87 protein-coding genes, 1 tRNA gene and 1 pseudogene (1 of these 89 running past the window's edge) are annotated in these 115,343 nt (G+C 37.2%); 56 read left to right on the top strand and 33 right to left on the bottom strand.

Annotated features, from left to right (window positions below; translation table 11 throughout):
* The 22 genes from J0871_RS00450 to J0871_RS00345 all read left to right on the top strand — a co-directional run.
* On the top strand, positions 1-1,233 hold the 3' portion of the coding sequence (locus tag J0871_RS00450; RefSeq protein ID WP_208222728.1) for a glycosyltransferase. The gene continues 225 nt to the left of window position 1, outside the view; 1,233 of the gene's 1,458 nt are visible here — the last part of the coding sequence; its start codon lies off the left edge, out of view; it ends in the stop codon at positions 1,231-1,233.
* 155 nt (positions 1,234-1,388) lie between these two features.
* The gene (locus J0871_RS00445) at positions 1,389-1,622 is read left to right on the top strand and encodes an isoprenylcysteine carboxylmethyltransferase family protein (protein ID WP_208222727.1); all 234 of its coding nucleotides are present in this window, start codon (positions 1,389-1,391) and stop codon (positions 1,620-1,622) included.
* Between the two features lie 44 nt (positions 1,623-1,666).
* Positions 1,667-2,137: an OsmC family protein gene (locus tag J0871_RS00440; RefSeq protein WP_208222726.1), complete on the top strand. Its 471-nt coding sequence runs from the start codon at positions 1,667-1,669 to the stop codon at positions 2,135-2,137.
* A 102-nt stretch (positions 2,138-2,239) separates the two neighbouring features.
* Positions 2,240-3,307, top strand: coding sequence for a glycoside hydrolase family 43 protein (locus tag J0871_RS00435; RefSeq protein ID WP_208222725.1), 1,068 nt, complete (start codon positions 2,240-2,242; stop codon positions 3,305-3,307).
* A 129-nt stretch (positions 3,308-3,436) separates the two neighbouring features.
* Complete coding sequence (locus J0871_RS00430) at positions 3,437-3,802, top strand: DUF2200 domain-containing protein (RefSeq protein ID WP_208222724.1); 366 nt, start codon at positions 3,437-3,439, stop codon at positions 3,800-3,802.
* 256 nt (positions 3,803-4,058) lie between these two features.
* Positions 4,059-4,532, top strand: a complete 474-nt coding sequence (locus tag J0871_RS00425) for a UpxY family transcription antiterminator (RefSeq protein WP_208222723.1) — start codon at positions 4,059-4,061, stop codon at positions 4,530-4,532.
* A gap of 758 nt (positions 4,533-5,290) precedes the next feature.
* Positions 5,291-6,685 carry a nucleotide sugar dehydrogenase gene (locus J0871_RS00420; RefSeq protein ID WP_208222722.1) on the top strand — a complete coding sequence of 465 codons (1,395 nt, stop codon included), beginning with the start codon at positions 5,291-5,293 and terminating at the stop codon, positions 6,683-6,685.
* Positions 6,686-6,832: 147 nt separating this feature from the next.
* Positions 6,833-7,834: an SDR family oxidoreductase gene (locus J0871_RS00415; protein ID WP_208222721.1), complete on the top strand. Its 1,002-nt coding sequence runs from the start codon at positions 6,833-6,835 to the stop codon at positions 7,832-7,834.
* An 11-nt stretch (positions 7,835-7,845) separates the two neighbouring features.
* On the top strand, positions 7,846-9,273 hold the full coding sequence (locus J0871_RS00410) for a lipopolysaccharide biosynthesis protein (RefSeq protein ID WP_208222720.1): 1,428 nt from the start codon (positions 7,846-7,848) through the stop codon (positions 9,271-9,273).
* Positions 9,274-9,278: 5 nt separating this feature from the next.
* Positions 9,279-10,397, top strand: a complete 1,119-nt coding sequence (locus J0871_RS00405; protein ID WP_208222719.1) for a glycosyltransferase family 4 protein — start codon at positions 9,279-9,281, stop codon at positions 10,395-10,397.
* Positions 10,397-11,659, top strand: coding sequence for an O-antigen polymerase (locus J0871_RS00400; RefSeq protein ID WP_208222718.1), 1,263 nt, complete (start codon positions 10,397-10,399; stop codon positions 11,657-11,659). Before J0871_RS00405 ends, J0871_RS00400 begins: the two co-directional genes overlap by 1 nt.
* Before the next feature lie 2 nt (positions 11,660-11,661).
* Positions 11,662-12,831, top strand: a complete 1,170-nt coding sequence (locus J0871_RS00395; protein ID WP_208222717.1) for a glycosyltransferase family 1 protein — start codon at positions 11,662-11,664, stop codon at positions 12,829-12,831.
* On the top strand, positions 12,818-13,834 hold the full coding sequence (locus J0871_RS00390; RefSeq protein WP_208222716.1) for a polysaccharide biosynthesis protein: 1,017 nt from the start codon (positions 12,818-12,820) through the stop codon (positions 13,832-13,834). Before J0871_RS00395 ends, J0871_RS00390 begins: the two co-directional genes overlap by 14 nt.
* The gene (gene wecB / locus J0871_RS00385; RefSeq protein ID WP_208222715.1) at positions 13,831-14,955 is read left to right on the top strand and encodes a UDP-N-acetylglucosamine 2-epimerase (non-hydrolyzing); all 1,125 of its coding nucleotides are present in this window, start codon (positions 13,831-13,833) and stop codon (positions 14,953-14,955) included. The genes J0871_RS00390 and wecB overlap by 4 nt, the downstream gene beginning before the upstream one ends.
* 4 nt (positions 14,956-14,959) lie before the next feature.
* Complete coding sequence (locus tag J0871_RS00380; RefSeq protein ID WP_208222714.1) at positions 14,960-15,829, top strand: SDR family oxidoreductase; 870 nt, start codon at positions 14,960-14,962, stop codon at positions 15,827-15,829.
* A complete protein-coding gene (locus J0871_RS00375; protein ID WP_208222713.1) occupies positions 15,826-17,007 on the top strand; it encodes a glycosyltransferase family 4 protein in 1,182 nt (393 codons plus the stop codon). Before J0871_RS00380 ends, J0871_RS00375 begins: the two co-directional genes overlap by 4 nt.
* Before the next feature lie 173 nt (positions 17,008-17,180).
* Complete coding sequence (locus J0871_RS00370; protein ID WP_208222712.1) at positions 17,181-18,359, top strand: MraY family glycosyltransferase; 1,179 nt, start codon at positions 17,181-17,183, stop codon at positions 18,357-18,359.
* Positions 18,360-18,717: 358 nt separating this feature from the next.
* A complete protein-coding gene (locus J0871_RS00365) occupies positions 18,718-19,515 on the top strand; it encodes a polysaccharide biosynthesis/export family protein (RefSeq protein WP_208222711.1) in 798 nt (265 codons plus the stop codon).
* Positions 19,516-19,520: 5 nt separating this feature from the next.
* Positions 19,521-21,923 carry a tyrosine-protein kinase gene (locus tag J0871_RS00360; protein WP_208222710.1) on the top strand — a complete coding sequence of 801 codons (2,403 nt, stop codon included), beginning with the start codon at positions 19,521-19,523 and terminating at the stop codon, positions 21,921-21,923.
* Positions 21,924-22,300: 377 nt separating this feature from the next.
* Positions 22,301-23,659: a capsule assembly Wzi family protein gene (locus tag J0871_RS00355; protein ID WP_208222709.1), complete on the top strand. Its 1,359-nt coding sequence runs from the start codon at positions 22,301-22,303 to the stop codon at positions 23,657-23,659.
* A gap of 286 nt (positions 23,660-23,945) precedes the next feature.
* The gene (locus J0871_RS00350; RefSeq protein ID WP_208222708.1) at positions 23,946-24,410 is read left to right on the top strand and encodes a hemerythrin domain-containing protein; all 465 of its coding nucleotides are present in this window, start codon (positions 23,946-23,948) and stop codon (positions 24,408-24,410) included.
* A 73-nt stretch (positions 24,411-24,483) separates the two neighbouring features.
* Positions 24,484-24,945 carry a hemerythrin domain-containing protein gene (locus J0871_RS00345; protein WP_208222707.1) on the top strand — a complete coding sequence of 154 codons (462 nt, stop codon included), beginning with the start codon at positions 24,484-24,486 and terminating at the stop codon, positions 24,943-24,945.
* A 35-nt stretch (positions 24,946-24,980) separates the two neighbouring features.
* Here J0871_RS00345 and J0871_RS00340 read toward each other — a convergent pair whose 3' ends face one another.
* Positions 24,981-26,261 carry a chloride channel protein gene (locus J0871_RS00340; protein WP_208222706.1) on the bottom strand — a complete coding sequence of 427 codons (1,281 nt, stop codon included), beginning with the start codon at positions 26,259-26,261 and terminating at the stop codon, positions 24,981-24,983.
* 364 nt (positions 26,262-26,625) lie between these two features.
* On the opposite strand from J0871_RS00340, the gene J0871_RS00335 reads away from it, so the two are divergent.
* The 15 genes from J0871_RS00335 (at position 26,626) to moaCB (ending at position 41,137) form a co-directional block, all read left to right on the top strand.
* Positions 26,626-28,128, top strand: a complete 1,503-nt coding sequence (locus J0871_RS00335; protein ID WP_208222705.1) for an MFS transporter — start codon at positions 26,626-26,628, stop codon at positions 28,126-28,128.
* Positions 28,129-28,140: 12 nt separating this feature from the next.
* Positions 28,141-29,736: a nitrate/nitrite transporter gene (locus J0871_RS00330; RefSeq protein ID WP_208222704.1), complete on the top strand. Its 1,596-nt coding sequence runs from the start codon at positions 28,141-28,143 to the stop codon at positions 29,734-29,736.
* A gap of 366 nt (positions 29,737-30,102) precedes the next feature.
* On the top strand, positions 30,103-31,158 hold the full coding sequence (locus J0871_RS00325) for an MFS transporter (protein ID WP_208222703.1): 1,056 nt from the start codon (positions 30,103-30,105) through the stop codon (positions 31,156-31,158).
* A gap of 22 nt (positions 31,159-31,180) precedes the next feature.
* Positions 31,181-33,400 (top strand): molybdopterin oxidoreductase family protein, encoded by a 2,220-nt coding sequence (locus J0871_RS00320; protein WP_093304061.1) that lies wholly within the window; start codon positions 31,181-31,183, stop codon positions 33,398-33,400.
* Positions 33,401-33,584: 184 nt separating this feature from the next.
* Positions 33,585-34,154, top strand: a complete 570-nt coding sequence (locus J0871_RS00315; RefSeq protein ID WP_075324698.1) for a 4Fe-4S dicluster domain-containing protein — start codon at positions 33,585-33,587, stop codon at positions 34,152-34,154.
* Between the two features lie 11 nt (positions 34,155-34,165).
* Positions 34,166-34,693 (top strand): Rieske (2Fe-2S) protein, encoded by a 528-nt coding sequence (locus tag J0871_RS00310; protein WP_075324697.1) that lies wholly within the window; start codon positions 34,166-34,168, stop codon positions 34,691-34,693.
* On the top strand, positions 34,693-34,977 hold the full coding sequence (locus tag J0871_RS00305) for a DUF6755 family protein (protein ID WP_075324696.1): 285 nt from the start codon (positions 34,693-34,695) through the stop codon (positions 34,975-34,977). Before J0871_RS00310 ends, J0871_RS00305 begins: the two co-directional genes overlap by 1 nt.
* Complete coding sequence (moaA, locus tag J0871_RS00300) at positions 34,958-35,938, top strand: GTP 3',8-cyclase MoaA (protein WP_208222702.1); 981 nt, start codon at positions 34,958-34,960, stop codon at positions 35,936-35,938. The genes J0871_RS00305 and moaA overlap by 20 nt, the downstream gene beginning before the upstream one ends.
* A complete protein-coding gene (gene glp / locus J0871_RS00295; RefSeq protein WP_208222701.1) occupies positions 35,935-37,113 on the top strand; it encodes a gephyrin-like molybdotransferase Glp in 1,179 nt (392 codons plus the stop codon). The genes moaA and glp overlap by 4 nt, the downstream gene beginning before the upstream one ends.
* Positions 37,114-37,135: 22 nt before the next feature.
* Positions 37,136-37,873, top strand: a complete 738-nt coding sequence (locus J0871_RS00290) for a sulfite exporter TauE/SafE family protein (protein WP_208222700.1) — start codon at positions 37,136-37,138, stop codon at positions 37,871-37,873.
* Positions 37,858-38,454 carry a molybdenum cofactor guanylyltransferase gene (locus J0871_RS00285; protein WP_346014318.1) on the top strand — a complete coding sequence of 199 codons (597 nt, stop codon included), beginning with the start codon at positions 37,858-37,860 and terminating at the stop codon, positions 38,452-38,454. Before J0871_RS00290 ends, J0871_RS00285 begins: the two co-directional genes overlap by 16 nt.
* Complete coding sequence (locus J0871_RS00280) at positions 38,442-38,678, top strand: MoaD/ThiS family protein (RefSeq protein ID WP_208222698.1); 237 nt, start codon at positions 38,442-38,444, stop codon at positions 38,676-38,678. Before J0871_RS00285 ends, J0871_RS00280 begins: the two co-directional genes overlap by 13 nt.
* The gene (locus J0871_RS00275; RefSeq protein ID WP_208222697.1) at positions 38,675-39,775 is read left to right on the top strand and encodes a HesA/MoeB/ThiF family protein; all 1,101 of its coding nucleotides are present in this window, start codon (positions 38,675-38,677) and stop codon (positions 39,773-39,775) included. Before J0871_RS00280 ends, J0871_RS00275 begins: the two co-directional genes overlap by 4 nt.
* A complete protein-coding gene (locus J0871_RS00270; RefSeq protein ID WP_208222696.1) occupies positions 39,765-40,205 on the top strand; it encodes a molybdenum cofactor biosynthesis protein MoaE in 441 nt (146 codons plus the stop codon). The genes J0871_RS00275 and J0871_RS00270 overlap by 11 nt, the downstream gene beginning before the upstream one ends.
* Before the next feature lie 2 nt (positions 40,206-40,207).
* On the top strand, positions 40,208-41,137 hold the full coding sequence (moaCB, locus tag J0871_RS00265; protein WP_346014317.1) for a bifunctional molybdenum cofactor biosynthesis protein MoaC/MoaB: 930 nt from the start codon (positions 40,208-40,210) through the stop codon (positions 41,135-41,137).
* A gap of 26 nt (positions 41,138-41,163) precedes the next feature.
* On the opposite strand, the gene J0871_RS00260 is transcribed toward moaCB, so the two are convergent.
* Positions 41,164-42,174: an LLM class flavin-dependent oxidoreductase gene (locus tag J0871_RS00260; RefSeq protein WP_208222694.1), complete on the bottom strand. Its 1,011-nt coding sequence runs from the start codon at positions 42,172-42,174 to the stop codon at positions 41,164-41,166.
* Positions 42,175-42,474: 300 nt separating this feature from the next.
* Between J0871_RS00260 and J0871_RS00255 the strand changes: the two genes are divergently transcribed.
* Together J0871_RS00255 and J0871_RS00250 are read left to right on the top strand one after the other, a co-directional pair.
* On the top strand, positions 42,475-42,840 hold the full coding sequence (locus tag J0871_RS00255; protein ID WP_075324687.1) for a hypothetical protein: 366 nt from the start codon (positions 42,475-42,477) through the stop codon (positions 42,838-42,840).
* A gap of 159 nt (positions 42,841-42,999) precedes the next feature.
* Positions 43,000-43,305 (top strand): annotated as a pseudogene (locus tag J0871_RS00250) (DUF488 family protein); the annotation flags it as partial.
* On the opposite strand, the gene J0871_RS00245 reads toward J0871_RS00250, so the two are convergent.
* From J0871_RS00245 to J0871_RS00195, 11 genes are all read right to left on the bottom strand, one after another.
* The gene (locus J0871_RS00245) at positions 43,302-44,285 is read right to left on the bottom strand and encodes a YpdA family putative bacillithiol disulfide reductase (RefSeq protein WP_208222693.1); all 984 of its coding nucleotides are present in this window, start codon (positions 44,283-44,285) and stop codon (positions 43,302-43,304) included. The pseudogene J0871_RS00250 and the gene J0871_RS00245 overlap by 4 nt on opposite strands.
* The gene (rpe, locus tag J0871_RS00240) at positions 44,272-44,934 is read right to left on the bottom strand and encodes a ribulose-phosphate 3-epimerase (protein WP_079714121.1); all 663 of its coding nucleotides are present in this window, start codon (positions 44,932-44,934) and stop codon (positions 44,272-44,274) included. Before rpe ends, J0871_RS00245 begins: the two co-directional genes overlap by 14 nt.
* A 45-nt stretch (positions 44,935-44,979) precedes the next feature.
* Positions 44,980-45,390: a BLUF domain-containing protein gene (locus J0871_RS00235; RefSeq protein WP_208222692.1), complete on the bottom strand. Its 411-nt coding sequence runs from the start codon at positions 45,388-45,390 to the stop codon at positions 44,980-44,982.
* Between the two features lie 118 nt (positions 45,391-45,508).
* Positions 45,509-46,933 carry an NAD(P)/FAD-dependent oxidoreductase gene (locus J0871_RS00230; RefSeq protein ID WP_208222691.1) on the bottom strand — a complete coding sequence of 475 codons (1,425 nt, stop codon included), beginning with the start codon at positions 46,931-46,933 and terminating at the stop codon, positions 45,509-45,511.
* A complete protein-coding gene (locus J0871_RS00225) occupies positions 46,933-47,811 on the bottom strand; it encodes an NAD(P)H-binding protein (protein WP_208222690.1) in 879 nt (292 codons plus the stop codon). The genes J0871_RS00230 and J0871_RS00225 overlap by 1 nt, the downstream gene beginning before the upstream one ends.
* 244 nt (positions 47,812-48,055) lie before the next feature.
* Positions 48,056-48,919 (bottom strand): sigma-70 family RNA polymerase sigma factor, encoded by an 864-nt coding sequence (locus J0871_RS00220; protein ID WP_011708302.1) that lies wholly within the window; start codon positions 48,917-48,919, stop codon positions 48,056-48,058.
* A 441-nt stretch (positions 48,920-49,360) separates the two neighbouring features.
* On the bottom strand, positions 49,361-51,610 hold the full coding sequence (locus tag J0871_RS00215; protein ID WP_208222689.1) for a polyribonucleotide nucleotidyltransferase: 2,250 nt from the start codon (positions 51,608-51,610) through the stop codon (positions 49,361-49,363).
* 272 nt (positions 51,611-51,882) lie between these two features.
* Positions 51,883-52,152, bottom strand: a complete 270-nt coding sequence (rpsO, locus tag J0871_RS00210; RefSeq protein ID WP_057480454.1) for a 30S ribosomal protein S15 — start codon at positions 52,150-52,152, stop codon at positions 51,883-51,885.
* Between the two features lie 111 nt (positions 52,153-52,263).
* Positions 52,264-53,121: an acetyl-CoA carboxylase, carboxyltransferase subunit beta gene (accD, locus tag J0871_RS00205; RefSeq protein ID WP_208222688.1), complete on the bottom strand. Its 858-nt coding sequence runs from the start codon at positions 53,119-53,121 to the stop codon at positions 52,264-52,266.
* Between the two features lie 111 nt (positions 53,122-53,232).
* On the bottom strand, positions 53,233-54,300 hold the full coding sequence (gene fbaA, locus J0871_RS00200; protein ID WP_093304045.1) for a class II fructose-bisphosphate aldolase: 1,068 nt from the start codon (positions 54,298-54,300) through the stop codon (positions 53,233-53,235).
* A 45-nt stretch (positions 54,301-54,345) separates the two neighbouring features.
* On the bottom strand, positions 54,346-56,919 hold the full coding sequence (locus tag J0871_RS00195) for a BamA/TamA family outer membrane protein (RefSeq protein ID WP_208222687.1): 2,574 nt from the start codon (positions 56,917-56,919) through the stop codon (positions 54,346-54,348).
* 37 nt (positions 56,920-56,956) lie between these two features.
* Here J0871_RS00195 and J0871_RS00190 point away from each other — a divergent pair, with 37 nt between their 5' ends.
* On the top strand, positions 56,957-57,691 hold the full coding sequence (locus J0871_RS00190) for an RNA methyltransferase (RefSeq protein WP_208222686.1): 735 nt from the start codon (positions 56,957-56,959) through the stop codon (positions 57,689-57,691).
* Between the two features lie 10 nt (positions 57,692-57,701).
* On the opposite strand, the gene J0871_RS00185 is transcribed toward J0871_RS00190, so the two are convergent.
* Both J0871_RS00185 and ubiE read right to left on the bottom strand, forming a co-directional pair.
* On the bottom strand, positions 57,702-58,364 hold the full coding sequence (locus J0871_RS00185) for a porin family protein (RefSeq protein WP_075324674.1): 663 nt from the start codon (positions 58,362-58,364) through the stop codon (positions 57,702-57,704).
* Between the two features lie 4 nt (positions 58,365-58,368).
* The gene (gene ubiE / locus J0871_RS00180; RefSeq protein WP_075324673.1) at positions 58,369-59,097 is read right to left on the bottom strand and encodes a bifunctional demethylmenaquinone methyltransferase/2-methoxy-6-polyprenyl-1,4-benzoquinol methylase UbiE; all 729 of its coding nucleotides are present in this window, start codon (positions 59,095-59,097) and stop codon (positions 58,369-58,371) included.
* Between the two features lie 138 nt (positions 59,098-59,235).
* Here ubiE and trkA point away from each other — a divergent pair, with 138 nt between their 5' ends.
* Positions 59,236-60,585 (top strand): Trk system potassium transporter TrkA, encoded by a 1,350-nt coding sequence (trkA, locus tag J0871_RS00175; protein ID WP_075324672.1) that lies wholly within the window; start codon positions 59,236-59,238, stop codon positions 60,583-60,585.
* Positions 60,585-62,081 carry a potassium transporter TrkG gene (locus tag J0871_RS00170; protein WP_208222685.1) on the top strand — a complete coding sequence of 499 codons (1,497 nt, stop codon included), beginning with the start codon at positions 60,585-60,587 and terminating at the stop codon, positions 62,079-62,081. The genes trkA and J0871_RS00170 overlap by 1 nt, the downstream gene beginning before the upstream one ends.
* A gap of 175 nt (positions 62,082-62,256) precedes the next feature.
* Here the strand turns inward: J0871_RS00170 and J0871_RS00165 are convergent, their stop codons facing one another.
* Both J0871_RS00165 and J0871_RS00160 read right to left on the bottom strand, forming a co-directional pair.
* Positions 62,257-63,450 (bottom strand): pyridoxal phosphate-dependent aminotransferase, encoded by a 1,194-nt coding sequence (locus J0871_RS00165; RefSeq protein ID WP_208222684.1) that lies wholly within the window; start codon positions 63,448-63,450, stop codon positions 62,257-62,259.
* A gap of 114 nt (positions 63,451-63,564) precedes the next feature.
* Positions 63,565-64,668, bottom strand: a complete 1,104-nt coding sequence (locus J0871_RS00160) for an acyl-CoA desaturase (RefSeq protein WP_208222683.1) — start codon at positions 64,666-64,668, stop codon at positions 63,565-63,567.
* Between the two features lie 120 nt (positions 64,669-64,788).
* Here J0871_RS00160 and rsmG point away from each other — a divergent pair, with 120 nt between their 5' ends.
* Positions 64,789-65,418, top strand: a complete 630-nt coding sequence (gene rsmG, locus J0871_RS00155; RefSeq protein WP_208222682.1) for a 16S rRNA (guanine(527)-N(7))-methyltransferase RsmG — start codon at positions 64,789-64,791, stop codon at positions 65,416-65,418.
* Here rsmG and J0871_RS00150 read toward each other — a convergent pair.
* The 4 genes from J0871_RS00150 to pruA form a co-directional block, all read right to left on the bottom strand.
* Positions 65,415-72,020, bottom strand: coding sequence for a LamG-like jellyroll fold domain-containing protein (locus tag J0871_RS00150; RefSeq protein ID WP_208222681.1), 6,606 nt, complete (start codon positions 72,018-72,020; stop codon positions 65,415-65,417). The two genes, rsmG and J0871_RS00150, sit on opposite strands and share 4 nt — an antisense overlap.
* A gap of 413 nt (positions 72,021-72,433) precedes the next feature.
* Positions 72,434-81,211: a LamG-like jellyroll fold domain-containing protein gene (locus tag J0871_RS00145; RefSeq protein WP_208222680.1), complete on the bottom strand. Its 8,778-nt coding sequence runs from the start codon at positions 81,209-81,211 to the stop codon at positions 72,434-72,436.
* Between the two features lie 150 nt (positions 81,212-81,361).
* Entirely contained in the window at positions 81,362-91,063 is a 9,702-nt protein-coding gene (locus J0871_RS00140; RefSeq protein WP_208222679.1) for a LamG-like jellyroll fold domain-containing protein, read from the bottom strand.
* A 327-nt stretch (positions 91,064-91,390) separates the two neighbouring features.
* Complete coding sequence (pruA, locus tag J0871_RS00135) at positions 91,391-93,034, bottom strand: L-glutamate gamma-semialdehyde dehydrogenase (protein WP_208222678.1); 1,644 nt, start codon at positions 93,032-93,034, stop codon at positions 91,391-91,393.
* Positions 93,035-93,174: 140 nt separating this feature from the next.
* Between pruA and J0871_RS00130 the strand changes: the two genes are divergently transcribed.
* The gene (locus tag J0871_RS00130; protein ID WP_208222677.1) at positions 93,175-93,891 is read left to right on the top strand and encodes an NRDE family protein; all 717 of its coding nucleotides are present in this window, start codon (positions 93,175-93,177) and stop codon (positions 93,889-93,891) included.
* On the opposite strand, the gene apaG is transcribed toward J0871_RS00130, so the two are convergent.
* The 3 genes from apaG to J0871_RS00115 are packed head-to-tail and all read right to left on the bottom strand — an operon-like array spanning position 93,888 to position 96,637.
* The gene (apaG, locus tag J0871_RS00125; RefSeq protein ID WP_208222676.1) at positions 93,888-94,274 is read right to left on the bottom strand and encodes a Co2+/Mg2+ efflux protein ApaG; all 387 of its coding nucleotides are present in this window, start codon (positions 94,272-94,274) and stop codon (positions 93,888-93,890) included. The two genes, J0871_RS00130 and apaG, sit on opposite strands and share 4 nt — an antisense overlap.
* A 3-nt stretch (positions 94,275-94,277) precedes the next feature.
* Positions 94,278-95,354, bottom strand: coding sequence for a DUF3667 domain-containing protein (locus J0871_RS00120; RefSeq protein WP_208222675.1), 1,077 nt, complete (start codon positions 95,352-95,354; stop codon positions 94,278-94,280).
* Positions 95,355-95,383: 29 nt separating this feature from the next.
* Positions 95,384-96,637 carry a DUF5103 domain-containing protein gene (locus tag J0871_RS00115; protein WP_208222674.1) on the bottom strand — a complete coding sequence of 418 codons (1,254 nt, stop codon included), beginning with the start codon at positions 96,635-96,637 and terminating at the stop codon, positions 95,384-95,386.
* A gap of 170 nt (positions 96,638-96,807) precedes the next feature.
* Between J0871_RS00115 and J0871_RS00110 the strand changes: the two genes are divergently transcribed.
* From J0871_RS00110 to J0871_RS00065, 10 genes are all read left to right on the top strand, one after another.
* Complete coding sequence (locus tag J0871_RS00110) at positions 96,808-98,151, top strand: Na(+)-translocating NADH-quinone reductase subunit A (protein ID WP_208222673.1); 1,344 nt, start codon at positions 96,808-96,810, stop codon at positions 98,149-98,151.
* A 14-nt stretch (positions 98,152-98,165) separates the two neighbouring features.
* The gene (locus tag J0871_RS00105) at positions 98,166-99,347 is read left to right on the top strand and encodes an NADH:ubiquinone reductase (Na(+)-transporting) subunit B (RefSeq protein ID WP_208222672.1); all 1,182 of its coding nucleotides are present in this window, start codon (positions 98,166-98,168) and stop codon (positions 99,345-99,347) included.
* 2 nt (positions 99,348-99,349) lie between these two features.
* Entirely contained in the window at positions 99,350-100,093 is a 744-nt protein-coding gene (locus tag J0871_RS00100; protein WP_075324658.1) for a Na(+)-translocating NADH-quinone reductase subunit C, read from the top strand.
* A gap of 2 nt (positions 100,094-100,095) precedes the next feature.
* On the top strand, positions 100,096-100,842 hold the full coding sequence (locus J0871_RS00095) for an NADH:ubiquinone reductase (Na(+)-transporting) subunit D (RefSeq protein WP_075324657.1): 747 nt from the start codon (positions 100,096-100,098) through the stop codon (positions 100,840-100,842).
* A 29-nt stretch (positions 100,843-100,871) separates the two neighbouring features.
* On the top strand, positions 100,872-101,486 hold the full coding sequence (gene nqrE, locus J0871_RS00090) for an NADH:ubiquinone reductase (Na(+)-transporting) subunit E (protein WP_208222671.1): 615 nt from the start codon (positions 100,872-100,874) through the stop codon (positions 101,484-101,486).
* A 16-nt stretch (positions 101,487-101,502) separates the two neighbouring features.
* Positions 101,503-102,789, top strand: a complete 1,287-nt coding sequence (gene nqrF / locus J0871_RS00085; RefSeq protein ID WP_208222670.1) for an NADH:ubiquinone reductase (Na(+)-transporting) subunit F — start codon at positions 101,503-101,505, stop codon at positions 102,787-102,789.
* A gap of 48 nt (positions 102,790-102,837) precedes the next feature.
* A complete protein-coding gene (locus tag J0871_RS00080; protein WP_208222669.1) occupies positions 102,838-103,194 on the top strand; it encodes a Na(+)-translocating NADH-quinone reductase subunit F in 357 nt (118 codons plus the stop codon).
* 63 nt (positions 103,195-103,257) lie between these two features.
* Complete coding sequence (locus J0871_RS00075; protein ID WP_208222668.1) at positions 103,258-104,265, top strand: FAD:protein FMN transferase; 1,008 nt, start codon at positions 103,258-103,260, stop codon at positions 104,263-104,265.
* 156 nt (positions 104,266-104,421) lie between these two features.
* Positions 104,422-105,048, top strand: coding sequence for a hypothetical protein (locus J0871_RS00070; protein ID WP_208222667.1), 627 nt, complete (start codon positions 104,422-104,424; stop codon positions 105,046-105,048).
* A 67-nt stretch (positions 105,049-105,115) separates the two neighbouring features.
* On the top strand, positions 105,116-106,510 hold the full coding sequence (locus tag J0871_RS00065) for a S41 family peptidase (RefSeq protein ID WP_208222666.1): 1,395 nt from the start codon (positions 105,116-105,118) through the stop codon (positions 106,508-106,510).
* 38 nt (positions 106,511-106,548) lie between these two features.
* On the opposite strand, the gene J0871_RS00060 is transcribed toward J0871_RS00065, so the two are convergent.
* From J0871_RS00060 to gpmI, 6 genes are read right to left on the bottom strand one after another with little or no spacing between them, the layout of a single operon-like run.
* Complete coding sequence (locus J0871_RS00060; RefSeq protein WP_208222665.1) at positions 106,549-107,313, bottom strand: class I SAM-dependent methyltransferase; 765 nt, start codon at positions 107,311-107,313, stop codon at positions 106,549-106,551.
* A 19-nt stretch (positions 107,314-107,332) separates the two neighbouring features.
* Complete coding sequence (locus J0871_RS00055) at positions 107,333-107,896, bottom strand: HNH endonuclease signature motif containing protein (RefSeq protein ID WP_208222664.1); 564 nt, start codon at positions 107,894-107,896, stop codon at positions 107,333-107,335.
* Positions 107,880-108,704: a type I methionyl aminopeptidase gene (gene map, locus J0871_RS00050; RefSeq protein ID WP_075324648.1), complete on the bottom strand. Its 825-nt coding sequence runs from the start codon at positions 108,702-108,704 to the stop codon at positions 107,880-107,882. Before map ends, J0871_RS00055 begins: the two co-directional genes overlap by 17 nt.
* Before the next feature lie 9 nt (positions 108,705-108,713).
* Positions 108,714-109,121, bottom strand: a complete 408-nt coding sequence (locus tag J0871_RS00045; protein ID WP_208222663.1) for a hydrolase — start codon at positions 109,119-109,121, stop codon at positions 108,714-108,716.
* 49 nt (positions 109,122-109,170) lie between these two features.
* On the bottom strand, positions 109,171-109,704 hold the full coding sequence (locus tag J0871_RS00040; RefSeq protein WP_208222662.1) for a thioredoxin family protein: 534 nt from the start codon (positions 109,702-109,704) through the stop codon (positions 109,171-109,173).
* Positions 109,705-109,712: 8 nt separating this feature from the next.
* Positions 109,713-111,230: a 2,3-bisphosphoglycerate-independent phosphoglycerate mutase gene (gene gpmI / locus J0871_RS00035; protein WP_208222661.1), complete on the bottom strand. Its 1,518-nt coding sequence runs from the start codon at positions 111,228-111,230 to the stop codon at positions 109,713-109,715.
* Positions 111,231-111,621: 391 nt separating this feature from the next.
* On the opposite strand from gpmI, the gene J0871_RS00030 reads away from it, so the two are divergent.
* Positions 111,622-112,362 (top strand): murein L,D-transpeptidase catalytic domain family protein, encoded by a 741-nt coding sequence (locus tag J0871_RS00030; RefSeq protein WP_208222660.1) that lies wholly within the window; start codon positions 111,622-111,624, stop codon positions 112,360-112,362.
* Here J0871_RS00030 and J0871_RS00025 read toward each other — a convergent pair.
* From J0871_RS00025 to J0871_RS00015, 3 genes are all read right to left on the bottom strand, one after another.
* Positions 112,359-113,981 (bottom strand): L,D-transpeptidase family protein, encoded by a 1,623-nt coding sequence (locus tag J0871_RS00025; RefSeq protein WP_208222659.1) that lies wholly within the window; start codon positions 113,979-113,981, stop codon positions 112,359-112,361. The genes J0871_RS00030 and J0871_RS00025 overlap by 4 nt on opposite strands.
* A 61-nt stretch (positions 113,982-114,042) precedes the next feature.
* The gene (locus J0871_RS00020) at positions 114,043-114,324 is read right to left on the bottom strand and encodes a GNAT family N-acetyltransferase (protein WP_208222658.1); all 282 of its coding nucleotides are present in this window, start codon (positions 114,322-114,324) and stop codon (positions 114,043-114,045) included.
* Between the two features lie 4 nt (positions 114,325-114,328).
* On the bottom strand, positions 114,329-114,880 hold the full coding sequence (locus J0871_RS00015; RefSeq protein WP_208222657.1) for an ATP-dependent Clp protease proteolytic subunit: 552 nt from the start codon (positions 114,878-114,880) through the stop codon (positions 114,329-114,331).
* A gap of 206 nt (positions 114,881-115,086) precedes the next feature.
* Between J0871_RS00015 and J0871_RS00010 the strand changes: the two genes are divergently transcribed.
* Positions 115,087-115,159, top strand: a tRNA-Gly gene (locus J0871_RS00010).
* The last annotated feature ends 184 nt before the right edge of the window (positions 115,160-115,343 follow it).

The following is a 115,343-nucleotide window of genomic DNA, read 5'->3' as shown; positions in this document are numbered from 1 at the left end:
TTAAATATGAATAGAATGGATACTCTTGGTGGTATTATTCTACTTGTGATCAGCGGGTTTTTATTATTATTCAGACTAGGGTTTTTAACCTTTATTGCAAGATTGTTCTTTAAGTATAAACCTGTAAACTCTGTAACAGATACCGAATTACCTTCCTGTACTGTAATTGTACCAGCATATAATGAGGGTAAACTGGTTTACTCAACTTTAAAAAGTTTAATTAACAGTAAATATCCGGCTGAGAAATTACAGCTTCTTGCCATTGACGACGGGAGTAAAGATGATACCTGGGAGTGGATGAAAAAAGCCAAAGAAGAATGGGGAGAGCGTATTACTATATTTCAGCAACCTCATAACCAGGGGAAGAGACACGCGCTTTACCGCGGATTTAACCTGGGTACAGGTGAAGTTTTTGTTACGGTAGATAGTGATTCTATTGTAGAAAAAGATACTTTGCGCAACCTTGTTTCTCCTTTTGTTACCAATGAAAATTGTGGTGCAGTAGCAGGAAATGTTCGTGTTTTAAATAATGAAAAAGCGATTATACCCCGAATGCTTAATGTGAGTTTTGTATTTAGTTTTGAATTTATTCGTTCCGCACAAAGCGTATTGGGATCGGTATTATGTACCCCGGGAGCTTTAGCCGCTTATCGCGCTACTGCTGTAAAAAACTGCCTGCCAGAGTGGATAAATCAAACATTTATGGGCAAACCTACAGATATTGGGGAAGATCGTGCCATGACAAATATGATCTTAAAACAGGGTTTCCACGTTCTATTTCAGCGTAATGCTTATGTGCTTACCAATATTCCTGAAAAATTCAGCAGTTTACATAAAATGTTTACCCGTTGGGAAAGAAGTAATGTGCGTGAAAACCTGATGATGTCTAAATTTGCGTTTAAAACGTTTAGAGCAGGCTCAAAATCGGGGCCTCGTATTTTACTGCTTAATCAATGGATGAAAATGTTAACTACGTATCCGTTGCTTCTTATAATGTTTGTATTACTGGCGGCACACCCGGTGCTCTTTATTACTTCAACATTATTAAGTATCCTGATATTTTCAACTCTGCCGGCATTTTTCTATGCGAAAAAATACAATATAGCTGAGTCTTTCTGGATTTACTCCTATAGTATTTTCTATACTTTTGGTTTGTTCTGGATTACCCCATATGCAATGGCAACTGCCAGTAAAAGAGGATGGTTAACCCGGGAATTACCACAAAAGAAATAGTGGGCTTCTCTTAATTTTTAGGAGCTAAGAAGCCGTTTAAAAAGTATAGAATTGTAATCGCCGATATTTTCCAGGATAGTTGAAAATAGTATTATTTATTCGTGCCTTCTTCATTAGCGCGTGGGGTCTTCATCGGTGATCATAAGTTTTAAAATATGATGGTTACAAACGGACTTTTTAAATTCAGCAGAAATCCAATTTATCTCGGTTTTTTAATAAGTTTACTTGGAGTTTGGGTTTTATTAGGAATAGTACTTCCAATTCTAGGCTGTCTATTATTTATTTTGATTATCAATTACTGGTATATTTCCTATGAAGAAAATGAAATGGAAAAACAGTTTGGTGCGGAATATAGAGAATATAAGTCTCGAGTAAATCGGTGGATTTAATAAGACCTAGCTTCTTTATATAAATAGTAAGTCAATTATTTTAAATGAAAAAACATCAATACGAACTAAGTGTAGAATGGACGGGTAACGAAGGCAATGGAACTTTAGATTATAAATCTTACAATCGTAATCATAGCATTTCAGCTGAAGGAAAATATGCTGAAATAATGGCTTCGGCGGATCCGGCTTTCCTGGGAGATAAAACCAAATATAATCCCGAAGATTTATTTTTATCTTCAATAGCGGCCTGTCATATGCTTTGGTTTTTACATTTATGCTCCAGTCACAAAATTATAGTAATAGCCTATTTGGATAATGCCACCGGAGTAATGGAAGAAGCTCCTAATGGAAGCGGAAAGTTTACCAAAGTCAGGCTAAATCCTCAAGTGAAAGTAGCAAAAGCAAGTATGATTCAAAAGGCAAATGACTTGCACAAAGAAGCAGGTAAAATGTGTTTTATTGCCAATTCCTGTAATTTTGAAATCGAATATAACCCCACCACAACCATAAATTAAAAGCAGTTAAATCTTAAACAGAATTAACTCCAACTATTTTAAGTGTAAAATACACAATTAAAATAGTTTTATTAAATTGAGAAAAATTAAGACCTAATTAAAATGCGAAATTCTGTTGGTATAGTAAAAGTTCTTGGAGTTGTCAGTCTTCTTTTAATATTGTTTTCCTGCGGTTCTTCAAAAACTGGAAAGGAGGAAGTAAAAAGCTTGCGATTTGATAATCCCTTAGCCGAACAAAGAGCAGATCCGTTTGTGACTAAGGCTGAAGATGGCAACTATTATTTTATAGCGACCGTTCCGGAATATGATCGAATTGAAATTCGTAAATCAAAAACCATTAATGGCATAAAGGAGGCCGAGCCCGTAATAATATGGCGCAAACATGATAAAGGAGTAATGGGAAATCATATCTGGGCTCCCGAACTGCATCGAATAAACGGGAAATGGTACGTGTATTTTGCAGCCGGTTCAGCAGAAGAAAAATGGAAAATTAGAATGTATGCATTGTCTAATCCTTCCGCCGATCCTACCAAAGGGGAATGGAAGGAAGAAGGCCAGGTGCATAGTAAGCGGGACGATTTTTCCCTGGATGCGACTACTTTTGAGTTAGAAGGCCAACGCTATATGATCTGGACTGATAGGGCTTCAGATACCATAATGAATACCGGCTTGTATATTGCTGAAATGACCAGTCCAACTACTTTGGCAGATCATCAAGTGGTGATTTCACAGCCTACTTATGACTGGGAAATTCAGGGGCACAGGGTAAATGAAGCTCCTGCGGTACTCGTGCGCCACGGAAAAGTATTTGTAACATTTTCTGCCAGTGCTACCGATGCTAATTACTCCATAGGATTGATGTGGGCTAATACGGATGCCGATCTTCTTGATCCCACTTCCTGGCATAAATTACCGGAACCGGTATTTTACAGTAATCCCGCTCTGAAGCGTTTTGGTCCCGGCCATAATAGCTTTACGAAAGCTGAAGATGGAGAAACCGATATAATGATTTATCACGCCCGTAATTATAAAGAAATTGATGGGGAACCTCTTTACGATCCAAATAGGCATACCCGGGCAAGAGTATTGAAGTGGAAAGACGAAATGCCCTTTTTTGGCCAGGAGTTAAGTGATAAAGAAATGAGTATGGAAAATATTAAACAGAATTAAGGATTTAGAAAATTATAATCCAGGGGATTTTTAAAGGTCGTAAAACAACCAATAATTTTATAACTTAAACCTGTTTTTAGTTGAAAATAATAGCAATTAGCACAATTAGCAGATAATAAATAGTAGGTTATGAAAACAACACCCAAACACAACGAGCGAATGGCAAAAATGACTTTTGCTTCGGTATATCCACATTATCTTACAAAGGTGGAGAAGAAAGAACGGACAGAAGAAGAGCTTGAAAAGGTGATTGAGTGGTTAACCGGTTTTGATAAAAAAAAGCAGAAGGAACTCATTGAAGAAAAAGCAAATTTTGAAACTTTTTTTGAGCGCGCAAATTTAAATCGGAATGCGCAGCTTATTACCGGGGTAATTTGTGGTTACCGCGTAGAGGAAATCGATAATCCCCTAACTCAAAAAGTAAGGTATTTAGACAAGTTAGTAGACGAACTTGCGAAGGCTAAACCTATGGAGAAAATTTTGAGAAGTAATTGAGATTGGTTTCAGACCAAATATGATCATTATTAAATTAGTGACTCCTTCTCGTTTATATTACTATCAATTCTTTTCCTGTTATTATTAAAAATAACTAACTATGCGTTAGTGCTTCAAAGATTGATTCTAATTTCAACGGGCGCCAGGCCTTATTCCTACTCAAAATCTTTGTAATTTTGATGCTACTAACTAACAATTCAATTTAAAATTTCTTCAAATTACCCTACTACGAAGAGATGATAAAAAAATCTTAGCTATGTCGTGGTACGTTTTATATACCAAACCCAGGATGGAAAAAAGAGTAGCCAAGGGTTTGCAGCAAATGGGCGTTGAGGTCTATTGCTCTTTTATCACAGAGATAAAACAATGGAGCGATAGAAAGAAGAAAATCAAAACGCCTCTCTTTAAATCTTATGTTTTTATAAAAATGGAGGAAAAGAATCGTAATGGAGTTTTTGAGGTCCCCGGTGTGATTCGGTATTTATTCTGGTTAGGCAAACCGGCTATTGTAAGAGACAAAGAGATTAAAGTAATACGCGAATGGCTTGAAGAAGATAAAGTGGATGACGCTAAAGTAGAGCATCTAAATGAAGGAGATAAAATAACCATTAAAAACGGTGCTTTTAAACAACAGGAAGCCATTATTCGTGATATTGGAAAAAGAAAAATGCGCCTTGTACTTCCTCATCTCGGGTTTACGGTAGAAGTTAAAACCAAAGAGGTGGTTTGATTAAATTTTAAGATCTGCTAAACTTATTTTTAATCCAGCCATATTATTTCTACAATTCCAGCCGACTTTATTTTTATCATGCATGTTCAAATTATTCTCTTCGGAAAAAATAAAAAAAATATCGCAAGAACTCAAGAAAAACTTTCATTGCTGCGGATGCTGAATACTAAAAATAATCTGGAAAGCGAGTATAATAAATTTAATTAGACTTCATCTTTTCTTCATTTTCATTAACAAAAAGGGGATTAAATTTAATTATTAATGAAAGTTAAATTTAGTTAATATTTTAACATTTATAACTTGGTAAGGCCTTAAGATGTACTCTATCTTCGCGGCTTTAACGGAAAACAAATTCTATTTACGCTTTTCCATAATTTTTTTGAATTGTTGGCGTTATTAAGTCCAACAACTATTAAAAATAGTTAATAAAGTAAGCTGCAGTGAGTGCTTAAAAATGGGACTCACTGTGGCGAAGCCGTTTTCAGTTGGCATTGGTGAGTTGCAGTTTCCGGGTTTTTTACCCCACAACTCATAACAGATAACTGAAAAATTCAAATCTATCGTCTACGGACTAACAAACCTACTTTGCAGCTCCCTACAACTGCAGGAAACTTAAAAATGTTTATGGTGTAACTCTCACCCGCACTCCGGCGGAAAAAATCTGAATTTTTTAGTAATAAAATTAAAACATTTGTGAAGATGTTTAAAGCTACGCTTTTGTTTTAAAGTTACAGATTGATCATAATTTATAGAGTAAAATGAACGAGAATATTAAAATTGCAGTAATAGGCCTTGGATACGTAGGGCTGCCCCTGGCGAGGCTTTTCGCTACTAAATTTCCCGTAATAGGATTTGATATTAATAAAACCAGGGTAGCCGAGCTTCAAAAAGGTCATGACAGTACACTCGAAGTAGAAGATGATATTTTACAATCCGTCTTACACACGACAAATCCTTTTCGAATTGAATCAGGAATTCTTGAAGGAGAACCTGTGCTGGCCGGTCACGGAAATCATCAAAACTCGCAACCCGCAACTCGTAACGGAGAACAGACAACCGATAACTTACAACCGACCACTGGATTATACTGTACTACAGATTTAGAAGACATCGCTGATTGCAACCACAATATCATCACCGTTCCAACTCCAATAGATAAAAACAATCGCCCCGATCTTACTCCGCTATACAAATCAAGCGAGACGGTAGCGAAAGTTTTGAAAAAAGGAGATATCGTGATCTATGAATCTACGGTGTACCCGGGGGTAACCGAGGATGAGTGCGTACCTGTGCTACAGAAGCATAGCGGACTCACATTCAATGAAGATTTTTTTGTAGGCTATTCCCCAGAGAGGATTAATCCGGGAGATAAAGAACATACAGTTGAGAAGATCCTCAAAGTCACTGCAGGTTCTACTTCAGAAGTTGGAAAAAAAGTAGATGCGCTTTATAAAGAGGTAATCACCGCAGGAACTCATTTGGCTCCCACAATAAAAGTTGCCGAAGCCGCTAAGGTTATTGAAAATTCTCAAAGGGATATCAATATTGCTTTTGTAAATGAGCTTACCAAGATCTTTAATAAAATGGAAATCGATACTAATGATGTTTTGGAAGCCGCAGGGACCAAATGGAACTTTTTGCCCTTTAAACCGGGCTTAGTTGGTGGGCATTGTATTGGGGTTGACCCTTATTACCTGGCTCAAAAGGCACAGGAAATAGGTTATCATCCAGAGATCATTCTTGCGGGCAGGCGAATGAACGACTCCATGGGAAAATATGTGGCCAGTGAGGTAATAAAGCTGATGCTACAAAACGAACATAAAGTAAAAGGTGCCAACATTTTGGTATTGGGAATCACTTTTAAAGAGAATTGCCCAGATGTGCGGAATACTAAAGTGGTTGATGTGGTTAAAGAACTACAATCTTATGGCACCAATATTACTATTTACGATCCTTTAGCGAATCCTGCTGAAGTAGAGCATGAATATGGTTTGGAAACCACGCGGGAATTGCCAGAGCAAAAATTTGATGCCGTGGTTTTAGCAGTAGCCCACCAGGAGTTTTTGGAGATGAATTTAGATGCTCTTAAAAATAAAGGAGCCATTGTGTATGATGTAAAAGGAGTTATTAGGGACGTAGAAGGGAAATTATAGTACTCGGTCTCGATACAATCCCGATGAAAAATCGGGACCACTCGACCTGACGCCTGAGTAATAAAAAACGCTCCCGTCAGTTCGAGTGATCATAAAATCTCTCAAGAGATTTTATGATCGTATCGAGAACGCAACAAAACATAATAAATGAACTATACCAACTTAAACAACAAAAAAGTCTTAGTAACAGGAGGAGCCGGGTTTATAGGTTCCAACTTATGTGAAGAACTTTTAAAACAAAATGCTAAAGTTACCTGTCTCGATAATTTTGCTACGGGACATAAATACAATCTGGACGCGATAATAGATCACGAAGATTTCACCTTAATTGAAGGTGATATTCGCGATTTGGAAACCTGTCACAAGGCTTGTAAAGACCAGGATTATGTGTTGCACGAAGCCGCTTTGGGCTCGGTGCCGCGTTCTATTAATGATCCTATTACCAGCAACGAGGTAAATATTTCTGGATTTCTAAATATGCTTGTTGCCGCTCGTGATGCCGGTGTAAAACGTTTTGTTTACGCTGCAAGCTCTTCCACTTATGGTGATTCTGAGAAACTTCCAAAAGTTGAAGATGAGATTGGAAAACCTCTTTCTCCTTATGCGATTACGAAGTATGTAAATGAACTTTATGCAGATATTTTTCAAAAAGCATATGGTTTAGATACGATTGGCTTACGTTATTTTAATGTATTTGGAAGAAAGCAGGATCCAAATGGTGCGTACGCCGCTGTGATACCAAAATTTGTTATCCAGTTAATGAATCACGAGAGTCCTGTTATCAACGGAGATGGTACTTATTCCCGCGATTTTACCTATATAGATAATGTGATCCAAATGAATTTGTTGGCTCTTACTACTGAAAATAAAGATGCGGTAAACCAGATTTATAATACTGCCGTTGGGGATAGAACTAATTTATTAGAATTAACCCAATTACTTAAGGGGTATTTATCTAAGTATGATCCCAAAATTGGTGAGGTGGAAATTAAGCACGGGCCAAACCGAGTAGGTGATATTCCTCATTCATTGGCATCAATCGGGAAAGCTAAAGAAAAACTGAGTTATAAACCGCAATTTAAAATTGAAGCCGGAATTAAAGAGGCGGTTGATTGGTATTGGAGCAATTTAATTAAGATTTATTCCTAACATGGGGTCTAATGTCTAAGGGTTTTAAATGGAGTGCTATTGAGAAGTCTGGCCAGTATCTTGTTCAGTTTTTAATTTCCATAATTTTAGCAAGGTTATTAACTCCTGAAGATTTTGGGAATATCGCAATTCTCAATGTTTTTTTAATATTATCTCACACAATGGTGGATGCAGGTTTCAGTCAGGCTCTAATTAGGAAAACTAACTGTTCCTTTAAAGACTATAATTCTGTTTTTTGGTTCAATTTATTTATAGCATCTATAATCTATATAGTATTATATTCTCTTGCCCCATTAATCGGAAAGCTATTTAACAACCAAATGCTCACTATTCTTTCAAGGTGGTTGTTTCTAGTAATTCCCTTAGGTGCAATAAATATAATTCAAATAACAAAAATAATAAAAGAACTAAACTTTAAAATTCTTGCATTAGGAACTATATTAGCTTCTGTAATTTCTGGAATAATTGGTGTTTTTTGTGCTTATTATGGTTATGGAATTTGGTCATTGGTAATTCAGATTGTATTAAATTCTATTATTCTTACTATTTTTATTTGGTTAAGAACAGATTGGAAACCAAAATTCTGTTTTTCACTAATTCCAATAAAAGAACACTTTTCATTTTCTTTGAATATTTTTGCCTCCACTTTTCTAAATAACTTATTTAATAATTTATACATTTTCGTTATCGGAAAGTTCTTCACAACTGTTCAAGTGGGCTATTATTCTCAAGCCTATAGATTTGCGACGCAACCTACATTACTTTTGGACGCTATATTAACAAGAGTTACATACCCGGTTCTTTCTTCTATTCAAGATGACAAAATTAAGATTAAAGAGTATTACAGAAATTTACAAATTCGATTATTTGTTTTTGTAATCCCTATTATGCTTTTTTTGATCGCAGTTTCGGAAAACCTTATTCTACTGATCTTAGGTGAGAAATGGTCACCCATTGTTCCATATTTTCAAATCTTTTGTATAGCTGCCATGACTTTCCCTATACATCCAATCTGTATATCTACTCTCAAGGTGTTAGGCTTATCAAAACTAATATTCAAATTAGAACTTGTTAAAAAAGGTTTAATGATTGCCCTGCTTTTGGTTACAATACCTCTTGGCTTAAAAGAAGTTGTTTACGGTCAATTGATTTTTTTTCTTATAACCCTAACTATAAATATGTTTTTTAGTGGTAGAGAAATTGATTATAATTTAATTCAACAATTAAAAGATATATTTTCTTTTCTTTTAATTTCCGTTATTACCTTTTTAATTTTCATGGCAATTTCGGCTGAAATAAATATTTCTTTTCTTCTTTTGGATTTATTATTGAAAGCGTTGTTATTCTTCTCTCTCTATATCGTTTTACTCATTATCGTTAAACCTTCGGATAGATCAAGAATGTTCTATTTTTCTTTACTGAAGAATAAATTTAAGTAACTAGAATGAAAATAAAATATTTTGTGATAAATGGTGGGGGGGGCTCAGCAACTGCCGCTATAAATAGATGTAACTTTTTTACTGAGGGTCATTCTAAAAATGGTGTCAAAAGTTACGTAAAACTGATTGGACCTCGCAAATGCGATTCTAATTTATTCAGAAGACTATTCGTTGGTATAGATTATTTCATAACTATTTCGTTTGCCCTTTTATTCTCAAGGAGAGGCGATGTTTTAATTTTTTATGGTCATTTCCCCTTTTTAAGGATTTGGAAGTATTTACGCCATAGGAAATACCTTTTGATTGCAGAAAGGAATGAATATCCTTCTCATATTCTTTTTAAAAATGACAAGATAAGGGCTCAAAAAAGAAGTAGAAGTGAAAATTACTTGCAGAACTTAAATATGTTTGACGGGTTAATCACCTGCACTCATAGCTTAGAAAAGTTTTATACACCATTTTTAAATTCCAAAGCCTCCTCTATTGTAAGGCCTTCTATTGTAAACACTTCACAATTTGAATGTACAGGTTTAATTACAAAAAAGAAATATATAACTTATTGTGGGGATTGGGGAAATCTTAAAGATGGAGTGCCTATTTTAATTAAAGCCTTTAGTTTAGTTTCTGAAAAATTCAATGATTTTAAACTAAGGCTGATTGGGGGTACTTCCAATTCTGAAGATGAGAAATTCATTCTAACTTTAATTGAGGAGTTAAACCTTTCCAGAAAAGTAGTTTTGGAAGGTAAAGTTAAGCATGCTTTAGTACCCAAATTATTAAATGAATCTATGATTTTAGTCCTCGCCCGTCCTTCAAATAAACAAGCTGAGGGTGGTTTTCCTTCCAAGGTAACAGAATATATGGCAACAGGTGTTCCTACTTTAGTGACCAGAGTTGGAGAAATAGAAAAATACTTTCAAGACAATATACATCTCTCTATTAGTGAGCCAGATACACATATTGGTTTTGCAGAGAAGCTCGTTGAAATTATTGAAAACTATTCTGATGCTTTAATTGTGGCTGAAGCCGGAAAATTAAAAAATAAAGATTTTGATTATGTTAACCAAAGCCAAGCACTAATTGATTTCCTGAATTCAATTAAAACAAATTTTCAGCGCCAATAATGGGAATGATTTTTCTTATACTTTGGGGATTTTTGTTGGTAATCTCTTTTAAGAGGAGAAATGATTTATTTTCACCTCTGAAAATCTTTCTCCTGAATTTTTTGGTCTTTTGGGGTGCTATATTTTACAACGACTATTCTTTTAAGGTATATATCTATGTCCTTTTTGTTATTCTTTTTGGTTTTGTAATTTGGTATTTCGAAGGTAGTTCCCTCAACCTTTATTATAGAGAAAAGGTATTTATTCGAAAGCGAAAAATGCTTTGGGTGAAATTATGGCTTCTCACTATAATCCCAGTTTTTTCTCAGTTTTATCTTATTAACCTTTTTGGCGGGCTGGAGGGTTACGTGGCTTCAATGACACTTCGAGTAAAGGAGTGGGAAGGTTTAGGTGTTTGGATTGTTTTAATTCGGTCGATTCTCGTAATTAACTTAATATATTTTATACTCATTGTAAAACTGGCTAAAACAACTAAATCAGAAAAATTCTTTTATATTCTAAATTTTTTAATTTTTGTCCTAGTCTCACTTTTGACAAGTTCCAGATCTACTTTATTAGTGAACATTTTTTTAATGTTTATAATTTATTATTATTACGTAAGAAGAATAAATGTAAGGAACTTGATAATAATCGGGTTTTGTCTTTTACTAATTGCAATGATAATGGGGACAGCTCGGAATGGATATTCTTTTGAAAATGGTAAATTTACTACAGGTCTATCCCAGAAAAATGAAATAAAATTTGAAGCTTCTAATTTTGAGTATGGAATATTTCCATTAACTAAGATAACCAAAGTACCTGCTATAAAAAATCATTATTATGGTCTTACCTATTTAAGTGCAATATCAAACCTAATACCTAGAAAAATCTGGCCCGAAAAGCCAGATACTGGTGGTGTTTTATTTACCAAAGATTACCATAATGTACATAACGGATACTCAAATTATTCTACAGGTTTCATTGTTGAGGGAATTATGAATTTCGGGATGTTGGGGGGAACGTTATTAGCCTTCTTTCTCTTGTTTTTTATTTATAGATGGTTTTTCATTTATTCTTTGAAAAAAAGAGTATTTTACAATTTACAGTCCGCAGTAATTTATTTTATAGTCTATCCAGTTTTATTATTCTTGATTCCTACCTTTCTTCATGGTGAATTTACAACTGTTGTTCATTCTATAATTATATACAAAATTCTTTTGATTGTTCTTTTTGTAAAATTTGTTATTCCATCAAAAATACCTTACACAGAATTTAATGATTAAGAATGAATAAAATAAAAGTCGGAATAGATGCCACAAATATCGGCGGAGGTGGAGGTATTACACATTTAAAAGAAATTTTAAACAACTATGATCAAAATTTGTATAAAAATGACATTGAACTAATTATAATATTTGCTTCTACTAAAGTTTTAGACCAACTAAAAGATGCTCCGTTTATTAAAAAAATAAGTTATCCGGAATTAAATGGCGGACTTTATAAACGGTTAAAATTTCAGCTCTGGCATTTTGATAAACAAATCGAAATACATTGTGATATCTTATTTTCTTTGACAGGTGATTATTTCGGAGGTTTTAGACCAATTGTAGGAATGTCTAGAAACATGCTTTTACATGAAAGGGATATTTGGAAGGAAATTAAACAACCAAAGGAAATTTTGCGATTTTGGCTTAATTATAAAAAACAAAAATATTGTTTCAAAAATGCTAAATCAATAATTTTTATTTCACAGTATGCTAAGGAATATATATCGAAAACTATTAATATAGAAAACAAAGAAAAAGCTGTAATTGCCCATGGAGTTTCAGCAAAATTTGTTGACTTGGTTAAAGTTCAAAAAGATATTTCAAATTACAGTTTCAAATTACCTTTCAAATTTTTATATGTGTCAACAATTCATACTTATAAAAATCATACCCAAGTTATAAAGGCGATATCTAATTTGAGAAAATTAGGACATCCTGTAGAATTAACCATAGTTGGAGGAATAATTTTTAAGCCTGCGGGGAAAGCTATGAAGGAGACCATTTTTAAGGTGGATTCTGCTGGTGAATTCATTCATTATAAGGGTCATATTAACTACGATGAAATTAATCATGAATATCAAAAAGCCGACGGAATTATTTTTGCTTCCACTTGTGAAAATATGCCTAATATTCTGATAGAATCTATGGCTTCAGGTAGAGCTATTGCCTGTAGTAATAAACAACCTATGCCGGAATTTTTAAAAGAGGGAGGGCTTTATTTTGATTCCAAAAATTCTTATTCTATTACCAATACTCTTATTAAGTTTTTAGAGAACCCTGAAATAAGAGAGTGTTGTATTCAACAGAATAAAAAAGAAGTTAAAGAATATTCATGGGAAAATACATCCAGAGAAACTTTTAAATTTTTAATCAAAACATATAAACAAATTCAAAATGTTCAAAAATAAAATCCTTTTAATCACTGGGGGTACTGGTTCTTTTGGGAATGCTGTACTGGATAGGTTTTTAGATTCAGAAATTGCTGAAATCCGTATTTTTTCCCGGGATGAGAAAAAACAGGATGACATGCGTAACTTTTATAAAAATGATAAGATCAAATTTTATATTGGCGATGTTCGTAATTATGAAAGCATAGATCGTGCGATGCGGGGTGTAGATTATGTATTTCACGCTGCAGCTTTAAAGCAAGTACCTTCCTGTGAGTTTTTCCCAATGGAGGCAACTAAAACTAATGTCATTGGATCTTCCAATGTTGTGGAAGCTGCAATAGCAAATAGAGTGAAAAAGGTTATTTGTTTAAGCACTGATAAAGCCGCTTACCCTATTAATGCGATGGGAATGTCTAAAGCATTAATGGAAAAAACGGTTGTGGCAGCATCCAGAAATATCCCGGAAGAAGATACTACCATTTGCCTTACCCGTTATGGGAATGTGATGGCGTCAAGGGGTTCAGTAATTCCTTTATTTTCAAACCTGTTAAAAGAAGGAAAACCACTAACAGTAACCGACCCAAATATGTCCCGTTTTTTAATGTCTTTGGAAGAAGCGGTGGAGTTGGTTATTTATGCTTTTAAAAATGGGAGGCAGGGCGATTTGTTTGTACATAAAGCTCCGGCCAGTACTATAGGTGATTTGGCACAGGCAATGAAGGAGTTGTTTGATTCTGAGAGTGATATAAAAATAATTGGTACACGACACGGGGAAAAATTATATGAAACCTTATGCACCAGGGAAGAAATGCTCAAAGCGGAAGATCTTCCGGGCTATTATCGTATTCCTGCTGATAATCGCGACTTAAATTATGCCAAATATTTTGAAGATGGAGAAGGTTCTATTTCCAGTTTTGAAGATTATAATTCTCACAATACACAAAGATTAAGTATAAAAGAAGTAAAAGAGGCTTTATTAAGTCTTGAATTTATAAAAAATGAACTGGCAGTAGAGGTATGATAAAAGTAATGACTATTGTGGGCACCAGGCCCGAAATTATAAAGCTGAGCGAAGTTATAAAAGAACTCGATAAATTCACTAACCATATTTTGGTGCATTCCGGGCAGAACTACGATTATGAGCTAAATGAAGTTTTCTTTAAAGATCTTGGACTAAGAAAACCTGATTTCTTTTTGGAAGCTGCCGGAAAAAATGCTGCAGAAACCATTGGGAACGTGATTACTAAGTCTGATGCATTGTTTGAGCAGGAAAAGCCAGATGCCGTATTGCTTTATGGAGATACTAATTCTTGTCTTTCGGTGATCTCGGCAAAGAGAAAGAAAATTCCAATCTTTCATATGGAAGCCGGAAACCGTTGTTTTGATCAGCGAGTACCGGAAGAGATAAACCGAAAAATTGTAGATCATTTAAGCGATATAAATATGCCCCTTTCTGAACATGCAAGGAAATATTTAGTGGCAGAAGGTTTGCGTCCAGAAACAGTTATAAAAACGGGATCACCTATGCGGGAGGTTCTTAACAAGCAGATGAGTGCGATAGAAGCTTCTAAGATTTTACAAAAGGAAAATCTTGCAAAGCAGGGATATTTTATAGTAAGCATTCACAGGGAAGAAAATGTAGATTCAGAAGAAAATTTTCAGAATCTTATGGAATCCCTGGATGCGATAAGTACCGAATTTGATAAAAAGGTAATAATCTCTACTCACCCGAGAACTCGAAAAAAACTTGAAGAGATTGGTTTTGTTTCGCAAAATCCTAAATTGGTATTCTCTAAACCCTTTGGTTTTCATGATTATATCCAACTTCAAAAAAATGCTTTTTGTGTAATTTCAGATAGTGGTACCATAACCGAAGAAGCTTCCATAATGAACCTTCCGGCCATTACTATTAGGCAGGCACACGAGCGCCCTGAAGGAATGGATGAAGGTACTTTAATCATGAGTGGCTTGAAAAAGGACAGAGTGATTGAAAGCATTAAAGTTGTTACTGAACAATTTCAGGAAAACAATATGGCGATCAGGATGGTTAAGGATTATGAAATAGATAATGTTTCAAAAAAGGTGCTAAGGATTATTCTTTCTTATACCGATTATATTAACCGCACAGTCTGGAAAAAATAATTTTATGAGAAAAAAAGTAATGATTTTAGGCTCTACAGGAATGTTAGGGCATCAAGTTTATTATAAGCTACAAGAAGATGGGAAATTTGATATTACTGACGTAAGTTTCAGAAACAAATTAACTCCTCAAAGTGTAATTTTAGATCTCCATAACCAGCAAGAACTGGAAACCCTTATTAAAAAAGTACAACCTGATTTTATCATAAATTGTGTTGGAGTGCTTATAAAGGGTGCCAATGATAATCCAGCGAACGCAATTTATCTGAACTCCTATTTACCTCATTTTCTTGCAAAAGAATGTGATGAAGTAGGTGCTAAGCTTATACATATTTCAACTGATTGTGTTTTTTCCGGAGAGAAAGGTGCTTATACTGAAAATGACGAAAAAGACGGAAGGGATATTTATGCAAAAACCAAAGCTCTCGGTGAGGTTGATAATTCGAATCATTTAACCTTAAGGACCTCTATTATTGGACCTGAGTTAAAGCAGAATGGGGAAGGTTTGTTTCATTGGTTTATGAATCAGGAAAGAGAAACAAATGGGTTTACGAAAGCAATTTGGAGTGGAGTTACGACTACAGAATTGGCAAAAGTAATTGCCACCGCCCTCGAACAAAACCTTGAAGGCTTATATCACGTGACTAATAGTAATCCAATTAATAAATATGATTTACTAAAAATATTTAAAGAAGTAACGGGTAAACAAATTAGCATAAATGCGGTGGAAGGCAAAAGTGTAGATAAATCATTCTTAGATACTCGGAAAGATTTAAAGAGAGACATACCTTCTTATACCTCGATGGTAAAAGATATGGTAGCCTTTATGAAGTCGCATCCCGAGATTTATAAAAATTATAGTGTAGAGTTGGTATGAAAATACTGTTACTGGTAGATGATTATTTACCGCATAGTACAAAAATAGGAGCTAAGATGATGCATGAGCTAGCGGTAGCTTTTTTTAAAAACGGCCATCAGGTTGCAGTTGCCACTCCAGATTATAGAATTAAATCTAAATATGAGCTAGATAAAATTGATGAGATAGATGTTTATAGGTTTCGCTCACCAAATGTAAAAGACGAATCTAAAATCAAACGAGCGATCAATGAAACAGCTTTATCTTTTAATGCTTATAAAAATTTAAAATCTGTTTTTAAGGAGAATCAATTTCAACTTATTGTTTCCTATTCTCCTTCTATATTTTTTGGTCCATTAATTAAAAGGTTGAAAAAGAAATGGAATGCTAAGAGTTATTTAATTCTAAGAGATCTTTTTCCGCAGTGGGTAATAGATCATGGTTTAATTAAAGAAAAGTCGGCTATTGCTTCCTACTTTAGAAAATTTGAGAGGATCAATTATAAAGCAGCTGATAAGATTGGACTGCAATCTCCAAAGAATCTGGAATGGTTTAATGAAAAATATGGATTGATCAATAAATCAGAAGTCCTGTATAACTGGAGTAGTGAAACTCCGATTGTTCCTGAAGATGAGAAATATAGAAATAAATTAGACCTTGGTGATAAAGTAGTTTTGTTCTATGGGGGGAATATGGGCGAGGCCCAGGATATGATGAATTTGGTGAGGCTGGCAGAAAATCTTAAAGAAGAAAAGAAGGCACACTTCGTATTTGCCGGATCCGGAAATGAGTTTTCTCTTGTAAAAAAGTCCATTGAGGAGAAAACATTAAAAAATGTATCCTTATTAGAACCTGTGGATCAGGATGAATATAGGTTAATGTTAAGTGAATTTGATATCGGCCTTTTTTCCCTTCATAAAGATCATTCCACTCATAATTTTCCCGGGAAACTCTTAGGCTATATGGCTCAGGGTCTACCCATTCTTGGAAGTGTAAATCGCGGTAATGATGTAATTGAGGTAATTAACGATGCGGGAGCCGGTTATGTTTCAGTCAATGGTGAGGATAACAAATTTTCAGAAAATGCCTGGGGTTTAATTGAAAAGAAAATCAAAAGAAAACAAATGGGTGAAAACTCATACCATCTTTTAAAGAATACCTTTTCTGTCGAAGCAGCAATAAGGAAAATTTTGAATTAATTTTAAGATTGTAATTAACTGACTCTGGTTCTCGCCCTTATGCGCCACACGTAACATATGGCACTTAACTGCATACAATGAACTATATACTACGTGTTATTGTCGGATGCTAAAAATTTTAACTATTAGCCCTCTCCCTACAGATCGGAATTAACGAATAAAAACTACTTATTATGAATATTTTAGACCAGGAGGTCCTATTGGACCTGTTTCATAGGTATTATCTGTTTTTCGCCGGATTTGTGTTTCTATTGGCATTTGTGCTTACCTGGTATTTTACTCCTAAGGTGCTTTGGGTAAGCCGGGAAAAAGACCTGATGAAGGAGGTGAATGCGAGGAGCTCTCATAAAATGGCAATTCCTCCTTTTGGTGGCGTGGCCTTTTTCCTGGTGTTGGTTTTAATAATAAGTCTGCTACAGGCTTTACGTACATCTCCTACCGGGAATCACCTTATTATAGGACTAACCTTTTTGTTTATGGCTGGTTTAAAAGATGACCTGGTTATTTCTTCTGCGCGATTAAAGTTTATTAGTCAGTTATTCGCTGCAGGTTTTATTATTTTCTCACCAGAATTACAACTAACCAGTCTACACGGCTTTTTGGGTGTTTTTGAGATTCCTATACTTTTAGGTTATGCTTTTAAAGTTTTAATAGTAGTAGCTTTAATTAACGCTTATAACCTTATTGATGGAATTGACGGCCTGGCGGGGATTGTAGGGATAGTGATTTCTTTTACTTATGCCCTGGTTTTTTATAGTACCGGGCATCCTTATTTTGTTTTATTAAGCCTTTGTACAGCAGGAATTTTAAGTGCTTTTCTAAGGTTTAATTTTTCTCGCGGAAGAAAAAAGATATTTATGGGAGACGGGGGAAGCCTGGTGATGGGCTTTATGATTGCGTTTCTAAGTTTAAAACTACTGGTAATGAAACCTTATCAACCCCTGGTTCGGGAGGGTTATACGCCGGAAAATACACTGCTCTTTGCCTTAGCCGTTTTATTTCTGCCCATTTTTGATACTTTAAGGGTAATTCTTATTCGTTTAAAAAACGGGAAAACCCCTTTTGAAGCCGATAGGAACCATATGCACCATGTACTCCTTGATCATGGTCTAAGCCACAAAAAAGCAAGTTTTGTACTGGGCGGTTTAAACCTGGCGGTAATAGTTCTATTTATTATGTTAAGTCGGGACCTAAAAAGTGGAGGAATGAGCCTGGTGATGTTGGGTGTTTTTGTGATAGTAGCAATTGCTTTTGAAGCACTAAGAAAGAAGGCGCTTAAAAGAAGTCGAAGGGAAAACCCGGAAGTAGCGAAGCAAAGTAGAAAAGATAAAGTTGCTATGGCAGGGGAGTAGAATTTTAGTGGCCAGTCTCAGTGTGCAGTTGGCAGTATTATTGTCATTGCGAGCAATGCAGGAGCGTGGCAATCTTTTACTTCAATAAATGACGAGAACGATATAAATCTCCTCCTCTTATTAAGGAAAATTTAACATAAACTTTTATATTCGCACAAATTTAAAATTAGTGAGCAAGCATAGTGCAGGCCCACAAAATTAAACGTCATCCTGTCCCGAAGTTTCGGGATGTTTCAGAGCTTGCTCCGCATTTTGATCGGAGATCTAATATAATAAGACTAAGTTCTTAAAATCCCGAAGTAAGCTCGGGTTGGACATAAAAACTTTTAATTCAAAATTTAAGATTAAATAAAGATAAATGAAATATCCCCATTTCTTAAGATTACCGGCCCTTGGGCTTTTTTGTATTTTTTTAGCTACTTCCTGTGTTTCGCGCCAGGAGATTGTTTATTTCCAGGGTTTGGAACAGGCAGAAGCTAAAATGCAAGAACAATCTAATAAGAGTTTAAAAATTAAACCAAATGATTTGCTTACCATTAGTGTTGCCGCCGAACAACAGGATGCGGCTATCCCATTTAACCTTCCGGTGATTGGCGTTCCCATGGGTGGAGATCAAATTGGATTAACAGTAAATGGCAGGCAGCAACTCCAAACCTACCTGGTAGGCAAGGATGGCAATATAGATTTTCCTTTCCTGGGAAAAACTAAGGCCGAAGGTTTTAGCCAGGAGGAATTGGCTAAAAACTTAAAAGGCCAAATAAAAAGATATGTTCAGGATCCTATTGTAAATGTGAGGGTGGTAAATTTCCAGGTTAGTGTATTGGGTGAGGTAACCCGCCCGGGAACATTTGATGTACAGGACGATTATTTTACTTTACCCCAGGCCCTGGGAATGGCCGGGGATATGACAATTTACGGTAAACGGGATAATGTACTGGTGATGCGGGAAGAAAATGGTAGAACTACGCACGCCTATCTTAACCTTGGTGATGCCGATGTTATTAATTCACCTTATTATCATTTACAGCAAAATGATGTTATTTACGTAGAACCTAACGCCCCGCAAAGACAAAGTGCCAGTTATAATCGGAATGCCGGGGTTTATATTTCTATAGCCTCAGTTTTAGTTTCAGTTGCCGTGCTTTTAACCAGATAATTATTATGTCTCAAAACACACCTACCTCTATTCGCCCGCAAGAAGAAGAAATCGATTTAAGGGAAGAACTTGAAAAATATTTGCGCTATTGGCCCTGGTTTATTCTGGGGGTAATTCTTTGCGTGGTAATTGGCATTTTGTATATAAAATATAGTACCCCGCAATACAATACAACCGCGAGTATTATTATTAAAGATGAAGAAAGTAAAGGTCCTTCTTCAGAAATGGCTGCTTTTGCCGATCTAGGATTGTTAGGTGGGATGGGAGCCAGCAGTATAGAAAACGAGATGGGGATCCTGCGCTCCAAAACTCTTATGAGCCAGACGATTAAAGCCTTAAATCTTAATATTACTTATTTTGAAGAAGGAGCTGTAAAATCTAAAGAGCTTTATAATAATAGTCCTTTTAAAGTGGTTGCGCTGCAATTAGATGAAAAGGCACTTGAAAATTCAATTAAGGAAGAAAGAGGAAATGCGTTTTATATAATCCCCAAAACGGATGAAAATTTCCATCTTATAAATACGGAAACTGAGGAGGTTTTTGAAGGAAAATTTGGTAATCCGGTAGCTATAAACTTTGCTACGATTACGGTGGAAGAAACCGGTTTATCTCTGGAAGATAAAGAGGGAGAAATTTCAGTGCGCTTTAATCCTTTAGAATCAGTGGTAGACAATTACCGGGAAGCCGTAAATATCAATTTAACCGATAAGAACTCAAGTTTGTTGGAATTGAGCCTGGTAGACCCGGTAAGGGAGAAAGCCCAGGATATTTTAGACCAATTAATTCTGGAATATAACCAACAGGCCATTGAAGATAAAAACCTGGTAGCCACCAATACGGCAGAATTTATTGATGAAAGGCTTGCTATCATCAACCAGGAACTGGATTCGGTAGAAGTGGGAAAAGAAGAATTTAAAGAGGCAAACCAGCTGACAAATATTGAAGCTGAGTCTGAAATGTTTATTGAGAATGCCAGTGATTATAAAAAAAGGCAGCAGGAGATAGGAACCCAACTGGAACTTGCCAATGCGATGATTGCTTACCTTGAGACGGGTAGTAATTCTGATTTATTGCCAGCCAACCTGGGCATTGAAGAATCAGGTGTAAATGATCTTATAGGGGAATATAACACACTTGTGCTTGAACGTAACAGGATTTTAAGTGGTTCAACCGAAGAAAACCCGGTAGTATTAAGGCTAAATTCTCAAATTGAACAAATGCGTGCCAATGTTTTACAGAGTTTAGAGCGTATGCGAAACAATTTCCTGATCGCACAAAAGGATTTAGACCGACAGGCGGCGGTTATAGGTTCGCAAATTTCAGCAGTACCTGCAAAGGAAAGACAATATCGTGGTATTGAAAGACAACAAAATATTAAAGAAGCACTTTATTTATTTTTGTTGGAAAAACGTGAAGAAAATTCTTTATCGCTGGCGGTTACCGCACCCAAAGCAAAGATCGTAGATAGTGCTTATAGCAATAATACAGCAGTTTCTCCAAAATCGAAGATTATATTACTAGCAGCCTTAATTCTTGGATTGTTAATTCCATTTCTTATTATTTATATAAAAACTTTATTAAGTAATAAGGTGAAAAGTAGGGAAGACCTGGAAAAGCATGCTAATATTATTCCGGTGGTGGGAGAAATTCCTAGAGTAGAGAAAAAGCAAAATGAAATGATTGTGAAAAACGATAGGAGCATCCTCGCCGAAGCTTTTAGGATTTTACACACCAACTTGCAATACTTAATTGTAAATACCGCCGAAAAGGAAACAGGAAATACCATTTTTGTGACTTCAACCGTAAAAGGAGAAGGGAAAACGCTGGTGTCTTTTAACCTGGCAGTTACACTTGCAAATACCAATAAAAAAGTTATTATCGTAGGTGCCGATTTAAGGAATCCGCAGCTACAGCGTTTTGAGAAAAATGCCCGGGAGCATATTGGGGTTAGTGACTACCTGGCTAATGACGATTTAAAACTTAAAGACCTGATAAGAGAGTCTAATACAGACAACCCTAACTTACAGCTTCTACCTTCAGGTACCATTCCGCCAAATCCATCGGAATTATGGAGGAGACAAAAAACCGGCGAAATGTTTAAGGAGTTGGAGCAAATGTATGATTATGTAATTGTAGATACCGCTCCATCCCTGTTAGTTACAGATACCTTTCTTATCAATAAATGGGCAGATGTTACTTTATATGTAGTAAGAGCCGGGCATACTGAAAAGAAACTTTTACAGTTCGCCGTAGATTCAAAAAGAGATGGAAAATTTCACGACCTAAGCTTTGTACTTAATGATGTGAAATGGTCAAATTTTGGGTATGGTAATAAGTATGGATATGCTTATGGAGAAGAGAAGAAATCTTTTATGAAACGACTTTTAAATAAAGCAGCGGTTTATTAGTTAGTTCTCAGTTCTCGGTTTTCGGTTCTCTGTTTTCAGTTCCGCTTGCTTCTTGTCGTCATTGCGAGCAACGCAGGAGCGCAGCAATCTTTTGATTGGAATTTTTATTCTGAATTCACGATAAACACGCGTAGTTTTAGAAACAACAGATGCTTCAGTCTCCCGATTCCTCGGAATCCTTCGCAATGACGGTAGTTTAACTGCCAACTGAGACTGCTTACCGGAGACCGAACCGTAACGTCATTACGAGCGACGCAGGAGTGCGGCAATCTTTTGATAGGAGTTTGCCTGCCACCTGAAACTGCTCACTGCCACCTGAAAAGAGTCATTATTTTATTTTTAAACTCGTTTTCTTCTAAACCAGACTTAATCGATCAATGAAAAAATTATTTTTTTTAAGCTTTATTAGTTTGCTATCCTTCAGCAGTTATGCGCAATGGGATTTTGAAGGTTCTGTAAATTTGAACGCTTATTTTCACGATGGTGAATTACAGCGATTACCTTTTTGGATGTATAGTAACCAAAGAGGTCGAATTTCAGAAGAAACACATCTTTCCGGGTGGATTTCGGGAAGAACGTTTAATGAATTTCGTAATGGAAATTCTTTAGAAATTGGTGCCGGAATCTTATACCAGGATGGAATAAGCGATGAAATTTTCCTGGATGAGATCTATGCTGCTTATAACAACGATTGGCTTGAAGCCGTAATTGGTCGTAGGCAGGAAAAAGAATTGTATAAAGGTTTAAGTGCTACTAATGAAAATATGTTATGGTCCTTAAACGCCAGGCCAATGCCGGGAGTATCTTTATCAACAAATCGTACGATTTTCTTTACTCCGGAATCGGCTTATGGTTTTGAAGCCAGCTGGAGTGAATATTTAATGGGCGATGATCGTTTTGTAAAAGGAGCGAGATTGCATCATAAAAGCATCAATTTTGTATACCAACCTAATCCCGATATTCAGCTTAAATTAGGTGTACGGCATTTTGCCCAGTGGGCAGGAAATTCCCCTGAGTCAGGACCACAACCCGACGGATTTTCAGATTATATAAAAGTGATTTCCGGAAGAGAAGGTGGGGAGAATGCTGTGGGAGGTGACCAGGCGAATGTATTGGGCAATCATTTAGGAACGTATGAACTTGAAATTACAAAAAGAATTAATCCTGAGTTGGAATTAAGTTTTATCTACAATCATATGTTTGAGGATGGCTCGGGTAGCCGGTTTGCGAATTTTCCCGATGGGAGATATGGATTTTTCTTGGATTTTGAAGATAACCAAAGACTGGTTAATGGTATTTTATATGAATTTTTCTATACCCGAAACCAAAGTATCAATGCCGGATCTCCTCATGGGGCCGATAATTACCTCAATAATTTCCTAACCTATCATTCCGGGTTTACTTATGAACGTAGAATAATTGGACTGCCCTTTTTTACCTACGATGAAGAATTAGACCAGGTAGTAAATAGCAAGTTTAGTGTACATCACCTGGGAATTTCCGGAAATTTCTCCAATTACTTTGTGAGTTATCCATGGAAGTTATTACTGAGTTTTTCTCATAACGAAGGTAGGTACGGTAGGTATTATACCCCTAACCGGGATATTTTGGCGGGATTATTTGATATTAAAGTTTTACAATCTTTTGTGCAGTTGAATGTTAAGCTTGGAGTTGAACTAAGCAATATGGCTGAACCTCTTTACGGAGCAGGAATTAACTTGAGAAAGGAATTTTAAGCTGTTGAATTAACTTTTAGAAAGAACAATTTAATAAGAATCCGTGCGAAAAACGATGTAATTTTAATCAATTATACTTATCCCTCGCAATAACTTAAAACCCCTTGAGCAATCAAGGGGTTTTGTTTTTTTAGGCTGAAAAGGAAGGTAAGTCATTCAACATTACCTATCTTAAAAAAACTATATGATTCCACTCATAAATTTTGAGTAGATAATTGGGCAAATTTGAACTCTTATAAATTCAATATTTTGCACTGGATTTATAGCAAATATAAAAATAGAAACTATGAAAAAGCCAATAAAGCGACATGAAGCTCTTAAACCTCTTAGTAGGGAACATCATCACGGCTTATTGTTGTGCTGGAAAATAAGACAGGGGGTTAAAAAAGAGGTTGAGGTTGCACGAATAAAGGCTTATACCGAATGGTTTAAAATTCATTATCTCGATCCGCATTTTGAAGCCGAAGAAGAATATATATTTCCTGTACTGGGCAATGAGCATGAACTTGTTAAACGAGCTTTGAAGGAACATCGCCGGCTAAAGCGATTGTTTTCCCAGGTTACTGAAGTTGAGATTGCTTTAAATAATATTGAAGAAGAACTGGATAGCCATATAAGGTTTGAAGAACGTGTTCTTTTTAATGAAATTCAGGAAGTTGCTTCAGCTGAACAACTGGCAAATATTGAAAAGCATCATAATGGAATCCAATTCTCTGATGACGATTGGCAGGATCACTTTTGGGAAAATTAATTCAATTTTAATTATCAAGTTTCAGATTACAACAAGAGTCGATTTCCGCAGAAGTGGGCATAAAAAAATTATAATGAGTACACGGGTTAATTCTTCAGCAAAAAAATCTTCAAAACTAAATCTGGTTTTAGAAGAACATCATCATGCACTGCAGGTATGTTCCAGAATTCGGGAAGGTTTGGAGAACGATGTTGAATTGGAACGAATAAGAGCGTATACTAACTGGTTTCAAACACATTACCTGGAGCCCCATTTTGAAATTGAAGAAAAATATATTTTCCCCAGGCTTGGTTATAACGTAAGGGTAAAAAGAGCGCTTGCCAATCACCGGCGCATTAGAAAGTTGTTAAATTGTGGCTGTGCCGATGAAAAAGTACTCAATTTACTGGAAGAGGAACTGGCTGCGCACATACGTTTTGAAGAACGCATTCTGTTCAAAGAGATTAGCGATAAAAAAGAGCTGGCAGAACTCGAGAAACAGCATCAGAGCTTATCTTTTTCAGAAGAAAACTGGAAAGATCCGTTTTGGGCTTAAGAATTTCCTTGTAAATAACATAAGCTTTATATTTTTTATATAACCGCACTCTCTTTATCTCCCTGCGATGAGATAAAAGGAATTCTTGGCGCCAGAAAATATCCCGTTAAACTGGCAAAAAGAATGGGGATAAAATATCCGAAACCGGTTAAAGTTGCGAGTAAAATAGTGGTGCTCATTGGGGTTCTGGTTACACAGGCATTTATAGCAGCCATACTGGTAACAACCGCTAAAGAAAGGTTAGTAGAAGGAAAAAGCTGGTGAATAATTAATCCCAGGCTTGCGCCTACAAAGAATAGGGGAATAATAAATCCGCCTCGCCAACCCGAAGTAACCGTAATCGCAATGGCAAGGATCTTAACCAAAAGTATAGCTACAAGAAACTCTAAATCAAAGTTGGTTAGTAAAAGATCATTTATTTCGTGATGTCCAAAATACCGGGTTATCGGGAAATAAAAAGCTATAATTCCGAGAATGATTCCGCCAATTAATGTCTTATAATATATTGGAAAATTCAGCTTATAAAAAACCGATTTTAGAAACTTTGTACAGAAAATAAAGACCCAACCAAAGAACGTTGCCACTACTGCAAAGAGCACCGCATAAGCAAAATCGAATTTATCTTCCATAATATAGGATGGTAGATCCCAGATTGGACCTATCCCAAGATGGATAATAAGCGCAAAGATGATATAGCTAAAACAACTGGCCACAAAAGCGGGTATAATTGCTTTATAATATGCTGCTGCATGTTTGTGATGCAAAATTTCTAAAGAAAAAAGGCTGCCACCCAGCGGTGCACCAAAAAGCGCGGTAAAACCAGAAGCCATTCCTGCAATACTTAGAGATCGTAATTCTTCTCCTTTTAGTCTTAACATTTTTCCCAGCCAGCTTCCGGTAGAACCGGTCACCTGTACCAGGGGTGCTTCAGGCCCTAAGCTTCCTCCGGCTCCCACACACAGCAAAGAAGACAGGACCATGGAAAGATTGTTTTTTGGATCCAGTTTTCCTTTATTAAACCTAATATTATTTACAATTAGCTGAATTTCTCCCGGGTCTCCAATAAGATGTATAATTAAACCGGCCAGTAAACCTGCCAAAGCCATAGTTGGTATTACCTGCCAACCTTCGAAAAAAGCCAGTCCGTGCATCACCATTTCCAGGGCAATCCAGTACACCCCAGAAATTATACCACCCACAATACCAAGCAGTGCCCATAAGAAGAAATTTCGGCTAAATACAAATGGATTAAACCTTAAGGGTTTGTCCAGCACATCCAGCGACCTGATTAATTTTCTTTTAGTCTTTATTTTCACTTTTTAATCCGGTTTAAATAGTTTGTCTATCTTTTAATAGGCCTTTTTCAGAATTTTCGGCTAAACTATAATAGTTTTATAACTATTCCTTTTATAAATACCTGTTTTTTATAAGCTATTTAAAATTTTTATCTTGGTAGAGAAGAAAGAATTTAGAAAAATTAATTCTCAGAATTTATACTTCTAAAATGGGAAGAGGCCTGGTGTTGATGATTTTATGTTTTGGAAAGTTTTCAAATTAATGACTATGATCATTTTTTACAGGATGCCAAATTTTGAAGTTTGCACCCAGTAAATTAAAAAATAAAGAATATTCTCTTTTTAAGATTATATAATTGATAAAATAATAAAAGCTCCAATAAATATGGGTAAACCTTCTTCTACTTCTCATAGAATGCTCTTTTTAAATACCCTGGCATTCACCATTTGTTTCGCAGTTTGGATGTTTAACGGGGTTACTGTAACCTTTCTCGTAGATAATGGCGCTTATGACTGGAGTTCGGTTCAAATTGGATGGCTTTTGGGGATACCGGTACTTACTGGTTCGCTCTTTAGATTGCCCTTAGGAATTATGACCGATAAATTTGGTGGAAAATGGGTTTTTGGTGGCCTATTACTGGTTAGTGCAATTCCTATGTTTTTACTACAATATGTAGATTCTTTCCTAGGATTTGCCTTGTGTAGTTTTGGTTATGGTCTTACAGGGGCTGGTTTTGCCGTTGGTATTGCATATACTTCAGTTTGGTACGAAAAAGACTGGCAGGGCAGAGCGCTTGGTATTTTTGGTGCCGGAAATGCAGGGGCAGCATTAACCACATTATTTGCACCCACAATTCTTCAAAATTTAACCAACAACGGGACAGATATGGAGCAATGGAGAATTCTTCCCGTGATCTACGCTGCCATTCTGGTTGTTATGGCAATTATTTTTGTGGTATTTGCCAAAAATAAAAAACCGGATACTCAGCGCACAATAAAAAAACTTATGCAACCTCTTAAAAGTATTCGGGTTTGGCGTTTTGGCCTGTATTACTTCCTGGTTTTTGGGTGTTTTGTAGCATTTTCGCAGTGGCTGGTGCCTTATTATGTAAACGTTTATTATCTCCCGTTGGTGACAGCCGGGATACTGGCAGCAGCCTTTAGTTTCCCTTCAGGAATTATTAGAGCGCTAGGCGGTTGGATGTCAGATAAATGGGGTGCCCGTAAAGTGATGTACTGGGTTTTAGGGACTTCTCTTGCAATTAGCTTTTTGCTGATTTTCCCCAAAATGGAAATATACTCACCCGGAAACGGAATAATGGCCAAACAGGCCGGGGAGGTTACCGAAGTTTCAGAATCAAAAATTACCGTTGCCGGAATTGAGTATGATGTAATTCCTAAAAATGAGACAGATTTTGAAGAAGCCGAAGGTGCTTTTGTATTTCCGAAGAAAGAAACCTGGCAGGAACCTGTAGTGCAGGAAGGGCAACAGGTAAAGAAAAAGGAATTACTGGCCAGCGGAGAAACCAAAATATTCTTTGAAGCCAATGTTTGGGTATTTACTTTCCTTGTTATTATTCTTGGTAGTATCTGGGGTGTTGGAAAAGCAGCAGTTTATAAACATATTCCTGAATATTTTCCGGATGAAGTAGGGGTAGTAGGTGGAATGGTTGGAGTATTGGGAGGTTTAGGTGGATTTGTGTGCCCTATTATCTTCGGATATTTATTAGACGGCTCCGGGCTATGGACTAGCGCCTGGATGTTTACCCTTGTACTCTCGGTAATTTGTCTTTGGTGGATGCATAGAACTATTCAAAAAATGATGCATAAAGAACAACCAAAACTGATGCGCCAAATTGAAGCTAAAAATGATAAAAATATAGACTAAACCCTGAATACTATGAAGACTAACCTTGATGAGTGGAATGTTGAAGATCCCGATTTTTGGGAGAAAAAAGGTAAAAAAGTAGCCTATAGAAACCTGTGGCTTTCTATTCCGGCATTATTACTCTCGTTCGCAGTGTGGATGATGTGGAGTATTATAACTACCAAAATGAAAGAATTTAATTTTCATTTTGGAATGATTACTCCAGATATGTCTGAAGCAATGGTCAAAGAACAACTGGCCGTAATCAATAATTTATATTACACTTTACCGGCAATTGCTGGTCTTGCCGGCGCAACCCTTAGAATTCCTAATTCTTTTCTTATTGCACTGGGAGGAGGTCGTAACGTGGTGTTCACTACAACAACGCTTTTGTTGATACCTGCTTTTGGAGTGGGATATGCGCTTTCAGATCAAAGTACACCATACCTAACCTTTGCTATACTTGCCCTTTTATCTGGCTTTGGAGGAGGAAATTTTGCCTCTTCTATGAGTAATATTAGTTATTTCTTCCCAAAAAGAATTCAGGGAACTTCTCTTGGTCTAAATGCGGGAATAGGAAATCTCGGCGTTGGGATTATGCAAAAAATGATTCCCTTTGTTATAGGAATCTTTCTTTTTTCTGCAGTTGGAAGTGGAGGGGAAGTTGTAGAAGACCAACCTCTTGCCGGTCTCCAAAATGCCGGGTGGATATGGATTCCTATTGTGATTGCTGCTGTAGCCGCATACTTTGGAATGAACAATGTTATTACCGGTACTCCTAAACTTCCCACTACTTTTCAGGGAATAGCCAAAACCCTCTTTATGGTAGGTATTGGATTGGTGGCTGCCGCGGTAGGTTCTTATTTACTGGTAGGGCTTGAGATTAATATGTGGCTTGTGTTACCTGTGGTGGTAATACTTACACTACTGCTTATGAAATACCTGAGTCCCGGCGATATTAAGCAGAGCCTTAATAAACAGTTTTCTATTCTTAACGATAAGCATAACTGGATCATGACTATTATATATACCATGACTTTTGGCTCTTTTATAGGATTCTCAGCTGCGTTTCCTAAACTTTGTCAGGATATCTTTGTGTATACAGATCCTGCCAATCCACAGTATGTAAATCCAAATGCGCCTGATTTCCTTACCTGGGTTTTTATTGGACCAATGTTGGGGGCAATTGTAAGACCTGTTGGCGGTTGGTTGTCTGATAAAATTAATAGCGGTTCCAGGGTAACTACCTATAGTACTTTGGTAACGGTTATCGCCACTTTGGCTGTAGCATATTTTGTAATTCAGGCCAGGGACAGTGCAACCCCAGAAGCTTACTGGTGGCCTTTCTTTGCTTCTTTCATGGTATTATTTGTAACCACTGGAATAGGAAACGGCTCTACTTTTAGAAGTATACCTTACATTTTTAGTAAAGAAAAAGCAGGGCCGGTACTTGGTTGGACTTCAGCCATTGCAGCGTATGGTGCTTTTATAATTCCACAGGTATTTGGAGAACAAATTCAAATGGGAACTCCTGAATTTGCTCTTTACGGATTTGGCGTGTATTATGTTATTTGTCTGGTACTTAACTGGTGGTATTATGACAGGGCTGGATCTGGAATTGAATGCTAATCATTTCAAAATTTCCTTAAGATGTAAAACCTCTTCGACCCACAGGTCGGGGAGGTTTTTTTAAATCTTTCAGTTTCAGTTATATCCTTATATGGGCTGGCTCTAAATAAGAAGTTAAAACAAAACCTGATATATATCATATTTTGCTCTCCCAGTATTCCTCAATTTCGCCTTCCGAAAATCAAATAATTTCTAAAAATTTCACACTTTATTCTTAATAACTGAAAATCAAAATTGTAGAACCTGCAATAATTTAGACTGAGTTTAAATTATTTGGAATTAACGAAATATGCTTGAAGAAAGCTTCTCAAAATCTATATATTTATAACACCCTCAATTTTAAGAATTGTTAAAGCCTACATACCTATGTTCAGACTTTTTAAAACCTTAAACCGGCTGGCCTTAATAAAAGCAACTATCGCAGCGGTACTTACCATTGCTTTGGTGCTAATTGGTTCAAGAAATCTTCAAAACTTTGACCCTGCATTAATTGCATATTTAATAGGTACTGTGTTTGCAATTTTTGGAATTGCTTACAGGTATTCAGTTTGGATTCAAAGGCCACCAACAAAACTTTACTGGCGCCGAAGTATGCAGTTTTTGTTTAGCAAATACTTTTTTCCATACTTATGGCGTTCAACAAAATTGTTCTTTAGAAATATTCTTTTTCAAAGATTCATCGCCTACAGAAGCAGAACTCGATGGTTCGGTCACTTTATGTTGGCCACGGGATGCTTATTAGCTTTTGCTATCACGGTTCCTTTAACTTTTGGCTGGATCCATTTTGTGCTTAAACCCGGTGATGAAACTACCTATTACGCCTTATTATTCGGATTTGAAGCTGGTTCTTTTAGTCTTGGCTCTCCACTTGCATTTATTGCTTTTCACGGCCTGGTTTGGTGTTCGGTTTTGGTCACTATTGGGGCAGTTATGATGATGAAAAGAAGATTTACCGATGGAGGATTAATCGCCACCCAAAGTTTTGAAAATGACTGGTTGCCCTTAATTCTTTTAATCGCTATTTCGGTTACCGGTTTGGGTATTTCTTACGATTATACCTTTTTAGAAGGGAAAACCTATCAGTTTATGGCGGTAACCCACGCGATTACCGTTGTACTATTCCTGGTCTGGTTGCCTTTCGGTAAATTCTTTCATATCTACCAGCGTTTGGCGCAACTAGGAGCAAATCTTTATAAAACCGAAGGTAAACGTAGAGGTATGGCCACCTGCCCTCATACTGGAAAAGAGTTTGCTACCCAAACTCATATAGACGATCTTAAAAATGTATCTAAAGAGCTTGGTTTTAATTATGACAAGGAAGGTGGAAGAAATCATATGGACCTTAGTCCGGAAGGTAAACGTTCAGCTTTAGCTACAGCGCATTTAAAAGCGAGAAAGGAAGGCGGAAAATTATTCGGTTAAAAAACAGAAAAAGAAAAAGAAAATGGCAAAACTTCCCGTTTCAGTAGATAAAATTATAGAAAAGCACGGGCCGCATAAGGCTTATGCTCCCCAAACAGGATTCCAGGGGAATAAAGAACCAGATAAGTTAGTGAAAACTCATTGCTGCTATTGCGGTATGCAATGTGGAATAAAATTAAAAGTAAAAGATAATAAAATTGCTGGTTTTGAACCCTGGGAAGAATTTCCTTTTAATGAGGGGCGCTTATGCCCCAAAGGGGTTATGCGTTATATGCAGAACAACCATCCAGACAGGCTTATGGATCCTGTAGAAAGGGTGGAAGGAAAAGGGTTTAAACCTGTAGACTGGGAACATGCCATGGGCAGAACCGTTAATGAAATAAAAAGAATACAGGAGAAATACGGCAAAGATGCTTTTGCGATGCTCTCTGGGGTATCGCTTACCAATGAAAAAAGTTATATGATTGGCAAGTTTGCCAGGGTAGCTTTAAAAACAGCCAATCTTGATTATAACGGCCGCCTTTGTATGGTAAGCGCCGGGGGCGGAAACAAGAAAGCTTTTGGACTTGACAGGACTTCCAATAGTTGGGCAGATCTTAAACATGCCGAAGTAATTCTTATTGCCGGGGCAAACGTAAGTGAAACTTTCCCAACCTTAACGCATTATATATGGCAGGCCAGGGATAATGGCGCCAAACTTATTGTGGTAGATCCAAGAATGATTCCGCTTGCAAGAACTGCAGACCTTCATTTACCGGTAAGGCCGGGAGGTGATTCAGCACTTTTTGGAGCTATTTTAAAAATTATGGTAGATAACGACTGGTTAGACCATGACTTTATTGATAACCATACCACCGGTTTCCAGGATACGATTGATGCTGTAAAAGATTATGATCTGGACTGGGCTGAAGAGCACACGGGAATTTCTAAAGATTTAATTTACCAGGCCGCTGAAATGTGGGGGAAAGCAAACACCAGCTTCCTTTTACATGCCCGCGGAATTGAGCACCATACCAAGGGAGTAGAGAATGTTTTAAGCTGTATCAATATAGTATTGGCTTCTGGAAGAATTGGTAGACCATACTGCGGTTACGGAACCATTACCGGCCAGGGTAACGGCCAGGGAGGTAGAGAACACGGACATAAATGTGATCAATTGCCCGGTAACCGGGATATTACAAATCCCGAACACCGTAAATATATTTCAGAAGTTTGGGGTATAGATGAAAAAGATATGCCGGGTAAAGGTTTATCTGCTTACGAACAAATTGAGGCAATTCATCGTGGAGAAATTAAAGGGATGATCTCTATTTGTTTTAACCCGTTAGTTTCACTTCCAAATAACAATTTTGTACGGGAAGCCCTGGAAAAACTCGAATTCTATGTTTGTATAGATACTTTTTTAAGTGAAACGGCTCGTCACGCCGATATTGTGATGGCGGGATCCCTGCACGAAGAAGAAGAAGGAACAGTAACTACTGCTGAAGGGCGGGTTGTGAAAATTAATGAAGCTATTACTCCACCTAAAAACACAAGAAGAGACGGCGAGATTATTATGGAATTAGCAGCCAGGCTGGGAGAAAAGGATAAATTCGATTTTGCTACCAGTGAGGATATTTTCAACGAATTAAGAGTAGCTTCAAAAGGTGGTACAGCCGATTATTACGGAATAACCTATAAAAAAGTGGTGGACAATATGGGAATATTCTGGCCGTGTAAAACTTTAGATGACCCGGGAACTCCCAGGTTATGGGAAGATAAAAAGTTTGCAACCGCAGATCAAAAAGCTCACTTTAATCCTGTAAGTTATCGTCCTGCTTCAGAAATGCCGAATAAAGAATTCCCGGTAGTTTTAACTACGGGTAGGGTAGTTTCCCAATATTTAAGCGGTTCTTCTACAAGAAGAATTGGAAAATTAATAGATCAATACCCTGAGCCTTTACTGGAAATACATCCAAAACTTGCTTTTCAGTATGGAATAGAAAATCACGATCTAATCAAGGTGAAAACCAGAAGAGGTGAAGCAGAATTCCCGGCACACGTAGTAGAAACCATTAGGGAAGATACGGTTTTTATACCTTATCACTGGGGAGGAAAACATTCAGCCAACCAACTAACTATAGATAATTTAGATCCTGTTTCTAAGATTCCTGAATTTAAGGTTTGCGCCTGTCAGCTAGAGAAAACCGGGCAAAAAGGTTCTCAACATCTTACTGATACTGCTTATCAAAGTTCATTGTAGGAGGAGTAATAAGAGACAGGAATCAACAGAAAAGAGGAGAGAGTGGAAATTTGAAAATACAGAAGCAGCCGTCCCGGATAGCATTATATAATATTTGTGCATTTGTGGCTAAAAATTTTAATTCAAATTAGAAAACATAAAACAGATAAAGAAATTAAAAACCTAACCTTTAAAACAAACAATTATGCCGGAAACAAATTATGATCAGGAAATGGCCTTTTTCGTAGACATGCAACGTTGTATTGGTTGTCATGCCTGTGAAATGGCTTGTGCTGAATGTGAAACGAATGGCCAGGAAAGTATGATTCACGTGAATTATGTAGATAGGGAAAAAAGCCCGCAAACTACCGTACAGGTTTGTATGCATTGTGAAGATCCTACCTGTGCAAATGTTTGTCCGGCAGATGCCATACATCAGGATGAGTTTGGAGTTGTACACTCTGCAAACACTTCAAGATGTATAGGTTGTTCAAACTGCGTTCTTGCCTGCCCGTTTGGCGTTCCAAAGAAAATGGAAGAAGCTGAACTTATGATGAAATGTAATATGTGTTACGACAGGACCAGTGCGGGTAAAAAGCCAATGTGTGCTACCGTATGCCCAAGTCAGGCGCTTTTCTTTGGTACTAAAGAAGAAATAGAAAGAATGAGGCCAGATAGCGAGCCAGTAAATTCTTTCCTTTTTGGACAGCAGGAAGTAAATACAAAAGTAAATGTGATGATGCCTAAAGGTACACATCAGTTAATTATCCCATAACTTAAAATACTATGGCAAAGGAAGATTCAAATTCTGAAAGGGAACCAAGTTGGAAAAGTGATTTCCCTATAGAAACCAGGCGTGGCACGCACGTAAGTAGAAGGGAATTTGCAAAATTTCTCGGTTTATTATCAGGCGCTTTTGCCTTAAGCAATGGTTTTATTGTAATTAAGGCAATGGCTTTTCCGGCAGAAAAGCTGGAAGGGGAACATTTTGTAGTTAATGAAGATGAAGTTGGAGTAGGCGAAATGTTTCAGTTTGAAATTCATGGAGCCAAAAAAATTCCTTATATTCTCATTCATTTAAAAGAAAACGAATGGCGTGCTTTTGAGCAAAAATGTACCCACCTTACCTGTGCGGTAAGATATCGTAAAGACGAGAATAAAATAGAATGTCCCTGCCATAACGGTTGGTTTAGTGCAGATACCGGTGAGGTATTGCAAGGGCCACCTCCAAGACCATTACCTCAATTAGAAGTGGTGGTAAAAGAAGGGAAAGTATACGTAAAAGAAGAAAATGAGGATCAAAATATATTGTAATGAGTGATTTTAGAACATCGCAAAACGAAGCACATCCCAATAAGACTAATACCATTATGACCGGTATTATTCTATTGCAAATCCTGTTTGTAAGTATACAAATATGGTTTTTATTTGGTGCGCTTAATAATGCATTAGAAGGTAATTTGTTCTTTGCAATTACTACGTTTGTAGGATCGCTATTAATGGCCTTAGCTTCTTTTTGGGTACTGCGGTATTTACCCGAACCCTTAAAAAAGAAACCAAACAATAAACCCCGAGTGGATGTTAGTAGACAACCATAAAAGAATACATGATTATTTAAGAATTTCGCTTACAGATAGCTGCAACTTTCGTTGCCAGTATTGTATGCCCGATGAGAACATACAATGCCTACCTAATAAACATCTCATGCAGGTTGATGAGATTGAAAAAATTGCAACCAAATTTGTAAACCTGGGAGTTAATAAAATAAGGCTCACAGGAGGAGAACCTCTTGTGCGAAAAGAATTCAGGAAAATTTTATCCCGGCTCTCTAAACTTCCGGTAGAAATAAGCCTTACCACTAACGCTGTACTTGTACATAAGTTTATAGACGACTTTAAAGCTGCCGGAATACGCGCGGTAAATGTTAGCCTTGACACCTTAAATGCCGAAACTTTTAAAAGGATCACTAAAAGAGATCAGTTTGATTTAGTATGGCGAAATATTCAGTTATTGCTGAAGGAAGGGTTTAGGGTTAAGATTAATGCGGTCGCGATTGAAGGGGTAATTGAAAAAGAAATCCTGGATTTTGTTGAAATAACAAGGGATTTGCCTTTGCACGTTCGTATGATAGAATTTATGCCTTTTGAAGGAAATCACTGGAATAGTAAAAAAGTGATTACAGCAACTCAAATGCTACAATGGGCTGAAGCCGAATATGATATGGTGAAGTTAAAGGATAAACCGCATGCCACTGCCAAAAAATATAAAGCTATTGGTCACGAAGGTACTTTCGCTTTTATCACTACTATGACCGAGCATTTTTGCGGCGATTGTAACCGTATGCGAATTACAGCCGATGGAAAAATGAAGAATTGTCTCTTTGGTAAAGACGAAATGGATCTATTGGGCACCCTCCGAAAAGGCGAAGATATTGAGCCACTCATTAGATTATCGGTTTTAAAGAAGCATGCAGTGATGGGAGGCCAGTTTAATAAATCGTATAAAGACACCGAGACTACTCAACTGGAGAATCGAAGTATGATTAGAATTGGCGGATGATATCAGTAGAACAGGCTAAAAAAATCCTCGCTGAAAATTCAGAAAAAGGACAAATTATAGAAAAAAGCCTTGGTGAATGCCTGGGCCTATTACTTGCTGAAGATATTTATTCTCCCATTGATGTTCCTTCCTTTGATAATTCAGCAATGGACGGCTATGCGATGAATTTTGATGAAACTAACCGAAACTGGGAAGTTTCAAATATAATTCAGGCAGGAGATACTTCAGAAATAAATATTGCACCAGGTAAAGCTGCTCGTATTTTTACGGGAGCAAAAATTCCTAAAGGAACCAATACTGTAATTCCGCAAGAATTAGTAGAAACAATTGAAGAAGGGCAAATATCTTATAGTGGAGATAAAATCTCTACCGGTAGCAATGTGAGGCTAAAAGGTTCGCAATCTAAAAAGAACTCTCTAATCCTTGAAAAAGGCCAGGTTATAGGTGCGGGTCAAATAGGCTTACTCGCCTCGGTAGGGGTTGCAGAGGTTAAGGTTTTTTCTCCTCCAAAAGTCGGTTTTATTGTTACAGGGAACGAATTGAAAGAACCCGGGACACCTTTAAAAGATGGAGAAATATATAATTCTAACGGGCCTATGCTTGAAGCACTTTTAAAAGAAAGTGGTGTAAGGAAAATTAAGAGTTACAAAGCCGAGGATGATAAAAAAAGCCTTCAAAAAATTATCGACTTAGCGCTTTCGGAAAATGATATTCTTCTCTTAAGTGGCGGGATTTCAGTTGGAGATTACGATTTTGTAAAAGAGTGCTTAAATACCGCTAAGGTTAAAGAACTTTTTTATAAGATAAAACAGCGCCCGGGAAAGCCAATGTTTGCAGGGAAAAAGGAGAAAAAATTGATTTTTGCCTTACCGGGGAATCCGGCTTCGGTTCACAGTTGTTTTATTCAATATGTTAGGCCGTCCATTAATTTTTGGCTGGGAAAAACCGCCGTATGGGAAGCCGATCATAATTTGGAAACTTGCGAAGATATTCCGAAAAAAACTGGATTTACTCACTTTATGAAGGGCAAAAAAAACGGCAACAAAGTAGAACTTTTAAAAGGTCAGCAATCTTTTAACCTGCAAGCTTTTTCTACGGCAGAATGTCTATTAGAATTACCCGCAGAAAATTCGGTAGTGACCGCAGGAACAAAAGTAAAAGTTTACGATCTTTAAGATTATTTATAAGTTTTGATAAATGCAAAGCGAATTTCTACCATATTTGTTTGTGCTGTTACCGGTAGCAGCTTTTTTTTATTCTTCGGTAGGACATGGTGGGGCCAGCAGTTATCTTATGATTCTCGCTCTTGCCGGTTTTGCACCGGAAGAAATTAGGCCAACCGCCCTTCTGCTCAATATGGCAGTTTCCTTTATTGCATTTATGAACCATCGCAGGTCTTGTGAATTCCCTAACAACCTGTTTTTACAGCTTGTAGTTTTTTCAGTTCCTGCTGCTTTCTTAGGCGGATTGGTAGTGGTAGAATCCTCAATTTATAAAAATATTCTGGGTGTACTTTTATTATTTCCGGTATTGAATTTTCTGGGTGTTTTTCCGAAGAATGATAAAACAATTCTGAGAGATAAAATATGGATGCCTCCATTTATCGGGATCCTAATAGGTTTCTTTTCGGGGCTTATAGGAATTGGCGGGGGAATTCTCCTTTCTCCACTATTGCTTATGTTGGGATGGACTAATATACGGCAGACGGCAGCATTAAGTGCCTTATTCATTTTTGTGAATTCGGTGGCCGGTTACCTGGGAACCACAGGTTTTAATCTAATAGATAACAAATCGCTCTGGATCCTTATTCCGCCAGCGGTGCTCGGGGGAATTTTGGGTAGTTATTTTGGCGCTTTAAGATTCAATGTGAAACTGGTAAAACACCTTTTGACATTTGTTCTGGCCGGTGCCGCGCTTAAATTAATTTTTTTCTGAAAAATTATTCAAACATAGAAGCATTCGTACTCGCCGGTGGCAAAAGCAGCCGAATGGGCCGGGATAAAGGCCTGGTTTCTCTAAATAAAGATCCAATGATAGCCCATGTGCTACGGGAATTGGAAACTTTGAAAATCCCCACAAAAATAATCGCTAATAATTCTGCTTATAAAAAGTTTAAATTACCGGTTTATAGTGATGTCATTGCCGATAAAGGACCTATGGGAGGCTTACTAACAGCGATGGAAAATACCCGGGCAGAAATGGTGTTACTCATTGCCTGTGATATGCCTTTTATTACCGCAAATGCAATTGAGCGATTATTAAATAATGCTGATAAAGAGCAAATAATTACTTCAATATCTAATCAAAAAATAAATCCGTTGTTTAGTGTATATCCCGTAATTTTAAAGGAAAAAATTAAGAAAAGTATTACTGAAGGAGAACTAAAAATGACTGATTTCATTCTGAAAAATCCACACGTTTTGTTACCTTTCGAGGACGAGAAATCGGGTAAGATATTTAATAATATCAATACTGAGACAGAACGAAAAGAAGCAGAAAAGAAATGGAAGGATTAACGGTGAAAGCTTTTGGAATGATTGCTGAAAAGTTGCCTGAGCAGGAATTTAAATTTCCCAAGAAAAAAGATACCGAAGAATTATTGAACAGCCTTTATAATGAATATCCAGACTTGAAAGAACTGGATTTTTCCCTGGCGGTAAATCAGCAGCTTATTCAGGAAAATACTTCGCTTGAAGGGGATGAGGAAATTGCCCTTTTACCACCATTTTCTGGAGGATGAATAGATTTTCGCGCCAAACCATATTAGCCGATTTTGGTAAAGAAGGCCAGGAAAAACTCTCCCGTGCTCGCGTTCTTGTAGTTGGAGCGGGTGGCCTAGGTTGCCCTGTATTATTACATCTGGCGGCGGCAGGAGTGGGAACTATTGGTATCGTGGATGGCGATGTAATAAGTGAGTCTAATCTTAACAGACAAACGCTTTTTGGACATCAGCATACCGGCAAACCTAAAGCAACTACTGCTGCCGAAATTCTAAAACAAAAATATCCCGATTTAAATTTTGAAGTTTTTTCAGATTTTCTGAATATAAATAATGCCCTGGAAATTATTTCTTCATTTGACGTTATAGTAGACGGGACTGATAATTTTGGAACCCGCTATCTTGTAAATGATGCCTGCGTTTTACTAAATAAACCCCTGGTAATGGGCGCTATTTATAAATATGAGGGCCAGTTAATGATTTTTAATTTTGGTGATGTTGCTTTAAATTACCGGGATATTTATCCCGATCCGCCGGGTGAAAATCAAATTCCCAACTGTGCAGAAACCGGGGTTTTAGGAGTTCTTCCGGGAATTATTGGGACCTTACAGGCCTCAGAAGTAATAAAAATTTTATCGGGAATGGGAAAAGTACTTTCAGAAAAAATACTTTTTTTTAATCTTAGAAATACCTCATTTTACGAGGTGGCCATACAGGCTAATCCCAAAGGCAGAGAAAATTTGCCGAAATCTGAAAAGGATTTTAAGAACAGAAACTACAATATCAACTGCGGAATCGCAGAGGGTATAAACTGGGAAAAAGCTCTGGACTGGACGCTTAATATGAATAATAGTATACTTTTGGATATCAGGGAACCCGGAGAAAAACCATTTTTTGAGAAAGAATATTTAAGTAAAAAATCGATGAGGGAAATAAGGAATAATCCTGAATCGTTATCAGCTTATGAAAATATTCTTTTGTTTTGTGCATCGGGGCAACGCAGCTCCCAGCTTGCAAAAGAATTAAAACAGCAATTTCCCGAAAAGAAAATATTTTCAGTAGAAGGAGGTATTTTAGACCCTGCTTCACCTTTAAATTCTAGTAAATATGACACGTAAACCTAAAAATATTTTTATAGACGGGCCAATCTCTTCAGAAAAGATAGCTAAGTCTATTCAAAATCACAGTAGCAAAACCAATATTGGTGCACATTCTATTTTTTTAGGTCAGGTACGGGCCGATGAAAAAGAAGGCAGTGTAGTGAGAGCTATCGAGTATACTTCTTATGAAGAAATGGCGCTTCAAAAAGCATTTGAAATAAGAGAAGCTATTTTTGAAAAATATAATTTAACCTGTATGCATATTTATCACAGCCTGGGCGAAGTGAAAACAGGCGAAATATGCCTCTTTGTATTTACCTCTTCTAAACATAGAAAAATGGCGATAGATGCTTGCGAAGAATTGGTAGAAAGAATTAAAAATGAGTTACCGGTTTGGGGAAAAGAATTGCTGGAAAACAGGGATGAAAACTGGAAAGTGAATACTTAAATATTGGAAAGAAAAAAATGGTAAATATTACTCATAAAAGCAACACCTTACGTAAAGCAATAGCACAAGCTGTAGTTAAGGTAAGTAGCGCTGATACGATTAAAGCCGTAGAAGAAAAAACTGTCCCAAAAGGTGATGTGTTTGAAATGGCTAAAACAGCTGGCCTTTTTGCTGCAAAACGCACCAGCGATATGATTCCCGATTGCCATCCCTTACCTGTTGAATATACCAATATCACCTACAATATTGAAAATCTGGAGATTTATATTAATGTTGAGGTGCATACCATTTATAAAACCGGTGTTGAGGTAGAGGCCATGCATGCCGCTTCTGTGGTAGCTCTTACGATGTACGATATGTTAAAACCTATAGATAAAGGAATAAGCATAGAAAAAATTAAGTTGCTGGAAAAAAAAGGAGGCAAAACAGATTACCGTAAGGTGGTAGAGGAAAATCAAATTTCAGCTACGGTTATTGTGTGTTCCGATTCTATATCGGCGGGAGAAAAGCAGGATAAGGCCGGCAAGGTGATTATGGAAAAGCTAGAAGCTTACCAGGTAGCTGTAGAAGATTACCAGATTATTCCAGATGAAAAGGAAACAATTCAAAACCTTGTAAGAGAAAAATGCGCGAAAAAAGTGAGCCTGGTGATATTATCCGGCGGCACCGGCCTGTCTCCGCGCGATGTCACACCAGAGGCTATTCAGCCTATGTTGGAACGTCCTATTCCAGGTATTGAGGAAGCTATAAGAGCCTACGGGCAGGATAGAACACCTTATTCAATGTTATCACGCTCGGTGTCGGGATTAATTGGAAACACCCTTGTGCTTGCCCTTCCGGGGTCCACAAAGGGTGCTGAAGAATCTATGGATGCAGTTTTCCCGGCAATTATGCATATTTTTAGGGTGATGGCTGCTTTTAAACACGATTAGGATTAAATATAAAATCTTATCTCAGTTTAAATATTTCCTTTCATTATTTCCGAAAATATTTCGAAAGATCTTAGCCGATCTGTATGATCGTAAATATGCGAAACTGCCATAATTTCGTTAACACCGGTTTCTTTTAAAAATGCTTCGGTTTTGGTTTTAATCGTTTTGGCATCACCAATAAAGGCATATTGGAGCATACGCTGAAAGCCCGGATGTGCAAGAATTTCTCTGTGCTCATTCGTAAATTCTACCGGAGGTTGCATATAATCAATATTTCCGCTCATTACGCCCAGCATCATTTTAATTAGGGAAGTAGAGATTTTTTCCGCTTTAGCGTTAGTATCAGCAGCAATTATATTCACCCCGGCAATGGTATAAGGTTTTTTCAAAAATTTGGAGGGCTTAAAATTATTATGATATATACTAAGTGCCTGGTGTAATTGTGCGGGTGCAAAATGACTGGCGAAAACATAGGGTAAACCTTGCGCTGCGGCCAGGTGGGCACTATCTGTACTGGAGCCTAAAATGTAAATTGGTACTTCTACACCTTCAGCTACCGCGGCTCTAACTTGTTCCTTTGCATTTTCAACCGAAAAATATTTCTGAATTTCCTTTACTTCTTCCGGAAATTTAAAAACCGACTTCATGCGGTCAGACCTAATGGCTTGTGCGGTAACCTGATCGGTGCCCGGAGCTCTTCCCAGTCCCAGGTCTATTCGGTTGGGATAAAGTGTGCCCAGAGTTCCAAACTGTTCGGCCACGATTAACGGCGAATGGTTTGGAAGCATAATTCCGCCAGAACCTACTTTAATTGTTTTTGTTCCGCCAGCAATATGCCCTATTAACACCGATGTTGCTGAACTGGCAATACTTACCATATTATGATGCTCTGCCAACCAAAACCTGGTGTAGCCCATTTTTTCGGCATTTTTAGCTAAATCAAGACTTTGATCAAAAGTTTCTTTTATGCTGAAATCTTTAGCTACCGTAGCTAATTCAAGAATAGAATAGGGGATATCACTTATATTTAAAGACATATTGGTTTTTCTTTTTGTGCTTAAAGGTAGCCGAAATGCCGTAAGATTCCTTACAGAATCCCCGGGAACAATTGGTATTTAATTGCGAAAAAAATTATAATATTAATAGAAAGTTAAGGTGAAAACGAGGAATCTTTGCAAAACCTTTATAGCGAAAAGGTTTTCGTGTCAACTTTTATGATACTAAACCTTGATAATTTAGATATATTAACAAAATAGAGTTAAACTACCTATAAAAAATTTTCCTACAGGAACATTCCGCATAATTTAGCCATATAAAACTTACAAAAACTAACACCTATGGCATCTTATTTAAATACCAACGAAATTAGAGTTTCACTACAGCAATTAGTGAAACAATATGTAGAGGAATGCGAAACCTGTCAGGAATTACCAGATGAGTTTATAAGCTTAATTAAACACAATTTCCTGGCTAAATATGTTTACTACAACAAACAGAAAAAACAAATTGAAATTGGGATAGACGAATCTGAGTCTCCAGACACTTATCCTGAAATTAAGGTTTATAAAATTCCGGTAAATAAAGCAGGTAAATGGTTAGATAAATCCTTTAGAAATCAGCAAAGCGATTTAGAATTCTACGGAAAACTATTGAACCGAAATGAAATTTTTAACTCATCTGAAGTTGTATTGATGAGTAGGTAAAACGCTTTTATCAAATATAGAATAACCGCCTAAATAGTCTTATTTTCTTCAAGCTGAAATTATTTCAGAATGACAGATTAAAAACTATTTAGGCGATTTTTTATTTTTACTGTTATGAATATAGAAATTGCAAGAATTTAAGAGAATAAAGAAGCTTCAGATAATATTAGGATTTTGGTAGATAGGCTATGGCCACGCGGAATTTCTAAAGAAGAAGCACATTTGGATTACTGGTATAAACAATGGGCTCCAGGTGATGATTTACGAAAGAAATTTCACCAAAATAAAATTTCCTGGGATGAATTCAGCAAAAACTATAAAAGCGAATTAAAAGAAAATAAGAACCAGATTTTAAGTGATTTAGATGAAGTAGATAAAAGAAAAACGATGGTCCTTTTGTACGGCTCTAAAGATAAATCACAAAATCACGCAATTTTGCTAAAGGAGTTTTTAGAAGATCTTTAAGCTTCAGCTTTTTGTGCTAAATCTTCCATAATCATTTTGGCGTGCACCCTGGAGTTTTCTATAAACCATTTGTGGGTTTCTACACCTCCGCAAATTACCCCGGCTAGATAAATTCCCTTCACGTTCGTCTCCATAGTTTGTTCGTCATACTGCGGAATTTTCCTTCCGTCATTAGACAATTTAATCCCCATTTTTTTAAGAAATTCAAAGTTTGGTCGATATCCTGTAAGCATCAACACAAAATCGTTTTCCAGGGTTTGTTCACCGTCGGGAGTTTCAATAACCACTTCGGTTTCTCGTATTTCTTTTAAATTAGCATTGAAAAGTGCTCTAATGCTTCCTTCTTTAATTCGGTTATCAATATCGGGGCGTACCCAGTATTTCACCCTTCTGCCAATTTCTTCCTTTCTAACAATCATGGTTACTTCCCCGCCTTTTCTATAAATTTCTAAAGCAGCATCTACAGCAGAATTACTGGCACCCACTACAATAGTTTTCTGCGTTGCATAATAATGAGGATCACCATAATAATGAGCCACTTTTGGTAGGTCTTCCCCGGGGATATTTAGGTAATTCGGGATATCATAAAAACCTGTGGCCACCACTACATTTTTAGCGGTGTAGTTATTTTTAGTGGTAGTAATATTATGAAAATTGTTCTTAGATTCTACTCCGGTAACTTTCTCAAATAAATTGATATTAATTTTATTTGAAGTTGCTATCCTTCTATAATATTCCAAAGCTTCAGCTTTTCTGGGCTTGGGATTATTACTGATAAATGGAATACCATTCAATTCCAGTTTTTCTGAAGTGGAAAAGAAGGTCATATTAGTAGGGTAGTGGTACAAAGAATTAACCAGGCAGCCTTTTTCCAGGATGAGGTAGGAAAGGTTTTTCTTTTCGGCTTCCAGGGCGCAGGCAATACCAATTGGGCCACCGCCAATAATTATAACATCGTAAGTTTTCTTAGGAGTTTGCAAGTTGTCTTAAGTCTTTTATGGTTTCCAGTTGGTCTTCAGCTTTAAAAACATAGCTCCCGGCAACCAAAACATCGGCACCGGCTTTTATGAGTTGAGAAGCATTTTCATTAGTTACGCCACCATCAATTTCAATTAAGGTAGAAGCATTATGGGTTACAATAAGCTCCTTTAAACGCTGAATTTTATGGTAGGTATTCTCAATAAAGCTTTGCCCGCCAAAACCTGGGTTTACACTCATTATACATACTATGTCGATATCCTGAATCACATCTTTCAATAAATCTACGCTTGTATGCGGATTTATAGCTACTCCCGCTTGCATGCCTTCCGCTTTTATTGCTTGTAGCGTTCGGTGTAAATGTGTGCAGGCTTCATAATGCACTGTAAGGTTATCGGCTCCCAGTTTCGCAAATTCCTTGATGTACCTATCGGGATCTACAATCATAAGGTGAACATCAATAGTTTTTTCGGCATGTTTGGTAATAGCCTGCAATACCGGCATTCCGTAAGAAATATTCGGTACAAAAACGCCATCCATAATATCAATATGAAACCAATCGGCTTCACTTTTATTCACCATTTCAATATCTCGCTGAAGGTTACCAAAATCGGCAGCAAGAATAGATGGAGCAATAAGTTTTGTTGTCATAAGTGTTGTGCTGTAAGTGTGCACACAAAAATAACAAGATTATACTTATTTGATGCCTTCTGTAAATTTATTTAGGATGTACTTTACCGAACTTTGAATAGAAGGATTCAACAAACTAATTTGCGCAAGATAAGTTTCAAAATTTTCGTCGTTGTACCGGTCATCTAAAGAAATAAAATCTGCTTCGTAACCATCAAACTGAATATTTGGAATTTCCTTCTGGAAAATTGTTATGACATTATGATGGCGTTCATCAGCTTTTATTCTACTAAATAGATCTTTTAAAAGTTGTTCTTCCCCTTCAAGAACCTGGAAAAAATTTCCCTGTAAATATAAAAGAATACCGGTGATATTGTGATTATTATTCCAGTCTTTACTAAAATCTAAAGCTTTCTGAATTTCAGTTTCTGAAAGTGCCGGGTTAGCAGTACTCACATGACTTATTGCGTAGCGCATAATTATTTAAGAGTTGTTGAACTCAAAAATAACTGAAATTAAGAAATGTTGAAATTCTATACCGTGAAAATTTATTTAAAAAAATATAAAAACCGGTGTGAAGTCAGTAAACTCTAAATTACTGAAAATGATCTTTTTCTACTTTACGGGCTGCGTTATAACCGCACATTCCATGTACGCCACCACCTGGCGGTGTAGAGGAAGAACAAATATAGACCTTAGGATTAGGAGTGGAGTAGGGCGATATTTTTGTAATAGGCCGGGTAAAAAGCTGGGTGATATCTTGTTTTCCGCCATTAATATCACCACCAATTATATTAGGGTTAAAAGCGTGCAATTGCACCGAGTTCATAGTAGATTTTTTTAAAATACAGTCTTTAAACCCGGGAGCGGCGCGCTCTATTTGATCTTCAATTATCTTTGTAAAATCTTCGGTATTACCATTCGGAACGTGGCAATATGCCCAGGCCGTATGTTGACCTTCCGGAGCTCGCGTATTATCAAAAATGCTATGCTGCGCAACCAGTACATAAGGAGTTTGCGTCATATTTTCCTGATGTATACTTTGCTCTGAATTCTCCATTTCTTCTTCTGAAAATCCAATATGTACCGTTCCCGCTTTCCGGCATTTCTCATTGATAAATGGAATGGGTTTGCTTAGCGCCCAATCTACTTTAAAAACTCCGGCGCCATATTTAAAAGAATCCATTCTTTTTCTATAAATACTGGAAAAATCTGTTCCTTTTATTTTTAATAATTGCTTCGGGGTTAAATCGAATAAATAAGTTTTCGATTCCGGAAGTTCATCCAGCTGAGTTATATTCTTTTCAAGGTGTAATTCGCCGCCAATAGAAGTATAGTAACTCAACATACTATTTATAAAGTTTTGCGCCCCGCCTTTTGGAAATGGCCAGTTATATTTATGCGCCATGGTACTTAATACAAGCCCAAATGATGCCGAAGCGAGGCTATTTAGCGGTAAGGTTGAATGTGCCGCAGAGCCGTAAAAAAACACCCTTGATTTTTCATTTTTAAAATAATGCCTGGCCAGTAATTTAGCCGAGGGCAGGGCTTTTAAGCCAAATTTTATAAAATCTAATGGATGTTGTGGAATTCCCAAAGGCCCTAAAAGATCGTTCTCTAATTTTCCCCAGTCTTTTACCAGGGGTTCAAATAAGTTAACATATGAAGATTCGTCCTCGCCCAGTTGAGCTGCTGTTTTTTTTATATCGGTATAACAGGCGTGGGCAGTGCCATCTGCAAATGGATGAGCGTATGGGATTTCGGGGAATATCCATTCCAGGCCGTGTTCTTCAAGGGGTAAACTTCTTAAAAAGGGAGAGCCAAATCCCATTGGTAATATGGCCGAACCTACATCGTGTTTAAATCCCGGTAAGGTTAATTCCTGAGTTCTTGTAGAGCCACCGGGAGTAGCTGCCTGTTCAAAAATGGCAGTTTTAAGTTCTTTTTGTTGCAAATATATCGCGGCTGAAATTCCATTAGAGCCGCTTCCAATTATAATAGCATCGTAGTTTAAAGACATTAAGTGATTTTTTTAAGGTCAAGATTTCCAAGATACTCGCGAAAGGAAATTTTTCCATTAGATTCCCCAATCATATCGTTAGTAGTAATAAAGGTAAAATAATCCAGTTTATCATTAATTCCTTCACTGAAGATTTTTGGCAATCCCAGGCTGGCACTTATTTTAGCCACAGGTTCGGGGATTTCAATTATTTCTCCGCCAACAATTTCTTTTATCATTTCGGCCATTTCACGCCTGGTATGAACATTTGGACCACCTACTTTTGCGATTTTGGGACCATTGTTAATAAATGAAACCACGACTTTAGCGAGATCTTTATGATGAATACTGTTAGTTTTTGCTTCTCCCGAGCCAAGTAAAGGAATTACTTTACGTTTGGCCATTATAGCAAGATCGTTTAAGCCCGAATAGAAGCCTACCGATCTTACAATTGTATAGGCTATCCCCGAATTTTTTAATTCTTTTTCAAACATTTTATGGGCGCGGGCTATGCTAAAATCTTTAGAAGAATCTGCGCCCATAATAGATACATATATAAAACGCTTCACCCCGTTTTTAACAGCATCTTTCAGGAGGTTTCTATTTGCTCTAAAATCACTTTCCATAAAAGATTCTTCGGAAGGTGTAAAAAGACTCACACTTTTTCCCAGTGCAGAAATTACTGTGGTAATATTTTTTGTGATACCTCTAATCCCTTCCTGGTCTTTAGCTGCATCACCTTTCCACACATCATCGGTATACTTTGAAAGTTTTGAAATGCCTTTATCAGAGCGGGTTAATGCCCGTATTTCTTTCCCTTCCTCTGTTAGTAAATGTATAATTTCTGTACCCAGAGATCCTGAAGCACCCACAATTAAAATTTTACTTCCCTCTTTCATATCCTCAATCTTTTTAAAAGAAAGGATAAGATATTAGAAATTGAAAATGTATTAAAGAGAAGAGTGATTGATTAACAAAAGATTAGCTTGTGTTAATTATTTTTCGACCGACTAATATTTTAAAAAGAATAAAATGGACATAAAAAAACCCCGGTTCATCACGCCGGGGTCATTCATCAATCAAAAAACGAACAGTTATGTTAGCCGGCCGTCGCCGGCATTAACTGTTGTCATCTTAAATATCTTATCCTAAATAAGTTTTCAGGATCTTGCTTCTAGAAGTATGTTTCAATCTTCTAATCGCTTTTTCTTTAATCTGTCTAACTCTTTCTCTTGTTAGATCAAAAGTTTCTCCAATTTCTTCAAGCGTCATTGGATGCTGGTCTCCAAGACCAAAATACAAACGAATAACATCTGCTTCACGCGGAGTTAAGGTTTCTAAAGCACGCTCAATCTCGGTTCTTAAAGATTCGTGTAAAAGTTCTTTATCAGGATTTGGAGATTCCCCGGAACGTAATACATCGTAAAGGTTAGAATCTTCACCTTCTACCAAAGGAGCATCCATAGAGACGTGACGGCCAGAATTCTTCATAGATTCCTTTACATCATTAATTGTCATGTCCAGCTCTTTCGCTATTTCTTCAGCACTTGGAGGGCGCTCATGAGATTGTTCTAAGAAAGCAAAAGTTTTGTTGATCTTGTTAATAGATCCAATTTTATTCAATGGTAAACGAACAATACGCGACTGCTCGGCCAGTGCCTGAAGAATAGACTGGCGAATCCACCATACTGCATAGGAGATAAATTTAAAACCACGCGTTTCATCAAAACGTTTCGCAGCTTTAATTAATCCTAAATTTCCTTCATTAATAAGGTCGGGTAGGGTTAACCCCTGATTTTGATATTGTTTTGCTACCGACACCACAAAACGTAAATTCGCTTTAGTTAATTTTTCTAAAGCGCGGTCATCACCCGCTTTAATTCGTTGTGCTAATTCTACCTCTTCATCGGCAGTAATTAGATCAACTTTACCAATTTCTTGCAAATACTTGTCTAACGAAGCAGTCTCACGGTTTGTTACCTGCTTCGTAATCTTAAGTTGTCTCATCTATCGTCTCCTTGGATTTTAATTATGAATAGCTCTTGTACTAGTTTATACGCAAGGAGTAGTCGAAATGTTACAAAAAACCTTAATTAATTTTATTTGGGCGTTACCCTACGGGTCGGGCTTTACGCTGCAAGTCCTCGCTCGTTCCACTCGCTGTGGGCTTTACGCTGCAATCCCTAACGCAAAAAATATTTGGAAAAATATTCAAAATAAGAATTTCAGAAATATTCTTTTTTAGTCATTCTGTCCCGAAGCTTCGGGATGGTTTCAGGATCTAACATGATTATTTTGAAACTAATTAGATCCTGAAATAAATTCAGGATGACGATTAAAAGCTGAAACAAGTTCAGCTTGACGTTTAAAAAGACTCCTAATAAACTGCATAAAAAAATCCCCGAAAATAAATTTCCGGGGATTTTAGTTTATAAAGCTTAAGACTAATTAATCGTTATTTCTACGATCTTTATTGTCCCTGCCTCTGCGATCATCACGGCCACGATTGTCTCGAGAACCACGGTTGTCACGACCTCTGTCGTTACGATCGTTGTCTCTTGGTGGTCTTGCCTGGTAACCTTCAGGTTTTTCAAGTAAAGCTTTTCTTGAAACTTTTTCCTTACGGGTTTTAGGGTCTACACCAAAGTATTTTACATCTATTACATCACCAAGATTTACAATATCGGTAACATTATCGGTACGTTCCCACGCCAGTTCAGATATGTGAAGTAAAACCTCGTTGCCAGGAGCATCAAGATATTCTACTACAGCACCAAAGTCAAGAACTTTGATAACTTTTACTTCGTAAACACTGCCTTTTTCCGGCTTAAAAGTTACCGAGTCTATTTTAGCAAGAACTTTATCAATTCCTTCCTGACTTGTTCCAAGGATTTCAATAATACCTTCTTCGGTTACGGGGTCTTCGTTAATTACGATCTCAGTTCCTGTAGTTTTTTGAAGTTCCTGAATTACTTTTCCTCCAGGCCCAATCATTGCACCAATAAATTCGTTAGGAATTCTTCTGGTAATGATTTTTGGAGCGTGAGCTTTAACATTTTCGTTTGGCTCAGCAATGGTATCAGTCAGTTTTTCTAGAATATGAAGTCTTCCCGCACGAGCTTGTTTTAGCGCTTTTACTAAAATCTCGTAAGGCAATCCTTTTACTTTAATATCCATTTGGCAAGCGGTAATCCCGTCAGCCGTTCCGGTTACTTTAAAGTCCATATCACCAAGGTGATCTTCATCTCCAAGAATGTCTGAAAGTACAGCGTGACGCTCACCATCAGAAATTAATCCCATAGCGATACCAGAAACCGGTTTCTTCATTTTAACCCCGGCATCCATCATTGCCATAGTTCCGGCGCAAACCGTTGCCATAGAAGACGAACCGTTAGATTCCAAAACTTCAGAAACTATTCTTACAGTGTAAGGATTGTTTTCAGGAATCATTCCTTTTAATGCACGTTGTGCAAGGTTTCCGTGTCCTATTTCACGTCTTGAAGTACCTCTAATCGGGTAAGCTTCTCCAGTACAAAATGGAGGGAAGTTATAATGCAGGTAGAAAGTTTCTTCGCCCTGGTGAGTTGGCATATCTATGGTGTTTGCTTCTCTGGAAGTACCCAAAGTAACAGTTGCCAAAGCCTGAGTTTCCCCACGAGTAAAGATAGCTGAACCGTGTACCGATGGTAAATAATCGGTTTCACACCAGATAGGTCTAATTTCGTCGGTTTTTCTACCGTCAAGACGAATACCTTCAGCAAGAGTAAGTTCTCTTACCGCTTCTTTTTCAGTTTTGCTATAATATTTTTTGATCAGCTTTTCATTTTCTTCCAATTCCTCTTCAGAAAATAAAGCTAAAACTTCATCTTTCACTGCAGAAAAAGCTTCGCTACGTTCTTTTTTACCGTGACCACCTTTAGCAATCTCGTAAATTTTATCGTAAGCCGCATCGCGAACTTTTTTCTCTATATCTTCTTTCTCTTCAGCAGTGGCATATTCCCTAACCGGTTTTTTACCAAAAGCTTCAGCTAAACGCAATTGAGCGTCTATTTGTTTTTTAATGTGTTCGTGAGCGAATTGAATAGCCTCGGCCATTTCTTCTTCTGAAATTTCTTTCATCTCACCTTCAACCATCATTACAGAATCTGAAGAAGCACCAATAATCATATCGATGTCTGATTCTAGTAACTGGCTACGGCTTGGATTAATCACAAATTCACCGTTAATCCTGGCTACACGAGCTTCAGAAATAGCGGTTTCAAAAGGAATGTCTGAAAGCTGAATAGCGGCCGAAGCAGCAAGTCCTGCCAAAGCATCTGGCATAACTTCTTCGTCGTGAGACATCAACTGGATCATTACCTGAGTCTCAGTTCTATAATCTGATGGGAAAAGTGGGCGCAAAACGCGGTCTACAATTCTCATTGTTAAAACTTCACCGTCACTTGGTCTTGCTTCTCTTTTAAAGAAACCGCCCGGGTAACGACCTGCGGCAGCAAATTTTTCCCTGTAATCTACAGTTAATGGAAAGAAATCCATAGTACTTTCTTTGTAAGAAGATACTACAGTACAAAGCAACATGGCGTTGCCCATTTGAACAACAACCGACCCGTGGGCCTGTTTTGCTAATTTTCCGGTTTCGATAGAGATTTCTCTTCCATCTCCTAAATCGATAACCTCTTTAAATGTTTGTGGAATCATAATAATTTTGAATTCTTCTAATGATCTGAATAACTTCACCAGATCTTGTTATACAATGGTCTCCGCCTATAATACCGGGCGGCCGGGAGTTGTGTTGTTGTGTGTTGTGTAGACCAATGAAAAACTACTCTCGTTGAGCGACAATTTTACTCGATAATCGAGTTTTAAAATATTTCAGGACTTGTTTCTATTTAATTTAATAGAATTAGCCCCAAGTAATTTACAAATTACTATTATATAAAAAAAGGGGGCGTAAAGCCCCCTTTTGAAATTTATTTTCTTAATCCTAATTCTTTAACGATAGCACGATATCTCATAATATCTTTCTTCATTAAGTAATCAAGCAAGCTCCTTCTTTTACCAACCAGTCTTACCAAAGAACGCTCTGAGTTATAGTCTTTACGATTCTTTTTTAAGTGATCAGAAAGGTGAGAGATTCGGTAAGTGAACAAAGCAATTTGTCCTTCAGCAGAACCGGTGTCGGTTTTGCTTTTTCCGTGCTTCTCAAAAATTTCTTCTTTTCTTTCTTTGGCTAAATACATTCCAATATTAATTTTAATGATTTTTATGTATTGACAGTTTTTCCGTCAGGCGGCAAAGATACTACTTTCTAAATAATTACCTATTTATAGAATATCTTTTTCTATTTTATTTTAAGCTCTTACCGGTTGATTTTGAATAAGATCCAAATATAGGTTTACTTTATTCTTAAGCTCAGACCGGTGGGTAATGAAATCTAAAAAGCCTTTTTCCTTAAGAAATTCTGAAGTTTGGAAATCTTTTGGCAGGTCTTTTCCGGTAGTGTCTTTTACTACACGTGGCCCTGCAAATCCAATTAACGCGCCGGGTTCAGAAATATTAATATCACCTAACATTGCAAAAGAAGCCGTGGTACCTCCAGTTGTAGGATCTGTGGCTAAAGAAATATAAGGAAGACGTGCATCGGCAAGCTGGGCTAATTTAACCGAAGTTTTTGCCAACTGCATTAAAGATAAAGCTGCTTCCTGCATTCTTGCACCACCAGATTTAGAAATCACCATTAAAGGGAGTTGGTTTTTTAACGCATAATCTGCAGCACGGGCAATTTTTTCACCTACTACAGATCCCATTGAACCACCAATAAATCTAAAATCCATACAGGCAATTACCAATTCTCTTTCTTTAGATTTTCCAACTGCAGTACGTACTGCGTCTTTAAGATCGGTTTTTTCCTGGGCTGCTTTTAAACGATCGGTGTATTTTTTGGTATCCTTAAAATTCAAAGGATCTTTAGATGTAATATCTTTATCCAATTCTTTGAATTCATTATCATCAAAAAGGATTTTGAAATATTCTTTACTTCCAATTCTTACGTGATAGCCATCTTCCGGACTCACATAAAAATTGCTTTCCAGCTGCTCTGCATCTACAATCTTGCCGGTTGGTGATTTGTACCAAAGTCCCTTTGGAACATCTTTCTTGTGTTCTGTTGGGGTTTGAATTCCTTTTTGTGTTCTTTTAAACCAAGCCATTTATTTTCAGGTTTCAGGTTTCAGTTTATTTATATAGGGATAAACCGAAAGTTTTACTTAAAATAAAAACAGCCGGAATTCTAAAAAATTCCAGCTGTTATAAAATTAGATTTATAAAGTATTTACGTTGTTAAGATCTTCAAAAGCCTTTTTAAGTCGGGTTTTGAAAGTAATTTCTCCTTCACGTAACCATTTTCTTGGATCGTAATATTTCTTGTTAGGTACATCGCTTCCTTCAGGATTACCAATTTGCGCAGCAAGATAATCTTTCTTTTCTCCCATGTAATCACGAATACCTTCAAGGTAAGCGTATTGAAGATCGGTGTCGATATTCATCTTAATTACTCCGTAGCTAATTCCTTCGCGAATTTCTTCAACAGTAGAACCACTACCCCCGTGGAATACAAAATCTATATGATTTTCTTCTACACCGTATTTTTTAGTGATGTGTTCCTGAGAGTTTTTAAGAATTACCGGGGTAAGTTTTACGTTACCTGGCTTATAAACTCCGTGTACGTTACCAAAAGCGGCAGCGATAGTGAACTGGTCACTAACTTTGCTTAATTCTTCGTAAGCGTAAGCAACTTCTTCTGGTTGGGTGTATAGTTTAGAAGAATCAATATCGGTATTATCTACACCATCTTCTTCACCACCTGTAACGCCAAGTTCAATTTCAAGGGTCATGCCCATTTTGCTCATTCTTTCAAGATACTTCTTGCAGATTTCAATGTTTTCTTCAAGAGATTCTTCAGAAAGATCTATCATATGCGAGCTGTAAAGAGGTTTCCCAAATTGCTCAAAATGTTTTTCACTGGCGTCTAGCATTCCGTCTATCCAGGGAAGCAATTTTTTTGCACAATGGTCTGTATGTAGAATTACTACAGCACCGTAGGCTTCAGCAAGTTCGTGAATATGCTTTGCACCTGCAACGGCACCTGCAACAGCGGCTTTTTCACCATCGTTAGAAAGTCCTTTTCCAGCGTTAAACTGGGCACCTCCATTAGAGAATTGAATAATTACGGGTGAATTTAGTTCTGCGGCGGTTTCCATTACTGCATTTGCACTACTGGAACCTATAACGTTTACTGCCGGAAGGGCAAATCCCTTTTCCTTAGCATAATTAAAGATTTCCTGTACTTCTTTTCCTGTGGCTACGCCTGGTTTAATGTTGTGACTCATAATTTTAGTTGAATTAGAAAAGCAAAAATAAGAAAATATGTTGGCTTAGAAAGGATAATTGATCCCTACATTATATACAGCATTATTAAAGTTGTAATTTCTAAACCAGCGTTTATCGTCTGGCTGGGCTGGGTCGTAGGTTTTAAAGCCAATATCAAACCTGAGAACAAAAAAGTTAAAATCGTATCTAAGTCCGAAACCGGAGCCTACTGCAATATTCTTAAGGTCGGAAAACGATTCAAAAGTAGCATCTTCATCTTCAACAATATCCAGTACATTCCATATATTACCTACATCTACAAAAACAGCCGAATTTAGGGAGCCAAAAAGGTTGTAGCGGTATTCCATATTAAATGCCAATTTCATATTGGCTTCATTAAATTCGTTACGGCCGCCGCTACTGCCGGGGCCAAGATCGTAAGCACGCCACGCCCTGTTATCGTTGGGGCCGCCGCCGAAAAAACTTCTTACAAACGGGATGCTGTTGGCGTTGCCATATGGTATGGCAACCCCGCCAAAAGCCCGAAAGGCCAGTATATTACTCTGCCCCATATCCCAATGCTTTATAAAATCGAGTTCGGTTTTAATATATTGAGAGAAGTTTACCCCTAATACATCATAATTTCCATTCTCGTTTTTCTCAAAACCGGCTAAAGAAGAAACTGCAGAAAGTACATTCCCTGCGGTTTCAATTTTAAACCTAAAGCGGGTAAATTCCTGGTCGTAGAGATTCTTTTTTGTGTTCCATAAATAGGTGTAATTAGAAGCAAATATGAGGTTGTTCTCTGTTAACCGAGTTTTTCTTTCACCTATATTATTTACTAACTGAGCTTGATCTTCATTCAAACCAGTAGTGCCTCCCGTGTTATTAGAAACATCACGAATAAAACTCTCGGCCCCAGTTGGGATGCTTAACAAGCCTTCTTCATTTAAATAATCGGGATTTGTAACGATACTACCAGACTGGAGAATCTCGTTAAGATCGTTATATGAGTTTCTGTAAACATTGAAATAATTATCAATATTCAAATTTCTTACATATTGAATGTTTAAAAGATCTACACGGTTAGAAAGCTGGTGAGAAGGGTTCCACCGGTAATTCATAATTCCCGAAAGGTTTCTTTTATCTAAACCAATATTGTTTTGTGTGCTTACTCCTAAACTTAACGAAGTAAAGGGTTGCATGTACTTAGGAATAAATTTTTCGGTATTAATTGGTAGGAAAATCCTGGGAAAAGTGAGTTTAAGATCGGCGCCAATTTCTGAAATATCAAAAAACCGATCGTCATTTCCGCTTATTGCAGCATCTGTAGACGAACCTATACTTCCACGTCCAGAAATTTCAAAATTCTCGGCGCCGCCAAATATATTTCTTATTAAGAGGGAGCCACCGCCGCCAATACCAAATTTTTGAATATTACTTTGGGAAATATCAAAATCGAAACCGAGAGAATATTTTGGCTGCGGAGTTAGAAAAATATTGGCAACCAAATCTGTGCGGGTAGAATCGGCAGGATCTGGGGTGAATTGTACGTTGGGATATTTAAAAACCCGCAAAGAATTTAAACGATTGTAAGTTCGGGAACGGGAAATATCGCTATAAGTGTTTCCTGGTCTTATAAAAACAGCATCAGTTATTGCTTCGGGTTTATAGCGCAATTTGTCAAAACTATAAAGGGTATATCCTTCCTCGGTGGTAACACTATCGGTTAACGGCTGATTTCTATTGGCGTATTTATAATCGGTAAAAATATTAACCTTGCTAATTTCGTGAATTTTAAAAGGCACCCGGGATGTGGTGTCTTCCTCTGAGGCAAATCGGTTTTTTATAATTAAAGTAGTATTTACTTTTTTGCCAGTATTAATGGTATCGGCATCAAAACTTATATATTCCTGGTCAAAATTATAAACCCCGTTATTTCTAAAAAGTGAAGTTAAACGGTCTCGTTCTTCATTTATATCTAAGGTTTTATATTGAGTTCCTTCTTTAATTATAGATTCGTTTTTATGAAGCTCGTATAAAGAATCTATAACTTTAGATGCAATATTAGTGGTAATGGAATCTAAGTGATAGGCCTCTCCGGTAGTTACTTCATATTCAACACGGGCGCGTTTTTTTTTATTTTCTGAAGGAATTATTTCATAATCGGTTTCTACATTAAACCAGCCATTGTTCCAATACCAGGAGTTGAGCCGGTTAACCGATTTCCGGGTTTCTTCTTCACTTACAATAACAGGCTCTTCCCCGGTTCTTTTTATCCACTCGTTAAAAGATTTTCGGGAATGCAGAAATTTCTCAAATTGCTTGTAAGAAAGAATATCTACCAGCGTATTTTTTTTGCTTTCATTTTCAAGGTACTTCTCACTTAAAATAGAATCAATATCTGGCCGGGCTAGATTATAAAAATGAAGTCTTAGCGGTAATCCCAGGAAACTGGTATTAGGCTCCTGGTAAAGTTGATTGTAAATACGTGCTTCTTTGATCTTTTCGTTGTTAACGAAAATTTCATTCTCAGTGAGCAATTTATCATTACCCTCTACGCGTTTAACGGCATTACAGGAAATTAAAAAAAGCAGGCTTAAAAAAAATAATGATATTTTTGCGAAATGCCGATTCAAACACACATTTTTAAGAGATCAAAATTACATTTTTTGTATGGTTAGTAAAAGCCAAATTAAGTTAATAACCAGTCTTGCACAAAAAAAATACCGTTATAAACACGGACTTTTTGTAGCCGAAGGTTTTAAAACAATTAGTGAGCTTATAAATTCTAATTTTAAGCTGAACCGGCTCTTTACTTTAGATGCGGATTTTGGACTGAAACCTGATGAAATCCAAACAATTGATGAGCGGGAACTTAAAAAAATAAGTTTTTTAAAAACCCCGCAAACGGCATTGGCCTTATTTGAAATTCCGGAAGAAGAAATCGTTCCCGAAGAAAGTCTAACGCTTGCTTTGGATGGTATTCGCGATCCCGGTAATTTGGGGACCATCATAAGGCTTTGCGATTGGTTTGGGATAACCAATTTGGTTTGTTCCCAGGATTCTGTAGATTGTTATAATCCTAAAGTGGTACAGGCTACAATGGGATCTTTGGCGAGGGTGAATATTATTTATTGCGATTTAAAAACTTTCCTTACAAATTCTGAACTACCGGTTTATGGTGCTTTTATGGAAGGGGAGAATATTTATAAAAGCGAAACCGTAGAAAAAGCAATCCTGGTTATGGGAAATGAAGCCAATGGGATTTCAGCTGAAATTGAAGAATTAATTCAAAGAAAAATAAGCATCCCGCGTTTTGGTGAGCTTAAAGTTACTGAAAGCTTAAACGTGGCAACCGCAACTGCAATTCTTCTAAGTGAATTTAAGCGAAAAAGTTTTACAAATTAATGTAGCTATTTTATTGAAAGGTAAAGTTGAGGAATACAGCCTGGGAGCGCATTGCATCAACTACCTGATACTGGGTTTCTACCATTTCATTATTTATTGTGAAAACTCCTCTTATTGAGGGGGAGAATTTAAAATAATAGAGATAAAGGTCTATTCCCAGTCCCACTTCATAATGATAATTGTTGGTTTTTAATCGCGTAGCCACATCTGGATTATTCTCATTACTGGAGAGGTTTATAGAAGTAGATAAACCTCCTACTACAAAAGGCTTGAAGTTATTATGCCTATCGGCCGAAAACTTTAATAGTAATGGGATATGGACATAAGTAGAGTTAACCTCTTCTATATCCTGGCTATATGGAGGCCTGAAGTTACGGGTGTTAAATGTAACGCCAGGTTCCAGGCGTAAATCCAGGTTATTATTCAATTTTAAATTCCCAACGAGCCCAACATTGAAACCCATGGTTTTTTCTATAATAAGATCATTACCATTAGAGGTTATTTCATCATTATATTTAAATTTAAAATCGTAGGTATTAAATCCCAGGTAGTAACCCCAGGACCAACGTTGCTTATCAAAGTTCTCGTTGTTTATAATTTTATCTCCTCCAAAAATTTGCGCGTAACCAAACTGAACGCAAAAAAGAAGGGCAATAACAAAAAGTTTCTTCATAGTTTTATTTTGAAGCAGTATAAATGGTTGCAACCCCAAAAGTTTGTGGTTTATCTTCTACATTTATAAACCCCGTTTTCTTTAAAATATTGTTGAACGCTTCTCCATAAGGAAATGCAGCGGCACTTTTACTTAAGTAGGAGTAAGCTTCACGGTCTTTAGAAAATACCCGCCCAATGAGGGGCAACATATAGCCGGAGTATAATTTATAACCTTGTTTGAACGGAAATCTGGTAGGGACAGAAGTCTCCAAAACTACAAAAATTCCGCCGGGTTTTAGAACCCTTTGAATTTCAGATAATCCTTTTTCTAAATTTTCAAAATTACGAACGCCAAAAGCAACTGTAATTGCATCAAACGAGTTATCTTCAAAGGGTAAGGCTTCAGAGTCTCCCTGTACCATTTCAATCTTATCAGTTAACTGTTTGGCTGCAATTTTCTTTCGGCCTACTTTTAGCATTCCTTCAGAAAGATCCAGGCCAACAATTTTTTCAGCATTAATATCTGCCATTTGTATGGCAAGGTCTCCAGTTCCCGTAGCAATATCTAAAACAGCTTTTGGTTGCTGGGCTTTAACCAGTGCAATTACCTTTTTACGCCATTTAACATCGGTTCCCATAGAGATTACCCGATTTAAACCATCGTAATTGCCAGATATTTTGTCAAACATTTGTTCCACCTGTTTTTTCTTATTAAGACCGGAATCCTGATAAGGAGTAACCTTTTTACTCATAATAACAATTTTGCGTCAAAGATACACGATATGAAATAATTGAGGTTGAAACTTTTAGAATTTGTTGATAGATGCTTTGGTTTTTGGTTTGTCTAAAATACTGTACCTTTGTTCTTCTTTTCAATTTCAAGCTGTTATATGAAGATAATTATTGCCGGAGCAGGTGAAGTCGGCTTTCATTTGGCAAAATTGCTTTCTTTTGAGTCCCAGGATATCACACTTATTGATACCAGCCGGGATAATCTCACTTATGCTGATACGCATTTAGATATTAGAACAATAAAAGGAGATGCAACTTCAATCTCAATTTTAAAAGATGCACAGGTTAAGCATGTAGATATGCTTATAAGCGTCACTTCTAGCGAAGCTACTAATATTACCTGTTGTGTTTTAGCTAAACAATTGGGAGCCAAAAGAACCATAGCCCGTATTTCTAATACCGAATTTCTTGAGAATAAAGAGGAAATTGGTTTTACCAGTTTTGGGATAGACGAATTAATTTCTCCTGAAGCCCTTGCAGCAAGAGAAATTGCTTTGCTCCTGAATCAGTCAGCATTTAATGATAGCTATGAATTTGAAAATGGCGCTTTAACCATGATAGGTCTTAGCCTGTCACGAAACGCGCTATTTGTAGGCAAAACGGTAAAAGAAGCCGCCAATATTTTTCCAGATCTTAATTTTGTACCAATCGCCATTCAGCGGTATGGGACTCAATATACGCTTATTCCCCGTGGGGATACGCAATTTAAAGAAGGAGACCAGGTAAATTTTATCACGCTAAAACGCGGGGTAGAAAACCTTTATAAACTTACTGGTAAAACCAAACATTCTATTAAAAATGTAATGATTTTAGGCGGAAGTAAAATTGGTAAAAAAACCGCTAAAGATTTATGCAGAAATAACTTTCACGTTAAACTGGTAGAGAGCGATAAAGAGAAAGCTTACGATCTTGCCGATGAACTTCCCAATGCGCTAATTATTCATGGCGATGGTAGAAACGTAGAGTTACTGGAAGAAGAAAATGTACACGATATGGATGCTTTTATCGCCGTTACCGGTAATTCTGAAACCAATATTATGTCTTGCCTGGTGGCGAAATCCAAGAGTGTGAAAAAAACCATCTCTCTGGTAGAGAATATGGATTACTACCAGTTAAGTCATTCCATTGGGATTGATACCTTGATCAATAAAAAGCTTCTTGCCGCTAATAATATTTTTAGATATGTGAGAAAAGGGGAAGTAGTGGCAATGACCAAGATCAATAACATGAATGCTGAACTACTTGAATTTATTGTAAAACCAAATTCGCAGGTTTGTAATAAGAAAATTAAGAATCTGGATTTCCCGCGGTCGGCAATTATTGGTGGAATTATAAGAGATGGCGAAGGGATTATCGCGCTGGGAGATTTTACGATTACCCGGGGAGATCGTATTGTAGTGTGTTGTTTGCCAAGATCTATTAAAAAGGTTGAAAAACTCTTTCTCTAATGCCAAGACTTAATCACCAGATTATCCTGCACGTTATGGGACTGCTGCTTTTATGTAACGGTGGTTTTATGCTTTTGGCAGTTTTAGTGAGCTGGTTTTATGAAGATGGGGTAACAGTACATATTCTGGCAGCCGCTTTTATCACCCTTTTCCTAGGGGTGCTTCTAATGTTTACAACCCGGGGCCACCGTAAAGAAGTAAAAAAACGTGAAGGTTACATAATTGTAACCTTTGGTTGGATTTTTATGGCTTTAAGCGGCACGCTACCCTATGTGTTAAGCGAATCTATTCCTGCCTTTACCGATGCTTTTTTTGAAACAATGTCTGGTTATACTACCACGGGAGCTTCGGTTTTAAATGATATTGAATCTATTCCCAAAGGAATTCTTTTCTGGCGAAGTTTAACCCACTGGATTGGAGGAATGGGAATTATAGTTTTAGCCATTGCAATTCTACCTTTACTGGGAATAGGAGGAATGCAGCTATTTGCTGCTGAAGCTCCAGGCCCAAGTGCCGATAAGTTAAAACCCAGGATTACCGATACCGCCAAGCGTCTTTGGTTAATCTATGTGAGCTATACGGTTGCTGAAACAATTTTGCTAAAAGTAGCAGGAATGAGCTTTTTTGATGCAATAAACCATTCTTTAAGCACACTTTCTACCGGTGGCTTTTCAACCAAAAATATTAGCGTGGCCTATTGGAATGACAGGCCAATTATTCAATACATCATTATGCTCTTTATGTTTTTGGCAGGGAGCAATTTTGTTTTAAGTTATTATAGTTTTAAAGGCAGGGTTCAAAAAGTTTTGCATGACGATGAGTTTAAATGGTATTTCTATTTTATAGGTATTTTCACAGTAGTGGCTTCGGCATTTATTTATTTTGAAGCCGATGTTACTCTGTCTCAAATAGATCATCCTATGGTTTGGGGAGAAGCCGAGAGTGCTTTTAGACATGCACTTTTTCAGGTTTTAGCTATTATAACCACCACCGGTTTTGTTTCAGCCGATTATACTATGTGGACACCATTTCTTACTATTCTCTTTTTTGGGATGTTCTTTTTGGGTGGTTCTGCAGGGTCTACCGCTGGTGGAGTAAAAGTAATGAGGCATATTATAATGATTAGAAATGGCGGGATTGAATTTAAACGAGCTTTACATCCTAACGCAATTCTTCCGGTGCGATTTAACGGAAAATCTATTGGAAAAGGAGTGACTTTCAATATCCTGGGTTTCTTTATTCTTTATATGCTTTCTTTTATTATAGGCTCTGTAGTTCTTGGCGGACTGGGATTAGATTTTGAAACAGCCATTGGCGGTGCAGCCTCTTCCCTTGGGAATGTTGGTCCTGCTTTTGGTGCACTTGGCCCGGTAAATAACTTTGATATTCTTCCACCTATTGGTAAATGGTGGTGCGCATTTTTAATGCTTATAGGAAGGTTGGAACTTTTTACGGTTCTAATCCTGTTAACCCCATTCTTCTGGAGGAATAGGTAATCCTAATTTAGATTTCAGGAAATAAGAATTGTTGTTTTAAAAATTTTTAAACGCTTCATCCTGAACTTGTTTCAGGATCTAACATGTGGTAAAATAAAAACATCATTAAAAAATCCTGATAGGTTTTTAAACCGCATCAGGATTTTGAAAAATATAATTTTATAAACTGAAAAATCTATGCTTCAGCTAAAACTGACTTAATTCGCTTCATAGCTTCTTCAATTTGAGATTCACTTGCAGCATAAGAAATTCTTATACAATCTGGATTTCCAAAAGCATCACCGGTTACGGTGGCTACAAGGGCTTCTTCCAGTAAAAACATGGAGAAATCTGTAGCATTTTCAATCTTATGACCTTTAATTGTTTTTCCGAAGAAATGAGACACATTTGGGAAAACATAAAAAGCTCCTTCGGGTTCTGTAGTCACAAAACCTTCAATTCCGTTTAAAAGATCTATAATAAGTTTTCTCCTTGATTTAAAGGTGTCTACCATATAGCTAATCTCGCTTACGGGAGCTTCCAGGGCAGTAATTACTGCACGTTGGGCAATACAGTTAGCGCCACTGGTAATTTGGCCCTGCATTTTATTGGTAGCACGGGCAATCCACGCGGGTGCACCTATATAACCAATTCTCCAACCGGTCATTGCAAATGCTTTAGAAACGCCGTTTACGGTAACTACACGATCGTACATATCTTCAAACTGAGCCATAGAAGCGTGCCCACCTACAAAATTAATGTGTTCGTAAATTTCATCACTTACAATAACAATATCGGGATATTTTTTAAGCACATCGGCAAGACCTCTTAATTCTTCTTTGCTGTAAACCATCCCGCTGGGATTGCAGGGAGAGCTGTACCAAATCATTTTGGTTTTTGGAGTAATTGCAGCTTCAAGTTGCTCGGGAGTCATTTTAAAATCGGTTTCAACCGAAGTTGGAACTTCTACCGGTACACCTTCAGCAAGTTTTACTATTTCTGCATAGCTCACCCAGTAAGGACAGGGTAAAATAACTTCGTCTCCCGGGTTTAATAAAACCATAGCCACATTAGCCAAAGATTGCTTTGCACCTGTAGAAACTACAATTTGAGAACGGTCGTAAGTAAGATCGTTGTCTCGCTTAAACTTCTTGATTATGGCATCTTTTAATTCCACATACCCATCTACTGGCGTATAAGAATTATAATTGTCGTTAATTGCCTGAATTGCGGCTTCTTTAATAAAATCTGGGGTATTAAAATCTGGTTCTCCCAGGCTTAACCCGATAATGTCTTTCCCTTCGGCTCTAAGTTCACGCGCTTTTGCAGCCATAGCCAAAGTTTGGGAAGTTGCTAAGTTGTTAATTCGGTTGGATAATTGTTCTTGCATTCTTTAATTGGTTACTAATTAATTACTCACTTAGTGAGACCGGAAAAGGTTCACAATTGGAATGCGAATTTACTTTTCTAATCTCAATCTTAAGAACCAGGCCCTTAAGAAAATTTACGAAATTGCAGGTTTCGCACCCATTTGTTTTAAATGTTTAAAATGGGCAATTATTGCTGCGCGTGTGGTTTTATATTCGTGGTAAGGAAGATTGCATTCTGCAGCAGTTTCCTTTACTATTTTAGCGATGTTAGTATAATGAATATGACTAATATTCGGAAAAATATGGTGTTCTACCTGGTGGTTTAATCCGCCGGTAAACCAGTTTACAATTCTGTTTTTAGTTGAAAAATTAACCGTAGTAAACAGCTGGTGAATGGCCCAGGTATTTTTCATAGAGCCGGTTTCATCTGGTAAAGGCATTTCGGTTTCTTTAACCACGTGGGCTAATTGAAACACAATACTAAGAATTAATCCTGCCGTATAATGCATTACAAAAAAGCCTATTAATATTTTCCACCAGGCAATTGATAAAATAAGCATTGGAATTACGATCCAAATAGAAACATAAATAAGTTTTGTGATCGCAATAATGCTCCACTGCGTTACCGGATTTGGCATTTTTCCGTAAGAAAGTTTTCGCTTTAGATAATTTTTAGTCTGTTTAAAATCTGTGGTTAAAGCCCAGTTGAAAGTTAAAAGGCCATATAAAAATACAGAATAATAATGCTGAAAACGGTGAAAACTGTACCATTTAGCGTGTTCAGAAAACCTAATAATTCTTCCGGCATCTAAATCTTCATCGTGGCCGTGAATATTGGTGTAAGTATGGTGTAAAACATTGTGTTGTACCTGCCAGTTATAAACATTGCCGGCAAGCACGTAAATTGTGCCACCCATAAATTTATTCACCCATTTTTTAGAAGAATAAGAGCCGTGGTTACCATCGTGCATAATATTCATTCCTACTCCTGCCATTCCGGCGCCCATTACTACGGTAAGGAGCAACATCCACCACTGTGAAATATCAAGCGTGAGAATTAAAAAGTATGGGGTTAAAAACAAAGAAAACATAACTACTGCCTTTAAATGCAGTTTCCAGTTTCCGGTTTTTTTAATGTTATTATCCTTAAAATAACTGTTTACTCTTTTATTAAGGATTCTAAAGAATTTTGTGGAATCCTTTCGAGAGAATTTAATATGATTTTGAATGTTTTCCATGTAATTTTTGTAAGCGGTAAAGGTAAAATATTTAAATAGTTAATCTATAATCTATACCGTATTAATATAGGCTGCAATTTCAGCACCAAATTATGTATTTTTGCGGAAATTGTGAAAACTTTGGATTTAATAAAAAAATACTTCCCCGATTTAACCGACGATCAATATGCAAAATTTGCGCAATTGGAGTCGCTATACAAAGACTGGAATCTTAAGATAAACGTGGTCTCGCGTAAGGATATAGATGAAATTTATCTAAGGCATGTTTTACACTCCCTGGGAATTGCAAAAATTCAGCAATTCAAACCTGAAGCAAATATCTTAGATGTTGGCACAGGCGGTGGATTTCCCGGAATTCCATTGGCTATTTTATTTCCGGAAACCAATTTCCATTTAGTAGATTCTATAGGAAAAAAGATGAAAGTAGTAAACGAAGTTGTAGAAGGCTTACAACTTACCAATGTGAAAACTACTAATGCCAGGGTAGAAGAAATTTCTGGTACCTACGATTTTATAGTAAGTAGGGCAGTAGCCGCAATGCCTACTTTTGTGCATTGGACTAAAGGAAAAATAGCAAAGAAAAGCAAGCACGAACTTAAAAACGGAATTCTTTATCTTAAAGGTGGAGATCTCACAGTGGAGCTTCGCGATTACCCAAAAGCAAGAATTTATGAACTACGTGATTATTTTGGGGAGGAATTTTACGAAACTAAAAAAGTGGTTTACCTTCCTTTAAAGTATAAACCTTAGTCTTTTCTAATAATCACCTTTTTAGCGTAATCGCCTGCACTTGTGTAAACCTTTACAATATAAACTCCCGAGCTTAAAGATTTTTTCTGCGGAATATGGATCTCTTTAATATCTGGTATTCCAAAGTGTTGATCTACTAATTGACCTGTGATATTGTATATATTGATATGTTCAATTTCATGAAGTTCGGGGTTTCTAATCACAAATTCTCTTTCATCCATTGAATAGAAGTAGTCAATAGGCCCTTCGCCGGGTTCTTTATCTTCCCTGGTTGAGGTTACATCCTGAAAAACAATTTCATATAAATCCTGGTATTCTCCTGCAGGTAGGGTAGCTTTAAAAGCTTCTTTTCTTAAATCGTGATAAGTGCTATCGCTATTATCGCGTAAATAAATTTCGGTGATTTCCGGTAGGTTTTCAAGCTCTCCAATTTCTATACTGAATTCATTTTCTTCCAATATTTTAAAACCTAAAGGCAGTACCTGGTCTAAATTAAAATGTGGTACACCTTGTATAACATATTTACCTTCACCTACCATCCAGTACATATCTTCAGGACCATTATCAATTAGAGGGGCATCAAAACCAATATCGAAGCCCTGGCTGGTTCTGGCATCTGCGCCAACAAGAAGTTCCCGATGATAACCGGTAGGAGAACGAAATAACAATCTTATTTTATATCGTCCATCTTCCCTTTTTTCTTTTGACTCCTGCTTAGATTTTGAATTGTCACGAGCTTGTAGAAAAAATGAAATTTCTTGGCTCTGTTCTGTCTTGTAATAACGTTGACTGTTTTTAAAGATGATATTTCCGGTATCAAAACTGCTAAAACCTCCTGCTTGTGCATCTTGCGTAGTATTCACAAAAAATCCTTGCGCTACAGGGATATACGCGCCAGGACGTTTGTTGCTTTCATCACCCGAAGCATTTATCCTGGAGTCATTTGAAATGGCTGAAACTCCATCTATTAAATTTCGCACCGCGTAACCTCCAACATACTGTGCAAGGTAATGGGTTTTGCCGGCAAAATGATCCCAGAAATAAACGGCTCCGTTTAAAAGATTTTTATCGTTACGGCCTTCACCATCCCTAATATTATCCAGGATAAATTCTTCAACGCTAATGGCAGACGGATAAGGATTACCCAGCAGGTAATTTTGTCCCGATCTAATTTCGCTAACTTCTATTATTCCATTATTCGGAAAACCATTAAAAGTATAATTTTGAAGTTTTCCTTCAGCAATATCTATATTTTCGGTTCCCTTCATGGTGTAGCCTTCACCTGGTTTTAAGGCAGTATAGCTTCCAATTTGTTCCCACTGGCTATATTCATTGGCTGCCCTGGCTCTAAAAGCATTAATCCAGTAATCACTTACTTTAATAGGATTGGCTTTTGGTCCATCAGCGTGAGTATGGGGCCATTTAAAGTTGATATTCTGAAATTTATTAGTTCCCAGGGTAGAACCATCTTTCATAACCCGGTTTACTTTATAAGTGGTATTTGTAGGATCTGAAATTACCGGGGAACTCCAGTAATTATAATTAAAACTACTTGCAGTACCTTGTTGATCGCGCTCCAGGTTTCCGGAACCACTAATCTGGCTGTTTTCGGGTTGTACTAATTGCGATTCGCCATTAAGGTCTATATGCCCGTTTAGTTCGAGATAACGACTAATATATAATTCGTTGCCCGACGTATGGTTGGTGCCTTCCATAATTAATGAACCTCCATCATCTAAAAGCCCTAATAAAGTTATACTATTTGAATTATCGGTAGTTGGGGCATTGGTTAAGGTCTTGCCGTCTAACCTGGCGATATTCCAGTTAATTCGCTCACCATTTACACCGGCGCTGTTTGGAGTATCCCATACCTGTGGTTGTTTCCACGAATTGATGTTCCACCAGTCACCACCGGTTGCAATATATGGCAGGGGCGCCGTATTCTGCTGTGTACTTTGAATGTTTTTTAATCGGCCGTCAATACCATTTGGTATTTTGTTTTTTGTAATCCCCTTTGTTGCTTCAGAGGTTATTAGTCTATAATAGCCTGTTATGTTTTCCCATTTTAAATTATTTGGAACATCTAAAGGTATAACTTCTCCTCTAACATTTGTGTTGTTCTTTATTCTCTGGTTCATCATGAATTTGAGCTGATCTAATTCCAATGAAGTATTCCAAACCCTTACTTCTTCAATCCAACCGTGGAAAAAGTGCGTGGGAAGTGGTTCTAATGTACTATCGTGCATAGCCCCAATTAGAAACCTATTATCAATACTACTGGGTATGCCGGGAGCACTTTCGCCAGTTTTAATACCATCAATATATATTCCAGCATCATTTCCACCCTGAATTACCGCAATGTGATACCAGCGGTCTGAATCAATTGGATGAGTTGATGAAATAACTTCATTATCCCATCTAAATTTAGGGGTGTTATTTTCAATAATTAAATCATATCCTCCCGTACTAAGATTAGCATTATCCCTTTTAGAGAGTATAGTTTTTATTGAAGTGGTAGCGTTTTGATCTTGTTTTACCCAGGCTTCTAAGGTAAATCCTGAGGTAAGATTTAGATTATTTCCAAAATCTATATAATCATCAACTCCGTCAAAATCTATAGTGCTGCAATTACTAAAAATTATTTTAACTCTATCTGTATTTCCACAGGGGATAGTCCATTCCAGGGTATAGGTTCCAGTTGTTGTAATGGTAAAAAGACTTTCTGGATTGTTCACATCTGAAATTACCGCTCCCGTGGGGCCATTAATAATTCGCCAGGTTCCAAATTCTTCTTCTTGTGTTCTGGGATTAGTGTAGCCTTCAAAAACAGCCCCTAATTTTACCTGATTTACACCACATTCTAAAGTTTTGTCTTCTCCTGCATTGGCAATTAATTCCTCAGGTTGTGCAATAGTTACTTCTGTGCTAAATTCACAACCATTGGCATCAACCACGTTTACTGCATAAGTGCCAGCAGAAAGATTGTTAGCGGTACCTGTTGTTTCTGTTGAAGTTTGACTAATATGGTCCCAAACTATAGTGTATGGCGCGGTTCCGCCAGAAGCTTCTACCGTCGCAGTAGCATTACTCCCTCCAAAACATACTAAGGGTGTCTGGTCTATTTCTTCTAGTAAAAGTGCATTTTCGGGTTGGGTAATGGTAATATTGTTTACAGTATAAGTTTCATTATCGTCATGAACCATTGCTTTGTAAGTCCCAGCCGGTAGATTTTGGAAAATTCGGGTGTCTTTAGGACCATAAATTTCGCCGGTTAGCGTATTTTGTAATTCGTAATGGTAGGTACCAACACCGCCCGTAGGTATGATTTCTATTGATCCTTTTTCATCTCCATAGCAAAAGTTCTTAATTTTTTCTATTCTTGCCGATAAAGGAAAGTGAATTTCATCGTTTTCGTTAGTTGATACGCACATTCTTTGGCGAACATCTCCACATTTTTTATTAGCATTATTGGTCCAATCCATATAAAAACTTTCCAGGGTAATAGCATTTCCACAAGACCAATTTTCTATTTCTCCAATTCTGAAAAGGGATGGTATTTTATCATTCCCTATATCTATACAACCAGTAATTCTTTCTTCAGAAATAAATTCTCCGCTTTGTGATATGGAATAAATAAATTCAATTGAGGGATTATATGCATTAGCATTTTTTTCTATACGAAGATATATATAGCGCTTTCCACTGTAACTTGTACATTCGGCACCCGTAAGTGGGCTGCCGTCCTCTTTCCCGATATAAAATGTATCTAATTCGAAATCTAAATTTCCAGTTTGTCCGCATGGTTCAAAACATTCACCTACGTAATGGTTAAATATTTCAGTGTATTCATTCCCAACTGAATCTGTAACTGTAAGAGAAACGGGATAGACTCCACTTTCTAAATAATTAACTATGTGTACTCCGGGACCTTCGGTTTGATTGTTGGTATCACTAAATTCTGCAGTTTCACCTCCAAAATCCCATTTATAGGTATAAGGTGCAATTCCTCCCTGAACAGAATCGAGTTGAAAAGTTGAAGTTCTTAATCCGCCTTCATCACTTAAACATTTGGAAGTTGGAATCATACTCGCTTCCAACGGGTCTATTATGGTAATCGTTTCTTCATCGGTACATCCATTGGCATCAGTAACTACCACGCTATACGTTCCGGCAGCCAGGTTACTTGCCGTTTGCCCTGTTTGCCCATCAGACCATAGAAATTCGAAATTGGCTGTTCCACCTTCAATAATTGCAGTAGCAGTTCCGGTAGCAGAACCAAAAGTATTAGTTTCAGTATCAACAATATTTGTAATTACTAATTCTTCTGGCGGGTAGACTGTAATGGTTTCTTCAATAGAACATCCATTTTCATCGGTAATTGTTAGAGTAAGATTATTGGAAGAAGCTGTATTGTTTACATTACTAACCGTAGCTCCAGTTTGTCCATTACTCCAGTTGTAAGTTAATTGCCCGGTTCCTCCCTGAGCTTCAATAGTAATTGAAGCGTTATTTTCTTCAAAACATCCTTTGTTGATACTGATACTGGTTATTTCAATAAAACTATTTGGCTCAGTAATGGTAAAGTCTTTAGTTGCAGCACATCCATTTACATCTGTAGCTGTAACCGAATAGGTACCCGGGCTTAATCCATCTTTTACAGCTCCATTTCCTAACTCTTCCCAATCATAACTGATTTCTCCAACTCCACCGGTGACAATAGCATGTGCTTCGCCCGATGCAAAGCCGTTACATAAAATATCATCAACCTGAACATTTAGTTCTATCTGATTAATAGTAATATTCTGTTCTATACTCGCTTCATTTCCTGAAGCATCAGTAAAAGTCCATATAATTGAACCGGATCCAGTAAAAGTGGTAGATCTGTTGGCTTCAGCGGTAATATCACCTCCACAATTATCAATTGCAACAGGAGTTTCCACAGTATATTCACAACCCCAGGTAATGTCATTCAAGGTGGGTAAAACTGGTTTTATCTTATCCTCTACAGTTACTATAGCTGTAATTGAAGCCGTATTAGTATGAATATCGGTTACAGAAAGAGTGACAGTATTCTCACCGATATCAGTACAATCAAAAGTGGAAATATCCAGTGAAGTTGATTGAATACCGCAGGCATCAGTAGAACCATTGTCTATTTGATCTGCGGTGATACTTGCAGTGCCGTTTTCATCCAGTTGAACGGTGATATTTTGTGTGATTACCTGAGGGGCAATTTTATCTTCAACAGTAACGGTGGTATTTTTTGTTGCCGTATTATTATGAATATCGGTTACCAAAAGAGTAACGGTATTTGAGCCGATATCGGTACAATCAAATGTGGAAATATCCAGTGAAGTTGATTGAATACCGCAGGCATCAGTAGAACCATTATCTATTTGATCTGGGGTGATACTTGCAGTGCCGTTTTCATCCAGTTGAACGGTGATATTTTGCGTAATTACCTCAGGCGTAATATTATCTTCAACGGTAACGGTGGCATTTTTTGTTGCAGTATTATTATGAATATCGGTTATCGAAAGCGTAACGGGATTTGCCCCGATATCCGTACAATCAAAAGTGAAAATATCCAGTGAAGTTGATTCTATTCCGCAGGCATCAGTAGAACCATTGTCAATTTGATCTGGGGTGATACTTGCGGTGCCGTTTTCATCCAGTTGAACGGTGATATTTTGTGTGATTACCTGAGGAGCAATATTATCTTCAACGGTAACGGTGGCATTTTTTGTTGCCGTATTATCATTGTTATCGGTTACCGAAAGAGTAACGGTATTCGTGCCGATATCGGTACAATCAAATGTCGAAATATCCAGTGAAGTTGATTCAATTCCGCAGGCATCAGTAGAGCCATTATCTATTTGATCTGGGGTGATACTTGCAGCGCCATTTTCATCAAGTTGAACGGTGATATTCTGCGTGATAACATTCGGAGCAATATTGTCCTTTACTGTAACGGTAGCGTCTTTTGTGGCGGTATTTCCGTTTATATCAGTTACGCTTAGCGTAACACTATTATTTCCAACATCAGTACAGCTAAAATTTGTTTTACTTATGGAGATTTGATCAATTCCGCAGTTATCTGAAGAACCATTATCAATATCACTCGCCTGAATTGAAACAGAACCGTTCGAATCTAATACAACTTCAATGTTTCTCAAATTAACGGTAGGAGCTTCCGTGTCTTCGAATTCGACGGTAAAACTGGCATTAGCCGTATCATCATTACTATCGGTTACCGTTACAGTGTAATTTCCAGGTTCGAGACCAGAGATATCTTTTTCTGAACTCGAAAAATTATTCGGTCCACTCCAGGAATACGAATAGGGAGATACGCCACCAGAAACATCAATATTTAATGTGCCGTCCTGGGCATCGCTACAAGTTGCGGGAGTATTTTCGGTTAAAGTAATAGAGGGAGCAAGCTCTAATAAAAAGCCAACGAAAAATAAATTCTTTTGTTGTTTTTCTTTTAAAACAGGCTTTTCGGGCCCATAAGTAATATTAGCCAATAGTGTATTTCCGGAGAGTAGGAACCAACCAGAAATAAGTGCTATAAAAAAAAACCGGGGAGTAATTTTACCCATAGGCGACTGTATTATTACAGGGGGTAAAATTACATATAATAAATCTATTTTAACAGGATTTTAAGGCAAAATTACAGATATAAAACCTTTAATATCAGGTAAAAGACCATTTGTAAGAATAAATAATATTTAAATGTAGGAAAAATCCTTCAATAAAAATAATTGTTTTTTTAGTCTATAGCTATTAATTAATTTCTGAAACTTGATTTTAGTAGTAAGTAGATCGGCTATTACCTTAATAAAAAATAAAAGCTCTCAGAGGGAAAAGTCTTGAGAGCTTAACTTTGGTTCTTTTAAGTGGAAAATGTTTAACTAGATCAGATTTAGGATAAAAAATAGCGCCTAAAAACCGATAAGTAATTTAGGATTACTCTATGCGAAAAAAGTACTTCAGGAATATTCTAAGAAGAAATTTAGTCTTTTCTAATAATTACTTTTTTGGCATAATCTCCTGCATTAGTAAAGATTTTTACGATATAAACGGCGGTGCTTAAGGATTTTTTCTGCGGAATATGAATTTCTTTAATGTCTGGTATTCCAAAATGCTGATCTACCAATTGGCCTGCAATATTGTAAATGTTTATATGCTCAATTTTATGAATTTCAGGGTTGTTAATTACAAATTCCCTGTTCTCCATGGAATAATAAAAATCTACAGGTCCTTCCCCGGGTTCTTTATCTTTTCGAGTGCTGGTTAAATCCTGGAAAACAATTTCATATAAATCTTTATATTCTCCTGCAGGTAAAGTAGCTCTAAAAGCTTCTTTTCGTAAATCGTGATAGGTACTGTCACTATTGTTTCGCAAATAGATTTCTATAATATCTGGAAGGTTAGGTAATTCACTAATTTCTATACTGAATTCTTTTTCTTCAGCAATTTTAATACCCAAAGGTAACCTTTGATCGAGGTTGAAATGAGGTACACCCTGGATTACATAATTGCCTTCCCCAACTACCCAATACATATCTTCTTTGCCTTTATCTATTAAAGGGGCATCAAAACCGAGATCGAAGCCCTGGCTGGTTCTGGCATCTGCGCCCACCAAAATTTCCCGGTGATAGCCGGTAGGAGAATGAAACTTTAGTCTTATTTTATAACGGCTATCTACAATTTTTTCCTCCTTATTTTTATTGGTTTTAGTATTGTCGAGTGGTTTTAGAAAGAAAGAAGAACTTTGCCCTCGCTCCATTACAAAAGCACGTTGGCTATTTTTAAAAACAATATTTCCCGACCCAAAGTCATCAATATCTTCGGCCTGGGTATCCAGGGTAGTGTTTACAAAAAATCCCTGGCCTACCGGAATATACGGCCCGGCCTTTTTGGTGCTTTGGGCGCCGGAAGCATTAATCCTGGAATCGTTGGAAATAGCCGAAACTCCATCTATTAAATTTCTTACAGCATAGCCGCCCACGTACTGTGACAGGTAATGGGTGTGGCCTCCAAAATGATCCCAGAAATAAACGGCTCCATTTAGAAGATTTTTTTCATTACGCCCTCCGCTATCTTTAATATTATCCAATATAAATTCTTCCACACTAATCGCAGAGGGATAAGGATTCCCTATTAGATAATTTTGTCCCTGCTGAATTTCGCTAACTTCAATAGTTCCATTATTCGGAAAACCGGTAAAAGTATAATTTTGCATATCAATTATTCTTGCATCTCCCGTGGTACCTTTCATAGTATAGCCTTCACCGGGTTTTAAAGCAGTATAGCTTCCAATTTGTTCCCATTGGCTATACTCATTGGCTTTTCGGGCTCTAAAGGCATTAATCCAGTAATCACTAATTTTAATAGGATTTGCTTTTTCACCATCGGCATGTGTATGCGCCCATTTAAAATTGATATTTTGGAAGTCTTTTGTGCCCACGGTAGAACCGTCTTTCATCACCTGGTTAACTTTGTAATTCTGGCTATTTGAATTTGGTAAAACAGGAGAACTCCAGTAATTATAATTATAGCTACTTGCGGTACCTTGTTGATCTCGTTCCAGGCCGCCGGAACCACTAATTTCACTGCCTTCTGTTTGTATTAATTGAGATTCGCCATTAAGGTCAATATAACCGTTTAGCTCCAGATAATGGGTAATAGTTAAAGCATTACCGGTTCCGAACCCGGTTTGGCTTTGGCCCATATTATTCTCACCTTTCATAATTAACTGGGTGCCATTTTTAGAAATCAGACTTAATAATTTAATATCCTTATTATTAGAATGTATATTATTATTCTGGATCGCAATGTTCCAGTTTATTTCGGTTATTTGATCAATTCCCATGTCATTTGGGAAAGTCCAGAATTTATTAGCAGAAGCATCCCAAGTGCTATTGTTGTGCCAGGCACCGCTGTTATTTGATTCATACGGAAGGGGTGCAGTGTTTTCCTGCATCTCCTGTATGTTTTTCAGTAAACCATGGGCTGATTCACCTAAACTACCAAGGTTATCTGTAAACCCATCGCTAATAAGATCATTCTGTGCAAGAAGCTGATAATAACCTACTAAACTGGTCCATAGAACATTTTCCGGGGCGTTGGGTAAGTTTAAATTATTTCCGAGTACAGTACCACTCACGTTTGTACCATCTTTTTCAAGACGTTGATTCATAAAGAATCTTATTTGTTCAATGGGAATTGCTGTATTCCAAAATCGAACTTCTTCAATATAACCTTCAAAATGATCTTTACTTTCTATAGTTTCATCTGGGGTAAAAGCAGCACCAATAAGCGCAGGGGTTTCGGTTGCTCCTATTGATTGAGGAATATTTGTAGTATTTGTTTGAATTTCAATTCCATCAACATACAATTTAAGAGCTGAACCCTTATTATAAACCGCTGCAATATGATACCAACGATTTGTATTTATTTTTTTTACTGAAACTACACTCTTATTATTAACACGAAATGTTGGGGAACCATTATTAAGAAAAAGATCATAGCCGGCATTCATATTGTCTGCAGACCTTTTAGACAAAATAGTTTTTGTGCCTGAAATTGAATGTGGTTTTACCCAGGCTTCAATAGAAAAACTCGAATTAATATTATAGTGGTCTCCTAAATCTACAAAATCATCAATTCCATCAAAATTTAACTGACTACAAGAAGGAGGGAAGGTGATCTCAATTTCTTCACTCACGCTACAGCTTTCATTTGCATTAGAAGAAACACTCCAGGTAAGCGTATAGGTTTGTCCCGGCTGGCCCGTAAAACTGGTATTCGGATTATTAGGATCTCCAAGTAATGCAGTCTCTCCATTATTATAAGACCAGGAGCCCTCGCCTATTTCAGGATCTATAGGAGAAGCAGCTAGCCAAAGTGTTTTTATTCCACATTCCGAAATCTCAGGAACTTCCCCTGCGTTTATTTCAGGAGGAGTAAGGGTTGTGAAGGTTTTAACTTCAGCAGCGCAATTCTCGCTGGAACTTACCAGAAATGTATATCCTTTTCCGCCTTGCAGTCCTGAAATTATAAAGCGTTCTGTCGCTATATCATAATTTATCTGTTCCTGCCCTAAATTAATTTGATTTCCTTCAGCATCTAGTATGTCAAGTATGTAAGGAATATTTTCAGGATCAATCGTTTCCTCAGCAAAAAGTCCTCCGCTTACAGGTATGGAAACTACAGCGCCAAAATCATCAAAACAGGATGCTTCTTCCAATTCAATCGGAGCCCCTACTATCAATTCTTCAGGTTGCTGGATTGTAATCGTGTCTGTTCTCACAGTACATCCTTTAGCATCGGTTACATCGGCATAATAATCTCCAGCTACCAGGTTTTCTGCAATTCTTCCCGTTTGCCCATCACTCCAGAGGAAAGTGAATGGCGCTGTGCCGGTATTTTCAATAATACTGATTTCTATTTCACCATTATCTCCTTCAAAACAACTTACATCTTGCGAAATGAGTTCCAATTCCGGACTAATATTGAAAATAATATTTATAGTGTCACTTACAGTTTCACAAACCGCCCCGGTGTCTTCATTAGAAGTTAATATTAATTCTATTTCGCCCGAAGCAATTTCTTCTTCATTAGGGGTGTAAGTAGTGCTGATTAAATTAGGATCGGTAAACCTTGAATTATCTCCCGCTGCCGTGCTCCAGAAGCCTGAATTTATACTTGGATGCGTTATTGAAGCAGATGAAAGATCTATAATCGGTTCGTTGGAGCAAATTTCCATATCCTCTCCGGCAAAAACCACGGCTTTTTCAACTACTTCTACCGTAGTAGTTTTAGACTCTAAATTACAGCCATAGAAATCGGTGATTTGTAAAGAATATTCCCCTGCCATTTCAGCTGTAGCGTTCGGGATCTGAATTGTATCTGCCGCTACACGCTCACTTTCTTCATTTATAGTTTTTGATCTAGTGAATCCGTTTGGTCCCGTCCAGTTAAATGTTATAGGAAACCTACCGCCATCCAGGTTTGCTGCCAATTCTATAGTTTCATTTTCGCAAATGGGGCCATTATTATCAGGGATAAATTCGAAATCAAAAGATCTAAAGGCTGAAAATGAAATATCATCTATCCCGAAGTCGTTTCCTCCTGCAGTGGGATTCTCATTAATAATTCTTACAGTTGCCTCTGTATTATTACCCGAATTCCATAATTCAGGGTTATAAAAATTAATCCAATTTCCTACAGGTTCATTTGTGAGGTCACCCAATGTGCTTTCAACTTCTACACTACCATTAACCAGTACCTGAATTCTTAAACGAGCTGGACTGGCAGGATTCACATTCGTGGTCCAGGCGCTAAAATAATAGTCAGTATCAGGAATTATTTCGAGAGGGTTAGATTCCCATACTACGTTTCCTATGGATTGATCTCCGTTTACAATCATAAAATTACCACGCCCGCCGTGGCCACGACCAAAAAAGTTATAATGATAGTCATTAGCATTTTCATCTATGGCATAGGTTCCTTCTGGAACCATTTCATTATTCCTTCCCGGGTCATCGGTTACAAAATTATACTGTGTAGTAAAATCATTGGTATTTCCCTGTTCAAAATCACCATTTATAACTAGGTTTTCATTAGGAGTGATAGAAGCAGAAGCTTCACAACCATTCTTAGTGACGTATAAAGTGTAGGTTTGGGCCAGACTTACCTGTAAAGAGGCCTCTGTAGAGATAGTTTGCCCAGCGGCTACCCACCTATAGGAATCATAAACGGCATCGGCAGATAATAAAACCTGGTTTGTTTGATCTAAAGAACAATAATTTGCAATAATTTCAGGTTGTAAGGGGTCTTTTACCTGAACCTCAACTGTGCCAACCCCGGGGCATTCTATCTCTGGATCCGTATAGGTAGCAGTAAATATGGTTGTTTCTGAGACGGATATATTTGTAGGATTAGGGGTATTTGAAGTCCATTCCGGGTTAGCAGAAGAGGTCCAGGTGACTTTAGGAACAGTAGTCCCTTCCCCGGTAAGTTTAACATTATCTATAGCCCACCAGTATCCCCAACCAGCTCTATATTTAAAGCGTATATATAAATTTTCTTTTCCTGTCCATCCATTTAAGTCGAAGGAGACAGGACCTTTTGTGGTAGAGGCCGGAGTAGCATACACTCTCTCCCAATTATTATTATCAGTAGATACTTCTATTTCACCTACACTATTATAGTATCTGTAATAGTGCCAAAATGATAGTTCTAGATTACTATACCCAACTGTATTAATACTTTTATTATACTGTAGAACGGTTTCGGTATATGTGTATCGACCTTGAATATCACTATTGCTAAGAAAGAATTGAGTTCCATCATTGGAGCGAATATTATCATCATAATTTGGCGTATAATTATTGGGTCTCAATCTCCACCGTGCTAGGTTTGCATTATTTCCAGTAGAATAATTATACGTAGTCCAGTTATTAGCCGAACCGTTAAATTTTTCATCGAAAAGGATAGGTTCAACTGATTGTTCTCCTTCAAAAGTAGAACTGAGATCCACGGTCTCTCCTGCACAAATATTATTCTTAGAAGTACTAGCTGTAACTTTAGGTCCTGATAAAAGAGAAAAACTTATACTCTCTTCAGTTGTACATCCCTTAGCTGAAGTAATTGTTATAAAATATGTTACTCCAATTTCCAGTCCGGTATCGTTGTAAAGAACTTCATCTATGTTTCCTGATCCCGAGGAACTCGGGTTTCCTTCAAATGCATTTCTTCTCCAGGTAATGGTTGAGTTTGCCAGCGAACTTTGAGGATTGTAATCAATACTACTACCATTACAGATATCAGCTATTGCTGTTTCGATTAATTGGGGGGCTGGAGAAATTTCAACCTCAACTGAGATATCATTTATACAGCCATTCTTTTCTAGAGTGAATATATAGGTAGCTGTAATAGGGTTTCCTGAGTTATTTACAAGAGATTCATTCGGGTTAATGTTGTTTTTATCAGATGAATTTGTGGCAGCATTTTCTCCCACGGCTGCCCTGGACCAGCTAATTGTAGTTTCTTCTAGATTACTTTCCGGTAAAAAATTGAAAGCTTCTCCACTGCAAATTTCAGTGGGTGCTTCTTCCAAATTAGTAATCTGTGGCTTAATTTTATCAACCAGAATTTCTTTAATTAATTTACAACCTGCATTACTCTCACCTTGAATGTAATAAGTTCCCAAACTAACTTCAGTGGGATTACTTATTGCTATGGTAGCTTCCGCATCTTCCCAGTAGGTATAATTTAAGGAGTTATTGCTTTTAAGTGCAGTATCTGTAAGGTCAACTGCTGATACACACTCAGGTAGGTTTATTTCAAACTCCGGCGTTGGGTTTACCGTAATTACAACCGGAATTGTCGATCCTGTACATTCGGCTGCCTCAGGAGTAATGCGGTATGTTACTGTTTGAGCTTGAGAAGTAGTGTTAACAAGTTCATGTTCTATTATTCCTTCTCCTGCTAAACTTCCGCTTATTGCGCCTTCAATTCCTGCAGGGGCATCAACCGTCCAGGTAAAACCTGTGTTGGCTACCGAGCTCGCCAATGAAATATCTGTTATTTCTCCTGAACAAATTTGATTAGTAAATGAGGCATCTACCACCGGACTAGGTTTTACAGTTACAGCAATTTCAACCGGCTCTCCAATGCAGCCGTTAGCCTTTGGAGTAATGGTGATAGTAGTATTTACTGGAATATCTGAATTATTTACCGGGGTAAAAACAGGTATCTCTGTAACGTTGGTTCGGTTAGAAAGTCCTATAGTAGAACCTCCTGAAATATCATAAGTAATCCCTGTAACATTACCCAATAAAGCTATTGCCTCAGTGGGCGCAGCGTTACATAGTTCAGGGATTACAGGCGTTTCTAATTCAGGTTTTGGTTTAACTTCTATAGTAAAAGTTTGTATTTCGCCAACACAGTTATTGGCCGATGGTACTATTGAAATAGTCGCTATTTGCAGCTCGTTGGTATTATTATTTGCTGTAAATGCGCTAATATTCCCGGTGCCCGAAGCACCAAGACCTATATTTGGATTATCGTTAGTCCATTCCACGGTACTGCCCGTTACCGAAAAACCGGAAAGATCGATAGAATTAACTGTCTCGCCCTCACAAATTTCAATATCGTTGGGTGTAGTAACAGAGGGAGTAGGGTTAATTGTAATAAAAAAATAATTTTCTTCTCCTTCACAATTTCCCCCAAATGGAATTACAGTGAATTTTACTTCAATAGGACTACTAGTATTATTAATTGCTGTAAATTCAGGAATATTGCCACTTCCGCTTGAAGCCAGGCCAATATTTGCATTAATATCGGTGTCGTAGAACCATTCGTATTTTTTATTTGCTAAGTCATTTCCGGTAAAAATTACGCCGGGAACTTCTTCTGTATTACAATATTCGTTGCCATCAATTTCCGGAATTTCCACAGTAGGTTCAGGGATAGAAATTAATTGTTCCGCAGTTACAAAATTCTCTGCTGAATCAGTAAAAGTCCAGGTTATAATATATTCTCCATAAGAATCAAATTCAAGAGGATCACCAGTGGTTCCAGTAATGTCTGTGTCGCAATTATCGGTAGTTGTTGGGAAATCTGTAATTTCTGTACCGCATGTCCAACTGATATCTGGTAATGATGGTTTAATTGGCGCTTGATTATCAACTACAGTTACTGTTTGTGTGGCGGTTGCAGTATTATCGGAATTGTCGATTACCGTCCAGGTTACGGTAGTTTCCCCAATAGGAAAAACCGAAGGCGCATCATTAGTAGTATTTTTTATTCCGCAGTTGTCGTTTATATTTGGTGCTCCCAGGTTTACATTGGACGCCGTACACTCATTGTTGTCAGTATTTTGGGTGACATTCGCAGGGGCAGAAATTGTAGGATTTTGATTATCAACTACCGTTACTATTTGTGTGGCGGTTGCAGTATTATCGGAATTATCGGTTATTGTCCAGGTTACGGTAGTTTCCCCAATAGGAAAAACCGAAGGCGCATCATTAGTAGTATTTTTTATTCCGCAGTTGTCGTTTATATTTGGTGCCCCCAGGTTTACATTAGAGGCTGTACACTCATTGTTGTCAGTATTTACGCTCACATTGGCAGGGGCAGAAATTGTAGGATTTTGATTATCAACTACAGTTACTGTTTGTGTGGCGGTTGCAGTATTATCGGAATTATCGGTTACTGTCCAGGTTACGGTAGTTTCCCCAATAGGAAAAACCGAAGGTGCATCATTTGTAGTATTTTTTATTCCGCAGTTGTCGTTTGTATGTGGTGTTCCCAGGCTTACATTAGAGGCTGTACACTCATTGTTGTCAGTATTTTTGGTGACATCTCCAGGAGCAATGACATTTGGATTTTCATTATCAATAACAGTAATTACCTGGGTGTCACTATCAGTTCCTTCGTCGTTGGTTATGGTCCAGGTTATGGTAGTATTCCCTACAGGAAATTGGTTTGGAGCATCGTTCGTTACGTTCCCTTCACCACTCGTTTGGGCAGAACCTAAAACGAAATTTGAAGCGTAGCATTGTCCAGAATTATTGTTGACTGTTTTATCACCAGGAGCGGTAATAGTGGGGGCTGCATTTAAATAGAAACCAACAAAAAAGAAATTTTCAGAATTTTTATCTTTTAAAACTGGTTTTTCAGGCCCATAGGAAATATTAGAAAATAGCGGATTTACAGCGTGAATGAACAAGCCGTAAATAAGAATTATTAATAAAAACCGGGGAGTAATTTTACCCATAGGCAACTAAAATGTTACAAGTGGTAAAATTACATATAAAAAAACTATTTTAACAAGAAATTAAGTCAGAAATATAGCTTAATCCTCTAAAAATCAGATTAAATGCAAATTAAATAGGATGAAAGGTTTTAATTGTAAGAAAAGACTTTCTTATTTCATAATAAACTTTTTATTTCTGTTTCCATCTGCTGTAATTAGTTTTACAATATAAACACTGGCGCCTACGGGATTTATTACTAGAATGTTCTGTTTTTGTAGTGGAATATCGGTATGTGTCTGGACAAGTTTTCCGCTTAAATCAAATACATGAACCTCAGATATCTCAATGAGTTCAGGATTATCAATTCTAAGTTCATAAGTTTCGTCATTATATTTAAAATCTATTGTCGAACTTAAATCAGGTTTTTCTGGAATTTCGGGAATCGCTTTAATATTCTTAAAGATTATTTGAAACCTGTTGTGAATTCTACCCAGCTGAGAGATAGCGTCATAAGGTTTTTCTTTAAGATCGTGCACAGTATCCAGTAATTTATCATTCAAATAAACCGGAATTTCATCAGGGAAATTTTCAAGACTATCTATATGAATTTTAAAATACCCATCTCCGGCTATTTTTACACCAATAGGTAAGACCTGACCTGTGTTAAAATTGGGAACACCCTGAATCACAACTTTCGAGGAATCTATAAGCCAGTACATATCTTCCTGGTTATTTTCTATTAAAGGAGCGTCATAACCAAGGTCAAAACCATTGCTGGTATTAACATCTCGGGTAACTAAAATTTGCCGGTGGTAACCTTTTGGAGAATGGAATTTAAGCCTAATTTTAGCTCTTTCATCGCTATCCTGAGCTTTTATATTTTTTGATTTGGCAAGAGGTTGAAGAAAAATTGAACTGCTCACATTTTCTCTAACACCCTGGCGCTGGGAATTTTTAAAAATAACATCACCTCCTGCTATTGTAATATTTCCTGAATTTTCTTCATCTAACCTTGTGTTTAGGAAAAATCCCTGGCCTACAGGAATAAATTGTTGCGGGGTTTTTGTCCCCTTGGCATCGTTGGCATTTATACGATAATCATTTGAAATTGCCTGCACCCCGCCGGCTAGTGAATATGCTGCATAGCCACCCACATATTCCCTAAGTATATGAGTATTTTCTGCTCCAAAATGATCCCAAAAATAAACCACTCCGTTAAAAACATTTTGTGAATTTCTACCGTCGGTAACATCTTTTAGATTATCCAGGATAAATTCGTTGGCATTTAGCGCCGACGGATATGGGTTGCCTACCAGGTAATTCATATCTGGACCAATGTTTAATTCAATTCTGCCATTATGCGGCTTACCAGTAAAAACATAGTTTTGTTCCTCCAGAATTGAAGCCGTACCCGAGCTTCCTTTCATAGTAAACCCTTCGCCGGTGTTAAGGGTCCCGTTAGCTCCAATATGTTCCCAGTCTCCATATTGGTTTGCTCTGCCGTTAAAAGCATGTAGCCAGTAAGCACTTATTATAATTGGAGATGTTCGGGCCTGGTCCGCTGCCGCATGACCTCCTCTAAAATCTATATTTAAAGGATTTTGTGTATTTGTGCCATCTCGCAAGATTGTTGAAATGGTATATGGAGAATTATTACTACTTCCTTGTGCACTAACCGGCGAGCTCCAGTAATTATAGTTAAAACTGTTACGGGTGCCCTGTTGATCTCGTTCTAAATAACCACTACTGGCCTCTTCCAAAATACTAGCCTCATCCTGCAAAAGTTGGGATTCGCCAATTAAATTTATAATCCCATCTAATTTCAAATAATGGGTAATACGCAGAAATTTTCCATTATTATATTCATCCATCGCATCAATGGGATCGGAAATTTCCAATTCTTTTTCTTCTGATATTAATCCCAAAACGCTAATATCTTTATTTCCCGAATTAATATTGTGAGAAGTTCTAACGATATTCCATTCAATTGGATCTCCATTTATTCCTGTGCTGTTTGGTGCATCCCAAACTTCAAAATGCGTCCAGGTATTAATAGTAGTCCAGGTTTGACCGTCTATTCGAGAAGTGTAGGGGAGGGGCGCCGTATTTTCCTGAAGCGTTTCCATATTTTTAAGTTTGCCGGGGATGGCATTTTGTGCCAAATCGGGAGTGGTTCCTCCGGCTACAAGTTCCTCCTGAGCTAATAACTGATAGTATCCCGCTAAATCAGCAAAACTTAATCCTTGCGGCACATTCATAGGAATATCTACTCCCATTTGAGTGCCATTATTGTAGAGACGTTGGTTCATCATAAACCTTATTTGTTCTACGGTTATAGCAGTATTCCAAATTCTGACTTCTTCTATCCAGCCTGTAAAATAATTTTCAGCAGTACTAGTGGTATTGTTCCAGCTGGCACCTATAAGGGTTCTTTCCCCACCATTTCCGAGGTTAAAACTACCGCTTTCAATTCCGTCTATATAAAGAGTATTATTAGAAACAGCAATATGATACCAACGGGAATTTGTATTAATTTCAGTGGGTAAGCTTTCGAAATTAATTTCGAAGTTAGGCCCGCTAATAATAGTTCCTGTTGAAGCTTCAGGTCGAATCCACGCCTCTAAACTGTAATTTCCTGTATAGGTTTCTCCTAAATCAACATAGTCATCTAACCCATCAAAATCAAGGGCAATACAATCTTCAAAAACAACTTCCGCAGCTTCATAAATTGGTGAACAAGCTTCATTTTCAATTAAATTTCCATTCTCGTCGGTTTCAGTTGATTCTAAAACCCAGGTAATAGTATAACTTTCCGGACTTTCCGATTGCGAAGTGAAAATAGCATTCGGGTTGTTTATAGGGTCGCTCTCATTGTTAGGATCAATATTTGAAAATTCGTAGCCTTCGGGCCCTTCTACTACCCATTTCCCAATATATCCATCCAGGGTAGGATAGGAAGTGATTTCGCCCTGGGTTTCGCTACTTACTGTGGCAGATAATTGTGCAGAATAAACTCCGCAGCTCCCGGTTTCAGCCTGGACGGTAGAAGTATATTGGTCATAAACAAAAACTCTAATTTCTTCATTATTGGTAGCAGTAGCGCAAGAACCGCCTGTATATTCTAAAGTTGTGGTAATTACAGAGACATTCCATCCAATTTCAGTAGGCTCCCAGATTTCTGAATTATTTGTTCCAATAATAACCGGAGTATCGGGATCTGTAGTGTCTTCCCAAACTACTCCAACATTTTGTGGTCCATCGGGTAAAATAATATTATCAATAGCCCATACATCGCCTTGTCTGGCTCCAACATAACTAAACATTATTCTTAAATTGTTTTGCCCAATATAATCGCCCACATCAATTTCAATTTTATTTTCAGGTCGTGAAATAGGCGTTCCCGAGGCAAAATTATTATAATTACCACTTGAAGGATCCCCGTTATTATTATATAATGAGGTGTAAGTGCTACCGCCATTTGTTGAAATTAAAACTTCAATAGAGGCTCCATCGGTAAGGTTGTAGGCCTGATCAAAAGTTAAAATGCCTGAGTCCAGCCCGTCTAAAGCAAATACGTTGGTCTCCATAGTAGAGGTGTTATTCCCAGAGACCAGGGAGAAACCTTTGTTTCCATCATCTAAACCGTGATCAAATCTTTGCATGGAGGTGTTGTACGGGGATGTAAGGTTTGCTGTAATAAATTCCCTTGGCGTCACCCTGCGCCAAACGTTGGGCGCGGTGTTGTTTGCGCTGGTTTCAAAGTTTTCTTCAACTCCATTAGAATTTATAATTCTCCAACCCTGTTGATTTATTGAAGCGTTATCAAAATTACCACTATCATTTACTCCGTCACCAGATTGATAACCCGTTTCGGCACTTAAAGTGACATCGGCTCCCAAACAAATTAAATTCTCACTCACAGTTACGGGAGCGGGTTCAATATTAGAAGAGATTACACTTAAAATAGCCGTTCTGCTTACCACTGGATTAGTACAGGAACCATTTACTATTTCTGCCTGAAAAATTAATGTTTCGGTACCAACCAACCCGGTAATAATTGCGGAAGAAAGGACATTGCTGTTTTCTCCTGGTATAGTTTGAAAAGAAGCCTGGGATGCAGTTCTGTATTTCCAGGCAACTACCTGCCCGGTATGGCCGGAAAGAACCAGGTCTTCTAAAAATTCTGGATCTTCACAAGTGGTATATAATCGGTCGAAACCTGCAAAATTTAATTCCCCGCCAATTGGACGTTCATCTACCTGTATATAAATTGTTTCTGAAATAGTTTCTTCACAAACTCCATTTTGTACCGCAGCTCTAAAGCCGGTGGTTGTGACAAGGTTTTGATAAGTATAGCTTGTAGAAATTTCCGATTCTTCTAAATCTATAATTTCCCAGGTTTCACCATTATCTTCTGTGAATTCCCAACGAATTACTTCACCATTAATGCCAGACAATGCAATTTCTCCCGAATTATTTCCAGTACAAACATTGGTTTCTCCAGCTATGGTTCCGGCATCGCTGGGTTGATCTACTTCAATGGTAATTTCAGCGGTAGTAGAACATTCTCCTGTTCCGGTACCAACCACTTTGTATGTAGTAGTTATTTCCGGATTCACCTCCAGGGAAGCGGTAGTGCCAATTTCTTCATCTGCTTCATTGTACCAAACATAAGTATCAGCTCCCTCGACAGTTAATGTTACCAATGATGCGGCACATACCAGGGTTTCTGAAGAAGTTATGGTAACTTCCGGTAACTCATGAATGATGACTTCAATAGCAACTTTATCGCTTTCGCAATCATTTAAGCTTTGAGAGACATAATATTGGTACATTCCTATACTTTCAGTATTGGGCAGGGGCGCTTCTGAAAGCAGATTTTCCTCGGCATCATACCAATTTAAACTAGCCGAGTCCGCTACCACAGCTTCAAGAGGATTGGCTGTCTCGCCTTCACAATATTCTATAACAATTGTAGTTTCGGGAGCTGCAGGTTTTTCTTTAATATTTACACTTACTGCTATACGTTCACTTTCGCAAACATCTGGTGTTTGGGTAACCCAATAAATGGTTTCTCCCGGTTCATCGGTACTCGGTACCGGAGTTTCAGGAAAAGCATCATCACCGGTTTCGGTGGCGTACCAGGTAAGATTTTCACCTGCCAGAACGCTTAAAGCAGGAGCTTCTTCATATTGACAATATTCAAAATTTGCTACCGTAGGCGGTTCCGGTACTTCATTTAAACGTAATTGAAAAGGATTAGTCACTGCGGTGGAACAAGTGAATTCTGCCGGTCCCTGGACTTCCACATAATAGTCGCCATTATAATTGGTAGTGACATTGATTATTTCCAAAGTACCAGCATACCTGCCGTTTTCATCGGCCGGTTGAGTAGTAATTGTAATATTTTCATCGGAATCATCTACTACTGCATTTCCTTTATACCAGGTGAAAGTTAGTGGTGCGCCGTTGGCATGGGCAATAAACTTCATCGTAACTTCTGAAAAACCGTCTCCGCAAATCGGCACTTCGGTCACAGGTTCTTCTATAATTATATCTTCATTTACATTTAAGCTAACGCTTTCTGAAGTAACCGGTGCACAACCTGCCGGCCCACTAACTTCAACATAATATTCACCGGCGTTTTGGGAAGTGGTATTATTAAAAGATAAAGTGGCTTCGGTAGCTTCTGAAGCTGCTTCTCCATCCCGGAACCATTGATATTGAAGTTCATCACCAGTTGCAACTACTGAAAGTTCACTGGGTTCTGTAGAGCAAATCCCTACACTAAATGGTTGAGAGGTAATTGCCGGAGCTTCATAAATTAAGATGGTGGTTGTAACTTCAGAAGGTTCACAGGCATCAAATTCAGGAAGTGTATAGGTTATGGTATGTTCACCGGCAGCACTTGCTGCAGGATTAATATTCCCTTCACTATCTATAACTAAACCGGTACTTCCAGAAAAAGTTCCGGTTTTATAAAGCTCTGGTGTCTCTTCAAAATTTACAGGAAAGTTTTCACTATTGGAACTGCAAAATGGTGCATTGTAAGAAATACTCGCATAGGGAACTTCGGTAATACTTACATTAGTGGTTAAAAGTACTTCATCACAACCTCCCGCAGCTGCTACAGTATAAGTAACTATATAATTTCCCGGATCACTGGAGCCGGGGAGAATATCTCCGGAATTTTCATTAATTGAAAGTCCAACAGGAGAAGCTGAGAAAGTTCCGCCGGCAATAGTTCCACTCACTTCCGAAAAATTTATTTGTTGAGGGGTATTATTTGAAACACAAAAAGGCCCGGCATAATTTAAAGTTGCTGTTGGTAATTCTGTAATCAGGATCTCAGTTTCTGTAGAAACCGTTTCGCATCCCGCTGAAGCTTCTAAGACATAGGTCATTGTATAAGTGCCTGGTTCACTGTTTGCCGGATTTATTTCACCGGTTTCTGTGTTAACCGCTAAACCTGAGGTTGAAGAAAAAGTACCTCCGGTTATTGCTCCACCTCCGGTAATTGCAGGAGTGAAAGTTGAGGAATCACCCTTACAAAATTCATTGAAATCGTATGTGATTTCAGGAGTTGGAATTTCGGTAATTACTACATCACTTGTAAAATTATATTCATTACAACCATCGGTAGCAGGAGTAGTGTATGTTACCGTGTAGGTTCCTGGCGTGCTATCAGATGGATTTATAGTTCCCGTATTAGCATCAATAGATAAGCCTGCATCTGCCGTAAATGAACCATTTTGGTAATTTCCGCTACCCGATAAAGTTACTTCTTTGGCTGAATCACCTGCCGAGCACATAGGCGTCTCATAGCTAAAGTCTACTTGAGGAATTTCCTTGATGCTCATTGTAGTGGTAATTAATACCAGTTCACAACCTACACTTGCGGGAATTGTATAAGTTATATTGTAATCACCGGGTTCACTACTGGAAGGACTTATTGTTCCTGTGCCGGGATCAATCTGAAGCCCGGGTTCAGCGCTAAATGTTCCGTTTTCATACGCTCCGATGGTATTTTCAAAAGTCACTGATTTAGCCTGGTCATCATCTTCACAAAATATAGATTCTTCATATACTAATTCTACCGAAGGAACCGGATTTACGGTTATTTCAAGACTTTCGGAAAGCGTTTGAACGCAAGTGGGTTCTTCCTGGTATGATGTACTTACTAATTCATAGATGGTAGATTCCGTGAGATTCCCGGAATTAAAAATGGCCTCTCCATTCTCATTTAAATCTATGGTTTTAGTGGTTCCGTTTTCAGTATAGGTGATTTGAGTATTGGGTGTACCTGAGAGTGTAATATCTGTAGTAGAATTTTCGCAAATATCATGATTCTCTGTTAGGAAGCTGGCCGTAGGGTTTGGTGCAAAGTAGAGAGTAACTTCAGCATAACCATCTCCACAAGCATCGGGATCGTTTTTATTGGTTTCTGGTTCTGGCACATTCACTACGACAGTTACTTCCTGACCAAAATCGGCTGAAGTTGGTATATATTGAATAGTAAAATTATTAGGATAATTATTTGTAATAGGTGGAATATTTGTAAAGCTTCCCCATCCATTATGTGAAAATGCTGGTTTAAATTTTTTGAAACCTCCAAATTCAATAGTTACATTTATTGGAACGGCCGTAGTGGTAGAACATAAATCCTGGTTTTCTCCAAGATCGGTTACTACAAAATCAGAAACCGTAATTTCTGAATATTGACTTTCAGTGCTCTCACCACAAATATTTCCAGCGACTACTTTTACTATTTCATTTGAATAGGGAGCGCTATTAGTAACATTCACAAGAATTGCATTGGTATTTTCGCCACTTACTATTTCCCATCCCGAAGGTAAAATCCAACGATAATAATCAACTTCAGAATCATTAGGAACACTAAAAGAGATATCATTACGAGGTGGGCAAATGGCATCTATTCCCAAATCTGTAGAGATAGTTCCGGGTTGATTTGGCACATCGTTTACGGCTGTTACTGCCAGACTAGTTATCTCACTATCACCACACTCATTTATGGCAAACACTTCAATGTTTCCTGAAGTTGGGGAGGCGCTAACAATAATACTGTTGGTGTTTTCTTCTGAAGTAATTACCCAACCGGAGGGTAATGACCATTCATAAGAATCAGCGTAGCTAATTTGGGGAATACTATATTCCAATTGAGTGGCATCTGCACAAACTTCAACTTCCCCGGTTATTTGGATATTCTCAATTACTGGGGCAGGTGGATCAATATTTACCTCTAGGGTTTGTAAATTACCGGTGCCGCAGTTATTAGTGGCTGAAACACTAACTTCTCCACTCTCTCCATATTGCCCACTGGTAACCTGAATTTGTGGTGTTCCCTGACCAGAAACTATAGTCCAGCCCTGGGGAAGGTCCCACGTGTACGACTCAGCTTCATTCATTTCAGAAATTGAAAAACTTAAAGAACTTTCAGGACAAATCACTTCAAATCCGTCTCCTATTTGCAGGCTTATTTCACCGGGAAGGGGAGGAGTTCCATAGTCTACATTTACTGCTAGAATATTTGCTTCGCTTTCACCACAGGAATTTACAGCTGTAACGCTAATGTTTCCGTTTTGATCATAATTCCCGGTGGTTACGCTAATTTGATTAGAATTTGCATCGCCATTTATTGTCCAACCTGCTGGTACTGTCCAATTATAACTTTCAGCATCTGGGACCTGAGAAATGGAATAGGTTTTTATAATACCCGGACAAACCTGGTTCTCGCCAGAAATGTTACCAGGGGTATTAGGAATATCTGGTTGCACAGTGATGTTTAACTCACGTGAAATACTCTCTCCGCAAGAATTTATAGCAATTACTTCTAAAATCGCATTGCCTGGATTCCCGGTAGTTAGGTCAATGGTATTAGTGGTACTACTGCCGCTCCAATCGCTGGGAACAATCCATTGGTAAGACTCTGCATTTGGAACTTCACTTATTGAATAACTTTCAGGGGTGCCGGGACATACTTCAGTATTGCCGGAAATTCCTCCCGGCTGAGTAGGAGCACCCGGTTCCACATTTACAGAAAGTGTCTGCTCAGTTTCCCCACAATCATTAATAGCTCTTACACTAATTTCTCCTCCCTGGCTTCCTGTGGTCACTTCTATACTGGTGCCGGTGCTGCTACCATCCCAACCCTCAGGTAATTCCCATATATAGGAATCAGCAAAATTTACTGCTGAAATATTATAGGTGGTGCTTATGCCCGGACAAATACTTATTTCTCCCTGGATGTTTCCAATACTTGCCGGTGGTCCGTCTTTTTCGCTTACACTAATAACATTACTGGAAAAATCTTCTGTACAGGGTAAACTGGAACTTACTAAAAGCTGTACGTTGTCTCCTTCAACTAAGTTTCCGGAAAAAGAATTGCCTGAACCTTCAATTTCACCATTAACCTGCCATTGATAATCTGGGTTGGTTCCTGTATTTGAAGAAGATGCTATATTAAAGCTGATGAGGTCACCGGGACAAATTTCTGTAGGACTGGCTTCAATAACTATGCTTCCTACTCTAACGGTGTTCACCGTCATCTGAATATAATCACTGGTAAGGTTACATTCTGCATCATCACTGCTGGTAACAATAACTTTTATGCGGTCATTATGTGAAAGAGTAGTTGTGGTAAATTCTGCGGCATTAGTACCTGTATTCGTACTGTTAATTTGCCATTGATAATTAAGATTACTGCCAGTATCTACCGTGGCGCTGAAAGTGACTTCTTCTCCCGCACAAATTTCCTTGCCGTTGTTAGAACTTATACTTAGCGAGTTGGGGCAGGCCTGCCCGTAAATACCTAAAGGAACTATTATAAATATTAGGAGTAGTATTTTTCCCATAATTGTAATGGATTAGCCGATTAAAAAAAATACGTAGGGGTATAAGGTTAAATGGCTTGAGACGATAAGTCCCTGGGGTGAAGTCGATTAACAATTAAAAATACTACTTTAAAAAATCGTTCTAAGTGATTATCGTTGAAGTGAAGTTTTATTCGATTAACTACTTATTTTACGATTTTTCCTACTAAAATTAATAAAGTACTGAAAATTAGTAGTCTGCAAGGATTTTAAAGCAGGAAGAAATACAAAATAAACTTTCAAAAATTATTAAAATAAAAAAGCCACAGCTTTTAAACTGTGGCTTTTTGAAATTATATTTTTACAGAATTATTCTCCCAAAAATGGATATCTGTAATCTTTTGCCGGTACAAAAGTTTCTTTAATCAGTCTAACTGAAGCCCATCTTAGTAGGTTCATTTTAGAACCGGCTTTATCATTAGTACCGCTGGCGCGGGCACCACCAAATGGTTGCTGTCCAACTACTGCGCCGGTAGGTTTATCGTTTATATAGAAATTACCTGCAGCATTTTGAAGTAAGTCGGTTGCGATTGCCGCCATATAACGGTCTCCAGAGAAAACTGCTCCAGTAAGTCCGTAAATACTGGTGTTATCTACAGTTTTTAGTAGGTCTCTCCACTTTTCTTCACTATAGTTTTTATCATCATATACATAGATGGTTACTACTGGGCCAAATAATTCGGTTTCCATTGTAGTATAATGAGGATCTGACGTGAGAATAACTGTAGGTTCAATAAAATAACCTTCAGATTTATCATAATTTCCGCCAATTACTACTTCAGCGTTTTTGTCTTTTTTGGCGCGGTCTATATAGCCTGCCAGTTTATCAAATGCTCCTTCGTGGATAACTGCATTAATAAAGTTAGACATATCTTCTGGAGAACCCATCTTAAAGGATTCTAAATCTGTTTTTACAAATTCTTTAATCTCTGGCCAAAGACTTTCTGGAAGGTAAACCCTTGAAGCGGCACTACATTTTTGTCCCTGGTATTCAAAAGCACCACGGGAAATTGCCGTAGCTACTTCTTTTGCGTTAGAAGTTGGGTGAACCACAATAAAGTCTTTCCCACCGGTTTCTCCTACAATTCTTGGGTAGGTTTTGTATTTATTGATGTTGTTACCAATTTTACCCCAAATTCCTTTAAAAACATCGGTACTACCTGTAAAGTGAATTCCGGAGAAATCTGGACTGTCAAGCACGGTATTGGTAATCATTTCAGGATCTCCCATTACCATATTAATTACACCATCTGGTAAACCTGCTTCTTTAAATACTTCCATAATTACCTGCGCAGAGAAAATCTGGCTATCACTAGGTTTCCAAACAGCTACATTACCCATAAGGGCTGCACTTGAAGGAAGGTTACCAGAAATAGCGGTAAAATTAAAAGGGGTAATTGCGTAAACAAAACCTTCTAGTGGTCTATATTCTACGCGGTTCCAGTTTCCGTCAGAAGATTCGGGTTGCTCATTGTACATATCTGACATGTATTCTACGTTAAAACGTAAAAAGTCACATAGTTCACAAGCTGAATCGATCTCTGCCTGGTAAATATTTTTTGACTGCCCAATCATTGTGGCAGCATTAATTCTAGATCTGTAAGGCCCTGCAATTAAGTCGGCTGCTTTTAAGAAAATCGCAGCGCGTTGTTCCCATTCCAGTTTTGCCCATTTTTCTCTAGCCTTTAAAGCTTCGTCTATAGCTTGTTCAACGTGCTTTTTCTTGGCGCGGTGGTAAGTTCCTACTTTATGTTTATGATCGTGAGGAGGGCGAATATCTGCCGTGTCTCCGGTTTTTATAGCTTCAGATCCAATATAAAGAGGTACTTCCATATTGGAATTGTATAAGTCTTTATAAGTGAGTAAAACTTCTTCCCTTTCCGGGGTTCCCGGCGCATAAGATTTTACTGGCTCGTTAACCGCCTGTGGAACGTGAAAAAATCCTTTTCCCATAGTTATTTTATGTTTTTTTTGGTTTTTAATTATTGTGAGGATAAAGGTAAAAAATTTAGGTGATTTTGAATCCTTATGAAAGCGCATTCACGAAAGCTTAACTATTTTTGTAAAATGAATACTTTTATTAAGATAATTTTATGTGCACCATAAGTCTTACGCCTCATTTAAAAAATTCAAAGGGTTTCATTTTAACATCTAACAGGGACGAAGCTACAGCGCGTGAAACCTATGTGCCCAGTTTTAAGACTGAAAAGGATACTGTATTGCTTTTTCCTGAAGACGCAGTGGCCGGTGGGAGCTGGATTGGAGTGAGTGAAAAGCAACGGGTTTTATGTTTAATGAATGGTGGTTTTGTAGCGCACAAACGGGAAGAACCTTACAGGAAAAGTAGGGGCGTGGTTTTGAAAGATTGGTTGATTTCATATAATATTAAAACCGAAATTGAAAACTACAATCTCAAAAATATTGAACCCTTTACAGTAGTTGTAGCAGATTGGTCTTCAGAATTATTTTTTGCTGAATTTGTATGGGATGGAGCGCAGAAACATTTTAAAGAATTACCACTTCAGCCGCAAATATGGTCTTCCTCTCCTTTATATACTTCGGCAATGAAAAAACTTCGGGAAGAATGGTTTTCTACATTTCAAAAGGAAAAAAATCTTTCTGCTGAAAATCTATGGGAATTTCATCATTCTGCAGGAAAAGGTGATAAGGAGATAGACTTAATTATTGATCGCGGTTTTTTGAAAACCAAAAGTATATCCCAAATAGAATTTTTACCGGGTAAATTGAATTTTAAATATAAAGATCTGGAAAAAGGAAAATTAAGTAATAAAGAATTTCCCGGGATTTAATTTAAGGCAAATGGAGCGCTTAATTTAAAAGTAGGAATCTTAACCCTGAATTTACGGGTTGAGCTAAAGCTTACCATATTGTAGTAACCGCTCATAGACCCAAAAGGAGAACTAAGCAAACAGCCACTCTGGTAAGTATGGGATTCCCCAGGTTTTAAAACCGGTTTTTGTCCAATAACACCTTCCCCTTGTACAATCTCGGTATTGTTTAAAGCATCTTTAATTTTCCAAAAACGCGAAGTTAATTGTACGGAATCGTTACTTTGATTTTCTATGGTTATATGATAAGAAAAGGCAAAACGAGAGCCAAGGTTCTTTAAAAAAGTACCTTCAAAATTGGTGTGGACCGAAATTTTTATGCCTCTTGTAACTTGTTGAATCATATCTTAATATATGGCAAAAGATGCTAAAATTGAAATTATTGTAGCGATTCCTGCTAAAATAAAAAATATTAAGTTTAAGAGCATAAACTTTACAATCGTTTTAACACGCCCCTGGCAATAGAAACCACGTAAGGCTTTATATAAATAAAAAGCAAAAATAAAGTTGAAAAGTATAAATGCCCAGTTGCCCGGAAATAAGTAATCTACGAATAGCGCCAGGCTTAATAATATAAAAAAGGTGGTTTGTACGTGAAAAGTGAAAACTAAATGCTCAATATAATTAAAAGGTCGTCTAATATATAATAACCAGATAAATAGTGCGAAAACCGGCAAATAGAAAAAGATGATAAAAGGAAGTTTATTGATAAAATAATTTAAAAACAATCCAGGATTCTCCTTTAAGGTATTCCAATCTACCGCTTTTTTATAAAGCCAGTGATTATAGCTGGTTTGCGGATATGAAAGACTGTCCATTGCAGTTTCGGCATTTCTAATGGTTGTTTCTTTATAAAACCTTGAGTAAAGATCAAATTTTAAATTTTCCGCGTCCAGGTAACTCATGGTATCCAGCTCCTCGTGAGGTTTATAAAATTCGCGGTAAGGTTTTTTGGCGTTGCGTTGTTGATTTATAATTAAAGAGTCTAGATTAATTTCTTTCCCGCCCGGTGTAGGGATCATATTTGGGCCGGTAATACTATCCTGAACTAATTCTTCAATTTCGTCATCATTTACTATAGGTTCTATATCAAAAGAATTCCCAAATCCCCAGATTAGAAAAAAAATAATTGAAGCGCTTAAATAAAATTTAAAAGGATTTGCATACCGCATTCTTTTTCCCTGGATATAATCTTTAGAAATTTTCCCGGGAGAAAATAATAAAACTCTTATGGTGCTGTGAAAACGGGAATCGTAGGCAAAAATACCGGAGAAAAATTCTGTAAAAAAATCATCGAATTTTAATTTTTTAGTGCTGTTTAATTGCCCACAACTGGGGCAATATTTATCACTCTTATCCAGCGGATGTTCACAGTTAAGACATTTGGTGCCCCTGTACTTTAAATCGTATCTGCTACCTGCCATTTTTGTAACGAGTTGGTTAATCTCTCAATCTAATTGGTAATCGTGGTAGAATTTCCCGAACCTACCCCAATTAAACGGTCGTATCTTGCGCCCGGACTTCGGTAATAAACCAAAACCTGGTAGGAGTTTTCGGTTTCGTCAAAATTTCCGGTAAAAAAGCCTTCATCAATAGTTCCGTCGGGCCGTTTTAAAACATATTTATAATTATAAAATCCTTGTTTAAATAACCTTGCGCCCTCATAAAGATCGTTTCCTTCATTATAAGTAAGTCGGGTGCTTTTATCTAAAGTAAAATTATTAAAACCTCCGTAAATATGTACTTCGCCACCATTTAATTCAGAATAATTCTGAAGTTTAAAATGAACCCAAACATATTCGGCTTCTATTGAAGGATTTTCAGCAGGCAGGCTTCTTATTACAAACTGCCCGTTAATATCGGGATTGTATGTGTAAGGTTCATTGGCACGGGTGCGATCTGGAAATAGATAATGATGATAAAGTTCGTTAAGTGAAACCGAACTAATATCGGCCGATGATGCTCTTAATTCTTTATTATCAAACTGAATATATTCGTTGCCGCCCCAAAAAGCGGTTTCAGAATCGTAACGGTAAACCAGGTCGTTCCCCACCGTGTACTGCGGTTTTATATTTTTAATTGCGGTCTTTAAATTGTGGTTTTGTGTAATGAGAACATTCACCGTATTATCAGGATTTTTAAGTATCAAGTCTGGAGATTCTATAGTGAAATTTACCACTTGTTTTTCATCTATAAAATTCAAATCCCTGGAACGTCTAAGGTTTAACCTAACGCGGGCAATATTTTCGTAAACCATAAATTTTCGAGAAAAAACCAGTTCTTTCTGCCCGTTAAAGATTTTTATCATATAATTTCCGCTTAATTTAAATCCGCCGGTATCTTCGTTGGGAATTTTGAGCTCGTAATGCGAGAAGGGCTGAAGTGTATTATAAGAATTTAGATAATTAAAAATCCTGATATCATCAAAACCAATTAAATATTCAGATTTTGCCAATTGGTTAGGGGTCCAATCGTAATTATAATGTTCTATGGTATAATAATAATCGGCTTCGTCACCAATAATATCATCAAACTTCAAAGAAAGCTGTTCTCCCAGTTGCAAAATAGGGTTACCCATATTGCTTTGGGTATTTCCCGAGAGCTGAACGCTTCTTATATAACTGGGCGGAAGTGTTTCTTCTACAACCTGAGCAGCCAGGTTTAGCGAGAAAATTGTTACAAAAAAGAATATAAAATAGTTTTTCATTAAAACAGAATCTACGCAAATGTACTTACAAATCTTATTCCGCAATTTTTAACATTTCATTTTAACAGTTTTAAGTACTTAAAAATCTTTGTTTTCTTGGGAGAAGTGCAGTTAAAATTCCTAAATTTGCACGACTCAAAACATAAAATTTTTAACATACACTCCATCCTATGTCAAAAGACATTCGAATTAAAAGAGGATTATCTCTAAAATTAGAAGGGGAGGCGGAAAAAGAGCTTGTAAAAGCTCCAAGGTCTAAAACCTACGCAATTAAACCGCCAGATTTTCACGCTTTGGTACCAAAAATGGTCTTAAAAGAAGGAGCTAAAGTCCTTGCCGGTGATGAAATATTCTTTTCAAAATACACTGATGAATTACGTTTTACCAGCCCTGTTAGCGGGACGCTTAAGAAAATTAAGCGTGGTGAGAAGCGTAAAATCATGGAAGTGATTATTGAGGCCGATCCTGAAGACACTTACAGAGATTTTGGAAAAATGGACGCTGCTTCTTCTGATGCGGAAGCTGTAAAACAACGCATTTTAGAAAGCGGTTGTGGTGCATTTATTAATCAACGTCCCTACGATATTGTAGCTGATCCTAAAGATACGCCAAAGGCTATCTTTATTTCTGCAGTAAGTACAGCGCCTTTAGCTCCAGATTGGGGCTTTATTCTAAAAGAAAAGCAAGCTGCTTTTCAGGAAGGGATAAATGCGCTTAAAAAACTTACTCCGGGTAAAGTACACCTGGCTGTAGATGCAAGCTCAGCGCAATATCTAAAAGACATCAAGGGTGTAGAGCTTCACCACGTGAAGGGGCCACACCCTGCAGGAAATGTTGGGGTTCAAATTCATAAAATAGATCCTATTAATCAGGGAGATAGAGTTTGGACAGTAAACCCTGAAGATGTAACTATTATTGGAAATCTTTTCCTTAGCGGAAAATATTTAGCTAATAAGACGGTAGCAGTAACTGGAAGTGAAGCTACTAACCGTAAGTATTTCTCTACTATAATTGGAGCCGAAGTGGCAGACATTATCAATAAAGTTGATGATGACGTGCGTATCATTTCTGGAAACGTACTTACCGGACTTAAATTAGCCTACGATCAACACATAAGCTTCTTTTCTAATGAAGTAACCTTAATTCCTGAAGGAAATCAATACAGGGCATTTGGTTGGTTGCCATTTACATATAATAACATTCACTCTAATTCAAGAACTTCTTTATCCTTTTTGTTTCCAAACAAGAAGTTTAAGCCTACCACTAATTTAAATGGTGAAGAGCGGGCTCTTGTAGTTACAGGCGAGATGGAAGAAGTTTTACCTATGGATGTTTACCCAATGCAGCTTATAAAAGCGTGTATGGCCGGGGATATTGAAAAAATGGAGAATCTTGGGATCTATGAAGTAGCTCCTGAAGATTTTGCTTTGGTAGAATATGTGAATACATCTAAGATTGAAATTCAGGAGGTGATTCGTCTTGGTTTAGATTTAATGATTACTGAAGTAGGTTAAAAAGCAGTAGAATTATGGAATGGATTAGACAAAGATTAGATAAAATAAAGGAGCCCTTTGCACCGGGAAAAAAATATGAAAAGTATGCGCCTGCGGTTAACGCAATAGATACTTTCTTATTTACCCCAAATCATACCACGCAAAAGGGAGCTCATATTCGTGACGCGGTAGATTTAAAGCGTACGATGATTACAGTGGTACTTGCCCTTGTTCCCGCTTTACTTTTCGGGATGTGGAATGCAGGTTACCAGCACTTTACTCAATTAGGTGAAGCTTTTACCTTTTGGGATGCAATTGGCCATGGAGCATTGAAATTTATTCCAATGATCGTGGTTTCTTATGCAGTTGGATTGGGAATTGAGTTTGCCTTTGCCATCTTTAGAGGGCACGAGGTTAACGAAGGTTACCTGGTAACGGGGTTATTAATTCCTATGATTATGCCTATAGACCTTCCACTTTGGATGTTGGCATTATCTGTAGTATTTGCTGTACTTATTGGTAAAGAAGCTTTTGGAGGAACAGGAATGAATATTCTTAACCCGGCGCTTACAGCAAGGGCCTTTGCCTTTTTTGCTTATCCTACTTATATGTCTGGTAACCAGGTTTGGGTTAGTGAGGCAAGTAATGTAGATGCAATCTCTGGAGAAACAATTCTTGGTTCTTTGGCAGCAGGAGATAATGTAAGTTATGGAATGATGGATATGTTCTACGGAATTATTCCGGGTTCTGTCTCAGAAACTTCCACGCTTTTAATACTGGTTGGAGCATTGTTATTAGTACTCACAAAAGTAGGAAGCTGGAGAATAATGTTAAGCGCATTTATAGGAGCCGCTGCAATGGCACTTATTTTTAACGCATTACCTGCAATGGGTGTTGCCGGGAATGAGCTTACAAACTTCCCATGGTACGGGCACCTAATAATAGGAGGACTTGCATTTGGTATTGTGTTTATGGCTACAGATCCTGTATCGGCAGCACAAACATTGAAAGGAAAGTGGATCTACGGATTTTTAATAGGTTTTCTATCGGTAATGATTAGGGTGTTTAACCCGGCATATCCTGAAGGGGTAATGCTTGCAATCTTACTTATGAACGTTTTTGCGCCTACGATAGATCACTATGTAATTCAATCGAATATTAAGCGTAGAAAGAAAAGAATTCAATCTGCCACCGCACAGGTGAAAACAACAGTTTAGTTATGGAAGAGAAATCAGTAAATAAAACAAATAGTAACGGTTATACGTTTCTTTTTGCGGTGATTATGGTGATTGTTGTGGCCTCAGTATTGGCTTTTACAGCAACATCACTTCAGCCTATTCAAAGAGAAAACGTACGCCAGGAAAAGATGCAAAGTATTCTTGCTACTATTGGTGTTGAAACCGACAGGGCAGGAGCTGAAGAGCTTTACAACCGTTATATTACAGAAGCAGTTACTCTTGATTACCAGGGAGAAGAAAGAGAAGATGTTGATGCCTTTACGGTAGATTTGGCCAAGGAAATTAAGAGGGAAGATGAAGAGCAGAATTTCCCACTTTATATTGCCGAATATGAAGGAGAAAAATATTACATAGTTCCTTTAAGAGGTAATGGATTATGGAATGCAATCTTTGGCTACATATCTTTAAAAGATGATGTGAATACTATTAAAGGAGCTACTTTTGATCACCTTGGGGAAACTCCTGGTCTTGGTGCAGAAATCACCAAAGAATGGTTTAAAGAAAGTTTTGCCGAAGAAAAGATTTTTGATGGAAGCGGAAATCTTGTAGGAGTATCGGTTGTAAAAGGCGATATAGATCCTTCAGATAAAGAAGATAACCAGGTAGATGCAATATCGGGAGCTACAATTACCGGAGACGGGGTTTCTGATATGATTTCTGAAAGACTTCAGCGTTATCTGCCTTACTTCAAAAAGCAAACAGATATTAAAGTTGCAACAAAGTAATTATGGCTACAGAGAAAAAAAATATTTCAGAAGAGAAAGAAGCCAAAAAGAAAGAAATGATCCTTTTTCTATCTAGTTCAGAAGAAAAAGAACACTTTCTTTCTAAAGGCAATAGAAAATTATTGTCAGATCCTTTAGACGATAACAACCCAATTACCGTACAGGTACTGGGTATATGTTCGGCACTGGCAATTACGGTACAATTAGAACCAGCAGTGGTTATGGCAATTGCCGTTGTATTTGTAATGGCGTTTAGTAACATTATTGTTTCTATGCTGCGTAATATGATTCCTAGTAGAATCAGGATTATTGTTCAGCTAGTTGTTGTTGCCTCCCTTGTGGCTTTAGTAGACCAGGTGCTTAAGGCTTATGCTTACGATGTAAGTAAACAGCTTTCGGTATTTATTGGTCTTATTATTACCAACTGTATTGTAATGGGACGTCTTGAAGCTTTTGCCTTAGGAAACGGAGTTTACAAGTCTTTCCTTGATGGTATAGGGAACGCGGCAGGATATGGTTTAATTCTTATAATCGTTGCATTTTTCCGTGAGCTTTTAGGATCAGGAAAATTATTCGGATTTGAAGTTTTAGGACATAAAGCAGCAACAGTAGCAGATTCTACTGGTTTGTATGCTTTAGGTTATGAAAATAACGGTTTAATGTTGCTTTCGCCAATGGCACTTATTGTAGTTGGTTTGCTTATTTGGGTGCAACGTGCAAGAAACCGTAAACTTATAGAAGAGAACTAAAAGCACAACAGCTTAAATAAAACTAAATTATGGATTTTATAAATTTATTTGTTAGAAGTATTTTCATAGAAAATATGATTTTTGCCTACTTCTTGGGAATGTGTTCCTATTTAGCAGTGTCAAAAACCGTGAAAACAGCTGTTGGGTTAGGTGCGGCGGTAATCTTTGTACTTACCATTACTGTACCTATTAACTATTTGCTGGATAATTACTTATTAAGACCGGGAGCCTTAACCTGGCTTGGTGCCGAATTTGCCGATGTAGACCTTAGCTTCTTAAGCTTTATTATGTTTATTGCGGTAATTGCATCTATGGTACAATTAGTAGAGATGATCGTTGAGAAATTTGCACCTGCATTATATGGCGCTTTAGGTATTTTCTTACCGCTTATTGCTGTAAACTGTGCTATTCTTGGTGGTGCGCTCTTTATGCAACAAAAAGATTTTGGAGTTATAACAGAAGCTATCACCTACGGGTTTGGTAGTGGAATTGGATGGTTCCTTGCAATTCTTGGGATTGCAGCTATCCGTGAAAAAATAGCTTACTCTAATGTGCCAGCCCCATTAAAAGGTTTAGGGATAACATTTATTATCACCGGACTTATGGCATTAGGTTTTATGAGTTTTATGGGAATTAAATTATAATCGCAAAAGAAAGATTATGACAGTTATTATAGCAAGTATAGTAGTATTTTTAGCATTAATACTCATATTGGTTTCTGTGTTATTAGGAGCAAAGGCAAAATTAGCGCCGTCTGGTCCTGTTACCATAAACGTAAATGGGGAAAAGGATATGGAAGTAGGTTCCGGTGGGACTTTACTTTCTACCCTGGGAGATAATAAACTATTTTTACCTTCTGCCTGTGGTGGTGGTGGAACCTGTGTACAGTGTAAATGTATCGTAAAAGAAGGTGGCGGTGCCATTCTTCCAACCGAGGAGCCACACTTTACCCGTAAGGAAATTGCACAGGGATGGCGATTAGGTTGCCAGGTGAAGGTGAAAGAAGATATGAAAATCACTATTCCGGAAGAAGTATTCGGAATTAAAAAATGGGAAGCTACAGTAGTAAGAAATTACAACGTAGCCTCATTTATTAAGGAATTTGTTGTTGAAATTCCTGAAGATATGGATTATAAGGCTGGGGGTTACATTCAGATTGAAATTCCTAAGTGTGAGGTTAATTTTAGTGATATGGATATCACCGCTCACCCTGAAGAACACGATACTCCAGATATGTTTGAGGCAGAGTGGGATAAGTTTAAACTTCGTCCACTGGTAATGAAAAATCCAGAAACTGTAGAACGTGCCTACTCTATGGCATCTTACCCTGCAGAAGGGCGTGAGATTATGCTTAATGTACGTGTAGCTACACCGCCGTGGGATAGAGCAAAAGATACCTGGATGGATGTTAACCCTGGTATTGCTTCTTCTTATATTTTCTCAAGGAAAAAAGGAGATAAAGTAACCATCTCTGGACCTTACGGTGAATTCTTTATTAACCATAGTGAAGCCGAGATGCTTTACGTTGGTGGTGGAGCAGGTATGGCGCCAATGCGTTCTCACCTTTACCACTTATTCCGTACTCTTAAAACTGGAAGAAAAGTAACTTACTGGTATGGAGGACGTTCAAAAAGAGAATTGTTTTACATTGAGCACTTTAGAGCTTTAGAAAGAGATTTTCCAAACTTTAAGTTCTACTTAGCGCTTTCTGAACCAATGGAAGAAGACAACTGGAAAGTTAAAGAAAGCCTTGATGCTGAAGGTGATGGCTTTGTTGGATTTATCCACCAGGTTGTAATAGATAATTATTTAAGTCATCACGAAGAACCAGAAGACATTGAATTGTATTTCTGTGGACCACCATTAATGAACAAAGCTGTTCAAAAAATGGGTGAAGACTTTGGAATGCCACCCGAAAACATCAGGTTTGATGATTTTGGAGGTTAATAAAATTGAAATCCCGCTTTTTAAAGCGGGATTTTTTATTTTTGCACTATGGCAAAGTTAAACGATCAAGAACTGCATAATCTTGCAATGAATATTGTAGGAAAAGAGCTTGAAGCGCAGGGTTACGAATTTCTTGGAGTAAATAGCGAGTTAAAAAAAGATCCGCAGTTTGTAGCTTTAAAAGATAAAAAACTGCATTTTGTAATTGTTAGAGCAATAGAATATCCGCATAATCCCAAAGATTATGATCTTACCTTTCTTAGATCTATAAAAGACCATGCCGTTAAATTTAAAGCCCGTACGCTTTACGCCGGGGTAGGTCTGGCTAATTCTTCCGATTATGAAAAGCCGGTAATGCACGGCGAAGAATATGTAGTAAATTACGAAGGCTGGCAGGAAATTTAATTCTTACCGTATCAGCTAAGGTTCAACTTCTGTTTAATTAATCTCCGCTAATCTTATATATAGATGAAAAAAATCTCAATTTTACTTCTTCTTATTTTTCTTAGTTTTTCCTGTAAAAATGATGTCCCCCAGGTCTATACCGAGACCGGGAAAGCATTAGGAACTACCTACCAGATAAAATATTTTTCTTCGGAAAACTTTAATACTGAAAAGGCTTTAGATTCTATTTTTGAAGTTATCAATACCTCAATGAGTACTTATCAGGATAATTCTGATATCTCCCGGATAAATTCCGGCGCTGAAAATGTAAAAGTAGATGTTCATTTTCAAAATGTATTTAACTATTCTAAACAGGTTTTTAATGAAAGCAAAGGCTATTTTGATCCAACTGTAGGCAGTTTGGTCAACGCCTATGGTTTTGGCCCTGATAAACCTTTAAATGAACCTGATGGTGCTGTTTTAGATTCTATAAAACAACTTGTGGGATTTGAGAAAGTCAGGTTAACCGGCAATAATACAATTCAAAAAGAAAACCCGAATATCTATCTCGACTTTAATGCTATAGCCAAAGGTTACACTATAGATGTAATCGCGGAATATTTAGATTCTAAAAATGTTGAAAACTACCTAATAGAGTTGGGCGGGGAATTAGTAGCCAAAGGCAAAAATTTAGAACGTGAATCCAGTTGGAACGTTGCAATAGATAATCCGCAGCAAACTGATGCAGAACGTACTTTACAAACTGTACTTGCGCTGAAGAATCGTGCGATGGCAACTTCGGGAAATTACCGAAAATTCAGAATAGACAGCATTACTGGAAATCGTTATGTACACACTATAAATCCATTAACCGGCAAAGCCGAAAAAAGCAATTTGCTAAGCGCATCTGTACTTGCTAAAAATTGTACTCTTGCCGATGGATACGCCACCGCTTTTATGGCTTTAGGTTATGAAAAATCCTTAGAAATGCTGGAAAAACTGGATAATGTAGATGTTTATTTTATCTATGTTGATAAGCAAGAAAGTATAAGGGTTTTTACTTCTGAAGGTTTTGAGAAGGCTTTGCGTTAGATTCTCTTGTGGTTTTATATTCGTACTCATTTAACTTATACCTGTTCGTTTAATTAATATTTCATCTTTTCAAAGTTATTTGCTGAAACCTTATGTCTATTTCATAGATTTTTTTGGTAAAAACTTATATTGGGAAGAATTAATAACTTCAATACAATGAAACACCTCTTACTCCTCATTTTTCTAATTCCTATCCTCACAAATGCTCAGGCAGAATCTATTGAGAATTCTGATATTGTGAATGTTTCCATACAAAACGGTCTGGAAGATTCAGATTTAGAAACCTTATTTGATTTTGAAAATATTAATTATTCTGAATTTTCTTTTCAGGGAGAATCAATTAAGGGGAAGTATTTTGTGATAAGAATGAAAGAATTTTCCAATGGCGATTTAATTAATACCACCACTTTATTTGATGAAAGCGGCAATGATTACTTTAAAATAGATTCTACCCAAACATCATTTAAATTTCTTAGTAAAATAGGGAGAGAAGATCTTAAAACCTGGATTAGAGGCAATAGGTTTGGGAGCAAAAAATTATATTTTCCTATTGATGAGGATAATGGAAATTATGTAGCCAAAGATTTCTTTGGAGCTAGAAAGGTTTTGGAAAAAAATATAAATAATCCGTTTTACATTTTGGCAATAATTACTCCAAATAGAAACCCGGACGGATGGGCGTCCTATTGCCGGGTCGCACAATCAGAAATAGATCCTGATAATTTTGGTAAAGAATTCAATATTCCACATTATTATTTAGTTGAAATAGAATTTACCAACTAAATATTTAAACACTTAGATATAGGTGTAACAAACAATAATTTGAATTGTCTTTATTAAAACTTCTTTAATGTTATTTAAAAGATTATGCCTTCTTATTTTTATATTTTACGGAGTAAATTTCTATTCTCAAATCCCTGAGAGCTTAAAAAATACAATTTGGACCCAAGAGGGCTACGACAGAATTTTAAAAATTGAAGATTCTACTTACTCTTATTTTAATATTGATAAATACGATTGCGCAACTTTGGTAGATGGGAAATTTGCCGGAAGGTTTAGAATTGTAAATAGTACTGACGACCAATTAATTTTAAATCCGGGTGGGATTGTAGATTATAGATTTAAAAGAACTGAAAAACTACCGGAAATTTGTACCCAGAGAAGCACTAAAAAAGAAAGATCTTTCGAGGTTAATTTCAAGGCATTCTGGGAAACTTTCGATAACAATTATGCGTTTTTTGAAGAAAGAGATTTAGACTGGCAAAAAGTATATGATAACTATTTACCAAAAGTTCAAAAAGTACAAACCAATCACGAATTTGCTTTACTTCTGAAAGAGATAATAGGAAAATTTAACGATGGACATATAAAACTTGAAATTCCAGATTCAATTTTGGAAAATAAGCCAAAATCTAAGTCGGTTGAAAACTCATTTACCCAGGAAGACATAGTTTCAGCTATAGATTCTAACTACCTGAAAGAAATAAATTCTTATAATGACGAGGTAATAAAATGGGGAACTCTTCAAAAATCTAATATTGGTTACATAAGAATTACCGATATGAATGATTTTGCGAATTATGTCCCGAAGGAATATCAAAAGACAATTAAATTTGATAGTATTTATAATTTGAGAAAATACGCTGCAGAGCCTTTGGAGCAGTTTCAGGATGAAATTAACGGGGTTAACCGGGTTATGAAAAAGGTTCTCAGTGATTTAGAAGATAACGATTTAGTAATAGTAGACCTTAGGTTCAATGGCGGCGGATATGAAACCGTTGCCTTGGAGTTATTAAGCTTTTTTGTTGCAGAAGAAAAAGAAATAATAAAAATAAAAGCAAAAACTAAAGATGGGTTTACACCTGCTCAAATAGTTTCTTTAGAACCAAAAACAAAGAACCCCAAGAAAATCTACTTATTAATAAGTCCCGCAACCGCCAGCGCTGCCGAAATTTTTGCGCTTGGTGCCCTTAGTTATTCTAATATCGAAATTCTGGGTACTACAAGTGCAGGAATTTTTTCAGAAATATTATGGAAAAAACTTCCTAATGGATGGGAATACAGTCTTTCTAATGAAGTTTATATGGATAGGGAAGGGCGTGCTTACGAAAAAGAAGGAGTTCCCGTAGATTATGAGTTAAATTATCCCACTGAAAGATTTAAGTTTTATAAAAGCTTCTATTCAAATAATGAATTTTCAGACTCAGCGATTGAAAAAATTCTCAAGGGTAGCTTTAGTGATTAAAAAAAATTTTTTCTTTTTTTGAAGTGCAATTTATTTTTTCATTTATAACAAACCGGAATAACTTCACCTTTTGCCAATCGGTATTTATCGATTTCTTCTACAGATAATTGGTTGGTGTAATCCACTTCTTCCACATTAAAACCAATACTTCTTAATTTTTCAAAATAATCCCTACCGTATATCCTTACGTGATCATACTGTCCAAAAATACGTTCCCGTTCTTTTCTATCGGTAATCGAATTATCTTCAAAAGTGTTTTTCCTCTTTAAATCCTGCGGAATTTGCAAAATAGCCATACCGCCGGGTTTTAAAATGCGGTAAAGTTCCTGCATCGCTTTAGTATCATTTGGAATATGTTCTAAAACATGGTTGCAGAGAATAAAATCGAATTCATTTGCTTTAAAAGGTAAATTACAAATATCGGCCTTAACATCGGCTAAAGGAGAGTTCAGGTCGGTAGTGTTGTAATCCAGGTTTTTCAGCTTTCTAAAGCGTTTATAAAAAGCCTGTTCTGGGGCAAAGTGCAATACTTTAAGATTTTTACTAAAAAATTCAGTTTCATTTTTTAAATAAAGCCAAAGCAGGCGATGACGTTCCAGGGAAAGGGTAGAAGGCGAGAGCACATTTTCCCGCTGATAAATATATCCGTATGGTAAAAATTTAGAAAAGCTTTTCCCGTCTATGGGATCGGTGTATTTGCTTCCGCGAAGCGCATATTTAAAGAAGGGTTTTACCCAATAACTTAACCTGATAAGCAAAGGTCTTGGAACGGTGTTTAAAACTACTTTAAAAAGCTTGCTCATTAAAAATTGCTAACGCGGTTCAGACTTTTATATCGCCCCAGTTTTCGCCAGATTTAATACGATAAAGTTGCATTTCTGAAACTCCAAATTGTTTTGCTAAAACCTTTATCCTGGTTTTCCTTTTTGGGTCTAAAAGTTTCTTCTTTAATATTACCGCCTGTGCATATGTAAGTTTTGAATAGGTAACAACACGTCTTAACTTTCGTTTCCGTTTGTTTTCTTTTACACCAGGACTGTTATGCTGGTGTTTTACCCATTCTTCCTGGGTGGTCCAGGCAAGATTCTCTAAACGATTATCGTCTTTTTTAAAATTCTTATGTATTACGAATTTATCGTCGTCTTTTTTGTCAAGAAAAAGTTCAGCAACAATGCGGTGCACGTAATATGCTTTATGTTTTCCATTTTGAAGTCTTGGTGAAAAACTTGTGTAACCATTTGTGCGCCCACCATTTATTAATTCGCCTTCAGGATTCTGCACATAGCTAATTATCCTACCATAGTTGGAAACATCATAAACAAAACGGTCCTGCCATTCTTCTTTATGAAGTCTTTTCCAAATTTCACCTCTAAATTTCTTTACCATATACCTCGGCTTTAAACTCATCTTCTTCATCACTCTCAATTCCTAAAGCTTCATAAATATAATCGAAGGTAGATAATAATTGTGGTTTACCTTCTACAAGTGCAACATCATGTTCAAAATGAGCGCTTGGTTTATTATCTGCAGTTAAGATGGTCCAACCGTCTGGCAATTGTTTAATTCTTCTGGTTCCCAGGTTTATCATTGGCTCAATAGCCACAACCATTCCCTCTATAAATTTCTTACCGCGACCGCGTTTACCATAGTTAGGCATTTCGGGATCTTCATGCATATCAGCACCTAAGCCGTGACCTACCAATTCTCTTACTACGCCATAGCCCCTGTCTTCAGTATATTTTTGAATGGCATAACCAACATCACCAACACGGTTGCCAATTTTAAATTCCCTGATACCAACATACAGGGATTCCTTTGTGGCTTTTAAAAGTTCCTTTACTTCAGGTTTTACCTCACCAACTTCAAAGGTATAAGCATGGTCACCATAAAATCCGTTTTTTAGAGCGCCACAATCTATAGAGATGATATCGCCTTCTTCTAAAGGTTTATCGTTAGGAATCCCGTGTACTACCTGAGCGTTAGGACTCATGCAAAGTGAGTTGGGAAAATCGTACATTCCCAAAAAACCCGGTTCTGCACCGTGATCGCGAATAAACTCTTCGGCCATTTTATCTAATTCCAAAGTGGTAACTCCGGGTTTAATATGCGGCGCAAGCATTCCCAGGGTTTTAGACACGATAAGTGCGCTCTCACGCATCAATTCTATTTCTTCAGGATTTTTGGTAATTATCATATTCTGAATTTAAAATCGGCCTAAAAAACCGAATTTCTTCTTTTGCTTTTTATTTTCTCTAATTATAGCTCTGTCTTTCAATCGCTGGTAAATCTCTCCCCAACCCCACATTCCGCCAATATTGCGATCGTCTATAAAAATATCGGCCAGGATCTTACGGCTTATGTTTTCCTGAAAAACCTCTTCAGGATAACTTTTATTAATAGCGTAAAACTGAATACCTCTTTTTTCGCAAAATTTAACTGCTTCTTCCAGTTTATCTTCTGCCCGGTATGTCCATAAAATCAATCGGTGCCCGTCTTCCTGAAGCTTTTTAAGGGTTTCAAAAGCAAAAAGCTTTGGTTTCCCTATCTCCGGAAATTTATTTTCTACAATAGTTCCATCAAAATCTACTGCAATGGTTAAGGTATGGGGCATAACGCAAAATTAGTAAGATTTACCGAATATTAACTTCAGAAGTGCCTCTTTATTCTGAATAAGGATCTGTATATTTTTTCCCTTTCACTATTTTAGCTATATCTTCTTCCAGGCTTTCTATAGAATACTCTACAAAACGGTTCACTTCCTTTCCATCTTTCATAAAAATTATGGTAGGAACACGATGAATTTTGTATTCTTTGTCTAAATCTCCGGGAGCTTTTTTAGCGAAGTTTACAGCAATATTTTTAAGATTTTTTCTATCAAAATTAACTTCATCTAAAAGCTTAAAAAACTTTGGAACCTCGTAACGGCTATCGCCACACCAGGTTCCCATAAACATTAGAATTTCATAATCGTGAATATTCTTTTTAATAGTTTTTAAAGCTTCTTTTTTAGGTTTGTAATTTTCATAACCGGGAGTAAACCACCGGGAATGCGGTGCTTTCTCCAAATCGGCCTGCGTGAATTCACCTAAAAGAATCTCTACTGAATTTTTATTTTTTATACTTACTTCTTTATCTGAAACCTCGCCTGAAATTAGGGAGAATCCCAAAAAAAGCAATAATACTTTATTTATCATTTTTTCAATTAAATTAGTGGGTCTTCAGTCATCATTTCTGGCTGATCTATTCCCATTAACTTTAGGATAGTCGGCGCGATGTTTCCAAGCTTACCACTTTTAATAGATTTTACGTCTTTGTCCAGTAAAATTAATGGCACAGGACTGGTTGTATGAGCCGTGTTTGGACTTCCATCTTCATTAATCATAATCTCGCTATTCCCGTGATCTGCAATAATAATTACCGAATAATCATTTTCCAGTGCAGTTTCAGCTACATCTTTAGCGCAAGAATCTACGGTTTCCACAGCTTTTACAGCAGCATCAAAAACACCGGTATGGCCAACCATATCAGGGTTTGCGAAATTAAGGCAAATAAAATCTGCCGATTCGTCTTTAAGTTCAGGAATAATTTTATCCCTAATTTCAAAAGCGCTCATTTCGGGCTGAAGGTCGTAAGTGGCTACTTTAGGCGAACTGCACATTAAACGTTTTTCTCCTTTAAATGGCTTTTCGCGGCCACCGCTAAAGAAAAAAGTTACGTGGGGATACTTTTCGGTTTCAGCAATTCTAATTTGCTTTTTGCCCATATACTCTAAAACTTCTCCCAGGGTAGATTTAATGTTATCTTTTTTGAAAACTACATTTATGCCTTCAAAACTATCGTCATATTTTGTTACCGTTACATAATATAGCGGCAATTTCTTCATATTATATTCAGGGAAATCGTCCTGGGTTAAAGCCTGGGTAAGCTGCCTTCCCCTATCGGTTCTAAAATTGAAAAAGATTACAACTTCTTTCTCTTTTAAAGTTGCAACCGGCTCGCCGGCTTCATTGGTCATTACAATGGGTTCAATAAACTCGTCACTAATATCGTTTTTATAACTTTTAGCAATGGTTTCAGCAGCATTAGTGCTTTTGGTGCCTTCGCCTTTTACAATAAGATCGTAAGCTTTTTTCACCCTTTCCCAGCGTTTATCACGATCCATCGCGAAATAACGCCCAATTACCGATGCAAGTTTACCATTGGTTTTTGCCAGATGTTCTTCAATTTCTTTAATAAAACCTTCCCCAGAATGTGGGTCTACGTCACGGCCATCGGTAAAAGCGTGAACGTATTTCTCTTTTACACCAAACTCTTCTGCAGCTGAAAGTATTCCTTTTAAATGATTGATGTGAGAATGTACTCCACCATCACTTAAAAGCCCCATAAAATGTATAGGTTTATTGTTTTTTATCGCATAATTAAAAGCTTCTTCCAATACAGGTTCGTCTTTTAAAGTGTTTTTTTCTACCGCCATATTTATTTTCACCAAATCCTGGTAAACAATTCGGCCGGCGCCAAGATTCATATGTCCTACTTCACTATTTCCCATTTGTCCTTCCGGAAGACCAACCTGCATCCCGTCGGTACGTAATTCCGCGTGCGGGTATTTTTCCAGGATACTATCCATAAAAGGGGTTTTGGCTTTGGCAATAGCTGATACGTCGGGGTTTTGCGTAATTCCCCAACCGTCTAAAATCATTAGTAGAACTTTCTTATTCATAATATTAGTTAATTTGGGCATAAAGATAAAAACAAATTGCCGGTATGCTAAATGCACACCCGCTAATGTTTTATTAAATATGGATTGGGGAAGCTGCTTTAGAAGAAATTTACTTCTAAAATGATTCTGTAAAAATTATAAAATCAATTTACTCCTGAAAAAACTAAAATTTTAACATTCTTCACTGTACTTTGGAATACTTTTCTCTTTTATTCTACGTTCTTAAAAAGCACCGAATTGATATGGTAATATGCTGAAGTTTAGCTTTATAAGTCTAAATATGTTAAATTTTCCGTTCTTAGGCTTAAAAAATCTAATTATCGAGAATATTTTGTATGTTGGCATCACATTTGGAATAAATTAACAGAACATTTAATTTAAAACAACGTGTATGATTTATAGAATTCTGACTGTATTTGCAGTACTAACTTTCTCCTTTGCATTTACAACTACAGATAATTTAAAACCTAAGCTTGAAAATTCAGAAATAGAAGCAATCGCTTCTTCAATTCCTGAAGATAACAAATCAAATTTCGAAAGTAAAGTCGCTACTCTTTATAGCGAATTTACTACCAACAATATTAGTGTCCCTGCTATGCCTGTGTTCGAAAAAGCCATTAAAGGCTATGAGCAATTAGAGGAAACTGGTAAAGTGGGTAAAAAAATACTTACCGTAATAGATTTCGGACTTTCCTCTACGAAAAAACGTATGTGGATTATGAATATGGAAACTAAAGAAGTATTATTTAATACTTATGTTTCCCACGGAAAAAATACCGGTGGTGAGTTTGCTACCAAGTTTTCTAATACCGTGAATTCTCTGCAAAGTTCCCTTGGATTTTACGTTACCGCTGAAACTTATTACGGAAAAAACGGCTTGTCTCTATTTATAGATGGGATGGAAAAAGGCTTTAACAGCAATGCCCGTAAGCGTTATGTGGTTATTCACGGCGCAGATTATGCCGAACCAAGTTTTATAAAGAGATTGGGCAGATTGGGAAGAAGCTACGGTTGTCCCGCAGTGCCAAATACTATCGCTAAAGATGTAATAGATACTATTAAAGAAGAATCTGTAGTATATATTCACAAAAACGATAATAATTATTTAAATAATTCTTCGCTGCTAAATTAATTGGCAGTTAGTAATTTATAGATGGCAGCATCTCTTTTGTAGATATCTTCTGCAAAACGGGTGCTACCATTTTCATTCCAGGCCGTCCAGTAAAGATGATGTACTTTCACTTTTTGGGTAACTTTAATTGTAGTGGTTCTGCCTGAATCAAGAATTTCTTTAATCTTCTCATTATCGTATTTTGGCTGATCACTTAATAGCATCTTAGCCAGTTCTAAAACATCCTGTACCCTAACACACCCAGAACTTTGCGCCCGTAAATTTTTGTTGAAAAGCGATTTAGAAGGCGTATCGTGCAAATAGATCATATATTCATTGGGGTAAATAATCTTAACCAAGCCAAGCGGATTTGCCGGTCCAGCTTCCTGTCTAAAAGTATAAGCTTTTACCTCAGATGAAGACCAGTCTACCTCGCTGGGAGATAATCGCTGTCCGCTGCCATTAAAAATGCTGTAATTTTTTCGGGAAATATAATCGGGATCTTTTTTTGCCGAAGGAATAACATCTTTACTCTTAATAGTAGGAGGGATGGTCCAGGTGGGGTTGTAGACTATATGTTCTACTTCATCAGAAAAAACCGGGGTTTTTCTAGCTTCCGTACCCACCATTGTGCGATGTGTGGCAACAGTATCTCCATTTCTAACAAAATGTAAGCGGTAATTCGCAATATTTACTATAATATGTTGATCTCCCAAATCTTTCGGGTACCAGCGCCAACGTTCCAGGTTTACCAGTATTTGTTCCAACCGATCCTGATAAGTTTTATTTAAAGTTTTTATGGTGCCGCCGCCAATCACACCATCGGTTTCTATTCCATATTTCTCCTGATATTCCTTTACTGCATGCTGTAGCGCTTCATCGTAAACTGTAGCAGTATCTACAATGTCTTTATCCCAATATCCCAGTTCCTTTAAGCGACGTTTTATATTAGGAATGCGGGAATCTTTTTCATCGGCTTTAATACTTTCCCCTTCTTCGGAAATTATTGTGGGATTTTCTTCTTTTTCAGCAAGTTTTCGGTATTCCTTTAAAGAGCGTTTCAGTCCTTTATAAACTTCGTGTTTCGGGACAACTGAATCTATTGCCTCAATGATATCATTCTGCTGAACACCATATTCCAGGAGTCCGGGAAGATTAATTTTATTACTTTCAACTCCCCAGATACTATAAATTTCTTTAGGGTTCAGCTTACCAGAATTATAGTCGGAAGCAAGTCCTAAAAAGGCATCGGTAAGAATAATTTCGGTTAGACTTCGTTCCTCATCATCTAACTGCGATAAATTAGCCAGGGAATTTTGTAAATAAGTTAAATGATAATCTTCAGGTTCAAGGCCATCTTCTGTGCTTCTTTCAATACTTCGGTAAAGATCTTCCCGCAAGGCTCTATCGGTCCAAATTGGTGTATAATCTCTTTTTGAATAAATAGAGTCGAGCAAATTAGCGTGCTGTAATTGAATATTTCCAACCGAATTTGAAATCTCTGGGAATTTCCTGGCAATTAAATCGGCTGAAGCCAGTTTTTCAATGACTTCTGCTTCTTCCTCTTTAGCGGTTTCAATGCCGGGCTCCCTGTTTTTATCGTCCCCGCAGGATATTAAAAACACGAAAAAAAAGAGCATTAAAAATTTTAAAAACTTCATAGGAAAAAGCAGGTTCATTGATTTTGGGATAGACAGGGATTTAAGCCCTAACGTCTTTATAAGACTCATTCCGGTCAAATTGTACTTCGGCAAAAGGACATAAGGGATCTATTTTGTAGTTGTGCTCACGGGCAAAATCTACACTATGTGCCAGTAGTTTTGTGGCAATTCCCTGGCCTTCCAGTTCCGGTCTTACCTCGGTATGATCTATAGTAAGAACATCACCCGGTTTTTTGGTATAGGTTAGTTCTGCATAGATACCTTTTTCGTCCTCCACGAAAAACATTCCGCGACTATCGTTTTCTCGGTGTTTAATCTCCATAGTCCTATTTCTTAAAAATACCGTCTACAATTCCGTAATCCTGAGATTCCTGTGCATCCATCCAGTAGTCACGGTTAAAATCTTTAAGTACCTTTTCCGGGATTTGTCCGCAGTTTTCAGCAAGAATTTTAGCACTTAATTCTCTTGTTTTTAATATTTCGTTCGCCTGAATTTCGATATTTGAAGCCTGACCTCTTGCACCACCCATAGGTTGGTGAATCATAACTTTTCCGTGGGTTTGTATAAACCGTCGGCCTTTGGTTCCTCCTGAAAGTAAAATAGAGCCCATTGAAGCAGCCAAACCACTGCAAATGGTAGAAACAGGGCTATTTAAACTCTGCATAGTATCGTAGATTGCAAATCCGTCGGTTACGTATCCACCGGGACTATTAATAAAAAACTGGATTTCTTTATCGCCTTCCATATCAAGGTATAAAAGCCTGTCAATAACGTGTTTGGCCGATTTATCATTTACTTCACCCCAAAGAAAAATTTTACGTTCTTTAAGAAATTTTGCGTCTATTAGGTCCTGGGTTTTACCGGGTTTATTGCTCATAAAAATTTATTTTAAGATATATACTGTTAGGCATTAAAAATAAGATTTATTTGTCGGAACACTTGTTTTTTCATTACCCATTTAACAAGATTTTATCGCTTAGCGCCGATTTTTTACTGAATACAAGTGAGATAGCATTTAACATCCAAAAAATTGTAATTTTCTTTTGGAATTTGAAATCTTTAAACTTTATATTTGCAGGGTAGGCGGGAGTAGCTCAGTTGGTAGAGCGTCAGCCTTCCAAGCTGAATGTCGCCGGTTCGAACCCGGTCTCCCGCTCAAAGAAAAACCTCAACAGAAATGTTGGGGTTTTTTTATGGAAAAGAATCAGAAAAGGGATCAAGCCTAATTGTTGTGTTTAAGCAAAAATTGTGGTTAATCTATATAAGAAGAATTCTACATTTTTCACTCCTCTAAACTGAGCCCTAAAGGCTTTTATCTTTGCATTAAAGGATTCTGCTGA

The sequence above is a fragment of the Salegentibacter sp. BDJ18 genome, assembly GCF_017579965.1.
GTDB lineage: Bacteria > Bacteroidota > Bacteroidia > Flavobacteriales > Flavobacteriaceae > Salegentibacter.
This window is presented reverse-complemented; position numbering and strand designations above follow the sequence as displayed.

Coding starts and splice junctions, on each gene's coding strand:
- J0871_RS00445 (WP_208222727.1), top strand. CDS start 1,389: ATGATGGTTACAAACGGACTTTTTAAATTCAGCAGAAATCCAATTTAT.
- J0871_RS00440 (WP_208222726.1), top strand. CDS start 1,667: ATGAAAAAACATCAATACGAACTAAGTGTAGAATGGACGGGTAACGAA.
- J0871_RS00435 (WP_208222725.1), top strand. CDS start 2,240: ATGCGAAATTCTGTTGGTATAGTAAAAGTTCTTGGAGTTGTCAGTCTT.
- J0871_RS00430 (WP_208222724.1), top strand. CDS start 3,437: ATGAAAACAACACCCAAACACAACGAGCGAATGGCAAAAATGACTTTT.
- J0871_RS00425 (WP_208222723.1), top strand. CDS start 4,059: ATGTCGTGGTACGTTTTATATACCAAACCCAGGATGGAAAAAAGAGTA.
- J0871_RS00420 (WP_208222722.1), top strand. CDS start 5,291: ATGAACGAGAATATTAAAATTGCAGTAATAGGCCTTGGATACGTAGGG.
- J0871_RS00415 (WP_208222721.1), top strand. CDS start 6,833: ATGAACTATACCAACTTAAACAACAAAAAAGTCTTAGTAACAGGAGGA.
- J0871_RS00410 (WP_208222720.1), top strand. CDS start 7,846: ATGTCTAAGGGTTTTAAATGGAGTGCTATTGAGAAGTCTGGCCAGTAT.
- J0871_RS00405 (WP_208222719.1), top strand. CDS start 9,279: ATGAAAATAAAATATTTTGTGATAAATGGTGGGGGGGGCTCAGCAACT.
- J0871_RS00400 (WP_208222718.1), top strand. CDS start 10,397: ATGGGAATGATTTTTCTTATACTTTGGGGATTTTTGTTGGTAATCTCT.
- J0871_RS00395 (WP_208222717.1), top strand. CDS start 11,662: ATGAATAAAATAAAAGTCGGAATAGATGCCACAAATATCGGCGGAGGT.
- J0871_RS00390 (WP_208222716.1), top strand. CDS start 12,818: ATGTTCAAAAATAAAATCCTTTTAATCACTGGGGGTACTGGTTCTTTT.
- wecB (WP_208222715.1), top strand. CDS start 13,831: ATGATAAAAGTAATGACTATTGTGGGCACCAGGCCCGAAATTATAAAG.
- J0871_RS00380 (WP_208222714.1), top strand. CDS start 14,960: ATGAGAAAAAAAGTAATGATTTTAGGCTCTACAGGAATGTTAGGGCAT.
- J0871_RS00375 (WP_208222713.1), top strand. CDS start 15,826: ATGAAAATACTGTTACTGGTAGATGATTATTTACCGCATAGTACAAAA.
- J0871_RS00370 (WP_208222712.1), top strand. CDS start 17,181: ATGAATATTTTAGACCAGGAGGTCCTATTGGACCTGTTTCATAGGTAT.
- J0871_RS00365 (WP_208222711.1), top strand. CDS start 18,718: ATGAAATATCCCCATTTCTTAAGATTACCGGCCCTTGGGCTTTTTTGT.
- J0871_RS00360 (WP_208222710.1), top strand. CDS start 19,521: ATGTCTCAAAACACACCTACCTCTATTCGCCCGCAAGAAGAAGAAATC.
- J0871_RS00355 (WP_208222709.1), top strand. CDS start 22,301: ATGAAAAAATTATTTTTTTTAAGCTTTATTAGTTTGCTATCCTTCAGC.
- J0871_RS00350 (WP_208222708.1), top strand. CDS start 23,946: ATGAAAAAGCCAATAAAGCGACATGAAGCTCTTAAACCTCTTAGTAGG.
- J0871_RS00345 (WP_208222707.1), top strand. CDS start 24,484: ATGAGTACACGGGTTAATTCTTCAGCAAAAAAATCTTCAAAACTAAAT.
- J0871_RS00335 (WP_208222705.1), top strand. CDS start 26,626: ATGGGTAAACCTTCTTCTACTTCTCATAGAATGCTCTTTTTAAATACC.
- J0871_RS00330 (WP_208222704.1), top strand. CDS start 28,141: ATGAAGACTAACCTTGATGAGTGGAATGTTGAAGATCCCGATTTTTGG.
- J0871_RS00325 (WP_208222703.1), top strand. CDS start 30,103: ATGTTCAGACTTTTTAAAACCTTAAACCGGCTGGCCTTAATAAAAGCA.
- J0871_RS00320 (WP_093304061.1), top strand. CDS start 31,181: ATGGCAAAACTTCCCGTTTCAGTAGATAAAATTATAGAAAAGCACGGG.
- J0871_RS00315 (WP_075324698.1), top strand. CDS start 33,585: ATGCCGGAAACAAATTATGATCAGGAAATGGCCTTTTTCGTAGACATG.
- J0871_RS00310 (WP_075324697.1), top strand. CDS start 34,166: ATGGCAAAGGAAGATTCAAATTCTGAAAGGGAACCAAGTTGGAAAAGT.
- J0871_RS00305 (WP_075324696.1), top strand. CDS start 34,693: ATGAGTGATTTTAGAACATCGCAAAACGAAGCACATCCCAATAAGACT.
- moaA (WP_208222702.1), top strand. CDS start 34,958: ATGTTAGTAGACAACCATAAAAGAATACATGATTATTTAAGAATTTCG.
- glp (WP_208222701.1), top strand. CDS start 35,935: ATGATATCAGTAGAACAGGCTAAAAAAATCCTCGCTGAAAATTCAGAA.
- J0871_RS00290 (WP_208222700.1), top strand. CDS start 37,136: ATGCAAAGCGAATTTCTACCATATTTGTTTGTGCTGTTACCGGTAGCA.
- J0871_RS00280 (WP_208222698.1), top strand. CDS start 38,442: ATGGAAGGATTAACGGTGAAAGCTTTTGGAATGATTGCTGAAAAGTTG.
- J0871_RS00275 (WP_208222697.1), top strand. CDS start 38,675: ATGAATAGATTTTCGCGCCAAACCATATTAGCCGATTTTGGTAAAGAA.
- J0871_RS00270 (WP_208222696.1), top strand. CDS start 39,765: ATGACACGTAAACCTAAAAATATTTTTATAGACGGGCCAATCTCTTCA.
- J0871_RS00260 (WP_208222694.1), bottom strand. CDS start 42,174: ATGTCTTTAAATATAAGTGATATCCCCTATTCTATTCTTGAATTAGCT.
- J0871_RS00255 (WP_075324687.1), top strand. CDS start 42,475: ATGGCATCTTATTTAAATACCAACGAAATTAGAGTTTCACTACAGCAA.
- rpe (WP_079714121.1), bottom strand. CDS start 44,934: ATGACAACAAAACTTATTGCTCCATCTATTCTTGCTGCCGATTTTGGT.
- J0871_RS00235 (WP_208222692.1), bottom strand. CDS start 45,390: ATGCGCTACGCAATAAGTCATGTGAGTACTGCTAACCCGGCACTTTCA.
- J0871_RS00230 (WP_208222691.1), bottom strand. CDS start 46,933: ATGTCTTTAAACTACGATGCTATTATAATTGGAAGCGGCTCTAATGGA.
- J0871_RS00225 (WP_208222690.1), bottom strand. CDS start 47,811: ATGAAAGAGGGAAGTAAAATTTTAATTGTGGGTGCTTCAGGATCTCTG.
- J0871_RS00220 (WP_011708302.1), bottom strand. CDS start 48,919: ATGAGACAACTTAAGATTACGAAGCAGGTAACAAACCGTGAGACTGCT.
- J0871_RS00215 (WP_208222689.1), bottom strand. CDS start 51,610: ATGATTCCACAAACATTTAAAGAGGTTATCGATTTAGGAGATGGAAGA.
- rpsO (WP_057480454.1), bottom strand. CDS start 52,152: ATGTATTTAGCCAAAGAAAGAAAAGAAGAAATTTTTGAGAAGCACGGA.
- accD (WP_208222688.1), bottom strand. CDS start 53,121: ATGGCTTGGTTTAAAAGAACACAAAAAGGAATTCAAACCCCAACAGAA.
- fbaA (WP_093304045.1), bottom strand. CDS start 54,300: ATGAGTCACAACATTAAACCAGGCGTAGCCACAGGAAAAGAAGTACAG.
- J0871_RS00190 (WP_208222686.1), top strand. CDS start 56,957: ATGGTTAGTAAAAGCCAAATTAAGTTAATAACCAGTCTTGCACAAAAA.
- J0871_RS00185 (WP_075324674.1), bottom strand. CDS start 58,364: ATGAAGAAACTTTTTGTTATTGCCCTTCTTTTTTGCGTTCAGTTTGGT.
- ubiE (WP_075324673.1), bottom strand. CDS start 59,097: ATGAGTAAAAAGGTTACTCCTTATCAGGATTCCGGTCTTAATAAGAAA.
- trkA (WP_075324672.1), top strand. CDS start 59,236: ATGAAGATAATTATTGCCGGAGCAGGTGAAGTCGGCTTTCATTTGGCA.
- J0871_RS00170 (WP_208222685.1), top strand. CDS start 60,585: ATGCCAAGACTTAATCACCAGATTATCCTGCACGTTATGGGACTGCTG.
- J0871_RS00165 (WP_208222684.1), bottom strand. CDS start 63,450: ATGCAAGAACAATTATCCAACCGAATTAACAACTTAGCAACTTCCCAA.
- J0871_RS00160 (WP_208222683.1), bottom strand. CDS start 64,668: ATGGAAAACATTCAAAATCATATTAAATTCTCTCGAAAGGATTCCACA.
- J0871_RS00150 (WP_208222681.1), bottom strand. CDS start 72,020: ATGGGTAAAATTACTCCCCGGTTTTTTTTTATAGCACTTATTTCTGGT.
- J0871_RS00145 (WP_208222680.1), bottom strand. CDS start 81,211: ATGGGTAAAATTACTCCCCGGTTTTTATTAATAATTCTTATTTACGGC.
- J0871_RS00140 (WP_208222679.1), bottom strand. CDS start 91,063: ATGGGAAAAATACTACTCCTAATATTTATAATAGTTCCTTTAGGTATT.
- pruA (WP_208222678.1), bottom strand. CDS start 93,034: ATGGGAAAAGGATTTTTTCACGTTCCACAGGCGGTTAACGAGCCAGTA.
- J0871_RS00130 (WP_208222677.1), top strand. CDS start 93,175: ATGTGCACCATAAGTCTTACGCCTCATTTAAAAAATTCAAAGGGTTTC.
- apaG (WP_208222676.1), bottom strand. CDS start 94,274: ATGATTCAACAAGTTACAAGAGGCATAAAAATTTCGGTCCACACCAAT.
- J0871_RS00120 (WP_208222675.1), bottom strand. CDS start 95,354: ATGGCAGGTAGCAGATACGATTTAAAGTACAGGGGCACCAAATGTCTT.
- J0871_RS00115 (WP_208222674.1), bottom strand. CDS start 96,637: ATGAAAAACTATTTTATATTCTTTTTTGTAACAATTTTCTCGCTAAAC.
- J0871_RS00110 (WP_208222673.1), top strand. CDS start 96,808: ATGTCAAAAGACATTCGAATTAAAAGAGGATTATCTCTAAAATTAGAA.
- J0871_RS00105 (WP_208222672.1), top strand. CDS start 98,166: ATGGAATGGATTAGACAAAGATTAGATAAAATAAAGGAGCCCTTTGCA.
- J0871_RS00100 (WP_075324658.1), top strand. CDS start 99,350: ATGGAAGAGAAATCAGTAAATAAAACAAATAGTAACGGTTATACGTTT.
- J0871_RS00095 (WP_075324657.1), top strand. CDS start 100,096: ATGGCTACAGAGAAAAAAAATATTTCAGAAGAGAAAGAAGCCAAAAAG.
- nqrE (WP_208222671.1), top strand. CDS start 100,872: ATGGATTTTATAAATTTATTTGTTAGAAGTATTTTCATAGAAAATATG.
- nqrF (WP_208222670.1), top strand. CDS start 101,503: ATGACAGTTATTATAGCAAGTATAGTAGTATTTTTAGCATTAATACTC.
- J0871_RS00080 (WP_208222669.1), top strand. CDS start 102,838: ATGGCAAAGTTAAACGATCAAGAACTGCATAATCTTGCAATGAATATT.
- J0871_RS00075 (WP_208222668.1), top strand. CDS start 103,258: ATGAAAAAAATCTCAATTTTACTTCTTCTTATTTTTCTTAGTTTTTCC.
- J0871_RS00070 (WP_208222667.1), top strand. CDS start 104,422: ATGAAACACCTCTTACTCCTCATTTTTCTAATTCCTATCCTCACAAAT.
- J0871_RS00065 (WP_208222666.1), top strand. CDS start 105,116: ATGTTATTTAAAAGATTATGCCTTCTTATTTTTATATTTTACGGAGTA.
- J0871_RS00060 (WP_208222665.1), bottom strand. CDS start 107,313: ATGAGCAAGCTTTTTAAAGTAGTTTTAAACACCGTTCCAAGACCTTTG.
- J0871_RS00055 (WP_208222664.1), bottom strand. CDS start 107,896: ATGGTAAAGAAATTTAGAGGTGAAATTTGGAAAAGACTTCATAAAGAA.
- map (WP_075324648.1), bottom strand. CDS start 108,704: ATGATAATTACCAAAAATCCTGAAGAAATAGAATTGATGCGTGAGAGC.
- J0871_RS00045 (WP_208222663.1), bottom strand. CDS start 109,121: ATGCCCCATACCTTAACCATTGCAGTAGATTTTGATGGAACTATTGTA.
- J0871_RS00040 (WP_208222662.1), bottom strand. CDS start 109,704: ATGATAAATAAAGTATTATTGCTTTTTTTGGGATTCTCCCTAATTTCA.
- gpmI (WP_208222661.1), bottom strand. CDS start 111,230: ATGAATAAGAAAGTTCTACTAATGATTTTAGACGGTTGGGGAATTACG.
- J0871_RS00030 (WP_208222660.1), top strand. CDS start 111,622: ATGATTTATAGAATTCTGACTGTATTTGCAGTACTAACTTTCTCCTTT.
- J0871_RS00025 (WP_208222659.1), bottom strand. CDS start 113,981: ATGCTCTTTTTTTTCGTGTTTTTAATATCCTGCGGGGACGATAAAAAC.
- J0871_RS00020 (WP_208222658.1), bottom strand. CDS start 114,324: ATGGAGATTAAACACCGAGAAAACGATAGTCGCGGAATGTTTTTCGTG.
- J0871_RS00015 (WP_208222657.1), bottom strand. CDS start 114,880: ATGAGCAATAAACCCGGTAAAACCCAGGACCTAATAGACGCAAAATTT.